At 70.1% G+C, this 111,629-nt stretch carries 110 protein-coding genes, 1 tRNA gene and 1 pseudogene (2 of these 112 only partly in view); 69 read left to right on the plus strand and 43 right to left on the minus strand.

Annotated features, from left to right (window positions below):
* Positions 1-358 carry the 5' portion of a glycoside hydrolase family 13 protein gene (locus tag JAP66_RS01670; RefSeq protein WP_199429496.1) on the minus strand. Its footprint begins 1,211 nt before the window's first position, so 358 of the gene's 1,569 nt are visible here — the first part of the coding sequence; its start codon is at positions 356-358; its stop codon lies beyond the left edge, outside the window.
* 88 nt (positions 359-446) lie between these two features.
* Positions 447-1,361 carry a trypsin-like serine peptidase gene (locus tag JAP66_RS01675; protein ID WP_199429497.1) on the minus strand — a complete coding sequence of 305 codons (915 nt, stop codon included), beginning with the start codon at positions 1,359-1,361 and terminating at the stop codon, positions 447-449.
* Between the two features lie 361 nt (positions 1,362-1,722).
* Here JAP66_RS01675 and JAP66_RS01680 point away from each other — a divergent pair, with 361 nt between their 5' ends.
* Positions 1,723-2,172, plus strand: coding sequence for an SPW repeat domain-containing protein (locus JAP66_RS01680; protein ID WP_199429498.1), 450 nt, complete (start codon positions 1,723-1,725; stop codon positions 2,170-2,172).
* On the opposite strand, the gene JAP66_RS01685 is transcribed toward JAP66_RS01680, so the two are convergent.
* Genes JAP66_RS01685 through JAP66_RS01695 form a run of 3 tightly spaced genes read right to left on the minus strand, consistent with a single transcriptional unit; the run spans position 2,142 to position 6,577 of the window.
* Positions 2,142-3,170 carry a hypothetical protein gene (locus tag JAP66_RS01685; protein WP_199429500.1) on the minus strand — a complete coding sequence of 343 codons (1,029 nt, stop codon included), beginning with the start codon at positions 3,168-3,170 and terminating at the stop codon, positions 2,142-2,144. The genes JAP66_RS01680 and JAP66_RS01685 overlap by 31 nt on opposite strands.
* A gap of 48 nt (positions 3,171-3,218) precedes the next feature.
* On the minus strand, positions 3,219-5,963 hold the full coding sequence (locus tag JAP66_RS01690; RefSeq protein WP_199429502.1) for an ATP-binding protein: 2,745 nt from the start codon (positions 5,961-5,963) through the stop codon (positions 3,219-3,221).
* Between the two features lie 47 nt (positions 5,964-6,010).
* Positions 6,011-6,577, minus strand: a complete 567-nt coding sequence (locus JAP66_RS01695) for an NADPH-dependent FMN reductase (RefSeq protein ID WP_199429504.1) — start codon at positions 6,575-6,577, stop codon at positions 6,011-6,013.
* A gap of 114 nt (positions 6,578-6,691) precedes the next feature.
* Here JAP66_RS01695 and JAP66_RS01700 point away from each other — a divergent pair, with 114 nt between their 5' ends.
* Both JAP66_RS01700 and JAP66_RS01705 read left to right on the plus strand, forming a co-directional pair.
* The gene (locus JAP66_RS01700; protein ID WP_235998647.1) at positions 6,692-7,381 is read left to right on the plus strand and encodes an antibiotic biosynthesis monooxygenase; all 690 of its coding nucleotides are present in this window, start codon (positions 6,692-6,694) and stop codon (positions 7,379-7,381) included.
* A 389-nt stretch (positions 7,382-7,770) separates the two neighbouring features.
* Positions 7,771-9,375: a serine/threonine-protein kinase gene (locus JAP66_RS01705; RefSeq protein WP_199429506.1), complete on the plus strand. Its 1,605-nt coding sequence runs from the start codon at positions 7,771-7,773 to the stop codon at positions 9,373-9,375.
* 12 nt (positions 9,376-9,387) lie between these two features.
* Here the strand turns inward: JAP66_RS01705 and JAP66_RS01710 are convergent, their stop codons facing one another.
* Positions 9,388-10,407: a LacI family DNA-binding transcriptional regulator gene (locus JAP66_RS01710; RefSeq protein ID WP_199429508.1), complete on the minus strand. Its 1,020-nt coding sequence runs from the start codon at positions 10,405-10,407 to the stop codon at positions 9,388-9,390.
* A 130-nt stretch (positions 10,408-10,537) separates the two neighbouring features.
* Between JAP66_RS01710 and JAP66_RS01715 the strand changes: the two genes are divergently transcribed.
* Positions 10,538-11,740, plus strand: a complete 1,203-nt coding sequence (locus JAP66_RS01715) for an endo-1,4-beta-xylanase (protein ID WP_199429510.1) — start codon at positions 10,538-10,540, stop codon at positions 11,738-11,740.
* On the opposite strand, the gene folE is transcribed toward JAP66_RS01715, so the two are convergent.
* Positions 11,721-12,320: a GTP cyclohydrolase I FolE gene (folE, locus tag JAP66_RS01720; protein WP_199429512.1), complete on the minus strand. Its 600-nt coding sequence runs from the start codon at positions 12,318-12,320 to the stop codon at positions 11,721-11,723. The genes JAP66_RS01715 and folE overlap by 20 nt on opposite strands.
* Before the next feature lie 216 nt (positions 12,321-12,536).
* Here folE and JAP66_RS01725 point away from each other — a divergent pair, with 216 nt between their 5' ends.
* Positions 12,537-13,178: a helix-turn-helix transcriptional regulator gene (locus JAP66_RS01725; protein WP_235998705.1), complete on the plus strand. Its 642-nt coding sequence runs from the start codon at positions 12,537-12,539 to the stop codon at positions 13,176-13,178.
* 253 nt (positions 13,179-13,431) lie between these two features.
* On the opposite strand, the gene JAP66_RS01730 is transcribed toward JAP66_RS01725, so the two are convergent.
* Complete coding sequence (locus JAP66_RS01730; protein WP_199429514.1) at positions 13,432-14,172, minus strand: YqjF family protein; 741 nt, start codon at positions 14,170-14,172, stop codon at positions 13,432-13,434.
* A 60-nt stretch (positions 14,173-14,232) separates the two neighbouring features.
* A complete protein-coding gene (locus JAP66_RS01735; protein ID WP_199429516.1) occupies positions 14,233-14,619 on the minus strand; it encodes an ArsR/SmtB family transcription factor in 387 nt (128 codons plus the stop codon).
* Between the two features lie 101 nt (positions 14,620-14,720).
* Here JAP66_RS01735 and merA point away from each other — a divergent pair, with 101 nt between their 5' ends.
* Together merA and merB are read left to right on the plus strand one after the other, a co-directional pair.
* Positions 14,721-16,136: a mercury(II) reductase gene (gene merA, locus JAP66_RS01740; RefSeq protein ID WP_199429518.1), complete on the plus strand. Its 1,416-nt coding sequence runs from the start codon at positions 14,721-14,723 to the stop codon at positions 16,134-16,136.
* A gap of 28 nt (positions 16,137-16,164) precedes the next feature.
* Positions 16,165-16,809, plus strand: a complete 645-nt coding sequence (gene merB, locus JAP66_RS01745) for an organomercurial lyase MerB (RefSeq protein WP_199429520.1) — start codon at positions 16,165-16,167, stop codon at positions 16,807-16,809.
* Positions 16,810-16,828: 19 nt separating this feature from the next.
* Here the strand turns inward: merB and JAP66_RS01750 are convergent, their stop codons facing one another.
* From JAP66_RS01750 to JAP66_RS01765, 5 genes are all read right to left on the minus strand, one after another.
* A complete protein-coding gene (locus tag JAP66_RS01750; protein WP_307849395.1) occupies positions 16,829-17,590 on the minus strand; it encodes a CPBP family intramembrane glutamic endopeptidase in 762 nt (253 codons plus the stop codon).
* 63 nt (positions 17,591-17,653) lie between these two features.
* Entirely contained in the window at positions 17,654-18,463 is an 810-nt protein-coding gene (locus JAP66_RS01755) for a slipin family protein (RefSeq protein ID WP_199429522.1), read from the minus strand.
* A complete protein-coding gene (locus JAP66_RS32855; protein ID WP_199429524.1) occupies positions 18,460-19,803 on the minus strand; it encodes an NfeD family protein in 1,344 nt (447 codons plus the stop codon). The genes JAP66_RS01755 and JAP66_RS32855 overlap by 4 nt, the downstream gene beginning before the upstream one ends.
* 190 nt (positions 19,804-19,993) lie before the next feature.
* Positions 19,994-20,335: a hypothetical protein gene (locus JAP66_RS32860; protein ID WP_307849396.1), complete on the minus strand. Its 342-nt coding sequence runs from the start codon at positions 20,333-20,335 to the stop codon at positions 19,994-19,996.
* A complete protein-coding gene (locus JAP66_RS01765) occupies positions 20,257-21,141 on the minus strand; it encodes an epoxide hydrolase family protein (RefSeq protein WP_307849397.1) in 885 nt (294 codons plus the stop codon). Before JAP66_RS01765 ends, JAP66_RS32860 begins: the two co-directional genes overlap by 79 nt.
* 212 nt (positions 21,142-21,353) lie before the next feature.
* On the opposite strand from JAP66_RS01765, the gene JAP66_RS01770 reads away from it, so the two are divergent.
* Together JAP66_RS01770 and katG are read left to right on the plus strand one after the other, a co-directional pair.
* Positions 21,354-21,785: a Fur family transcriptional regulator gene (locus tag JAP66_RS01770; RefSeq protein WP_199429526.1), complete on the plus strand. Its 432-nt coding sequence runs from the start codon at positions 21,354-21,356 to the stop codon at positions 21,783-21,785.
* 31 nt (positions 21,786-21,816) lie between these two features.
* The gene (katG, locus tag JAP66_RS01775; protein ID WP_199429528.1) at positions 21,817-24,039 is read left to right on the plus strand and encodes a catalase/peroxidase HPI; all 2,223 of its coding nucleotides are present in this window, start codon (positions 21,817-21,819) and stop codon (positions 24,037-24,039) included.
* 57 nt (positions 24,040-24,096) lie between these two features.
* Here katG and JAP66_RS01780 read toward each other — a convergent pair whose 3' ends face one another.
* Complete coding sequence (locus tag JAP66_RS01780; RefSeq protein ID WP_199429530.1) at positions 24,097-24,681, minus strand: helix-turn-helix domain-containing protein; 585 nt, start codon at positions 24,679-24,681, stop codon at positions 24,097-24,099.
* Between the two features lie 215 nt (positions 24,682-24,896).
* On the opposite strand from JAP66_RS01780, the gene JAP66_RS31905 reads away from it, so the two are divergent.
* Together JAP66_RS31905 and JAP66_RS31910 are read left to right on the plus strand one after the other, a co-directional pair.
* Positions 24,897-25,187 carry an epoxide hydrolase N-terminal domain-containing protein gene (locus JAP66_RS31905; protein WP_235998648.1) on the plus strand — a complete coding sequence of 97 codons (291 nt, stop codon included), beginning with the start codon at positions 24,897-24,899 and terminating at the stop codon, positions 25,185-25,187.
* Positions 25,187-25,816, plus strand: a complete 630-nt coding sequence (locus JAP66_RS31910) for an alpha/beta fold hydrolase (protein ID WP_235998649.1) — start codon at positions 25,187-25,189, stop codon at positions 25,814-25,816. The genes JAP66_RS31905 and JAP66_RS31910 overlap by 1 nt, the downstream gene beginning before the upstream one ends.
* Before the next feature lie 56 nt (positions 25,817-25,872).
* Here the strand turns inward: JAP66_RS31910 and JAP66_RS01790 are convergent, their stop codons facing one another.
* Positions 25,873-26,520: a TetR/AcrR family transcriptional regulator gene (locus JAP66_RS01790; protein ID WP_307849398.1), complete on the minus strand. Its 648-nt coding sequence runs from the start codon at positions 26,518-26,520 to the stop codon at positions 25,873-25,875.
* 126 nt (positions 26,521-26,646) lie between these two features.
* Between JAP66_RS01790 and JAP66_RS01795 the strand changes: the two genes are divergently transcribed.
* The 5 genes from JAP66_RS01795 (at position 26,647) to JAP66_RS01815 (ending at position 29,941) form a co-directional block, all read left to right on the plus strand.
* Positions 26,647-27,678, plus strand: a complete 1,032-nt coding sequence (locus JAP66_RS01795; protein WP_199429532.1) for an aldo/keto reductase — start codon at positions 26,647-26,649, stop codon at positions 27,676-27,678.
* A 292-nt stretch (positions 27,679-27,970) separates the two neighbouring features.
* Positions 27,971-28,420 (plus strand): YdeI/OmpD-associated family protein, encoded by a 450-nt coding sequence (locus tag JAP66_RS01800; RefSeq protein ID WP_199429534.1) that lies wholly within the window; start codon positions 27,971-27,973, stop codon positions 28,418-28,420.
* A 99-nt stretch (positions 28,421-28,519) separates the two neighbouring features.
* The gene (locus tag JAP66_RS01805) at positions 28,520-28,888 is read left to right on the plus strand and encodes an ArsR/SmtB family transcription factor (RefSeq protein ID WP_199429536.1); all 369 of its coding nucleotides are present in this window, start codon (positions 28,520-28,522) and stop codon (positions 28,886-28,888) included.
* The gene (locus tag JAP66_RS01810) at positions 28,885-29,367 is read left to right on the plus strand and encodes an SRPBCC family protein (protein WP_199429538.1); all 483 of its coding nucleotides are present in this window, start codon (positions 28,885-28,887) and stop codon (positions 29,365-29,367) included. Before JAP66_RS01805 ends, JAP66_RS01810 begins: the two co-directional genes overlap by 4 nt.
* A gap of 1 nt (position 29,368) precedes the next feature.
* Positions 29,369-29,941 (plus strand): TIGR03086 family metal-binding protein, encoded by a 573-nt coding sequence (locus tag JAP66_RS01815; RefSeq protein ID WP_199429539.1) that lies wholly within the window; start codon positions 29,369-29,371, stop codon positions 29,939-29,941.
* Positions 29,942-29,993: 52 nt separating this feature from the next.
* On the opposite strand, the gene JAP66_RS01820 is transcribed toward JAP66_RS01815, so the two are convergent.
* Entirely contained in the window at positions 29,994-30,644 is a 651-nt protein-coding gene (locus JAP66_RS01820; protein WP_199429540.1) for a response regulator transcription factor, read from the minus strand.
* A 2-nt stretch (positions 30,645-30,646) separates the two neighbouring features.
* Positions 30,647-31,843, minus strand: a complete 1,197-nt coding sequence (locus JAP66_RS01825) for a sensor histidine kinase (protein WP_199429541.1) — start codon at positions 31,841-31,843, stop codon at positions 30,647-30,649.
* A 168-nt stretch (positions 31,844-32,011) separates the two neighbouring features.
* On the opposite strand from JAP66_RS01825, the gene JAP66_RS01830 reads away from it, so the two are divergent.
* The 7 genes from JAP66_RS01830 (at position 32,012) to JAP66_RS01860 (ending at position 36,798) form a co-directional block, all read left to right on the plus strand.
* Positions 32,012-32,527, plus strand: a complete 516-nt coding sequence (locus JAP66_RS01830; protein ID WP_199429542.1) for a YceI family protein — start codon at positions 32,012-32,014, stop codon at positions 32,525-32,527.
* Positions 32,512-33,462, plus strand: a complete 951-nt coding sequence (locus tag JAP66_RS01835) for an ABC transporter ATP-binding protein (protein WP_307849399.1) — start codon at positions 32,512-32,514, stop codon at positions 33,460-33,462. Before JAP66_RS01830 ends, JAP66_RS01835 begins: the two co-directional genes overlap by 16 nt.
* Positions 33,459-34,247 (plus strand): ABC transporter permease, encoded by a 789-nt coding sequence (locus JAP66_RS01840; protein WP_199429543.1) that lies wholly within the window; start codon positions 33,459-33,461, stop codon positions 34,245-34,247. The genes JAP66_RS01835 and JAP66_RS01840 overlap by 4 nt, the downstream gene beginning before the upstream one ends.
* A gap of 42 nt (positions 34,248-34,289) precedes the next feature.
* The gene (locus JAP66_RS01845; RefSeq protein WP_199429545.1) at positions 34,290-34,649 is read left to right on the plus strand and encodes a GatB/YqeY domain-containing protein; all 360 of its coding nucleotides are present in this window, start codon (positions 34,290-34,292) and stop codon (positions 34,647-34,649) included.
* Between the two features lie 64 nt (positions 34,650-34,713).
* Positions 34,714-35,286, plus strand: a complete 573-nt coding sequence (locus JAP66_RS01850) for a TetR/AcrR family transcriptional regulator (RefSeq protein ID WP_199429547.1) — start codon at positions 34,714-34,716, stop codon at positions 35,284-35,286.
* Positions 35,279-36,034 (plus strand): ABC transporter ATP-binding protein, encoded by a 756-nt coding sequence (locus tag JAP66_RS01855; RefSeq protein ID WP_199429549.1) that lies wholly within the window; start codon positions 35,279-35,281, stop codon positions 36,032-36,034. The genes JAP66_RS01850 and JAP66_RS01855 overlap by 8 nt, the downstream gene beginning before the upstream one ends.
* Positions 36,031-36,798: an ABC transporter permease gene (locus JAP66_RS01860; RefSeq protein ID WP_199429551.1), complete on the plus strand. Its 768-nt coding sequence runs from the start codon at positions 36,031-36,033 to the stop codon at positions 36,796-36,798. The genes JAP66_RS01855 and JAP66_RS01860 overlap by 4 nt, the downstream gene beginning before the upstream one ends.
* A 129-nt stretch (positions 36,799-36,927) precedes the next feature.
* Here JAP66_RS01860 and JAP66_RS01865 read toward each other — a convergent pair whose 3' ends face one another.
* The 8 genes from JAP66_RS01865 to JAP66_RS01900 all read right to left on the minus strand — a co-directional run bounded on the left by JAP66_RS01865 (position 36,928) and on the right by JAP66_RS01900 (position 45,036).
* Entirely contained in the window at positions 36,928-37,332 is a 405-nt protein-coding gene (locus JAP66_RS01865; protein ID WP_199429554.1) for a hypothetical protein, read from the minus strand.
* A 625-nt stretch (positions 37,333-37,957) separates the two neighbouring features.
* Positions 37,958-39,373 carry an AMP-binding protein gene (locus JAP66_RS01870; RefSeq protein ID WP_199429556.1) on the minus strand — a complete coding sequence of 472 codons (1,416 nt, stop codon included), beginning with the start codon at positions 39,371-39,373 and terminating at the stop codon, positions 37,958-37,960.
* A gap of 73 nt (positions 39,374-39,446) precedes the next feature.
* Entirely contained in the window at positions 39,447-41,141 is a 1,695-nt protein-coding gene (wsfD, locus tag JAP66_RS01875) for a glycan biosynthesis hexose transferase WsfD (RefSeq protein ID WP_199429558.1), read from the minus strand.
* Positions 41,138-41,953, minus strand: coding sequence for a septum formation family protein (locus tag JAP66_RS01880; protein ID WP_199429560.1), 816 nt, complete (start codon positions 41,951-41,953; stop codon positions 41,138-41,140). Before JAP66_RS01880 ends, wsfD begins: the two co-directional genes overlap by 4 nt.
* A gap of 309 nt (positions 41,954-42,262) precedes the next feature.
* Positions 42,263-42,421 carry a hypothetical protein gene (locus JAP66_RS01885; RefSeq protein WP_199429562.1) on the minus strand — a complete coding sequence of 53 codons (159 nt, stop codon included), beginning with the start codon at positions 42,419-42,421 and terminating at the stop codon, positions 42,263-42,265.
* Positions 42,422-42,437: 16 nt separating this feature from the next.
* On the minus strand, positions 42,438-43,058 hold the full coding sequence (locus tag JAP66_RS01890) for a class E sortase (protein ID WP_199429564.1): 621 nt from the start codon (positions 43,056-43,058) through the stop codon (positions 42,438-42,440).
* A 77-nt stretch (positions 43,059-43,135) separates the two neighbouring features.
* Complete coding sequence (locus JAP66_RS01895) at positions 43,136-44,512, minus strand: XrtP-associated glycosyltransferase (protein WP_504956237.1); 1,377 nt, start codon at positions 44,510-44,512, stop codon at positions 43,136-43,138.
* A 5-nt stretch (positions 44,513-44,517) separates the two neighbouring features.
* The gene (locus tag JAP66_RS01900) at positions 44,518-45,036 is read right to left on the minus strand and encodes a hypothetical protein (RefSeq protein ID WP_199429565.1); all 519 of its coding nucleotides are present in this window, start codon (positions 45,034-45,036) and stop codon (positions 44,518-44,520) included.
* A gap of 388 nt (positions 45,037-45,424) precedes the next feature.
* Between JAP66_RS01900 and JAP66_RS01905 the strand changes: the two genes are divergently transcribed.
* The 3 genes from JAP66_RS01905 to JAP66_RS01915 all read left to right on the plus strand — a co-directional run bounded on the left by JAP66_RS01905 (position 45,425) and on the right by JAP66_RS01915 (position 47,892).
* Positions 45,425-45,616, plus strand: a complete 192-nt coding sequence (locus JAP66_RS01905; RefSeq protein WP_199429567.1) for an LAVTG motif-containing sortase-dependent surface protein — start codon at positions 45,425-45,427, stop codon at positions 45,614-45,616.
* Positions 45,617-45,675: 59 nt separating this feature from the next.
* Positions 45,676-46,848 (plus strand): non-hydrolyzing UDP-N-acetylglucosamine 2-epimerase, encoded by a 1,173-nt coding sequence (wecB, locus tag JAP66_RS01910; protein WP_199429569.1) that lies wholly within the window; start codon positions 45,676-45,678, stop codon positions 46,846-46,848.
* Positions 46,849-47,454: 606 nt separating this feature from the next.
* The gene (locus JAP66_RS01915) at positions 47,455-47,892 is read left to right on the plus strand and encodes a hypothetical protein (protein ID WP_199429571.1); all 438 of its coding nucleotides are present in this window, start codon (positions 47,455-47,457) and stop codon (positions 47,890-47,892) included.
* On the opposite strand, the gene JAP66_RS01920 is transcribed toward JAP66_RS01915, so the two are convergent.
* Complete coding sequence (locus JAP66_RS01920; protein WP_199429578.1) at positions 47,885-48,805, minus strand: hypothetical protein; 921 nt, start codon at positions 48,803-48,805, stop codon at positions 47,885-47,887. The two genes, JAP66_RS01915 and JAP66_RS01920, sit on opposite strands and share 8 nt — an antisense overlap.
* 2,281 nt (positions 48,806-51,086) lie before the next feature.
* Here JAP66_RS01920 and JAP66_RS31850 point away from each other — a divergent pair.
* The 5 genes from JAP66_RS31850 (at position 51,087) to JAP66_RS01945 (ending at position 56,828) form a co-directional block, all read left to right on the plus strand.
* Entirely contained in the window at positions 51,087-51,269 is a 183-nt protein-coding gene (locus tag JAP66_RS31850; RefSeq protein WP_210769527.1) for a hypothetical protein, read from the plus strand.
* A 531-nt stretch (positions 51,270-51,800) separates the two neighbouring features.
* A tRNA-Lys gene (locus JAP66_RS01925) sits at positions 51,801-51,873 on the plus strand.
* A gap of 615 nt (positions 51,874-52,488) precedes the next feature.
* Positions 52,489-53,097, plus strand: coding sequence for an amidohydrolase (locus JAP66_RS01930; protein WP_199429580.1), 609 nt, complete (start codon positions 52,489-52,491; stop codon positions 53,095-53,097).
* Positions 53,094-55,163 carry an Atu4866 domain-containing protein gene (locus JAP66_RS01935; protein WP_235998650.1) on the plus strand — a complete coding sequence of 690 codons (2,070 nt, stop codon included), beginning with the start codon at positions 53,094-53,096 and terminating at the stop codon, positions 55,161-55,163. The genes JAP66_RS01930 and JAP66_RS01935 overlap by 4 nt, the downstream gene beginning before the upstream one ends.
* Before the next feature lie 51 nt (positions 55,164-55,214).
* Positions 55,215-56,828, plus strand: a complete 1,614-nt coding sequence (locus tag JAP66_RS01945) for an amidohydrolase (protein WP_199429582.1) — start codon at positions 55,215-55,217, stop codon at positions 56,826-56,828.
* A 114-nt stretch (positions 56,829-56,942) separates the two neighbouring features.
* On the opposite strand, the gene JAP66_RS01950 is transcribed toward JAP66_RS01945, so the two are convergent.
* Positions 56,943-57,416: a nitroreductase family deazaflavin-dependent oxidoreductase gene (locus JAP66_RS01950; protein ID WP_307849400.1), complete on the minus strand. Its 474-nt coding sequence runs from the start codon at positions 57,414-57,416 to the stop codon at positions 56,943-56,945.
* Between the two features lie 32 nt (positions 57,417-57,448).
* Positions 57,449-57,598, minus strand: a complete 150-nt coding sequence (locus JAP66_RS01955) for a hypothetical protein (RefSeq protein ID WP_199429584.1) — start codon at positions 57,596-57,598, stop codon at positions 57,449-57,451.
* Here JAP66_RS01955 and JAP66_RS01960 point away from each other — a divergent pair.
* Both JAP66_RS01960 and JAP66_RS01965 read left to right on the plus strand, forming a co-directional pair.
* Positions 57,597-58,442, plus strand: a complete 846-nt coding sequence (locus tag JAP66_RS01960) for an HTD2 family dehydratase (RefSeq protein WP_199429586.1) — start codon at positions 57,597-57,599, stop codon at positions 58,440-58,442. The two genes, JAP66_RS01955 and JAP66_RS01960, sit on opposite strands and share 2 nt — an antisense overlap.
* A gap of 97 nt (positions 58,443-58,539) precedes the next feature.
* Complete coding sequence (locus JAP66_RS01965) at positions 58,540-59,703, plus strand: acyl-CoA dehydrogenase family protein (RefSeq protein ID WP_199429593.1); 1,164 nt, start codon at positions 58,540-58,542, stop codon at positions 59,701-59,703.
* Positions 59,704-59,733: 30 nt separating this feature from the next.
* On the opposite strand, the gene JAP66_RS01970 is transcribed toward JAP66_RS01965, so the two are convergent.
* A complete protein-coding gene (locus tag JAP66_RS01970; protein WP_199429600.1) occupies positions 59,734-60,192 on the minus strand; it encodes a MarR family winged helix-turn-helix transcriptional regulator in 459 nt (152 codons plus the stop codon).
* Positions 60,193-60,362: 170 nt separating this feature from the next.
* Between JAP66_RS01970 and JAP66_RS01975 the strand changes: the two genes are divergently transcribed.
* A complete protein-coding gene (locus JAP66_RS01975; RefSeq protein ID WP_199429602.1) occupies positions 60,363-61,346 on the plus strand; it encodes an alpha/beta hydrolase in 984 nt (327 codons plus the stop codon).
* 120 nt (positions 61,347-61,466) lie between these two features.
* Positions 61,467-62,081: a GNAT family N-acetyltransferase gene (locus JAP66_RS01980; RefSeq protein ID WP_199429604.1), complete on the plus strand. Its 615-nt coding sequence runs from the start codon at positions 61,467-61,469 to the stop codon at positions 62,079-62,081.
* 18 nt (positions 62,082-62,099) lie between these two features.
* Here JAP66_RS01980 and JAP66_RS01985 read toward each other — a convergent pair whose 3' ends face one another.
* Positions 62,100-63,278, minus strand: a complete 1,179-nt coding sequence (locus JAP66_RS01985) for a PucR family transcriptional regulator (RefSeq protein ID WP_199429606.1) — start codon at positions 63,276-63,278, stop codon at positions 62,100-62,102.
* An 88-nt stretch (positions 63,279-63,366) separates the two neighbouring features.
* Between JAP66_RS01985 and ureA the strand changes: the two genes are divergently transcribed.
* The 4 genes from ureA to JAP66_RS02005 are packed head-to-tail and all read left to right on the plus strand — an operon-like array spanning position 63,367 to position 68,581.
* Positions 63,367-63,942 carry an urease subunit gamma gene (gene ureA, locus JAP66_RS01990; RefSeq protein ID WP_199429608.1) on the plus strand — a complete coding sequence of 192 codons (576 nt, stop codon included), beginning with the start codon at positions 63,367-63,369 and terminating at the stop codon, positions 63,940-63,942.
* Positions 63,939-65,615, plus strand: coding sequence for an urease subunit alpha (locus JAP66_RS01995; RefSeq protein ID WP_199429610.1), 1,677 nt, complete (start codon positions 63,939-63,941; stop codon positions 65,613-65,615). The genes ureA and JAP66_RS01995 overlap by 4 nt, the downstream gene beginning before the upstream one ends.
* Before the next feature lie 12 nt (positions 65,616-65,627).
* Positions 65,628-67,274, plus strand: coding sequence for an amidohydrolase (locus JAP66_RS02000; RefSeq protein WP_199429612.1), 1,647 nt, complete (start codon positions 65,628-65,630; stop codon positions 67,272-67,274).
* Positions 67,271-68,581 carry an MFS transporter gene (locus JAP66_RS02005; protein ID WP_199429619.1) on the plus strand — a complete coding sequence of 437 codons (1,311 nt, stop codon included), beginning with the start codon at positions 67,271-67,273 and terminating at the stop codon, positions 68,579-68,581. Before JAP66_RS02000 ends, JAP66_RS02005 begins: the two co-directional genes overlap by 4 nt.
* On the opposite strand, the gene JAP66_RS02010 is transcribed toward JAP66_RS02005, so the two are convergent.
* The 3 genes from JAP66_RS02010 to JAP66_RS02020 form a co-directional block, all read right to left on the minus strand.
* Positions 68,547-69,728 carry a sialidase family protein gene (locus JAP66_RS02010; protein WP_199429621.1) on the minus strand — a complete coding sequence of 394 codons (1,182 nt, stop codon included), beginning with the start codon at positions 69,726-69,728 and terminating at the stop codon, positions 68,547-68,549. The two genes, JAP66_RS02005 and JAP66_RS02010, sit on opposite strands and share 35 nt — an antisense overlap.
* Before the next feature lie 102 nt (positions 69,729-69,830).
* Positions 69,831-70,178, minus strand: coding sequence for a thioredoxin (trxA, locus tag JAP66_RS02015; RefSeq protein ID WP_210769528.1), 348 nt, complete (start codon positions 70,176-70,178; stop codon positions 69,831-69,833).
* Positions 70,178-70,594 carry a MerR family transcriptional regulator gene (locus JAP66_RS02020; RefSeq protein ID WP_199429623.1) on the minus strand — a complete coding sequence of 139 codons (417 nt, stop codon included), beginning with the start codon at positions 70,592-70,594 and terminating at the stop codon, positions 70,178-70,180. The genes trxA and JAP66_RS02020 overlap by 1 nt, the downstream gene beginning before the upstream one ends.
* Positions 70,595-70,652: 58 nt before the next feature.
* Between JAP66_RS02020 and JAP66_RS02025 the strand changes: the two genes are divergently transcribed.
* On the plus strand, positions 70,653-71,291 hold the full coding sequence (locus tag JAP66_RS02025; RefSeq protein WP_199429629.1) for a maleylpyruvate isomerase N-terminal domain-containing protein: 639 nt from the start codon (positions 70,653-70,655) through the stop codon (positions 71,289-71,291).
* A gap of 33 nt (positions 71,292-71,324) precedes the next feature.
* Positions 71,325-72,074, plus strand: a complete 750-nt coding sequence (locus JAP66_RS02030; protein WP_199429631.1) for a metallophosphoesterase — start codon at positions 71,325-71,327, stop codon at positions 72,072-72,074.
* A gap of 55 nt (positions 72,075-72,129) precedes the next feature.
* On the opposite strand, the gene JAP66_RS02035 is transcribed toward JAP66_RS02030, so the two are convergent.
* Positions 72,130-72,966 (minus strand): alpha/beta fold hydrolase, encoded by an 837-nt coding sequence (locus JAP66_RS02035; RefSeq protein ID WP_199429633.1) that lies wholly within the window; start codon positions 72,964-72,966, stop codon positions 72,130-72,132.
* A 216-nt stretch (positions 72,967-73,182) separates the two neighbouring features.
* Here JAP66_RS02035 and JAP66_RS02040 point away from each other — a divergent pair, with 216 nt between their 5' ends.
* On the plus strand, positions 73,183-73,761 hold the full coding sequence (locus JAP66_RS02040) for a CGNR zinc finger domain-containing protein (protein ID WP_307849401.1): 579 nt from the start codon (positions 73,183-73,185) through the stop codon (positions 73,759-73,761).
* Between the two features lie 16 nt (positions 73,762-73,777).
* Here the strand turns inward: JAP66_RS02040 and JAP66_RS02045 are convergent, their stop codons facing one another.
* Both JAP66_RS02045 and aztA read right to left on the minus strand, forming a co-directional pair.
* A complete protein-coding gene (locus JAP66_RS02045) occupies positions 73,778-74,611 on the minus strand; it encodes a hypothetical protein (RefSeq protein WP_199429635.1) in 834 nt (277 codons plus the stop codon).
* The gene (gene aztA, locus JAP66_RS02050) at positions 74,598-75,389 is read right to left on the minus strand and encodes a zinc ABC transporter ATP-binding protein AztA (protein ID WP_199429642.1); all 792 of its coding nucleotides are present in this window, start codon (positions 75,387-75,389) and stop codon (positions 74,598-74,600) included. Before aztA ends, JAP66_RS02045 begins: the two co-directional genes overlap by 14 nt.
* A 50-nt stretch (positions 75,390-75,439) precedes the next feature.
* Here aztA and aztB point away from each other — a divergent pair.
* The 8 genes and pseudogenes from aztB to JAP66_RS02090 all read left to right on the plus strand — a co-directional run.
* A pseudogene (gene aztB, locus JAP66_RS31915) lies at positions 75,440-76,258 on the plus strand (zinc ABC transporter permease AztB); the annotation flags it as partial.
* Between the two features lie 989 nt (positions 76,259-77,247).
* Positions 77,248-78,162: a zinc ABC transporter substrate-binding protein AztC gene (aztC, locus tag JAP66_RS02060; RefSeq protein ID WP_199429646.1), complete on the plus strand. Its 915-nt coding sequence runs from the start codon at positions 77,248-77,250 to the stop codon at positions 78,160-78,162.
* A 17-nt stretch (positions 78,163-78,179) separates the two neighbouring features.
* Positions 78,180-79,349: a zinc metallochaperone AztD gene (aztD, locus tag JAP66_RS02065; protein WP_199429648.1), complete on the plus strand. Its 1,170-nt coding sequence runs from the start codon at positions 78,180-78,182 to the stop codon at positions 79,347-79,349.
* A gap of 67 nt (positions 79,350-79,416) precedes the next feature.
* Positions 79,417-80,088 (plus strand): hypothetical protein, encoded by a 672-nt coding sequence (locus JAP66_RS31920; RefSeq protein ID WP_235998652.1) that lies wholly within the window; start codon positions 79,417-79,419, stop codon positions 80,086-80,088.
* A 364-nt stretch (positions 80,089-80,452) separates the two neighbouring features.
* Entirely contained in the window at positions 80,453-81,184 is a 732-nt protein-coding gene (locus JAP66_RS02075; RefSeq protein ID WP_199429650.1) for a terpene synthase family protein, read from the plus strand.
* Between the two features lie 106 nt (positions 81,185-81,290).
* Positions 81,291-83,354: an MMPL family transporter gene (locus JAP66_RS02080; protein WP_199429652.1), complete on the plus strand. Its 2,064-nt coding sequence runs from the start codon at positions 81,291-81,293 to the stop codon at positions 83,352-83,354.
* Positions 83,351-84,139 (plus strand): crotonase/enoyl-CoA hydratase family protein, encoded by a 789-nt coding sequence (locus JAP66_RS02085; RefSeq protein WP_199429654.1) that lies wholly within the window; start codon positions 83,351-83,353, stop codon positions 84,137-84,139. Before JAP66_RS02080 ends, JAP66_RS02085 begins: the two co-directional genes overlap by 4 nt.
* A gap of 61 nt (positions 84,140-84,200) precedes the next feature.
* Positions 84,201-84,455: a metallothionein gene (locus tag JAP66_RS02090; RefSeq protein ID WP_199429656.1), complete on the plus strand. Its 255-nt coding sequence runs from the start codon at positions 84,201-84,203 to the stop codon at positions 84,453-84,455.
* Positions 84,456-84,502: 47 nt separating this feature from the next.
* Here the strand turns inward: JAP66_RS02090 and JAP66_RS02095 are convergent, their stop codons facing one another.
* A complete protein-coding gene (locus tag JAP66_RS02095) occupies positions 84,503-85,423 on the minus strand; it encodes a proline dehydrogenase family protein (RefSeq protein ID WP_199429658.1) in 921 nt (306 codons plus the stop codon).
* 145 nt (positions 85,424-85,568) lie between these two features.
* Positions 85,569-87,194 (minus strand): L-glutamate gamma-semialdehyde dehydrogenase, encoded by a 1,626-nt coding sequence (pruA, locus tag JAP66_RS02100; RefSeq protein WP_199429660.1) that lies wholly within the window; start codon positions 87,192-87,194, stop codon positions 85,569-85,571.
* Positions 87,195-87,253: 59 nt separating this feature from the next.
* Between pruA and JAP66_RS02105 the strand changes: the two genes are divergently transcribed.
* Genes JAP66_RS02105 through JAP66_RS02120 form a run of 4 tightly spaced genes read left to right on the plus strand, consistent with a single transcriptional unit; the run spans position 87,254 to position 90,491 of the window.
* Entirely contained in the window at positions 87,254-88,840 is a 1,587-nt protein-coding gene (locus tag JAP66_RS02105) for a PucR family transcriptional regulator (RefSeq protein ID WP_199429662.1), read from the plus strand.
* A 31-nt stretch (positions 88,841-88,871) separates the two neighbouring features.
* Positions 88,872-89,225 carry a BlaI/MecI/CopY family transcriptional regulator gene (locus JAP66_RS02110; protein ID WP_199429664.1) on the plus strand — a complete coding sequence of 118 codons (354 nt, stop codon included), beginning with the start codon at positions 88,872-88,874 and terminating at the stop codon, positions 89,223-89,225.
* On the plus strand, positions 89,222-90,109 hold the full coding sequence (locus tag JAP66_RS02115; RefSeq protein WP_199429666.1) for a M56 family metallopeptidase: 888 nt from the start codon (positions 89,222-89,224) through the stop codon (positions 90,107-90,109). Before JAP66_RS02110 ends, JAP66_RS02115 begins: the two co-directional genes overlap by 4 nt.
* A 31-nt stretch (positions 90,110-90,140) precedes the next feature.
* Positions 90,141-90,491, plus strand: coding sequence for a hypothetical protein (locus JAP66_RS02120; protein ID WP_199429668.1), 351 nt, complete (start codon positions 90,141-90,143; stop codon positions 90,489-90,491).
* Here the strand turns inward: JAP66_RS02120 and JAP66_RS02125 are convergent.
* Together JAP66_RS02125 and JAP66_RS02130 are read right to left on the minus strand one after the other, a co-directional pair.
* On the minus strand, positions 90,472-90,912 hold the full coding sequence (locus JAP66_RS02125; RefSeq protein ID WP_199429670.1) for a hypothetical protein: 441 nt from the start codon (positions 90,910-90,912) through the stop codon (positions 90,472-90,474). The two genes, JAP66_RS02120 and JAP66_RS02125, sit on opposite strands and share 20 nt — an antisense overlap.
* Entirely contained in the window at positions 90,905-91,270 is a 366-nt protein-coding gene (locus JAP66_RS02130) for a hypothetical protein (RefSeq protein WP_199429672.1), read from the minus strand. Before JAP66_RS02130 ends, JAP66_RS02125 begins: the two co-directional genes overlap by 8 nt.
* Before the next feature lie 591 nt (positions 91,271-91,861).
* Here JAP66_RS02130 and lanKC point away from each other — a divergent pair.
* From lanKC to JAP66_RS02150, 4 genes are all read left to right on the plus strand, one after another.
* Positions 91,862-94,414 (plus strand): class III lanthionine synthetase LanKC, encoded by a 2,553-nt coding sequence (gene lanKC / locus JAP66_RS02135; protein WP_199429674.1) that lies wholly within the window; start codon positions 91,862-91,864, stop codon positions 94,412-94,414.
* Between the two features lie 57 nt (positions 94,415-94,471).
* A complete protein-coding gene (locus JAP66_RS02140) occupies positions 94,472-94,621 on the plus strand; it encodes a SapB/AmfS family lanthipeptide (protein WP_199429682.1) in 150 nt (49 codons plus the stop codon).
* Between the two features lie 173 nt (positions 94,622-94,794).
* Positions 94,795-96,399 (plus strand): ABC transporter ATP-binding protein, encoded by a 1,605-nt coding sequence (locus JAP66_RS02145; protein WP_199430034.1) that lies wholly within the window; start codon positions 94,795-94,797, stop codon positions 96,397-96,399.
* Positions 96,396-98,168, plus strand: coding sequence for an ATP-binding cassette domain-containing protein (locus JAP66_RS02150; protein WP_199429684.1), 1,773 nt, complete (start codon positions 96,396-96,398; stop codon positions 98,166-98,168). Before JAP66_RS02145 ends, JAP66_RS02150 begins: the two co-directional genes overlap by 4 nt.
* Here JAP66_RS02150 and JAP66_RS02155 read toward each other — a convergent pair.
* Entirely contained in the window at positions 98,122-98,532 is a 411-nt protein-coding gene (locus tag JAP66_RS02155; protein WP_307849403.1) for an acyl-CoA thioesterase, read from the minus strand. The genes JAP66_RS02150 and JAP66_RS02155 overlap by 47 nt on opposite strands.
* A 285-nt stretch (positions 98,533-98,817) precedes the next feature.
* On the opposite strand from JAP66_RS02155, the gene JAP66_RS02160 reads away from it, so the two are divergent.
* The 11 genes from JAP66_RS02160 to JAP66_RS02210 all read left to right on the plus strand — a co-directional run bounded on the left by JAP66_RS02160 (position 98,818) and on the right by JAP66_RS02210 (position 110,946).
* Complete coding sequence (locus tag JAP66_RS02160) at positions 98,818-99,759, plus strand: acyl-CoA desaturase (RefSeq protein ID WP_199429688.1); 942 nt, start codon at positions 98,818-98,820, stop codon at positions 99,757-99,759.
* Between the two features lie 14 nt (positions 99,760-99,773).
* On the plus strand, positions 99,774-99,944 hold the full coding sequence (locus JAP66_RS02165) for a hypothetical protein (protein WP_199429690.1): 171 nt from the start codon (positions 99,774-99,776) through the stop codon (positions 99,942-99,944).
* A 130-nt stretch (positions 99,945-100,074) separates the two neighbouring features.
* Positions 100,075-100,278, plus strand: coding sequence for a cold-shock protein (locus JAP66_RS02170; RefSeq protein ID WP_116046830.1), 204 nt, complete (start codon positions 100,075-100,077; stop codon positions 100,276-100,278).
* A 209-nt stretch (positions 100,279-100,487) separates the two neighbouring features.
* Positions 100,488-101,570 carry an ATP-NAD kinase family protein gene (locus JAP66_RS02175; RefSeq protein WP_199429692.1) on the plus strand — a complete coding sequence of 361 codons (1,083 nt, stop codon included), beginning with the start codon at positions 100,488-100,490 and terminating at the stop codon, positions 101,568-101,570.
* Positions 101,536-102,531, plus strand: coding sequence for a thiamine pyrophosphate-dependent dehydrogenase E1 component subunit alpha (locus JAP66_RS02180; RefSeq protein ID WP_199429693.1), 996 nt, complete (start codon positions 101,536-101,538; stop codon positions 102,529-102,531). The genes JAP66_RS02175 and JAP66_RS02180 overlap by 35 nt, the downstream gene beginning before the upstream one ends.
* A gap of 14 nt (positions 102,532-102,545) precedes the next feature.
* Positions 102,546-103,559, plus strand: coding sequence for an alpha-ketoacid dehydrogenase subunit beta (locus JAP66_RS02185; RefSeq protein WP_199429694.1), 1,014 nt, complete (start codon positions 102,546-102,548; stop codon positions 103,557-103,559).
* A 2-nt stretch (positions 103,560-103,561) separates the two neighbouring features.
* The gene (locus JAP66_RS02190) at positions 103,562-104,662 is read left to right on the plus strand and encodes an acetoin dehydrogenase dihydrolipoyllysine-residue acetyltransferase subunit (RefSeq protein WP_199429696.1); all 1,101 of its coding nucleotides are present in this window, start codon (positions 103,562-103,564) and stop codon (positions 104,660-104,662) included.
* A 74-nt stretch (positions 104,663-104,736) separates the two neighbouring features.
* A complete protein-coding gene (locus JAP66_RS02195; RefSeq protein WP_199429703.1) occupies positions 104,737-106,035 on the plus strand; it encodes a helix-turn-helix domain-containing protein in 1,299 nt (432 codons plus the stop codon).
* 140 nt (positions 106,036-106,175) lie between these two features.
* Entirely contained in the window at positions 106,176-107,576 is a 1,401-nt protein-coding gene (locus JAP66_RS02200) for a GlnX family signal transduction membrane protein (protein ID WP_199429705.1), read from the plus strand.
* A complete protein-coding gene (locus tag JAP66_RS02205; protein WP_199429707.1) occupies positions 107,576-108,532 on the plus strand; it encodes a glutamate ABC transporter substrate-binding protein in 957 nt (318 codons plus the stop codon). The genes JAP66_RS02200 and JAP66_RS02205 overlap by 1 nt, the downstream gene beginning before the upstream one ends.
* 44 nt (positions 108,533-108,576) lie before the next feature.
* On the plus strand, positions 108,577-110,946 hold the full coding sequence (locus JAP66_RS02210; protein WP_199430035.1) for a serine/threonine-protein kinase: 2,370 nt from the start codon (positions 108,577-108,579) through the stop codon (positions 110,944-110,946).
* Positions 110,947-110,964: 18 nt separating this feature from the next.
* On the opposite strand, the gene JAP66_RS02215 is transcribed toward JAP66_RS02210, so the two are convergent.
* Positions 110,965-111,629, minus strand: partial view of a metallophosphoesterase gene (locus JAP66_RS02215; RefSeq protein WP_199430036.1) — the 3' portion only. It continues 496 nt past the right edge of the window; 665 of the gene's 1,161 nt are visible here — the last part of the coding sequence; its start codon lies beyond the right edge, outside the window; it ends in the stop codon at positions 110,965-110,967.

Raw genomic sequence — 111,629 nt, forward strand, 5'->3', positions numbered from 1 at the left:
GCGAGCCGGGCCCGGCCGACAGCGCCTCGACGAACCAGGGATGTTGGGCGGAGGTGTGGTTGGGCACGATGTCCACGATCACGCGCAGCCCGAGCCGGTGGGCGTCGGCGATCAGCGCCTCCGCCTCGGCCAGGTCGCCGAACAGCGGGTCCACCGCGCGGTAGTCGGCGACGTCGTAGCCGCCGTCGGCCATCGGCGAGGTGTAGAACGGCGTGATCCACAGTGCGTCCACCCCGAGATCGACGAGGTGGCCGAGCCGGTCGCGCACCCCGGCCAGATCGCCGACGCCGTCGCCGTTGCCGTCGGCGAAGCTGCGGACGTAGACCTGGTAGATGACGGCGGAGTGCCACCAGCTCATAGACCACCCCTCGACTCGTGTCCCGCCCACGGTACGGCCGCCGCCATCGCCTCCGGTGCGATGACGGCGGCCGTACGCGGAACCGGTGTCAGGCGGTCGCGGCCGCGTTGTAGGCGGACTGGATGGTGGAGCCGAAGTACGGCCCGTACATCGTCGAGGGGTCGGAGGTGTACTTGAAGCTGTTCACCGAGTTGATCCGGCCACTGGTGAGCCAGCCGCCGCCCGACGAGCCGCCGGTCATGTCGCAGGTCAGGCCCTGGTCGTTGGAGCCGCCGACGCGGTCCGGCCGGGCCGTGCCCGAGCACGAGTACAGCGACTCGCCGTCGAACGGACGCGCGGCCGGGTAGCCGTACGCGGTGTAGCTCAGCCCTCGCGCGAGGTTGAACGCGATCGGGTAGGCACCCACCACGTCGGTGAGGCTGCGCCCGCTGGAGTTCTCGTTCATCACCGCGAACCCGGCGTCGTAGTTGAAGTCTCCCGAGTTCGCCCACTGAGAGGTGGTGACCAGCCGCTCGGCCGTCCACGTCCCGTACGGCCGGGAGCCGTTGTCATATGCGGGCACGAACGCGAAGTTGGTCGCGAACGCGCCGGGGCCCTCGTTGAGGCAGTGTCCCGCCGTGGTCACCACGTCGGCGTTGCTGCTGCTGGTCGCCGTGCCGGAGCACACGTAGTTCTGCCCGCCGAGCGTGAAGAACACCTTGCCCAGCCGGGGTTGCGGGTTCTCCGGAACGGCGGCCGCCCTCGCCTTCTTGGCCGCAGGCGCCTTCTTGCCCGCCTCGGCGAACCGGACGTCGGCGGGCAGCGCCTCCGCCATCCGTTCCGCGGTCCAGTAGGCACTGACGCGGGACTGCTCGCCCTTCGTCGTGGCCGCCTCGTGGCGGACCACGGCCCTGTCGGCCGCCGCGTCGGCGGACGGGGCGGCGACGGCGGGAACGGCGAGCGCCGCGGACCCGCCGGCCAGGGCGAGGCCCGCGATCAGTGAGCGAATGAGAGGTCGTTTCATGGCTGATCTCTCCCGTTAGTGTGAAAATCACCGAGCAGGGTTGACGGTGATAGCGGCGAACGCTATTAGCGGGAGATCGTCGTGTGCAGCCTTGTATTCCGGCGCGTGATCGGTTAATGGCTCACCGGCTGTCAGCCTCGAATCACTCTCCGAGACTAAGACGAAAGGTGGGCTCACCCGGCGTGTTCGCCATCAGTGGTCATCCTCGGCTCGGCGCGGCCGAGAACGGGCGCCGGCCCCAAATGGGGCGTAAAGGAAATTGCGGACCGTTAGAGTCGCATATTTATTACTGACCGCGGCCGCCGCCTGGTGCCACACTCGAAAGTGGTTGTTGTCCCGCCACGCTCGAAAGGTGCGAAGAATGTCGAGTCGTCATTTCTGGACAGGACCGACGACCGAGGGCCGGACGACCCCCAGTCTGCCGAGTTCGCTGATGTTCCTGTGCGCGGTCTGGCTCGGCTTCGCGCCGTTCGCGCTGCACTACGGCTTCCCCACGCTCTCCGCCGCGGTGGACACCAACGACGTCACGGTCGCCGTCGTCGTCGGCGCGCTCGCGTTCACGCGGGTGGTGGCGCCGCGCGATCTGCCGTGGTTCAGCGTGCTCAGCGCGGTGCTGGGCGCGTGGCTGGTCCTGGCTCCGCTGGTGCTCGACTACTCGGCGGCGCGGCAGCCCGGCTACGCCGTCGTCAACGACGTCGTGGTCGGGCTCGCCCTGCTCGTGCTCGGCACGGTGAGTGCCACGATGACCTACCGGCAGCGCGCCGCCGAGCGGGCCGCCGGTCAGGCGGGCGAGCCCTCGTCGGTCAGGTAGGGATGCAGCGTCTCGGCGTCGATCAGGTGCCGGTGCGGCTGGAACCAGTTCTCCACGGGCGGTGTTTCGGCTGAATCGCCGGTGGAATCGTAAAGCGATTCGTGGTCGCGATTCTCGAATGCGTGCTCGTCGAAGACGGCGAAGATCTCGGCGAGCCGCTCGCCGTCGACCACCTCGGCGAGATCGAGCTCGATCTCCGCCCGGGATTTCGCGATGTGCAGGGCGAGTGCCTCGGCCGTGCACAGGGGCGGCGTCCATCCCGGCCGGGTGAGCCGGTGGCCGAGGATCGAGGTGGCGACCAGGAACTGCTTGGCGAACAGCGTGCTGTAGCCGGCGGCGAACTGCTGGGGGAGCTCGTCCAGGACCCACAGCGCGTCCACCTGGTCGGCGGTGGTGTCCTCGTCCTCCAGCGTCTGGATGTCGCCGAACAGCTCGTCGGTGAGCATCTCGACGCCGTGCAGAAGGGCGCCGGCCACGTACCTGGCCTCCTCGGCGGACACGCCGTCGGCGCCGCCGTGCCCGAAGGCGTCCAGGCCGAAGGCACGCAGGTGCCTCGACGCGTCGAGCAGCCGGGACCGCCGTTCGGCGAGTTCCTCCTCGGTCAGCCCGGTGAACTCGACGACCTCCCCGTTCTCGGGCACCTCGCCGACGGCCAGCGCGCTGGCGAGCTGGTCGTCGGTCGCGGTCACCGCACAGTGCTTGACCTCCCAGCCGATCAGCAGCTCCGTCTCTTCGAGCAGCTGTTCGAGCACCGTTCTGGTGGCGTCCTCGGCGAACACCAGCGCGGGCGCGTCCAGCAGCCAGTGGACGATGGCGCCCCCGGGATGGGCGTTGATGGAGTGCTCGACCGGCGCGATCTCCATACCGTCGGGCCCCTCGATGCTGACGAGGCTGTTCAGCCGCGTGTCCAGCAGCGATACAACCCCGGCCTGCTGGAGCGGGTCCAGGTCGGGCGCGTCCACGGGTGCCGTGATCTCGGCCGTGAGTTGATACTCCACGCCGGGCAGTCTGGCATGTTCGCTCAGCGGGCCGCCCACCCAGCCCGGTCACCCTGTCAGGTCGAGCGTGGCGAGTTCACCCCGGGAGGCGACGCCCAGCTTCGGGTAGGCCTTGTAGAGATGGTGGCCCGCCGTGCGGGGACTGAGGTAGAGCCGCGCGCCGATCTCGCGGTTGCTCAGCCCGCGCGCGGCGAGGCGCACGACCTGCAGCTCCTGCGGGGTCAGCCGGTCGAGCGAGCCTGCGGCCCGGTCCGCGGTGTGCAGGCTCTCCCCCGTGGCGCGCAGCTCGTTGCGGGCCCGCTCTGCCCATGGCCGCGCGCCGAGCCGCTCGAAGATCGTCAGCGCCGAACGCAGCGGCGTCCTTGCCTCGCTGCGGCGCCGTTCACGGCGCAGCCATTCGCCGTACAGCAGCTCGGTCCTGGCCCGCTCGAACGGCCGTCCCGGCTCCTCGCCATGCAGCTCGACGGCGCGTACGAAGCTGCGCTCGCTGTCCTCCCCGGTGGCCAGCAGTGCCCGGAGACGCAGCGTGACCGCCTCCGCCCACGGCTGGCCGCTCAGCCCGGCCCATGCGCCGAAATCGTCTGCCGCCTCCCGCGCCCGGTCCGGCCGCCCGGCCCGGACCGCGGCCTCGGCGAGATCGGGCAGCCCGGTCAGTACGGCGAGCCGGTCGGGCCCGGGGACAGGTGTGGCCGGCCGGTCCAATGCGGCCTCGTGCCTGCCGAGGCCGAGGTCGAGCAGGCTCAGCACGCTCGCCGCGCGCACCGGCGACGCGTCCCGCACCAGTTCCGCGACGCGCTGCCCGTCCCCGGCGATGGCCGCGAGCTCGGCCAGCACGCCCGTGAGCTCGGCGGCACTCTCCGCCTGCCCGGTGTCCCGCGCGATGCGCAGCCCTTCCGCCGCGCCGGCCAGCGCCTCGCGTGGCCGCCCGAGGTACAGCCGGGTGCGGGCGAGCAGGGCGTGCGTGTGCGGCAGCACGCCGACCGCTCCCTGTGCGTGGCCGTCCGCCTCGACCGAGAGGGCGATGTCGTGTGCGGCCAGGTGGTCGCCGAGTAGCAGGTGCCAGCCGGCGACCCGCGTTCGTCCGCGCATCGCCAGCGGGCCTTCGCCGCACCCGGCGAGCAGCGGGTCCGCGTTGCCGAGCAGCCGGCGCAACGCGCGCGGGCCCTCCGGGCTGAGCCGGTGCAGGCCCAGCGCGGCGGTCGCCAGGGTCCGCACGTGGCCTTCCCGGTCGGCGCCGAGTGCCTCGGCCTCGTGCGCGGTCCGGTCGACGGCGCCGAGGTCACCTGCCGACCAGGCGGCGTCGACGGCCCAGAACAGCAGCGTGGTGGCGAGTTCCGGGGCGTGCCCGCTCGCTCGCCGGGCAGCGGCGGCCAGCATCCGGTGGGCGTCGATCGGCCGGTCGCGCTCCACGGCGACGGCGGCGTGCACCATCGCGGCCCTGGCCCGCTCGCCGGGGTCGGTGAGCTGGGTCGTCGCCTCCCGGGCTAGTTCGGACGCACGGTCGAGCTGCCCTGCGTCGGCGGCGGCCGTGGCCGCCGCGGCCAGCCGCCTGCCGCGCTCGCCCTGACCGGGGCTGAGCCTGGCGGCGCGCTCGTACGCGGCGGCGACGGCCGCGTGGCCGCCGCGGGCGCGCGCGTGCTCGGCACTGCGTTCCAGCGCGGTCGCGACCTGCTCGTCCGGTCCGGTGCTGGCGGCGGCGAGATGCCAGGCGCGCCGATCGGCGTTGGTTTCCTCGTCCAGCACCTCGGCCAGCGCGCCGTGCACGGCGATCCGTTGCAGCAGCGTCGCGCCCTGGTACGCGGCGGAGCGGATGAGTGGATGCCGGAAGCCGAGGCAGTTGTCGGTGAACATCAGCAGGTGGGCGTCCTCGGCGGCGCGCAGGTCCTCGGCGGATGCGCCGAGCAGCTCACCTGCCGCGAGCACGGTGCCGGTGTCGCAGGTGCCGTCGGCGGCGGCGACCAGCACGATCGACCTGGCACGCTCGGGCAGTGCGGCGATCCGGTCGGCGAAGGTGCGCTGGATACGGCTGTGCGTGGGCAGCTCCGGCACCCGGAAGGGCTGCCCGTCCGGGACCATGAGCCTGTCCTCGCGCCGCGCGTCGGCCAGTTCGAGCAGCGCGAGCGGATTGCCCGCGGCCTCGGCGGCGATCTGGTCGCGGACGTGCCGGGGCAGGTCGCCCGCGTGTTCGGCGAGCAGACCGGCAGCGGCCGTCGCGTCGAGGCCGTCCAGCCGCAGCTCGGGGATGCCCGGCGCGGGGAACGGCGGCGCGTACAGGTCACGCGCGGTGAACAACAGGACTACGCCGTCCGCCTCGAGCCTGCGCGCGGCGAAGAGCAGCACGTCGGCGGAGGCGTGATCGAGCCAGTGGGCGTCGTCGACGAGCGCCAGTACCGGGCGGTCGTCGGCGAGGTCGGCGAGCAGGGTCAGCACGGCGAGCCCGATGGTGAACCGGTCGCCGGCGCGGCCCTCTCCGGTGCCGAGCGCGCAGCGCAGCGCCTGCGCCTGTTCCGGTGGCAGCGCGTCGATGCGGTCGGTGACGTGCCGCAGCAACAGGTGCAGTCCGGCGAAGGGCAGTTCGGCCTCCGACTCGATGCCGGTGCCCCGCAGGACCCGCAGGCCGTCACCGGCCGCGGCGGCGTGATCGAGCAGTGCCGACTTGCCGACCCCGGCCTCGCCCCGGATGACGAGGCTGCCGCTGCGGCCGGCGCCGGCGCCGGTGAGCAACTCCTCGATGGTGGACAGTGCGTCCGCGCGCCCGTGGAGGGTGGCGGGACGGATGGCGGTCAGCGTCATGCCGCCAGGCTGCAACCTCGACCTTGGTGGAGGTCAATGCGCGGCGGTCACGCGGCGTAGGGGCGGGCCTCGCGGGCCTCCCGCAGCGCGGTGCCCCACCAGGCGAGCTGCCCCAGCATCGACCGCGCGGCGGCGCTCGCCGACTCCGCGTCCTTCGGCCGCCCTCCGGCGTCGAAGCGGTCCCAGAACTGGGCGAAGCTGAGCGTGTCGCGCACGGTGGTGGCGTGCAGCTCGGCGAACACCTGGCGCAGGTGCTCGACGGCGCGCAGGCCGCCCGCCATCCCGCCGTAGGAGACGAAGCCGACGGGTTTGGCCTGCCATTCGGCGTGGAAGTGGTCGATCGCCGTCTTCAGCGCGGCCGGGTAGCTGTGGTTGTACTCCGGCGTCACGACGACGAACGCGTCGGCCGCCGCGAGGCGGGGCCCGAGGGCGGCGACGTCCATGGAGTGGTCGAGCGTGTCCGGCAGTTCCATGTCGGCCAGGTCGATCAGGTCGACCTCGATGCCGTCGTGTCCGGCCGCCTCCGCGGCGAACCACTTCGCCGGTACCGGGCAGAACCGGTCCTTGCGCGTACTGCCGATGATGATCGCGAGGTTCAACTGCGTGTCGGTCATGCCGCTCACGCTAGGAACGGGCCCTGCACCCGGGCATCTGTCGGTCGACCGGCGTCCGCGCCATCTGTCGGTCGACTGATGCCGCGAGCGCGCCCTGCTTTCTAGCGTTCGGGTATGGACAACAACACGATGCCGGACATCACCCGCCCCGACTCCCGCCTGGTCTGGGCGAGTGAATGGTTCGTCGGCTCGCCGGAGGTGCAGCGCAAGGTCGCGGATGCCGCACTGGGTGCCTGGGACTCCGCGCCGTGGCCGGAAGGGCTGCTGTCGCACAACGTGCTGCTGAGCACCGATGGTGAGCGGGTGGCGCACTATTCACAGTGGACCGGGCGGGAGGCCGTGCTCGCGTTCAGGCGCACCGATCCGCCGGAGCGGGTGCGCGGCCTCCTCGCCGAGGTGCCGGAGATCGACCGGCGTCAACTCGTCGAGTACGAGCTGTACCGGAGCGCGTTCACGCCGGGTGACACGCGGGTGCCCGGCTGCGTCGTGCTCGTCGAGGTGGAGTTCGACGGCCCGGACCCGCGGCGGCAGCGAGACTGGATCGACGCGGTGTTCGAGGCACTCGAAGCGGACCCGGCGCCGCATCCCGGTGGCATCTCCGGCCACTTCCACGCCAGCACCGACGGCACCCGGGTGCTCAACTACGCGGAATGGGAGACCGAGCAGGCACACATCGACGCGCTCGCCGCCTCCGGGGACGGCGTCGGCTCCGGGGGCGCGAAGTGGGACCGGGTCCAGAACTACCCCGGGATGGTGCGCAGCCGGGTCACGCGGTACCGCTTCTACCAGGGCGCGACGGCCTGAGGTTACATAGTGAAACCGCCATGTATCACCCGGGCAGTGGTTCCCCGGCATGTTCGGCCTGCCTAGCGTTGGTCACCGGCAGAGTGCCGCGCGCACGGAAGGTCGGTGATTCACATGGGTGGATGCGGTTGCTGTGGTTCGTGTTCCGGTCCCGGATGCGGCTGCTGCGGGAAGTGCTAGCCGCCTGAGCGGGATCGCGGAAACGGCGCGTTCGCAGCGTCGCGAACGCGCCGCCTCCACGGACGATCAGTCACGGCGAATGCGGGAACAACAAGCCGCATCGCATACGTTCGAATAGGATTTCTGCGCCTCGCCGCATCGAATTCCTTTTGTTCTTTCCCGATCGGACTGTTCGACGGGCTCCGGAGCCACTGGCTTAACCTGGTCGGGTGAGCGACGTGGGTGACCTGGTCGCAGGCCGGTACCGGCTGCGACGCCGTATCGGCAGTGGGGCGATGGGCGTCGTCTGGCAGGCCGACGACGAGCGGTTGCGCCGTGCCGTCGCCGTCAAGCAGCTGCTGCCGCAGCCGGGCGAGGATCCGGCGCGGGCCGAGGAGGCACGGCACCGGGCGATGCGGGAGGGCCGGATCGCCGCGCGGCTGCAGCACCCGAACGCGATCGCCGTGCACGACGTCGTCGAGGACCATGGCCTGCCGGTGCTGGTCATGGAGTACCTGCCCTCGCGCAGCCTCGCCGACCTGCTCACCGAGCGGGGTGCCCTCGACCCCGCCGTAGTCGCCGACATCGGCACGCAGGTCGCCTCCGCGCTGGCCGCGGCGCATGCCGCGGGAATCGTGCATCGCGATATCAAGCCCGGCAACGTCCTGATCGACGACGACGGCGTCGCCAAGATCGCCGACTTCGGCATATCACATGCCACCGACGACGTGTCGGTCACGCGTTCCGGCCTGGTCGCGGGCACGCCCGCCTACCTCGCGCCGGAGACGGCGCGGGGTAGCCCGCCGACGCCCGCCTCCGACGTCTTCTCGCTCGGCGCCACGCTGTACGCGGCGGTGGAGGGCGTGCCGCCGTTCGGTGTCGAGGACGAGAACTCACTGGCGTTGCTGCACCGGGTGGCGGAGGGCACCGTCCCGCCGCCGCGCCGGGCGGGACCGCTCGAACCGGTACTGCTGGGCATGTTGCGGCCCGACCCGGCCGAGCGGCTGGGCGCGGCTCAGGTCCGCGACGCCGCGCGGGCCGTGGCCGCGGGCCGTCCGGTGCCGGACGCGCTCGCGCGTGCCGCGGGTGACTGGCACACGCAGCCACTGGCCGCGGTCCCGGCCGCCGGCCCCGCGGGAACCAGGCTCGACGCCGTGCCGGCCAGGGCCGCCCGGCCCCGGCGCGGGCGGCTGTTTGCCGTGGTGGGGGGCGTGCTCGTCGCCCTGTTGGCCGGTGTGCTGCTGCTGACCCAGCTCAACTCCGGTGAGCAGAGCGCCGCGCGGCAGCCGCAGGCGAGCGGTACCCGGCCGGTGGCGGCGGCCGAGCTGGAACGGGCGGTCGCCGAGTACTACGCACTCCTGCCGGATCGGCCGGGCGCGGCCTGGGCACGGCTGGGACCCGGGCTTCGCGCCGAGGGCAGGCAGGAGTACGAGAGCCGGTGGGCGAAGGTGTCCGAGCTGGACGTGGTCTCCCAGCCGCGCGAGACCGGGGAGCGCACCGTGCATGTGGGCACCGAGCTCGTCCTGGACGACGGGGCCATGGTCACCGAGTTCCACCAGCTCGGCCTGATCACCGACGGTGACGCGCTCTTGATCGACTCCGACACCCTCCTGCACAGCGAGAGCACCGCGCCCCCACCGCCCGAGGACAAGGACGACAGCAACGACAGCAGCGACAAGAACGACAGCAACGACAAGAACAACAAGAACAACAAGAACAACAAGGAGGACAAGGGCAAGGAGGACGAGAAGGGCGAGAAGGGCGAGAAGGGTGAGGACCGCAAGGGCGAGGCGGACGAGAAGGGGGAGCGGGACAAGAAGGGTGAGCGGAACTGAGCGGTCCCGTCGTCAGCGGGCCGGAGGACCCGTGCTGTCCCGCACCACGAGCTCGGTCGCCAGCTCGACCCGAGGGCTCTCGATGGCCTCGCCCCGGACGAGCCGCTGCACGGTACGCACCGCGAGCCTGCCCATCTCCGCCATCGGCTGCCGCACCGTGGTGAGCGGCGGGGACGACCAGCGCGCCTCCGGCAGGTCGTCGAAGCCGACCACGCTGACCTCCTCCGGCGCCCGCAGGCCCCGCCGGCGTAGTGCCTCGTGTACCCCGAGTGCCATCTGGTCGCTGGCCGCGAAGACGGCCGTCGGCGGCTCGTCGAGGACGAGCAGCCGCTCGGCGGCGCGGAAACCCGACTCGTAGTCGAACTCGCCCGGCGCGATCAGCTCGGCCTCGACCGCGAGACCGGCGGTCTCCAGGCCCGCCCGGTAACCGTCGAGGCGGGCACGGCTGCACCACAGCTCCGGGCGTCCCGCGACGAAGCCGATCCGCCGGTGCCCGAGGCCGATGAGGTGCTCGGTGGCGCTGAGCCCGCCCGCCCAGTTGGTGGCGCCGATGGTCGGCACGTCGAGGCCCGGCACTCCCGCGGGGTCGATGACCACCGCGGGCACGTGCAGCTCGCGCAGCTCGGCGTGCAGGGGCGAGTCCAGATCTGTCGTGACGAGAATGGCGCCGTCGCTGGCCCGCGAGCGGATGTTCGCCAGCCACTGCCGGGTCGAGCTGGCCCGCCGGTGGATGGCCGAGACCACGGTCCCGGTGCCGCTCGCGTGCGCGGCGTCCTCGACCCCGCGAATGATCTCGACCGCCCACGGGCTGTCGAGATCGTTGAAGACGAGGTCGAGCAGGCCGATCCGCTCGCCCTGCCGGGCGCCTCTGCGCTGGTAGCCGTGGGTTCGCAGGAGCTGCTCGATGCGCTCCCGGGTCGCCGGGGCCACGTCGCCGCGCCCGTTCAGGACGCGGGAGACCGTCGGCGCGGACACGCCCGCCTCCGCGGCGATGGCCGAGATGGTGACGGCGCGAGGCGAGGGGGCGGTCACGTGGTCCTCCTTCGTACCCGCCCAGCGTACGAGCGCGCGAAGCCGCGGTGCCTTGACGGTCCCCCGCGGACAGCTTAATGTCCGTCGTTCAGGAAACTTCCGGAACTTTTCCGAAAGTAGGAGCTCGTCGATGAAGCCGATCCGCCTCGTCACCGCCTCGCTCGCCGCCGCGGCGCTCGCCGTGTCCCTCGCCGCACCGGCCGCCGCCGCGCCGCCTGCGGGCGACCCGCCCCGGGGGCACGCCAAGCACGACACCCTGCGCTGGGTGGCGCCGAAGGGCTTCCACATCGGATCGGCCGTCGCGGGTGGCGGCCACCACGAGTCGCAGCCCTACCCGGATCCGTTCACCTCGGACCGGCCGTACCGCAAGATCCTGGCCAAGGAGTTCAGCTCGGTCTCGCCCGAGAACCAGATGAAGTGGGAGTACATCCACCCGGAGCGCGACCGCTACGACTTCGCCATGGCCGATGCCATCGTCGGCTTCGCCAAGGCCAACCGCCAGGTCGTGCGCGGGCACACGCTGCTGTGGCACAGCCAGAATCCGACCTGGCTGGAGGAGGGCGACTTCTCGGCGACCGAGCTGCGCGAGATCCTGCGCGAGCACATCATGACCGTGGTGGGCCGCTACGCGGGCCGCATCCAGCAGTGGGACGTCGCCAACGAGATCTTCGACGACGACGGCAACCTGCGGACGCAGGACAACATCTGGATCCGGGAGCTCGGGCCGGGCATCGTCGCGGACGCGTTCCGCTGGGCACACCAGGCGGATCCGGTGGCGGAGCTGTTCCTCAACGACTACAACGTCGAAGGCGTCAACGCCAAGAGCGATGCCTACTACGCGCTCGTCCAGGATCTGCTGGCGCAGGGCGTGCCGGTGCACGGGTTCTCCGCGCAGGCACATCTGAGCATCAGGTACGGCTTCCCGGGCAGCCTGGAGGAGAACCTGCGGCGGTTCGACCGGCTCGGCCTGGCCACGGCCATCACGGAGCTCGACGTCCGGATGGACCTGCCGGAGAGCGGGGAGCCGACCGAGGAGCAGCTGGCGCAGCAGGCCGACTACTACCGGCGGACGCTGGAGGCGTGCCTGAACGTCAGTGGCTGTGACTCGTTCACCATCTGGGGCTTCACCGACAAGTACTCGTGGGTCCCGGTGTTCTTCTCCGGACAGGGTGCGGCGACGGTGATGTGGGACGACTTCACCCGCAAGCCCGCCTACCGGGCGCTGCGGTCCACGCTCGCGGAGGCCGCGCGCTGCGGCGCGCAGCGGCCGGGGCGTGGCTGGGCTCCCGGGCACGCACCGCGTTCGGCGTCGTTCACGGATGGGCGCCGGTGAGCGCGAAGAACTCCTGCCGGGAGCGGGCGTCCCGGCGCAGGTTGCCCAGCAGTGTGGAGGTGACGGTGTGAGAACCGGTGGCCTGAACACCGCGCAGTGTCATGCAGGTGTGCTCCGCCTCGATCACCACGCCGACGCCCTTCGGGCGCAGGTGCTCGTCCAGCCAGTCGGCGACCTGCTTGGTGAGGCGTTCCTGCACCTGCGGGCGGCAGCCGAAGTGCTCGACGATACGGGCCAGTTTGGACAGTCCGAGAATGCGTTCGCCGGGGAAGTAGCCGACATGCGCAACGCCGACGAAGGGCAGCAGGTGGTGCTCGCAGACCGAGCGCACCGGGATCGCGCGGGCGAGCACCAGCTCGTCGTAGCCTTCCTCGTTCGGGAAGGTGGTCAGGTCGAACGGGCGCGGGGTGAACAGCTCGGCGTAGGCGCGGGCCATCCGGCCGGGCGTGCCCGAAAGGCTTTCGGAGTCGGTCGGGATGCCCAGCGCTCGCAGGAACTGCCCCGCGGCACGTTCGGCGGCGTCGAGATCGATGCCGATGTCGGGTTCGTGCACGACACGCAGTGCGGCAGCGGGGCGCATGGGCTTCCTCGTGGGTCGATGGTGCGACTGGACGCCGTATTTCACTAAAAGACGTTAGTTTTACTTTGCTCAAGAAGCAACACGTCCCGGGATACGGCCAGCAGCGGTATACGGCCGTTGGCGTATCCACGCTACGGTGGCAGGGTGAGTACGGGAGCGGAACCAGGCTTCTCGATCGCGGCCGTCGCCACGCTGGACGACGAGTCGCGGCGCGGGATGTACGAGTTCATCCGCCGTGCCCGGCGTCCGGTGAACCGGGACGAGGCCGCGGCCGCGGTCGGGATCTCCCGCAAGCTCGCGGCGTTCCACCTGGAGAAGCTCGTCGATGCCGGGCTTCTGCAGGCCGGGTTCGAACCGGCCTGCGGCATCCGCAGGGCGGGGCGTAAACCGAAGGTCTACGAACCCGCGGGCGTGGACGTACGTGTCAGCATCCCCCAGCGTCAGCACGACCTGCTCGCCGAGATCCTGCTCGAAGCCGTCGACACCGAAGGCGCGGACGAGAACGCCCGGCAGGCCGCGCTGCGCACCGCAGGCAGCCACGGTCGCCGTCTCGGCGCGGCCGAGCGGGAACGCGCCCGCCCGGGCAGGCTCGGTACCGAGCGCGCACTGACCCGCGCCGAAGCGGTGCTCGCCGGCTACGGCTTCGAACCCACCCGCGAGTCGTCCACCTGCGTGCGGCTGCTCAACTGCCCCTTCCACCCGCTCGCCGCCAGGTCGCCGGAGCTGGTCTGCGCGATCAACCACGCCTTCCTCGTAGGCTTTCTCGCCGGGCTGCGAGCCACGACCGTGGCGGCCACCCTCGCCCCGCGTGCAGGCGAATGCTGTGTCCGGCTGGGGCGGCCGGTCACCGGCTCCTGATCCGCGTGTCCCTTCACTTGAGGCCGCGACGTTGCGCGCGACCCATTCGGCGAAGGTGCGTGGCGGTCGGCCGAGGATGTGCTCGACCTCGGGGCTCACCCGCTGCTCCGCCGGGGAGCGGCTGCCCAGGATGTCGAGCGTGGTGGCGACGACCGGCTCGGCGTGAACCGCAGCATCTCCACCCGGGCCTGCGCGCGGCTCTGCTCCGGGAACCGCACCGGTTCACCCAGCGCGCCCCGATCGGAGGTCTGGATCAGGTCGGGCGCCCGGCTGTGTGGATGGCTGCCGGTGTCGCCACACCGATGCGGACGTCACGTACGCCGGTGGAGTAGTGGACGAGTGGCTCGGCCGGCGGTCGCAGCCCGGCCGCGGCCGTGAGGGTTTCCCGCAGTTCCACGATCGTGGCCTCGCAGAGCGGCCACGGTTCGTGCTGCACGGCTGTTTCGAGCAGCATGCCGAAACGCCGCGTGTAGGCGCGCCAACGGGAGGTCAGCCATACGTCGTGATCGGAAGGCTCGGACCGTGCGCCCGGCCGGATGCGCAGCTGGTAGGAGGCGTTACCGCCGCGCCGGGTACCGGCATAGCACCGTGTGCCGTCGTGTTCGGTCACACTGAGATCGCCGAGGTGGTAGGGCGCTCCCACGGCGGTGCGGGCCGCCAGGGCCAGGACCGGGCTGGCGACGTCGAGGGAAAGGAACCACAGGCCGTCCCTGTCGCGCGGGCCCTTCACGTAGGTGCGCAGGTTGGTCTCCGGGAACGTGGCGAGCCTGTCCAGGCCCCGCGACACCGGCAGGCCCAGCGGCCGTACATCGGCCATCAGGAATGGGGTGAAGCTGACCCAGGCCTGGTCGTCGTACTGGTCGACGACCAGCCCAGGGGGCAGCAGCTCCTGAACGAGGGCAGGTGGGAAGGGCCAGTGAACGAACGGCTGGTCCAGCCAGCGGGCCCGCAACACCGGCACACGGACCGTCTCCTCCGCGACGACAGACGCCATCCCGGCGGTATGCCCCGGCCGCCGACCCGGCAAACGGTCGTCTCGGCCGGTCGTCAGCGTTCAGGCCCGGTCCCGGTGCGGCTCCGGGCCGTCGATGCGCTCACAAGCGGCCAGGGCCGCGCCGTTGTCGGCGGCGAGCGCGCGAGCGAGCATCACCAGCTCGGCCACTCGCGGGTCGGCCACCCGGTAGTAGCACCAGCGGCCCTCACGGCGGGCCCGCACGTAGCCACAGTCGGCCAAGCACGCCAGATGGGTGGAGACCCGCCCCTGCGACAGGCCGATGTGGGCCACGCAGTCGCTGACCGAGTGCTCGCCGTCGAGCAGGAACTCCAGCAGCCGAAGCCGACTCGGATCCCCAAGGGCACGGAAGAACTTCGCCACCGTGCCGACGTCGTCGCCTTCGCCGAGCAGGGGCGTCACCGAAGCGGTTCTCGCGGTCTTGCTCATCCGGGCTCCCAGCTACGTGAACATATTCGCCAAAGCAGATATTATGCGGGCCAGAGGCAACGAGGTGCGGCACGCCTCGGGAACGAGGAAGGACGGCAGGCATGGGCTTCGACCTGGCGATCATCGGTTCCGGTGGTGCGGCCTTCGCGGCGGCGATCGCCGCCCGGCGAGAGGGCCGCTCGGTGGTGATGATCGAGCGCGGCACCGTCGGGGGCACGTGCGTGAACACCGGATGTGTGCCGTCGAAGGCGCTGCTGGCGGCCGCGGAGGCCAGGCACGTGGCGCTGTCGGCCGACCGGTTTCCAGGGGTTCGGGCCTGCGCCGACGAGGTCGCCTTCGCCGAGCTGATCGCGGGCAAGGCCGAGTTGGTGGCCGGAATGCGGCAGGACAAGTACGCCGGGCTGGCTGCCGAGTACGGCTGGGACATCGTGACCGGCCAGGCCCGGTTCGTGGACGGTCCCGCCCTGGAGGTCGGTCTCGCCGATGACGAGACGCGCCGGATCGAGGCCGGGCACTACCTCGTCGCCACCGGCGCGGTCCCGTGGACGCCGCCGGTGGACGGGCTTGGCGAGGTGGGCCATCTGACCTCGGCCACGGCGATGGAACTCGATACCCTGCCGGAGTCGATGCTGGTCGTCGGCGGCAACTATGTCGGCCTCGAACAGGCGCAACTGTTCTCGCGCCTCGGGGTGCGCGTGGACGTCGTCGAGATGGAAGATCGGCTTGCCCCTGCCGAGGAACCCGAGATCTCCGAAGCGCTCGCGCGGGTCTTCGCCGACGAGGGCATCGGCGTGCACCCCGGTACCGTCCTGGTACGGGTGCACCGCGAGGGCGGCCAGGTCATCGCCGAGCTGCGTAACCCGGGCGGGCGCACCCGCCGGCTGCGGGCCGGCGAGTTGCTGATGGCCACGGGCCGCAGGCCCTTCACCGAAGGGCTCGGCCTGGACGCCGTCGGGGCGCGGACCGGGGAGCGCGGCGAGGTCGTCGTCGACGAGCACCTGCGCACAGGAAACCCGAGGATCTGGGCCGCCGGTGATGTGACCGGGCACCCCCAGTTCGTCTACGTCGCGGGCGCGCACGGCGCGGTCGTGGTCGACAACGCCTTCCACCACGCCGGGCGCACGCTCGACTACCATCACCTGCCGCGGGTGACCTTCACCAGCCCCCAGGCGGCCGCCGCCGGGCTTACCGACGCCGAGGCGCAGGCCATGGGCCACGACTGCGAGTGCCGGGTCCTGCCGCTGGAACACGTACCCCGCGCCCAGGTCAACCGGGACACCCGCGGGCTGGTCAAGCTGGTCGCCGAACGCCACACCGGACGGCTGCTCGGCGCGCACGTACTCGCCGACGGCGCAGGCGAGGTGATCGCCACCGCCGTCTACGCGCTGCAGCACCGGATGACCGTCCACGAGATGGGCGAGCTGTGGTGCCCGTATCTGACGATGGCCGAAGCCCTCAAGCTCGCCGCCCAGACCTTCACCCGCGACGTGGCCAAGCTCTCCTGCTGCGCCGCCTGAGTTCGCCGACGGTAGGAAGGTACGAACCATGACGACCGGACACGAGCGTATAGCGTCCACATTGGACTCCGTCTTTCGTCCCGATACGGACGTGAGCGGAGGATGGCGCGGGATCACGCTCCTGCGGCTCCTCGCCCGTGGCGAACCGGTCACGCTCGGCGCACTGGCCGCCGCGCACGGCCAACCGGTCGAGGATGTTCGCCGGGCATTGGCGACCTCGCCGGACATCGAATACGACGGCCACGGCCGCATCGTCGGCGCCGGCCTGACGCTGCGGCCCACCCCGCACCGGTTCGAGATCGACGGGCGGGTGCTCTACACCTGGTGTGCCATGGACACCCTGGTCTATCCCCGACTGCTCGCAAGCCCGGCCCGCATCACGTCGCCCTGCCAGGCGACCGGCGCCCCCATTGACCTCGCCGTCGACGACACCGGGGTGACCGAGATCGATCCAGCGACGGCCGTGGTCTCGCTGGTCACTCCCGGCGATCTGACCTCGGTGCGTACCGCGTTCTGCGACCATGTGCACTTCTTCGTCAGCCGGCAGGCCGCGCGGCCGTGGCTGGCCGGCCACCCGGACGCCTCGTTGCTACCGGTCGCCGGGGCATACGACCTCGGGCGCGATCTCGTCGACTCCTCGTGCCGGCCGGGCGGAACCGAGAGCTGCTGTTGAGGTACGAGTCGCGGCCGTGCTACGCGGTCGTGGCCAGGAGGAGGGAGATCGCGGGCAGGAAGTTGTTCGTCTGATGCGCCACGACGCTGGCGAGTACGTTGCCGGTGAACATCCGGGCCAGCCCGACCGGGATCGAGATCACGAGCAGCAGCGGCGTACGCAGCAGCTCCAGGTGAGCCACCGAGAAGACCACGGTCGTGACGGCGAAGACGAGCCAGCGGTTCCATCGCCAGTGCTCCAGCGCACGCCACAGCACGCCGCGGTAGACGATCTCCTCGCCGAGCGGCGCGAGCAGCCACACGCCCAGGAAGACGGCCACGGCGATGCCCGGGGCGAGTTGCCTGCCCGCGAAAGCCTCACCGACCGCCGAGTTGGCGTCGCTACCGGCCCAGGCCGCCCACAGCGCTGCCGCCGGCACGGTGATCAGCAGGCCACCGAGCCCGATCAGCAGCCCGGTGCCCATGTCGCGCAAGTTCCAGTGGATCGCCAGCTCCCGGCGGACGCGGTGTTCCCGGGAGCCGCCGCCCAGCAGTGCCGTGCCGGCCAGCGCGATCAGCGCGGCCAGCAGTGTCGGGACGACCAGCAGCGTCACCAGCGGCCCGATCGGCAGTCTTTGCTGCTCGGCCAGGCTCGGGTCGTTCGCGGCGAACGGGACGAGCAGGAACACCGACGCCAGCAGCCATGTCACCTCCGCGGCGAGGAACACGAGCAGCATGAGCAGCCCCACCCGCACGCCCCGTGCGGGTGCGGCCTCGCGCCGGGCGAGCAGAGAACTCCGCACTGACCGACCTCCTACCTGAACGCTTACCAGGCGGGTTCCCGGTAGCGCCGCCCCTGACGCGGGTCAGGCGCCGTCCCGGTCACCTGAAGCCTGCGCCTGCTCGGCGGCCTTCTGCGCCAGCGGCCGGAGGGTGTCCACCAGCCGCATGATCTCGATGGGCAGCGGGAAGATCAGTGTGGAGTTCCGTTCATCGGTGATGTCGGCCATCGTGGACAGCACGCGCAGCTGCATCGCCGCGGGATGTTCCTCCAGGACACCGGCCGCGTCCCCCAGCGTCTCGGCCGCCTCCATCTCACCCTTGGCGTGGATGACCTTGGCGCGACGTTCGCGCTCGGCCTCGGCCTGCCGGGCCATCGCGCGGCGCATGGCCTGTGGCAGCTCGACGTGCTTGACCTCCACGTGGTCGACCTTGACGCCCCACGGGTTGGTCACCTCGTCGATGATCTGTTGCAGCCGCTGGTTGATCTCGTCACGGTTGACCAGCAGCTCGTCCAGGTCGATCTGGCCGAGAATGCTCCGCAGCGTCGTCTGCGCCATCTGCGAGGTGCCGCCCACATGGTCCTCGATGGAGATCACCGAACGCACCGGGTCGACGACATGGAAGTAGGCCACCGCGTTCACGGAGACGGTCACGTTGTCCTTGGTGATCACGTCCTGGGGAGGAATGTCCATGGTGATTGTGCGCAGCGAGACCTTCACCATCCGGTCGACGATCGGGATGATGAAGAACAGGCCGGGGCCCTTCGCGTCGATCACCCGTCCCAGCCGGAAGATCACCCCACGTTCGTATTCCGGCACGATGCGCACAGCCGCGAATAACACCGCCAGCACGAACAGTGCGGCGATTCCCCAGCCGATCAGCGTTGCGTTCATTGCTCCTCCTCGTCGACAGGTTCGACGAGCAGCGTCAGGTCCTGCACGTCGACGACTCTCACCCGCTGACCGTCGGAGAGCGGGCCGCTCCGGCTCCGCACGTTCCACCACGTGCCCTCGACTCGCGCCCGGCCACGCTCGTCCCTGGCATCCCGCACCACCGTTTCCTGCCCCGCCATGGCGCTCTCGCCGCTGACCGGCTCGGCGCGGCGGGCCCGTAGCGCCAGCCTGCCCGCGAGCACGGTGCCGGCGCCGACCGCCACGGCCACGGGCCACAGCACGGCCGGGTCCACCGTCAACGGCCTGTCGAAGAGGAACAGCCCCGACACCCCCAGCGCGATCGCGCCGCCACCGGCGAAGACGCCGATGCCGGGAGTGAAGATCTCGGCGACCAGCAATGCGACGGCCAGCACCAGCAGCAGGATTCCGGCGACGTTCACCGGCAGGACGCTGAGCGCGGCGAAGCCGAGGATCAGCAGGACGGCGCCGATGACGCCGCCGAGCCCGGCGCCGGGAGTGGCCAGCTCGTAGATGGCCGCGAGGCTGCCGAGGGAGATGAACAGGAACGCCAGGTTCGGGTCGGCCAGGGTCTGCAGTATCCGCGTGAACAACCCCATCTCGTGGTTCACCACCGGTGCGCCCTGCGTGCGCAGGGTCACCGCCGTGGAGTCCGCGAGCGTCACGGTCCGCCCGTCGAGGGCGGCGAACAGAGCCGAACGATCGGCGGCCATCAGGTCGGCCACGTTCATCCGCACCGCCTGCTCCGCGGCCACCGCCCTGCCTTCCCGCACGGCGGCCTCGGCGAACTCGACACTGCGGCCGCGTTCCCGTGCGACCGACTCGGCGAACGCGGCCGCGTCGTTGATCACCTTGTCGGTGATCTCGCCGCCCTGCAGGTCGACGGGTGTGGCGGCGCCGATGCTGGTACCGGGCGCCATCGCCAGGGTGTGGGCGGAGAAGCCGATCAGCGCACCCGCGGATGCCGCTCTGGCTCCCGACGGCGAGACATGGACGATCACCGGGACCTCCGCGCCCAGGAAGGTCTGCACGATCTCCCGCATCGAGGTGCTCAGCCCGCCCGGCGTGTCCAGCTCGACCAGGAACGCCTGGTGGCGTTCGTCTTCGGCGCGCCGCACCCCGTCCACAAGGTGGTCGGCCACGATGGGGGTGATCTGCTCGTCGACCCGTGCCGTCAGCACACTCCGCTGCTGCTCCTGCTGCCGTTCCGCGGGGGCGGCGGGCGAATCGAGTGCCCCGAGCATCGGCCAGGCACAGGCCAGCACACCCGCGGCCACAATGACACGCGCGGCTGCTGCGCCGAGCCAGGTCGGCCTCCTCACCAGTCGTCCAGCCTGGGCATCGTGTCCACTCCCCACGGGTCGGGCTAACGCGACATACGGGAGCTGACGAACAGGTCCGCACAATCTGGATGACCGCGTTCGCCCGGACGCAAACCAGTAGCGGAACGACTCGCCGCCCCGGCGCCGGGGCCCGCGGGGCCGGCACGCCGTGACCCCGCGGGCGCTCTGGTCAGCGCACCTTGCCGAAGAACTCGCGAACGTCGACGGCGAGCAGGTCCGGCGCCTCCATCGCGGCGAAGTGCCCGCCGCGGTCGTACTCCGACCAGTGCACGACGTTGTTCTGCTGTTCGGCGATCGCCCGGACCGTGCCGTCCCCCGGGAACAACGCGCATCCGGTCGGCACCCCGGAGCTCTCCAGCGGAGCGCCCCACTGCTGCGACTCCTTGTAGATCCGGATCGACGACGCCAGGGTCCCGGTCAGCCAGTAGATCGTCACGTTGGTGAGCAGCGCGTCCCTGCCGACCGCGTCCTCGGGCAGTTGCTTCGCCGGGTTGGAGAAGATGTGGAACATGTCGGCCAGCCAGCCGAGCAGTCCGGCCGGCGAGTCGTGCAGGCCGAAGGCCAGCGACTGCGGCCGGGTGGACTGTATCGCCGCGTAGCCGCCGACCTCCTCGAATGCCTGCAGCTCCGCCAGCCGCCGCTGGTCCGCTTCGTCGTATCCGCTGGTGTCCTCGTCCCAGCCCCGATGGTGAGCAGTCCGTTGACGTGCACACCGGCAACGTGCTCGGTGTCGATCCGGCCGAGCTGCGGAGAGACGAACGACCCCAGGTCGCCGCCCTGCGCGCCGTACCGGTCGTAGCCGAGCCGGGCCATCAGCTCGGCTGTCACCTCGGCGTACCGATCGCTGTTGGCGTCCCCTGCCTTGCGCGTCGGGCCGGAGAAGGCGAACCCGGGCGGTGACGGGATGACCAGGTGGAACGCGTCGGCAGGGTCACCGCCGTGCGCGCGTGGATCGGTCAACGGATCGATCACGTCGAGGAACTCCGCGAATGTCGCGGCCCAGCCGTGCACCATGACCAGCGGCAGCGCGTCCGGCTCGGGCGAGCGGACGTGCAGGAAGTGGACCCGCTGCCCGTGGATCTCCGTGACGAACTGCGGGTAGGAGTTCAGCCTCGTCTCCTGGGCTCGCCAGTCGAAGCTCGTCCGCCAGTACTCGGCGAGCTCCTTCAGGTACGAGACGGGCACGCCGTAGCTCCAGCCGACGTCCGGGAGCTCGTCGGGCCAGCGGGTGCCGGCCAGTCTCGCGTTGAGATCGTCGAGTTGAGTCTGTGGGATATCGATGCGGAAGGGCCTGATGCCCTGCTGAGTGCCTGCCATGGAGCTGACGCTAAGGGCGTTTTAGGACACTTCTCGTCCTGATTGCGGCGATCAACGCCGCTGGCCCGACAGCGCCTTCGCCGGCGTTGTGTGGCTGGTCGGCTCTCGTGAGTGCGCACGCGAGTTAGAACGCTGTTACGCACTCACGAGCGGTGACCTGCGATGCCAGGCGATTCTTGATTCGTTCCAGAAAGTAGGGCACACTGCCGGGCGTGCCCACGACGTCGGACTTCGAGCGCATGTTACGCGGGGTTGCCCTCCGTGTGACACGTCCTCGGATAGCCGTGCTGTCCGCCGTGCACAACCACCCGCACGCCGACACGGACTCGATCATCGGTGTCGTGCGTGAGGACCTCAGTGAGGTGTCCCACCAGGCGGTCTACGACGTGCTGCGCGCGCTGACCGCCGCGGGGCTCCTACGGCGTATCCAGCCGATGGGTTCCGTGGCGCGCTACGAGGCGCGGGTTGGGGACAACCATCACCACCTGGTGTGCCGGTCGTGCCGGGCCATTGCCGATGTCGACTGTGTGGTCGGCGAGGCGCCGTGCCTTGGCGCGTCCGACGACCACGGCTTCGCGATCGACGAGGCCGAGATCATCTATTGGGGTCTGTGCCCCGACTGTTCCACCGTACGCAGTTCCTGATCGAACGCTGATCCGTCTGAAGGGCTTTTGCATGTCCGAGAACAACGAAGGAGCCGCCGGAGGCGGGTGTCCGGTCGCGCACGGCAGCCGGCTCCCACACCCGACCCAGGGCGTCAGCAACACCTACTGGTGGCCGAATCGGCTCAACCTGAAGATCCTCGCCAAGAACCAGCCCGTGGCCAATCCCATGGGCGGGGACTTCGACTACGCCGAGGCGTTCAACAGCCTCGACCTGCCTGCCGTGAAGCAGGACATCGAGGAGGTCCTGACGACCTCCCAGGATTGGTGGCCTGCCGACTTCGGTCACTACGGCCCGCTGATGATCCGGATGGCGTGGCACAGCGCCGGCACGTACCGCGTGAGCGACGGCCGCGGCGGTGCGGGCTCCGGCCAGCAGCGTTTCGCTCCGCTGAACAGCTGGCCGGACAACGTCAGCCTGGACAAGGCCCGTCGGCTGCTGTGGCCGGTCAAGAAGAAGTACGGCAAGAACATCTCGTGGGCCGACCTGATGGTCCTCGCCGGCAACGTGGCGCTGGAGTCGATGGGCTTCGAGACCTTCGGCTTCGCCGGTGGCCGCGAGGACGGCTGGGAGCCGGAGGACGACGTCTACTGGGGCTCCGAGACCAGCTGGCTCGGCAGCGACATGCGCATCTCGGGCGGCGAGAAGCGGGAGCTCGAGAACCCGCTGGGCGCGACCCACATGGGCCTGATCTACGTCAACCCGGAAGGCCCCGAGGGTCAGCCGGACCCCGTCGCCGCCGCCCGCGACATCCGCGAGACCTTCGGCCGGATGGCGATGAACGACGAGGAGACCGTCGCGCTGATCGCCGGTGGGCACACCTTCGGTAAGACTCACGGTGCGGCCCCCGACTCCTACCTCGGCCCCGACCCGGAGGCCGCTCCGCTCGAGGCGCAGGGCATGGGCTGGACTAACAGCTACGGCACCGGCAAGGGCGCCGACGCCATCACCAGCGGCCTGGAGGTCACCTGGACCAGCACGCCGACCCAATGGAGCAACGGCTTCTTCGAGAACCTGTTCGGGTACGAGTGGGAGCTGTACCAGGGTCCGGGTGGCGGCTGGCAGTGGAAGCCGAAGGACGGCGCGGGTGAGGGCACGGTCCCGCACGCCTACGACGCGTCGAAGAAGATCGCGCCGAACATGCTCACCACGGACCTCGCGCTCAAGGTCGACCCGATCTACGAGCCGATCTCCCGGCGCTTCATGGAGAACCCCGACCAGTTCGCCGACGCGTTCGCCCGCGCGTGGTTCAAGTTGACCCACCGCGACATGGGGCCGGTCCAGCGTTACCTCGGCCCTGAGGTGCCGAGCGAGACGCTGATCTGGCAGGACCCGATCCCCGCGGTGGACCACGAGCTCGTCGGCGCCGCGGACGTCGCGGACCTCAAGCGCCGGATCCTTGACTCGGGCCTTTCGGTGTCCGAGCTCGTGTCGACGGCGTGGGCGGCCGCATCGTCGTTCCGCGGCAGCGACAAGCGGGGTGGCGCCAACGGCGCGCGGATCCGGCTGGAGCCGCAGCGGAGCTGGAGCGTCAACAACCCCGACCAGCTGGCGAAGGTCCTGCGCACGTTGGAGGGCATCAAGGAGTCCTTCGACTCCGCGCAGAGCGGCAACAAGAAGGTGTCGCTTGCGGACCTGGTCGTCCTCGCCGGATGTGCGGGCGTCGAGCAGGCCGCGAAGGACGCGGGCTACGACATCGAGGTGCCGTTCACCCCGGGGCGCATGGACGCGTCCGAGGAGCAGACCGACGTGGAGTCGTTCTCCTACCTCGAGCCCCTCGCCGACGGGTTCCGCAACTACGTCGGGAAGGCAGCCCCGCTGCCTGCCGAGTACATGCTCGTCGACAAGGCGAACCTGCTGACCCTGAGCGCGCCGGAGATGACGGTGCTCGTCGGTGGTCTGCGGGCGCTGGAGGCCAACTACGACAATTCGTCGCTCGGTGTTCTCACCGACAGGCCCGGGTCGCTGACGAACGACTTCTTCGTGAACCTGCTCGACATGGGCACGGAGTGGAAGCCGACGTCCGAAGGCGCGGAGACCTTCGAGGGGCGCGATCTCGCTACCGGCGAGGTCAAGTGGACCGGTAGCCGTGTCGACCTCGTCTTCGGCGCGAACTCCGAGTTGCGGGCGGTCGCCGAGGTCTACGCGAGCGACGACGCGCGCGAGAAGTTCGTGCGCGACTTCGTGGCCGCGTGGGACAAGGTCATGAACCTCGACCGGTACGACCTCGCCTGATCCACAGTGGCCAGGTCGGCCGCTCGTCGGCCGACCTGGCCACCCTCGTGATCCAGATCAGTTGCGTCGGTAGCGGGCTTTGACGTGGAAGCGTTCACCCTGCGGGCCGAGGATGCTCAGGAACTCCACCGAATGTGCGTCGGCGTTGCCGAACCAGTGCGGTAGGTGGGTGTCGAATTCGGCGACCTCGCCGGGGGCGAGGACGAAGTCCTGGTCGCCGAGTACCAGGCGCAGCCGCCCCTTGAGGATGTACAGCCAGTGATATCCCTCGTGCGAGCGGGGTTCGGATTCGTGCTCGACCAGGCCTACCGGGAGTATCTGCTTGAATGCCTGCAGCCCTCCGGGTCTGCGGGTCAGCGGGATGACGGTCATGCCGTTGTGCTCGATCGGCCGGGGGTGCAGCCGGGGGTCGCCGCCGGACGGGGCGCCGACGAGGTCGTCGAGTGGCACCTGGTGGGCCTTGGCCAGGGGTAGCAGCAGTTCGAGGCCGGGCTTGCGCTGCCCGGACTCCAGCCGGGACAGAGTGCTGATCGGGATACCGGTCGTTTCCGACAGTGAGGTCAGGGTTGCTCCGCTGCGGCGGCGCAGCTCGCGGAGTCGTGGCCCGACCGCGGCCAGCACCGCGTCGAACTCGTCGCTCATACACCCCACGGTGTACCATGCTTTGCGACTTTCGCAAAGAATTTGTCAGTGCCTTACGGGTGTTGTCCCGAAGGAGCGCCCGTGTTCTCGGTCCGCTGATCTCGCCGGAGAATGAGCGCCATGTCATCGAGCGGTCCTGTGATCCAGGTGTCCGACGAGGAACTGAAGGAACTGCGCGACAGACTTCCGGCTTCGACTGGCGAGCACAGAAGGCCATGATCAACGGCCTTCCGTCCGGCTTCGAGACCGTGGCCGGCACGGCGGTCCACTACCTCCGATTCGACGGCGAGACGCCGGAGGCGACTCCGATCGTGCTGACCCACGGCTGGCCGAGCACGTTCCTGGAACACGTCGAGCTCGCGCGACGGCTGGCCCGCCCCTCCGAACACGGCGCGGCGGGGGAGGAATCCTTCACCGTGATCGTGCCCTCCCCGCCGGGTTTCCGTTCACCCCGCAGCGGCCGGAGATGCCCGCCATGCCGACACACGAGTTGTGGCATCGGCTGATGACCCAGCTCGGGTTCTCCCGTTACCTGGCGCATGGCGGGGACCTCGGCGCCGGTATCAGCGCCCGGCTCGCCGCCGCCCACCCTGACGCCGTCTCCGGGATCCACGTGCTCGCCGTCGCCGATCCGGAGGACCAGGACAACCTGACCGACGACGAGCGCGCCTACCTCGCGCAAGCCCGCCGATGGCACGCGGAGGAAGGCGGCTACGAGCACCTGCAGCGCACCCGGCCACTTTCGGCCGCCTATGGCCTCAACGACTCTCCCGCAGGCCTGCTCGCCTGGCTGTTGGAGAAGTACCATGCCTGGACCGACCACCAGAACGGTGCGCCCGGCTTGCACGACGACCTCGTCCTGACCCAGGCCGGCCTGTACTGGTTCACCGACGCGATCGCCCCGTCCTTCCGCCCGTACTGGAGCACAAGAACGTCCCGCCGGGTCCGGTCACGCTCACCGTCCCCACCGCCCTGGCGGTGTTTCCCGCCGACCTCGTGCAGCCGCCCCGGAGTTGGGCCGAGCGCGGATATGACGTCACCCGCTACACCCGCATGCCCCGGGGCGGCCACTTCGCCGCCCTCGAAGCGCCCGGCCTGCTCGCCGCCGACATCCGCTCCTTCGCACGGACACTGAGCTGAACGTGCCGGGACAGCGTCGCGCTTCAGGAATGAACCGATCGGCGCACGACCTCAGGAGCGCGGCCGGCTCGTATCGGCGCCGTAGCGCAGTCCGTCGACGAGGAGCGCGACCATGCGCCGGCTGTACGCGGATCCCTCTTCGCTCACGGGCATGCACAGGCTGGAGACGGCGTACAGCAGGTCCTTGGGGCTGATGTCGGCGCGGATCTCGTCGGCGGCGGCGGCTGCTTCGAGCAATGACCCGAGGGCAGGTCCGAGTTGCTGCATGAAGTAGCCGGGCAGGGCGTCGAACGCCGGGTCGCCCGAGTGAAGGGCTGTCGCGAGTCCTCGTTTTGCTGCGAGGAACTCGATGTAGCGGTGGAGCCATTTCTCGAGCGCTACGCCTGGCTCATGCGCCGCGGCCAGCGCCGGGGCCGCGTCGGCGCAGGCATCCACCTCGCGCCGAAACACGGCCTTGACCAGGTCCGAGCGCTGCGGGAAGTGCCGGTACAGCGTCCCGACTCCGACGCCGGCCACGTCAGCGATCTCCTTCGCGGGCGCGTCCACGCCTGATGTGCCGAAGACGGCCTTCGCTGCCTCGAGCAAGGAGTCGATGTTGCGTTGCGCGTCGGCACGCAGCCGACGCGGCGCGCGTTCGCGTGCGCCAGGACTCGCTGGGCCGGTCGAGTCGGCCCTGGTCGACACCGTGTTCTCCGTCACGACACTCCTTCGCTTGCTAACCGGAATACCTTTCCGTATAGTTCTGGAAGAGCGTTCCGCTTCGGTCCACGGTACGGCATCGACAGAGCGTTCACCACACCTCCACCACCACCTCAGGGGAACCGTATGCAATACCGCACCCTCGGCCGGACCGGCATCAAGGTCAGTCCCTACGCGCTCGGCGCGATGATGTTCGGCGCGTCCATCGGCAACACCGACCACGACGACTCGATCCGCATCATCCACAAAGCACTGAGTGCGGGGATCAACTTCGTCGACACCGCCGACGCGTATTCCCGCGGCGAGTCCGAAGAGATCGTGGGAAAGGCGCTCAAGGGGCGTCGCGCCGATGTCGTCCTGGCGACCAAGGTGCATCTCCCGATGGGGGATGACCCCAACCACCGAGGCAACTCGAGGCGCTGGATCATGACCGCGGTCGAGAATTCACTGCGCCGCCTGCAGGCCGACCACATCGACCTCTACCAGATCCACCGGCCGGACCCCGACACCGACATCGAGGAGACGCTGTCCGCGCTCTCGGACCTGGTCCACAGCGGCAAGGTCCGGGTGATCGGGTCGTCCACAATGCCCGCCTCCGACATCGTCGAGGCCCAGTGGGTGGCCGAACGGCGCGGTCTGGCACGGTTCCGTACCGAGCAGCCGACGTACTCGGTCCTCAACCGCGGCATCGAGGCCGAGGTGCTGCCCGCCGCCCAGCGCTACGGGATGGGCACGCTGGTATGGAGCCCGCTCGCGAAGGGGATGCTCACCGGGCGCATCCGCAAGGGCCAGCAGACCGACCTCCGCCGCGCTGCCATGCTCACGAGTTTCAGTGATGAGCGCCGACTCGACGCCGTCGAACAGCTCATTCCGCTCGCCGAGGAGGCGGGCTTGCCAATGACGCACCTCGCGATGGCGTTCGCGATCGCTCATCCTGGCGTGTCCAGCGCGCTCCTCGGGCCGCGCACGATGGAACACCTCGACGACCTGCTCGCCGGTGTCGACGTCACGCTCACCGACGAGATCCTCGACCGGATCGACGAGATCGTGCCGCCCGGCACCGATGTCGGCACGCCCGACCAGTCCGCCTACCTTCCCCAGGCCCTCCAGCGCCCGGCCCTCCGCCGCCGACCCGTCGACGAACGCGCCGCCGCCTGACCGCATCCCCTTGCCACTCCCCGCACGGCGGGCGCATCCGCGGCGCCCGCCGTGCTTGGCGTCGGCGACGCTCAGCGGCGTGCTGTACCTGGCTGCCGCCGCATTGGTCATGGCGGCGGCTCGCCGGCGTGGCGAGTCCGGACTCGCGCGCTTTTCTCGCGTGTCAGCGTGATCATGGTGGCCATCGGATTCGCCGGCGGGGCCGCGTTGGCGACCGCGGCGCTCGGCGTGGTGTACCTGTGTATCGCCGTCGTCATGGGCTGGGCATGGCTTTCACGAGAAGGGACACGCAATGAGATTTCGAGCCGAGCTGGAATCGACCGGCAGGACCGCCGCGGGCTTCGAGGTGCCGGAGCCGGTTGTCGAGGAGCTGGGCGGGGGCGGCCATCCGAAGGTGGCCGTCACGGTCAACGGCTTCACTTTCCGGACATCGATCGCGAAGATGGGCGGCCGCTACCTGCTGGGGGTGAGTGCTGCGCGGCGAGAGGAAGCAGGCATCGAGGCCGGTCAGGTGCTCGACGTGGACGTGGAGCTGGACACCGCGCCCCGCGAGCTCGACGTGCCCGACGACCTCGCCGCCGCGCTGGCCGCCGACGCGAAAGCCAAAGCGTTCTGGGACACGCTGTCCCACAGCAAGCAGTCGTGGCACGTACACCAGGTCACCAGCGCGAAGAAGGCGGAGACGCGCGCATCCCGCGTGGAGAAGTCGGTCGCCATGCTCCGCGAGGGTCGGGCCCGCTGAGGCCGGGCAGGTCACCGGCCGGACTTTCTCAACCAGGCGGTTGACAATGCCGGGTCGGTGACCTAACTTCGTACTCAACCAAGGAGTTGAGGAAGACCGGTGGACGAGACTACGGAGCAGCTCAACCGGGCGTTCGCGGCACTGGCCGACCCGACCCGGCGCAACCTGGTGGCCCGGCTGGCCGGCGCGGACGCGACCGTGGGCGAGCTGGCGGAGCCGTACGACATGAGCCTCCAGGCGATCTCCAAGCACGTGAAGGTGCTCGAGGACGCCGGACTGGTGACCCGCAGCAAGGAGGCCCAGCGTCGGCCGGTGCACCTGGACGCGGAGGTGTTCGGCCTGATGACGAAGTGGATCGAGCGCTATCGCCAGGAGGCCGAGGAGCGCTATCGACGCCTCGACGCCCTGCTGGGCCGGATGGCCGACGACGAGGACCAGAAGCAAACCCACACGAAGGACGCATCATGACCAAGCACGAGACCGAGATCATGGCCGACGAGAAGGTCCCGACGATCGAGATCGTCCGGGAGTTCGACGCGGCTCCCGAGCGTGTGTTCCGCGCCCACGTCGACCCCGAGCTCTATGCGCAGTGGGTCGGGCCGCACTCCGTGACCACGAGGATCACCAGGTGGGACGCCCGCACGGGCGGCGCGTGGGCCTTCGCCAACGACCGTGACGGCGAGGAGATCGCCTCCTTCTACGGCAGCTTCCACGAAGTGCGACCGCACGAGCGGATCGTGTGGACGTTCACCTACGAAGGCGAGCCCGATGGAGTCGCGCTGGAGACGCTGACCTTCGAGGAGGTCGAAGGCGGACGTACGCGGCTGAGGGTGCTGAGCGTGGTGGAGGACTTCGAGACCCGTGACGGCATCCTCTCCAGCGGCATGGACGCCGGGGTCAACGAGGGCTTCGACAAGCTCGACGGGCTGCTCGCGAAAGGAGCCTGACATGACGCCCGTTCCCGGGAGTCCGGCCCAGCGGCATGCGTACGACGCGGCCTGTTTCACCGAGCTGGCCGAGTCCGCCTCGGCCGGGGACTGGGCGCGGCCCAGCCCGGTCGCGGGGTGGGCGGCTCTCGACATCGTGAAGCATCTTGTCGAGTGGTCCCGTGGCTTCCTCAAGGGTGCCGGGATCGACCTCCCGGCCCTGGACGTCGAGGCCGACCCGGTCGCCGCCTGGAAGCAGCACGTCACCGACATCCAGGCCGTCCTCGACGACCCCGCCGGGCGGGTGCTCGGCAACCCGCACACCGGCGACAAACCCGTGGACGAGGCGATCGACGAGTTCTACACCGCCGACATCTGGATGCACTCCTGGGACCTTGCCAAGGCCCTCGGCCGCGAGCCCGACCTGGGCGAGGAGCGCTGCAGCGCCGCGCTGGCGGCCATGGAGCCGGTGGAGCGGATGCTGCGCGACAGCGGGCATTTCGGTCCCGCTGTGCCCGTAGCCGACGGAGCCTCCGCGCAGGACAGGTTGATGGCCTTCATCGGCCGCGACCCAGCCTGGTCACCTCCCTCGTGAGTGCGCACACGAGTTAGAACACGGTTCTTCATTCACGACCGGTGCGACCGTCTCAGCTCCCCACGATGCCCGCTTCGTGGGCGATGAGGCCGGCCTGGGTGCGGTTCGCGCAGCCCAGCTTGTCCAGCGTCCGCGACACGTAGCCCTTGATGGTGGCCTCCGAGAGGTACAGCCGCGCCCCGATCTGCGCGTTCGAAAGGCCCTCACCGAGGCCGGCCAGTACCTCGGCCTCTCGCTCGGTCAGCGCCTCGACGAGCTTCCGCGCGCGGTGACGGCCGGAGAGGTTGTCGGTCGATGCCGCGACCAGCCGGCGAGCGGCGGCCGCCGACAGCACGGTGTGCCCCTCGGCGGCCACCCGCACGAGCCCGATCAGGTCCTCGGGCGGCGTGGACTTGACGAGGAAACCCGCCGCGCCGGCTCGCAGGGCGCGTAACACGTACTGGTCGGCGTCGAAGGTGGTCAGAACCACGATCGCCGGCGGGTCGGCGAACTCGGTGATGCGCTCGATCGCGGTGAACCCGTCGACGCCCGGCATGCGCAGGTCCAGCAGAACGACGTCCGGCCGGCTGCGCGCGACCGCCTCGACACCGGCCGCCCCGTCGTGTGCCTCGGCGACCACCTCGATGTCGTCGGCGGAGTCGAGAATCGTGCGCAGGAACACGCACACCATCGCTTCGTCATCGACGACGACAACCCGGACCACGCTCACACCACCGATTCCGCGGTCGGGACGTACGCGGGCAGCGTGGCCTCGACGCTGAACCCGCCGTCCGGCGCGGGTCCGGCGCGCAACGTGCCGTGCACGAGCTCGAGGCGTTGGCGGAGGTTGGCGAGGCCAAGGCCCGATCCGGTGCCGACCAGGGCGTCGCTGGGCTCACGGGGCGGCGGCGTGTTGCGGACGGTGAGCCGCACCTGCGCGTCGCCGTACTCGACCCGGACCGTCACGCGCGCGCCGGGTGCGTGCTTGCGGACATTCGTCAGCGCCTCCCGGACGATCCGGTACGCCGTGCGCCCGACCACCGGCGAGGCGAGTGCCCGATCGCCGTCCTCTACCAACTCGGCCGGTGTCCCCACCGCGGTCGACTCCGCGACCAACGTGGCGAGACCCGCGGCCGACGGTGTCTGGTCCTCTTCCGGCATCGTGCGCAGGATGCCGACAAGGTCCCGGAGCTCGTCCAGCGCCTGGCAGCCCGCTCCCCGCAGTTCCTCCGCCGCCTGCCGGGTGGCCTCGTCGGTCGCTGTCATTCCGAGCGCTCCGGCCTGCAGCACCATCAGGCTCACCCGGTGGGTCACGATGTCGTGCATCTCGCCGGCCAGCCGCGCACGCTCCTCGGCTCGTGCCTGCTCGGCGAGCAGGTGGCGCTCCCGCTCGGCGCGCTGGGCGCGTTCGGTCAGCGCCAGCACCAGCCGCCTGCGGGCGGTGAAGTACAGGGCCAGCAGCGGCCCGGCGGCGGTCCTGAGCAACCCGATGGTCATGACCGTGAGCGACGGCTCCCACGGTCGCATGATGATGACGGTGAAGATGGCGAGCGCGACCAAGGCCGTCCGCCGATCCTGCCGGTAGTAGAGCGGCCCGTACGCCGCCAGGACCGTCGCGAAGGGCGCCCACACGTTCGAGCCGGACGCCGGTGTCAGTGCGCCCACCGGTGAGATCAGCAGTGTCACCGCGAGCGTGAACGCGCCGAGGACGGCGAGGACCGTGAGTGGCGCGCGGCGGCGGGCGGCCAGCGCGAGGCAGGCGAGCGCCTGCACGCCCAGCATGACCCAGGCCAGCGTGCCCGGGTGGGCGGGCCACCACGTCAGGCCCGCCAATGTCGTCCCGGTGTCGAGCACCACGAAGAAGGCCGCGATCGCCACGTCGGCGGCGAGCCGGTGTCGCCGGTGCCACGGCCTTTCCGTCATGCCGCACACGCTATGGCATCGCCGCGCGTGCCCGGTCCGACGGAAGACTTTCGGCAGCGGCCGGACCTACGAAAGTCGCACACCGACTCCGCGCAGCAGTCCTTCGTCGGTGCGGGAACCGACCGCTCGCCCTGCCACGCGGCACCCCGGCTGTTGTCTAGTGGACACATGAACACGAAACGAGACCATGGCACAGCCACACCGCAGCTGGGCCGCTACGAGATCGACACGAGCAACTCGGCCGTCACCTTCAGGAGCAGGCACCTGTTCGGGCTGATGCCGGTGCGCGGCACCTTCGCGATCCGGACCGGAACGGTCGACGTCGCCGAGCCTCTCGCCTGTTCGAGCGTCCACGTCGAGATCGAGACGGCGAGTTTCCACACCGGCAACGAGCGGCGGGACAGCGATGTCCGGTCGGCGCGCTTCCTCGACACCCACCGGCACCCGGTTCTGACGTTCGTCGCCGAACACGTCGACGCGAGGACGATCGCCGGCACGCTCACCGCACTGGGTGTCACCCGGCCGGTCGACCTATCGGTCGAGCAGTTCGACGTATCACCAGGAGCGTTCACCGCCCGCGCCACGACACGGATCGACCGGACCGAGTTCGGGGTGACCGCGGCCCGAGGGCTGGCCGGACGCCACCTCGACGTGTCACTGGCGGTCAAGTGCGTACGCCTGTGACGTCCGGCGCGGTCGTGGTGGCGGATCTGCACAAGAGCTACGGCGCGGTGGATGCCGTGCGCGACGTGAGCTTCACGGTCGAGCAGGGGGAGATTCTCGCGCTGCTCGGGCCGAACGGTGCCGGCAAGTCCACCACGCTGGAGATCCTCGAGGGGTTCCGCACGCGGGACGCAGGGCGGGTCGACGTGCTCGGCATCGATCCCGGCGACCGGGCCACGGGACGGGAGCTGCGTGAGCGGATCGGGCTGGTGCTGCAGGACATCGCGGTTGAGCCATACCTGACGGTTCGCGAGACGGTCGCTCGCAACGCGGGCTACTACCGCTCACCACGGGATGTCGACGAGGTGATCGGACTGGTCGACCTCGCCGGGCTGGAGCGGCGGAAAGTCAGGACACTTTCCGGCGGGCAGAAGCGACGCCTGGACCTTGCCCTCGGCATGATCGGCAACCCGCGCCTGCTGTTTCTCGACGAGCCGACGACCGGATTCGACCCGGGTGCGCGCCGGAGCGCGTGGCAGCTGGTGCGCAACCTGCGGGACGCGGGGACCACCATCCTGCTCACCACGCATTACCTGGAAGAGGCACAGGTGCTGGCCGACCGGGTGGCGGTGATGTCCGGCGGCACGATCGTGTCTGAGGGAACACCGTCGACCCTCGGCGGACGGGACAGCGCCCTGGCGCGGATCCGCTTCGCCCTGCCGGAGGGCTGTACCGCGGCCGAGTTGCCGGTCGCCGCCGCCGTGCCGGACGAGGGCCTGGTCACCGTGCAGACGCGGGAGCCGACCGCAACGCTGCGTCAACTGACGGGCTGGGCGCTGCGGCGCGGCAGTGTGCTCGACCGGCTCACCGTCGACCGGCCGAGCCTGGAGGACGTCTACCTGCGGCTGACCGAGCGCGACGTCGCGGAACGCACGATGGACGGGAGTGCACGGTGAACACAACCACGCATCGGCCCCTGCACCGGGACCTCACGCTGCTACGTCACCAGATCCGCTACGAGCAGCTGAGCTTCTGGCGAAACCCGCAGAGCGCGTTCTTCACGTTCGTGTTCCCGGTCGTGATCATCACGATCTTCGGCGCGCTGTTCCACGACGTGCCGGCAGGCCCGTACTTCCAGGGGCTGTCGGCCCTGCAGTACTACGTGTGCACGATCGCCGGGCTTTCCGTGCTGGGCTCCTGCTACAGCCAGCTGGCCATTGTGCTCTCGACGCGGCGCCAGGACGGGATCCTCAAGCGGGTGCGGGCGACGCCGCTGCCGAGCTCGATGTACTTCATCGGCCTCCTGGCGCACTGCATCATGGTGAGTGTCGTGACCGTGTCGCTCATCGTCGGCATCGGCAGCCTCTTCGGCGTACCGCTGCCCGGCCACGCGCAATGGCCGGCGATCGTGGTGACGCTCGTTCTCGGTGCGGCAAGCTTCTGCGCGTTGGGCGTGGGAGTGGCCTCCCTGATCCGCAATGCCGAGGCCGCGCCTGCCGTCGTGCAGTTCGTCCTGTTCCCGCTGCTTTTCGTGTCCGGCACCTACCTGCCGATCCAGTCCGACCTGCTGAACGGCATTACCAGCGCCTTGCCGGTGAAGCCGTTCAACGAGTCCCTGCTCGGCGCGTTCGCCAGGGATGCCGATCTCGCCTGGCAGAACCTCGGTGTGCTGCTCCTCTGGGGCGCTGCCGGGGCGGTCGTCGCCATCCGCCGTTTCCGCTGGGATCCCCGGCCGTCGTAGCATCACAAGCCGTACTCACTCGGACCCAGGGGACCTCGACACATGCGCGCCAGCCTGCGTGACGACCTGAAAGCGGCCCTCAAAAGCCGGGACCGCGCCGCCATCACCGCACTCCGCTCCGCCCTCGCGGCGATCGACAACGCCGAAGCCGTCCCCGCGGACCATCCGTTGGACGGCAGCACGGGGAGCGAACACGTCGCAGGAGCGGCGAGCGGCCTTGGCGCGGCGGAAGCCGAACGCCGTCACCTCACTGACACCGACCTGCGGTCGATCATCGAGAAGGAGGTTCGGGAACGCTCGGTGGCCGCGGAACAGTACGAGCAGGCCGGCCGCACCGACCTCGCCGAGCGCCTGCGTGCGGAGGCTCAGGTGCTGAGTCGGCACCTGAGCCCGCTCGGCTGACCCACGCGGCCCCGTGGCGATGGGCGGGGGTGCCGCCCAAAAAGTTATGAGCTAACATTTTGCGGTGACAACGAGCGGCCAGGCGGCGGGCAAGCGACGGCGAACGTCCGCGCGCATCCTGGAGTGCGCGCTGGAGCTGTTCGAGCGCAACGGGTTCGAGAGCACAACGGTCGCCCAGATCGCGGCGGCGGCGGGGGTCACGGAGATGACCTTCTTCCGGCACTTCCCCGCCAAGGAGCAGGTTCTGCTCGACGATCCCTACGACCCGCTCATCGCTGCCGCGGTCGCCGACCAGCCCCGCACCCTCCGCCCGCTGGTGCGCACGGTCCGCGGGATCCGGCAGGCGTGGAGCCGGCTCAGCGAGCCGGAAAGTGACCTGGTTCGGCGCCGTGTGCGGATCGTCGCGGAGTCCCCGGCGTTACGGGCCGCGGCGTGGCGCAACAACGCCGAGACCGAACGGCTGATCGTCGACCAGCTCGTCCGCGACGGCACCGACCGGCTGCGAGCGCACGCCGCCGCCGGGGCCGCGCTGGCCGCGCTCATGGCCGCCCTGTTCGAGTGGGCCCGGCACGACGACATCCTGCTGGCCGGCTGCATCGACATTGCGCTGGACACAGTGGACAGTGACGATGGCTGAACCCGCGTTGCCCGCACCCCGGCTTGCCGCGCGGGGGCTGTCCAGGACGTTCTCCGCGGAGGCTGGAGTCCACGACGTGGACCTCGAGATCGGTCCGGGGGAGATCCACGCTCTCGTCGGGCTCAACGGGGCAGGGAAGACCACCCTGATGCGCCTTGTGCTCGGTATGCTGCGGCCTCATTCCGGTGACACCCGCCTCGACGGCCGCGACATCCGCGCTGCGGACGCGCAGACCTGGACACGAGTCGGGCACCTGGTCGACCACCCGCTCGCGTACGGCGAACTCGACGCCCGGACCAACCTGGCACTCGCCGCGCGCCTGCACGGCGTCCCGCGCTCGCGCGTCAACGACGCCGTGGAACGCATCGTCGCCGACCTGGACCTGAGCCGCTACGTCACCATCCGCGCGCGGAACCTCTCCCAGGGCAACCGGCAACGCCTCGGACTCGCCGCCGCGCTGCTGCACCATCCCACCGTCATCGTCCTCGATGAACCGACCAACGCCCTCGACCCGGCCGGCGTCATCCTGCTCCGGGAGATCCTCCTGGGCCGCGCCCGCGCCGGCGCGGGCATCCTCGTCTCCAGTCACCATCTCGACGAAGTGGCCCGCGTCGCCGACCGCATCACCGTCGTCAACCACGGCAGGACCATCGGTGCGCTCGACCCCGGCGGCATCGACATCGAACGCGCCTTCTTCAGGCTCGTCCACGCCGACGAGGCCAACCAGGCCGGAGGGCGTCCGGGATGAACCGTGCCGCGTTCACCGCCGCCATCGCCGTCGAGAGCCGCAAGACCCTGGCGTCCAGGGTCGTCATCACCTCGACGGTCCTTCTCGTCGCCGGCATCGCCGTCCTTGCCGGCTCCCTCACCTGGGCCGCGAGCACCGGCAACGAGCAGGTACTCGCCCAGATGGGACCGATGGCCGACAGAACCGGCTGGGACCGCCTGATGGGCGTGGTCGCACAGGTCACCGCCGCCGCGGCCGTACTCGGCTTCGGCGTCACCGTGAGCTGGATGTTCGGCCGCGAGTTCACCGACGGCACCATCACCGGGCTGTTCGCCCTCCCGGTGAGCCGACCGGACATCGCGCTCGCCAAACTCGTGATCTACCTGGCCTGGGCCCTGGTCGTCGCCACCGTGCTCGTCCTGCTGCTGGGCCTCGTCGGCCTCGCCATCGATCTCGGGCCGGTCACCGGCGACGTACTCGCCGCCCTCGCCCGCCAGCACGCGCTCACTGGGCTGTCCGCGGTCATCGCCATCCCCGCGGCCTTGGCGGCCACCCTCGGCCGCGGCCTCCTGCCCGGTATCGCCACCACCATCGGCATCGTCGTCACCGCGCAGGTCGTGGTCGTCGCCGGGAGCGGAGCATGGTTTCCACTCGCCGCACCGGCGCTGTGGGCGCTCGAGCCTGCCCGTGTGACATCCACCCAGCTCGCACTCGTCACCGTGGTTCCAGTGATCTTCGTGCCCGCGATCCTCGCCACGTGGCGGCGCCTGCAGCTCGACCGCTGACCGGCGCGACCACCGTCGATCGAACGGTTCGGGGAAGCCCCGGACGAGATCAGCGCCTGGTCGCCGCTGAGTTGGTGCCCTGGGGTGCGCGATGGAGAGGAATGATCAGCCAGGGGCTTCGTTCATGACTCAAGCGAGCAAGCTCGAGTCCTGACGGGTTCCTTCGACGCCATCCGCGGCGAGCTTCCTTTTCACCGAGCCCGAGATCGCTTCGAAGATCGGCGTGGGCTCTGCAGAAGTCCGTTCGGGGCGATGTGACTCGTCGGCCATGGTGTCAGCATTTACGAGCGCCGAAACCTGGGTGTACGCAGTGAGCAGCTCGCTATGGACATTCGCCCGGCAGTTGGACGCCGAGTGGCGCAAGGCAGCGTTGATCGCGGCGAGGATCGTCGATTCGTCGCCGCCCAGTTCGGAGCCGGCCGCGACCGCGAGCGAGTGGACGGCTGTCACCATCTGCGCCGTCACTTCGTTTTTCGCCTCGTGCCGGACAACAAGATCTCCCAGTTGCTCGTGCAACTTGTCCAGTACGTCCACAGGCCGGGAATCCTTCGCGCTCGTCCTCGATCCTGAACTGCCCGGAATGCTGCGGCCCGTAACCGCGGACGACCGCGGTTACGGGCCGCAGCGATTCGATGTGACCTGTTCCTCAGATCACCCCGTAATAGCGTGAAATCCGCGGCACGTCACAGAGGCAGCGCGCCAGAGACGGAGCCGAGCAGCGAGCGAGCGCCGGCCGCACCCGAAGCGGGGTTGCAGTAGGTGTAGTTGTTCTGCGAGCCCGACGGACCGTAGGCCGCACCCCACAGGAGGCCTTCCACACCCGACTTCGGTGCCGACGACCACTCGCAACCCTCGAGCCCCGGGGGGCGGGGGCTGTTGGCTGACGCGGCCGGTGCGAGGGCCACGCTAATGGTGAGCGCGGCGGCACCGCCGGCGATAACAGCAGCGGTACGACGGAATCGTTTCATTACAAGAAACCCCTTTCAAAGCAACTTACCATTTCCGGACCATGGAAGACATCTTGCCGATGGCCCGGAAATGCGTACAAAGAAGAGGTTACCCGGCAGGTTGAAGCAGACAAGCCGAATTGATATTGCGAGCCAATCGCGCGACGCTCTACCGAATGATGCCCCGTTGCTCACGAGCCGCTCGCTGGCCACTAGTAACTATCCGTGTCGGAGTCAGGTTCCCCATCGGACGACAGGATATGTTCGTTCGCGTTTCCGGCTCCGTTGAGTGTGCGAGCACCATGCCGGCGCTCGACAAGGAACAGCTGCCCATCCCACGAGAAACCGCGGTCACCGGTGCGCAACCAGGTTCCAGCAAAGGACCGGGTCGTCGCGCGTAGATCGCGATAGTAGCCAAAGGTCACAGACGGGCCTCTGATCTGAACCTCGCCGACGACGCCGTCACCCGAGAGTTGGCCGCCGGTGTCTACAATGCGCAGTTCGACTCCCGCGACCGGTGGGCCTACGGATACGTACGGCCTGGCGCTCGGCATGCTTGGCTGAACGAGGTCGACCGTCCCGTCACAGGCCAGCTTTTGGTCGTCCACGACCACCGTCAGGGCACTGGCGTTCGGGTGTTTCGAGGTCACCACCGCAGCGGCTTCCGTCAACTGGTACACCGGATGCATTGTGGTCGGGGCGACATTGGCGCGTGCGAACGTCGCCTTGAAGCGGCCGATGGTGCCGGCGGTAACCTGCTCGCCTCCGTTGAACGCGACCCGCCATCGAGACAGGTCGATGCCATCGGATTGCTTTGAGGACATCGCGGTACAGAGACGTTCGTAAGAAGCGTTGTCGCCGAGGGTGACGGTTGCCTTCCGGTCGGCGAGGTATCGGAGGAGCTTGTGTGGTTGCCTGCGTAGCACACCAGGGCTGAAGACGTGTGAGGTTCCACCGTCGACGATCTGGCCTACCAGCGCGGCCAACCCCATGTGGCTGGACAGCGGAAGCCACTGGACAAGGATGTCGGCGGGGTTCAGCAACGCCGCTCGGCGCATTGCCCGGATACCGGCCATCACCTCGCCGTGATTCAGAGCCACGCCCTTCGGAACGCCGGTGGTACCCGCGGTGAACTGAACCATCGCTGTCTGGCTTCGATGAACCTGCGGAAGCGGCATGCGGGTCGCAGTGGGGTTGGGCCAGAGTAGCGCGACGTCGGGACAGCGACTGCGCAGTTCTCGAGCCAGTTCGTCGAAGACAGGACTGACGACGAGATGCCGAATCCCCGAGGACCGCAGAATCCCGCTGAGCTGGTCGACGATGCCACGCTGGTTCGTCGGTGACGGTGTCGGAAGCACGCTCACCGCGGCCCCCGCGCGCAGGACGCCGAAGAGGCTCACCAGAAACGCACGGCCGCCGGAAGCGAGGAACCCGACCACCGTGCCGGGCGGCAATCGTTCCTTGAGCAGGCCTGCCGCGTACCGAGCGGACGTCTCATCGAGGTCGTTTGCATCGATGGCCTCGCGCGTTTCGGGAAAGAACGTCACCGCGTACGGCCGTCTTTGCGCGCTTTCGACGAGTCCCTCGACCAGGGTCGACCACTCGACCCACCCTGGAATCGCGTTCACAACTTATCCTGTATTGGGGTTGTTGCTGAGAAGTTCCGCGCGGCTGGCCGCGACGTAGGCATTCGTACCTCGATCAGTTCGGGGCTGCTGTCGATGCTGTCGACGGCCCGCCGGAATCAGTGTCGGCGATGTTCCTGCGTCGCTGATACCAGGCCGCCAACAGCAGGGGCAAGGTAAGGAACATCAAGAGATCGGCGGGCATCATGTGCTTGAACATCTCGTTCTTCCCGTCCGACATCATGACAGCCCAGAACTGGGCCGTCATCGAGCCCAGCAGGAACAGGCCGAGCACGCCGATCGACTGCCTGCGTGGCGATCGTCGATAGCGGCGGACTACGGAGACCGACACTGCGAGTACGAGCAGCCACTGCAGGACGAAGAACCACGGTATCGCGCGGTAGGCACCGGCGAACCACGAGATCACCGCTACCCGGCTCTCCTTGGCGTACGGTGGTTTCCCCGCGTCCTCCGGGTAGTTCGCCATGTATGTCTCGGTCCCGTAGCCCGCCATTCCGGTCAGACCTGTGTCAAGAAGCTTGACCAGCCGGCCCGGATGGGAGAGGTAGAACATCGCGACCTTGGCGTCCGTCACGGCCTCCGTGAATCCGGCATACGCCGGGTCGTACGCGACCGTGTCAGGCGAGTAGATGTTCGTGCCTGCACCCCTGGCCAGTGAGGGATCCAACCCGAACCATCTCAGGTCGCTTTCCGGATCCGGGCTCATCGGCAGCATCGTCGTGAAGATCTGGCTGTAGGAGTGGATTTCGGCGTATCGCTTCGGCTGACCGGCGACGTTCGCGCAGCCGACCACGGTCAACGCCGCGATCAGCGCGAGCGCCGGTGCCCTGACCCACAACCAGTGCGTGGCCCGTGACCGGCGGAGCGTGCGGTTTCCGCGGACGGGCTTCAGCGGACTGGTGGCGTGCCAGTGTTCCGGCAGGCTCGGACGCAGCAGCAGAACGACGATCAATGCGGGTAGCAAGACGATCATCTGAGTCTTGGCGAGTACCGCGAAGGCCCCGACTCCGGTGACGGCCAGTAGCGCGCCCCAGGTGTATCGCCGCCGGCTCAGCAACCACAGCAGCGCCGGGCACAACAGGAACAAGCCCAGCAACGCCGCAGGCTCGGAGTACGACGAGGCGTAGAACCGCGCGATCCCCGAGTCGACCATGACCAGGCCGGCAAGGCCGGCCACCAGAATCCGCTTGAAGGGAGAGAGGGAAGGAGGCAGCACGAGCACCAGTAGCCCAACGCCGACTCCGACCAGCAGCGCGCAGAGCACGGCGAGCACTCGAAGGTCCACACCCGCGGGCAGGCCCAGCATCGAGCCGAACCAGCCGGTGAATCGCAGCAGGATCAACTGGCTGGACCAGTAAGTCTCGCCGGTGGACGGTACTCCGCAGGTTTCGCCGTAGTACCGGTGGGACGGCCAATGCAGGTGCAGGTAGCCGCTCGACCCGCCCATGTTGGGCTCGACCGGTGCGGCGCCGACCTGGCACATGAGATGGTGGCCGTCGCCGGCATCCGCCAGCCCGACCGGGACCGGCCACAGCATTCTGACCACAGCGATGGTGGCCCAGAGACCGCCGATGGCCGCGGCTGTCCACGCGCGGTGTCTGGTCATCCACCGGACCATCCGGGTGATCGTCTCGCGCGCCAGCTCGGCGGCCCGCCACCCCACGAGCTGTGCTTTCGAAGGGCGCGTACCGTTCTCGTGTTCCGCGGCGTCGGACTCCTCGGGAGCCTGCTTGGCCAGGGCGGTGCTCATCTCTCGTCTCCTTGGCTGCTCGGGGCGATCGAGCCGCTCGTCAACGGCTGTCCGTCGGGCAGGGCCACGCTGCATTCGATGACCCCGCCGTCCTCGGTGAGATGCGCCTCGGGCCGGTACGGCGTTTCCGCGACCGGTTGCCGGAGGAACTCGGATACCGTCGGCCGGCAGATCGGCGCCGCCCAGCGCTGGAACTCGGCATGCTGCTCGGCGGTGAAGTCGGCGGGTGCTCCGGCGAACCGTTCCTCCGGAACCGCTGCGATGGAGTTCACCGACTCCGACCGGTGTGGCTGGTCGCAGCTGACCTCGGTGGTTAGGTCGGTCCAGCAGCGGCGGAATGTCGCGCCCGCGGGTTCGGTGAACACGTCGCGCATCGAGTCGGTCACCGCGAGCAGGCGGCTGGGATCGGTCGTGCTCTTGGGCAGGAGCTCGCAGCGGTATCGGCGCAGGCCACGTTGCCATTCGCGGTCGGTGGGAAGCCGGAGCATGACATCGACACCCCAGACCTCGTCCCGTGGCCCCGCCCCCATGTACTTCCGGGCTGGCCCGCGGCACAGGTCGTTCACCACCATGAGGCGTTTCTCCGGTGTCATCCGCTCCTCGCGGTCGGCCAGCTCGCCGGTCAGCTCACCGACTGCGGCGGTCTCGGACTGGTGCGGCTGGTTACAGGGAACCGCTGGGCGCACGTCGCTGAAGCTGTACTGTTCCGCAGCCGTCTCGAAGGCATGGCAGGTGCCCACGACCTGATCGATGGTCTGTACGGCGCCCGCCCACGTGGCGTTGGGTTGCCAGGTGAGACTGAGAGTGGCCACGGTCAGCACCGTCGCTGCCGCGGCCCTCGCGTGCCGCCATCGTCGGGACGCGGCCGTGCGCAGCGCCCGCCCGACCGCGTGTCTCGCCTCCAGGGACGTGCGCCGCGCGCCCTGGATGGCTGGTCGTGCCCGACGGGCGAGGTGTACCCCCACTGTGCTGCCGGTTCGGTGCATCCACCGCGCGGCGGGCCGCACACGGTCCGCGACGGCTGAGCGGGCAGGCGCCGACACGTGCCGCAGACGCTGCCAGCCAGCGGAAACTCGCTGTTTCACCTCAAGACTCCTCTGTGTTCGGCAAAGGCTCGGGACCTAGTGGTCGACGGTGACCTCGTCAACCGGCAACAACTCGTCCAGCAGGGGGAAGACTGCGCACCAGAAGAGCGCGCCGACAGCGGCCGCCAGGACGACCGCGAGTCCGATCCGGACAGCCAGCGGCCCGGGCAGGCTACGCCAGATGAGGCCATACATGTGACCGGCTCCTTGCTTAGTGCTTCGTTCGAACGTCTGCGAGCTCGGCATGGATGATGAGCCTGCGTGCGCTGCTCCATTTCGGTTCACACGTGGTCAGCGTGAGAACAGCCCTGGTCGGCCTCGCACCGGGGCGGTCAGGATTCGGCTTGATGACGCCGAGTTCATCCGGCTGCACGATCTTTCGTTGGTAGACGCGATACGTGAACCACGCATCCCGCGTCTCCACTGCCACGACATCACCGTTGCTCACCCGATCGAGATCCAGAAAGACGCCGCTCGAACGATGCCCGGCCACGGCGAAGTTGCCGAGCTTGCCGGGCATAGCCGTCCCCGGGTAATGACCAGGTCCGTTCCGCAGGGCCGCCTGCGAGACTCCCTCGACGACCGCCCACCGCTTGTCCAGGCCCGGAACGGCAAGGCGCACGAAAGGTTCTCCCTGATGAACCCGATGCGGCCGTGTGACCGGCTCCGCGGAGGAGGCCGAGGGGGCCTGCCAGGCCTGCTCGAGCCCGGCATCCAGCCGCTCCTGGGCGTGTGCGACCTCGGCCGGCTTGCCCAGGAACTGGTAGGCGACAAAAAAGAGGAAGAGCACCCCGACGGTGAACAGCAGCTCGCCGACGACCTGCAAGGCCATGCGCGCGCGCCCGTTCGTCCTGGCGCGGTCGGCGCTCGATGTCGGCGCCGAGGAAACCGAGTTGCCTATCGTGGACATCAGTGTTCCACCGCTGCGGTCTCGGTGTGGGCCTCGTGGACGTTCCTGCGGGTCTTCGCCCAGCCGTTCCTCTTCCTGCCCAGCCTGATCAGTGCGCGCCACGAGGTGATGTAGAACGAATAGATGTAGACGGCGTAGGTGAGTCCCCAGCCGATCCCGCGCAGGACACTGCCCTCGCGTTCGCAGCGGAGCCAGTAGATCGGGCCCCAGACGAGAAACGGGAGAAGACCGATCGTCCCATAGACCGCGAAGAACATCCATGCGCCTTCACCGAACCAGGCCCATGTGACGTCCGGGGCCTGCACGGTGCGCGCGGCCAGGATGATCATCGGGATGGGATAGACGATGCTGCCGACCAACTGCATCCAGGGCTGCGCCAGGTAGTAGATCATCTCGGCCGTGCCGACGGTGCTCAGGTGTTCCGAGCTCCAGATCCGCCGCGTATAGCGTGAGCACTGCATCGTGCCTTGGCTCCACCGGGTGCGCTGCGCGAGGAAACGCCGCACGCTGTACAGACCTTCCTGGTCGACGTGGGTGTCGTTGGAGAAACCGGTGCGCCAGCCGGCGGTCAGCAGGTGCACACCGAGTTCGAAGTCCTCCAGGAGGCAACCGCCCCACGGTTGCAGGTCGTCGCCCGCTATGGAGTCCAGCGCGGACAACCGGGTGAACTGGCCGTTGCCACCCATCGAGATCGTGCCGGTGAACTTGCGAGAATACTGGATCGCCGCGATCGCTGAGCGGAACTCCAGATCCTGCATGCGGACGAGCAACGAGCCTCGCGATCGCCGAAAGCCCTTCACGTTGCGCTGGGCCTGGCCCCGGTTGGACATGCGGACATCGATCTGCACCGCGCCGATCGCGGGATCACCGAACAGGTGCGGTGCGGCGCACACGCTCAAGCAGTTCGGAGCCGGTCGGCCATCGGCGTCGACGACAACGACGATCACCCTTCCGGGGTCGGCGTCGTCGCCGAGCCACGCCTTGATCGCGCGATAGCCCGCGTTGAGTGCCTCGCCCTTGCCGAGCCGGGCGTCGGGCCGGTACCGGCGAACCAGGTGGACATTCTCGTCCGGCTCCGCGCCCGCGTTCCGCCGTTCGTCGACGACACGCACGGTGTCGTCGGCTGAGTCGTCGTCGATGACCCACAGATGCGCGGCCGGAAAGGTCTGTCGGAGGTATCGAATCGTGTCGCCGATGACCTCCTCCTCGTCACGGCACGGTATGAGGAGGTGCCAGTCCCAGTCGAGTGCGTCGCCCTTCTGATCGGGACGCCTGCGGAGGAAGGGGACGATGATCAAGAAGACGTACGTGACGAAGGCCATGCTCATGGCGATCGCAATCGCCTGCGTGAATCCGAGCAGTGCGTCCAACGAAATCAGGGTCACGTGGCCTCTCCTGACTGCCGAGCCGTGCTGGCGGGCCGCGTCTTGATGAAGACGAGTACGAACAGCAGGATTGCCGCCGCCATGCAGATGACGGTGCTCATGGAGCTGAAGACCGTGGCGCCGATGTTGTGGCGATAACGCGGCGGGGCGTTGTCAGCCAGCAGTCCGGTCAGCAGGACCCTCAACTGGTTCGCGACGACCAACGTGCCCACCGCGGAGGCGAGGGCGGCGAAACCCCGTCCTCCCGCCGTCGGCCGCAGGGCGACGATCGGGATCGTCGCGAGTACCAGTGGAAGCGCGAGCAGTGGTGTCGCGTGCTGCGCGGCGATCCGGATACCCATCAACTGACCGTCGGTCAGCTTGAATACGACCATCTCGGTACCCGCCGGCACGTGTGCGTCCGAGAACATCACGACGGCAAGGCTCAGCGCGGAGATGTGTGCTTCGATCCGCTGGAACCGCTCAAGATGCATGACGGCCACGGCTGTCGCGGCGAGCAGTGCAGCGGCCAGCATGTGAGGTGTGTACCTCGAGCTTGTTAACGACGCCCAACGCGTCATGACCATCCGAGAACTCCATGGAATCAGGCAGGGGGGTACTCATCCTCAATGCAACGAGTATTTCCTGGATTCGCTCCTGAACGCGCATCGACGTTGGGTGAAGTCGGGAGTCTGTTGGGGGAGGCAGCCGGCGGTATGAAACTACTGACAGTCGCCCGTGTCGCTCTGCTAGGCGGCCCCCGTCCCCTCATGGTGTCCCAAGCTGGCGTACCCCCCGACAGCCGTCGATAGGGTCCCGTGTGGACGAACGCCGGTGAGCGCAGCATTGCTGCGCGGTGACGATTCGTTTCAGTACGGCGCCGCGATTGTCGTGGTCGTCTAACACGGGAGGATGTAACTCGCTATGTACAAGTTCCCCGGCATGGGAATTGTGGTCGGGACCGGCACCGCGCAAGGCCTCGCGGTGACGGGCTTCGACTACGCGTGGTGGATCTTTTTCGGCATGGTCATGCTCATCGCCGGAGCGTTCCTGTTCCGAGTCGCCCAGCGACGAGGACGGCACACCCATGCATCGGCTCGACCGCAGCAGTCGTGACGCGATGGTCAGAAGAAACCGGAAACCCTGAGACATCGACGGCTTGAGAGGAACTCCTGTTGTTCAGTCAGGTCGCACTGCTGGCGGGTACCCGGCCCGAGGCAATCAAGGTCGCGCCGGTGGCGCTTGCGCTCGCAGATCATCCGGCAATGCGCCCACTGATCGTGCATAGTGGACAGCACGAGGGGATGGTGGGTCAGGCGCTGGAGCCTTTCGGCCTCGCTCCTGATGTGGAGATCCCGGTGGAACGCCACAGGGGTAGCCAGTCCGAGCTGGTCGCGGCCCTGCTGCCTGCGTTGGACGACATGCTCGTCCAACGGCGGCCTGCGGCCCTGGTCGTTCAAGGGGACACCTCCACCACGGTCGCTGGGGCGCTTGCCGCGTTCTGGCGTGGCGTGCCGGTCGTGCACCTCGAAGCGGGGTTGCGCACCGGGAATCTTGACCTGCCTTTTCCGGAGGAGGGAAACCGGCAGATGATCTCCCGGATCGCCTCACTGCACCTGGCTCCCACGCCGGCGGCCGCTGAGGCGCTCCGTCATGAGTCGCCACCGCGCAGCCGGATCTCGGTTACCGGCAACACGGTCGTGGATGCCGTGCAGTACATCGCCGATGCCGACCTACCACCACGGAACTCCGAGCTGGCGGCACTCGAGCGCGAACCGAGCGTTCGTCGTGGGCGGCTGATGCTGGTGACCGTGCACCGCAGGGAGTCGTGGGGTGCGCCGCTGGACCGGGTCCTTACCGGCGTACTCGACATCGTCCGAAGGTACGACGATCTCTACGTGGTGCTGCCCACGCACCCCAATCCGGCCGTAGCGGCGCAGGTCAACCGGCTGCTGCGGGGCCACCCACGGGTGTTCGTGACCAAACCGCTGGACTACCCGGACCTGATCCGCGTCCTGCGCCGCGCCGATCTCGTCCTGACGGACTCGGGCGGGATTCAGGAGGAAGCACCGACATTTGGTGTGCCGGTCCTGGTCGCCCGGGAGGTGACGGAGCGACTCGAGGCTGTTCATGCCGGCTGTGCATGGCTTGTCGGCACCAGTATGCGACGAATTGTTGTCGAGGCGGATCGTTTGTTACACGCGAGCTACCGATTCCCCGTCGAGAACAATCCATACGGAGACGGTAAAGCGGGCCTCCGTGTCGTGGACGAGCTCGAAATGCTGCTCGATCCTGGCGCCGAGCCCGATGGTGCGGGATACCCAAACGACGTCGCGGCTTCGGCTTAGCGTCTCGCACTCCGCCACAACTCAGTCGAGGGAGCTCGGCGGGTGGGCGCCGTCCGAAATCGAGGAGGTGAATTTCAGTTCTTCCTGACTTTCATTCATCGTGGTAGTCGTCACGGCGACCCCGGCCGCTGTCCCGGATCCCGAACCGGGGACAACGGTGGTCTGCCAGCCATCTGTTTGCTCTGCCGTCCTTCGACGGTAATCGAGTCCCGCTGTGTCATTCGAGATGGCGGGTATTAAGGAAAGGAATTCCTCGCAATGAAGATTATGCGTCGTGTGGCCACAGTGGTCGCTGGCATCGCAGCGGCCAGCGCGGTCGGTGCGGTCGTCGCTCCGACCGCGATGGCCAACTACCCCCGTCCCGTGGGGGTCGAAGGCTGTGAATGGTCGACAGCTCCGAAGCAGGGTGTCGAGGGTCTGCTGTGGGGTGCGGCCTACGGTCCCTCGGGCTCGCAGAACCACTACGTGTACTGCAACCCTGCCTCGGGTGCGGCGGGTGCGCCAACAGCTGACGTCGCTCCGACCGCTCCGACGGCCCCGACCGCTCCGACCGCCCCGACGGCCCCGACCGCTCCGGTTGCTCCGGCCGGACCAGCGACCCAGGTGATGACCGAAGCGGCCACCGCTCCAGCCACGGTTGACAGGACGCTGGCGGAGGTCGGCGCGCAGGCGGCACCGCTGACGGCCGCCGTGAACGACGTGGCGCCCCAAGAAGCGGCACCGCAGCAGGCCGAGTCACAGGAAGCGAAGGCGCAGGAAGCGGTCGTCGGAACTGCGAAGGATGCGGTCTCGTTGACCGCGCTGACCGAGGCGGTGCCTCAGGACGTGCTCCCGGAGGCATCCCCCGAACAGGCCGTCACCGAGATGGTCACCAAGGCCGCTGCTCTGGAGTCCGAGCCGGCAGCTTCGACGGTGCCGGCGGTTTCCGCGGCGCCGGGCGTTGACGCTGTCACCAGCCCGCTCTCCGCGGTGAAGGAAAGCGTGGACCTGGCCACGAAGCAGCTGGGGATTGGCTCCCTGCCTGTTTCGACGCCGTCTATCTGATCCAGAGCCGAGTCGAATCGGGGCGTGGGGACTTGTCTCGACGCCCCGATTCTCGGTTAGCTACCTCGATGGAACAACGATGGTGCGAGTCCTTGCTGGCCAAGGCGTGCGGTTCCGGCCGAGTACGCTGCCCGTACTCGTGCGCAGCTTTGTCGCTCCCGTGCCGTGCGAGCACGAGAAGTGTGAGCGGCGGTGTTCCTACTGCCTCCGGCCGGGCGTTGCGCTGAGCCAGGCCGGAAGAGACCGTTGGGTCTCGTTCTGCGCCGAGCACGACAGCAACCACCGATGGTTGTGTGACCCGGCGACCCGGACCTGGTGGTACCTTCCGCCACCGCTGGTCAACGATCAACGATCGTGGTGGTACCTCCGGTACCACGTCGACGGAACCCCGGGCTGGGCGAAAGGTCTCTACCTGCATCGGCAGTCGGGCGATACGACGGTCGAGCTCGGCGTGGCGACGTTTCATCGTGCCCGCGTTGTGGCTGCGCGGTTCCTCCGGAGCCAGGCCAACCTTGCGGAGGGTCGGACGCGCGTAATGAAGTCCGATCTTGACGATGTCACGCGGGAGCGAGCTGGCCGGATGAGCGTCGAGGAGCTCACTGATCTCAGCCAGCAGGGGCGGCTGGAGATGCTCCGTGGTCGGTCGTTCGGCGGCGCGCACGACGTCGACCAGCCGGTAGAACTTTCGCTGTGACAGCGCCGGGGCCGCGTGTACCGGAACCAGACCGTGTTCGCTCAACCGGCGCCGCAGGACCTTCCCGCCACCGCGCCACGAAGGATCGATATCGCTGAGTACCCGTCGCAGCAGCGCGTTGTGCAACCTGTCGACACCGAGGATGGAGAAGGCGGTGAGCACGTTGTCCAGCAGTGACGTTTCCGGACCAGCCTGGAATCGGTCGTCGAGCTGGGTCAAGACCCCCAGGGGCTCGACGATTGTCTCCAGAACGAGGCTTCTCAGCTCTTCGGCAGAGGCAGGCTGGGCGCGTTTGCCGTCGCAGGCGGAGGCCCTTGCGGCTCCTTAACGGCAACCATCACGCGAGTGCCGGCAGGAAGGACATTCCAATGCGGACATTCCTGGGCCGTCTCCAGGCCACAGTGGTCGTGGTTGCCGATTGCCATTCCCGTACCAGCTCCACCGTCGCGCTCGGGTATGTCTCCTTGATACTCAGGCCCGTACTGGCCGGAATGCCAGCTCGGGACAAGGCCGGGACCGCGATTCACGCAGCCAGGCAACGTCGGACGCATAAGGTAATCGGCGCGATTCATGGCCCAGAACCACGTGGCCATGATCTCGGCACGCGAGTCGAGACTGTGGCCGAGAGGATGAGGGTGGTTTTGGCCAGGTTGATCTTTTTGCAAAGCAACTGCCAGCCTACGCCGATGCCTGACGCCGTCCTGTCGTTCGTCCCTCCTGTCCCGTACGACTCGGCAGCGTTCGGCTGGCATACGAATGGTTTTGACGGACGTTGTTCGCTGTGCCTGTTGCCTGCCGTGACGATGGCGCGGGCGGGAAGGCGAAGATGGCTCGCGTTCTGTGTCATGCACGACTGCCAGCGCAGGTGGGTGCGCGAACTCGGGAGTATCCGGTGGTGGTACCTGCCTCCGCCGTTGAGCAATGAAGGCGACTCATGGTGGTACCTGGATCATCATCCGGCAGGGCTCTACGGCGGCCGCGCAGGTTGGTACCTCCATGAGCGGCGCGGATTCAGAATCATAGAGATCCACGCCACGACGGCCCACCGTGCTCGCGCGATCACTGAATCATGCCTCGCGCGACTGTTCCTCAGCCAAGAGACCTCGTGAGCGCTCAGCCGTGTTCTGGCGAAGCCAAGCGCTCACGAGGCAGCGCGTCACACTAGGGGATGGCAACCTTCGGGCTTCGACGTCGCTTCGCGCTGTAGTGGCACCTTGTTCGCCTTGTCGTGTGTGGAGTTGGATGCTCCCCACGCGTCGACAGCAGCGGTCTGCCACAGCGGCGTGCACCCGATTCGTATCGGTGTCGGAGCTTTGCCCCGAGAGACGTACGACGACCACGATCCAAGTTGGATCTCTATTCCGTGGTTCTCCCGGAGTCGCTCAACGACCTGCCTTCTGGTCAGCAAGTCTTCCGGTCTTAACTCACTACTTTCCAATTCGTGTCACCACTATCATGTAGAACGTTGGGTTGCCGCCTCGAGTCGTAAAAGTGCGCATCCTCGCCTCAGGATCAGCACGACTGAGGAAGCCTACGTTACGGAGTCAAGGTTATGCACGAGCCGAGCAGGTTCTGGTTCGGCCACGATTCGGCGCGGCCGAGAATTTACCTTCTCCCGCCTGAGACAGTCGTGGTTCGCTGGCGGACTCCTGTCGACGCACTCGGCCGTACACGTGGTCATTCCACGTCACCGGACGTCCCTGGTGTCGTGCCGTCGCGTGCGAACACGCCGGCAGGTCAGGAGCTGAGCACGATCCCTTTGGGTCCGACTGGCGGGAATCGAGTCGGTCGAAGGCTCCCTTCATCGGACAGGCCCAAATCCTGAGTGGTCCATGACCTGTGTGGGCCATGGTGGTGCTTCGGCCTCTATGCCCGTGAGACATGTCAATTCGCAACCCCAAAACAACGGTCGAACATCCCGTTCCGGAACTGTAGCAGGCGTCTCGTTGGTGTCGCGGTTTGCTTGACCATGAATATGGCGAGCTCATCAGCCAGTCTACGGAAGGAAGTGCGAGCCTCCGATATTGGTGACGTACGAAGTCAACCGAGGGACGGACGCGCTCCACACGGTTACTGTATGCGTTGCGGCCACCCCTGTAGAGCGTATTTCTGAGTGCAGTGTGTCGGCATTCACGTTTAGCCAAAGAGCATTTACTGGCAGGGCGTCAAGAAAGCTCGCCGTACCCGGATGAGGCGTGAGGGCCCGGTGGCGGTGCGGCACCACCGCGGTGGTCCCTGCGGTCGGATCGCTTGCTGAGCGATACGCGGTTCGGTGGTCATTGACCGCTTGGAGGAAGCGGTAACGTCCTCGTTCATCAGTTAGGGCGTTTCGCTTGGCCGTGCAGGTTCGTCACGTGGGCGCCGCAAAGGGGCTCGACGATGGGCGATTGGTGTCCCTGGGACGGGACTGGCATCGATTTTATCGTCAGGTCGCAAACGGGCAGGAGGTTGAAATGAGAGTCAGTTTTTCCCGATCGAGCGTCTCACTGGTTGCCGGTGCTTGCTGGCTTTGGCCTCGGCAGGCACGGCCGCCGCCAGTGTTGGCACCGCGACGGGACCGTCCGGCGTCGATGCCGGTCACGCGGTGGTAGCCAAGCAGAATCCGGATTGGCTGCAGCAGGCCCAGCAATGGGAACCGCAGTGGCAGCATTGGCAGGAGCAGTTCCAGCAAATGCAGCCGTAGTGGTCGTGCACGTGCCTTCCTGAAATTCGAGGTAGAGCCGCTGGACGTGGCTGGGTTCGGCGCGGACGGAACGCCGCGCCGAACCCAGCGGTCACCGAATGAACCTCGGAGGTGCACACGATACGTCGGATCGTGCTTCGAGTCGGCTACTGGGAGGCCTGGGAAACAGAGGGCAGGCCCGCGCTGCGACAAGGGGGGTTGTGACACACAGGTGCGTCGATACGACGTGCGAGAGCGTCGGGACTGTCCTCCGCAAACGTTGGCGAGTTGCCACACTGGCCGTCGGCTTGGGCCACTCCGGACAACTGGGATGGTGTCGTGTGCGGTGCGCTCGGGAACGGGCGAGGTCTTCTCGGCGCACTGCACGACCTCGGCTCGGCGCGGGGTGAGCAGGGCGTAGGGCTGCATCAGACGATGATCGACGTCGCGGCCCTGTACAGCACGGCGTTTTACCTCCTCGGGCCGGTTGCGTCCACTCGCCGGACCCGGCATGACGGGCCACCGATGCCCTGCCGCTAGACTGCTGACTACGGGCCGTTAGCTCAATTGGTAGAGCTGCGGACTTTTAATCCGTAGGTTCCGGGTTCGAGCCCCGGGCGGCCCACAGGTTTTCGCAGGCCATGACGTTCTTCGCGGCAAGTTGTTCTGGCGCGGGGCAGTCGCGTAGCCACGACACTCTGGGAGCCGACTCGGAGACGCCGCCACGCCGATGGTGAGGCCCGGCCGCGCTCGTCTAACCGCCCGTGTCGGCCTCCGGACGATCAGGTTCCCGGCTGGAAACGCCTCACCCGCAGGGCTACGCCAGCGCGCCGGGCCAGGGCGACTGTTGCGGCGGTGGTGACGGGCCCGACCAGCGCCTCCTGGCGCCGTTCGGACACCATACTGGCCGCGTCGTGGTCACCGGTCCCCTGCGTCATCTGCTACCGACACGTCGAACGACTTTGTTAGAACTCAACGATCGCTAGCAATGCGGCTGACGAGATCGTCACCTGAGCGCACGCCGGAAGCCTGCAAGCGCAGCATCGCGCCACGGGCCGGGTACCCCGACGTCGGCCGCCAGCGGAAGCCGTGCCACGCGCGGGGCGACCTGGGTGCCTGCCCCCAGACACGCGCCCAACGTCGTGGTCGTCCTCGAGAGTACGGCGCTCACTGTGGGTGAGGCACTCCCAGGAGAACCGGAGCCTTCCCGGCGCCGCGCCGCCACCGGAAGGTGAACCGTATGAACGATCACTCCACCTTCACGCGGTCCGATCTCGACGCCGTCCTGGCCGACGTCACGGTGCACGCCCTGGACCCCCTCGTCGGGACCGTGCACCACGCCGACATCCTCCTTGGCGGTGGCCTGGTGGTCGGCGTCGGGCCCGGCCTGATCACCGCGGCGGGGGACGACGGCGCCATCGTAGTCCGCGGTACCGGCACGACCGTCGTTCCAGCGGTCCTCGACGCCGGTGCCGTCCCGGCAGGGGTGCCACGCGGGACCGCGGCGGGCACGCTGGCTCCAGGCGCTCCCGCTCACCTCGCTGTCCTGGCCCGGACCGATGCACCAGACCTCGCTGCCGCCATGCACATCACCCTGACCGCACCACAGCATCTTCGCGCCGCCTTCCGTGACGGGGTCCCGGTCTGGTGGCACGGCACTCCGGTCGACCCTCGACCCGCCGCTTCCGTCCCGGAGCTCACCGGCACCGCCGTGGACCCAAGCCGCAACGGCGTGGGCGTCGACACCAGCGGCTTCCTGCATCAGGAGCTGACTGCCGACGGCCGCTACCGGATCGACGGCGACCGCATCGACCACGCCGGCCACACCATGCGTAAGGAGAACCGATGACCTCCCGCGCCCACCAGCATTCGGAAGCGCTGTCCACCACGCTGCTCGCCGCCGAGGCCGACCCGGACCGCGCCATCCTGCTCACCGGCGCGACGGTGGTGACCATGGACCCGACGCTCGGCACCCTCGACGGCGCCGACCTCCTGATCCGAGGGGACCGCATCGCCGACGTCGGCCACGGCCTCCACGCGCCGGATGCCATCGTCGTTGACGTGACCGGATCCGTGGTGGCTCCCGGTTTCGTGGACACCCACCGCCACGCGTGGCAGGCACAGATGCGGCGGACCATCCCAGACGTCGACGACCTCGCCGGCTACCTCACCTCCACCCTCGCCACGGCCTACAGCCCGCACGACATGTACGTCGGCACCCGGCTGGCCGCGCTGACGGCTCTGGACTGCGGCATCACGACGATGCTCGACTTCTCGCACAACTCCCGTACCAGCGAGCATTCCGATGCCGCGGTCACCGCCCTGCTCGACACCGGAATCCGCGGGGTACACGCCGCCATGGGCCCCCACTTCGGCAGCTGGGACCAGCAGTGGCCAGCCGATCTCGCCCGGCTGAAGACCACCTACTTCTCCTCCGACGACCGGCTCGTCACCCTGCGGCTCGCCGCGCTCGCCACGCCGGACATCGCCGGCCCCCGCCTCGCCTACGGTCCGGACCTCGCGCGCGTCGCGGCCGATCTCGACATCGGCGTGAGCCTCGACGTCATGTTCGGGACCGCCGCGTCCGAAGCGATACTGCGGTGGCAGCGCGCGGGGCTGCTCGGGCCGCACCTGGAATCCATCCACTCGACCGCCCTGTCGGCAGACGCGTGGTCGGCGATGCGCGACGCCGGCGTCACCGTCTCGCTCGCACCCACCTCCGACACCCAGATCGGTCTCGAGGACGCCGTCCCACCGGTCGACGAGGCACTCGCCCACGGAATCCACCCCGGGCTATCCGTCGACGTCGAGGTCGCGCTCGCCTCGGACATGTTCACCCAGATGCGCACCCTGCTCAGCGTCCAGCGCATGCGTGCCGTCCACGCCACCTACGGCACCGGGGCCGAACCCGTGCGGATCACGACCAGCGACGTGCTCGACTTCGCGACCCTCTCCGGCGCCCGCACGCTCGGACTCGACGGCGTCACCGGATCCCTCACCCCCGGCAAGCGGGCGGACCTGATCGTCGTGGACGCCGAGGACCTCAACACCATGCCCCTGCACGACCCCGTCGGGACCCTCGTGCTCGGCGCCGAGCGCAGCAACATCACCTCCGTCTGGGTCGCCGGACGCCTGCGCAAGTGGGACCGCCGGCTCGTCGGCGTCGACATCGCCGCCCTACGCGACCAGGTGCACGCATCCGTCGAGTCGATCGCCACGCGCCTGGCCGGACCGACAGGAGGCGATCACCCGATGACCCCGCGCCCCGGCACGCTCGTCGTCCGCGACGCACTCGTGCACATCACCCCCTCGCGCACGACCAGGGCCGACATCGTCGTGACAGACGGGACGGTGACGCACGTCGGGACTCGGCGCCTGCCGGCGCAACCGGACGCCGTGACCATCGCCGCGGCGGGCGCATCCGCGGTGCCGCTGCTCGTCGACAGCGCCGTCCACGCTCGACCCCCGCACGACCGCCACCTCGACGACCTGGCACCCGGCAACCGCGCCGCCTTCGCCGTGATCCGAGGGGCCGTACGCGAGAACCGCATCCGCCACATGCTCGTTGTCAGCCCCCGCGACCTGCTCGCCGTCGTCGTCGGCGAGCAGGTCGAGGCTCGTCACGGTGTTCCAACCCGGCCGTCCGCCGACCCCGGGGACGGCTGGGCCGGCGCATGGACCGACCCGAACCGGGGAATGACACAGTTTCTGACGTCCCACGGGCGCTACTCCGAAACACGCGGTGGTCGCGCCGACGCGTACACCGGGCGCTACTGGGTGCACGAGGACCGGATCACCTATCTCGACGACCAGGGCTTCTGGGCCTTCGGCCAACAGGTGAACGGAATCCTGCACCACGCCGGGTACGTACTGCACCGAACCACTGACGGTGATCCACGCGGCGGGGGGCGATAGCGCGGCCGCCTCATCCGGGATGACTAAGGTGGATCCGAGAGGTGATCTGGCATGGACATCGCGCCGGCGACGATCTTCACGGCCCGGACCGTGCACGCGCAGGCCGCGGGACCCGTCGAGGCGTTCGCGGTCGTGGGGGAGCACGTCGTCGCCTCCGGCTCGCCGGGCGCGCTGCGCGAGCGCTTTCCCGAGGCCGAGGTGTGCGACTTCGGCGACGCCACTATCGTTCCCGGGTTCAACGACGCACACATTCACATCGGACTCACGGCCGAGGACCTGCTGCACCTCGACCTGTCCCACGCCACCGTGGGCACGGTCGACGGCCTGCTCGAACGGGTCCGCGCCGAGGCGGCTTCGGCGCGGACCGGCGGGTGGGTCCGGGGCGCCCGCTACGACGACGTCAAGACGGGCTCGCTCACGCGGCATGAGCTGGACGTCGCCGCGGGCGACGTGCCGGTGATCATCACGCACATCGCCGCGCACTGGGGCGTGGCCAACAGCGCCGCGCTCGCGGCCCTCGGCTACCACGACGGTAGCGAGCCGCCGCCCGGTGGCGACCTCGGCAGGGATGCCGGTGGCAGGCTAGACGGCCGGCTGATCGAACGTGCCCTGCTCGACGTCCTCTACCCGGCGACGGGAAAGGGGAGCTCCCCGATCGAGCCGAGCAGCGAGGACGAGCGGCTGGCCGGCCTGCGCAGGGCCGTCGAGCTGTGGCACCGCGCCGGGCTCACGTCGATCTGCGACGCGTTGACCTCCCCGGCCGACGTCGCCCTGCTGCGCCGCGCCCGCGCCACCGGTGACCTCACGCTGCGCACCGGCATGCTGCTGGCGGTCGACCATTACGCCAAGGCACGGGAACTGGGTGTCGGCAGCGGTTTCGGCGACGATCATCTGCGACTGGTCGGCGTCAAGAGTTTCGTGGACGGCGCGATCGGCGGGCGCACGTGCCTGCTGTCGGAGCCGTTCGTCGGCACCGACTACCGGGGTGTGCAGATCACCGGCACCAGCGAGCTGCACGACCAGGTCGCGAGCGTGCACGGCCACGGCGACCGGATGGGCGTGCACGCCAACGGCGACGCCGCGATCCGGCTGCTGCTCGACATCTACGAGGACGTCGCAAGGGCCGATCCCAAGCCGGGCCTTCGTCATCGCATCGAGCACTGCACGCTGATCGACGACGAGATCCTGCGGCGCATGCGGGCCCTTGACCTCGTCGCCGTGCCGTTCGCCGGGTATCCCGCGTACCACGGCGGTGCACTGGAGTCGTGGTACGGCGCCGAACGCGTCGGCCGGATGTTCGCGCACCGGTCGTTCCTCGACGCGGGGATCACCGTCGCCGGGTCGTCGGACTACCCGTGCGGCCCGTTCGAGCCACTGCTCGGGATGCAGAGCATGGTGACCCGCCGTGGCATCGACGACGGCGCGCTCGTCGGGCAGCGGCAGCGGATCAGCGCGGCCGAGGCCCTCGCGGTCTACACGGTCGGTTCGGCCGCGGCCAGCGGCGACGAGAACCGCAAGGGACGCCTCGCACCGGGTTTCCTCGCCGACTTCGTCGTGCTCGACCAGGACCCGCTTGCCATCGACCCGTCCGGTATCGCGCAGGTCGGGGTGCGCCACACCTATGTGGGCGGGCGGCTCGTGAGTGAAGAGGGCCGTGCGGCGTAGCGGCCGCAGGCCACCGGTCGTGAGTGCGTAACAGTGTTCTAACTCGCGTGCGCACTCACGAGGTCCACGCCCGTCCAACGTTCGACCGTGTTGAACACCGAGCGCCCTGGTCGGTCAGCGCGGGGTGAGCCGGACAACCGGGTATTCCCGGTCGCTCTTGCGCTGGTACTTCGCGTAGCGGGGCTGGGCGTCGACGATGCGCTGCCATGCCTGTTCCCGGTCGGCGCCGTCGAGCCGGTGCGGCGTCACCGGCACGGTGCCGCGGCCGGGGAGTTCGATCGACGCCCGGTCCGGGTGCGCCATCAGGTTGACGTACCAGTCCGGGTGCCTGCGCCCGCCGCCCGATGCGACGATCAGCCAGTCGTCCTCACCGTTGGCGAACCACGTCACAGGGGTTTCCCGCGGCTGCCCCGTCTGACGACCCACGGTCTGCAGGATCAGCAGGTCCATGCCCATCACCCTGCCGCCTTTACGTCGGATACGGGCGTTCGTACGGGCGTTCATTCGCCGCTGCACCCACCGTGACATCGCGCCTGGCGAACCGCTCTTGCGCTGTCCGCGACTGCCTGCTTGCTTGTTGTCCGTCATGTTGCTACCTCCGGTCGCTCTCGCCGGTCACGCTAGCCGCGGCCTGCCGCCCGGTGCTTCTCGATTCCTGATCGGTCGGCACCCATCTCGCGCCGGGGCCGCGGATCGTGTTCGATGGCGAGCAGGCGCCGGCCGTCCCGGCACCGGGGCTGGGCAAGCACGATGAGCGGTAAGGAAGTCATGTCGCTGCGACAACATCTCGACGGCTGGAAGCCGGGGCCGACAACCGATCACGACGTCATCTCCGAGGGTCCGGTCGCGGCGCTCTCGGCGGTGCTCGACCAGCCGGTCGCGGCACGGCGCGGCGACCCGCTGCCGCCGCTGTGGCACTGGCTGCACTTCCTCGAATGGCCGCCCCAGGCCGAGCTCGGCGCCGACGGCCATCCCTCGGGCGGGCACTTCCTCCCGCCCGTTCCCGATCGCCGCCGCATGTTCGCGGGCGGCCGGTTGCGCGTGTCAACGCCCCTGGAGGTAGGGCTTGCCGCCGAGCGGGCGTCCACAGTGGAAAGTGCCGTGGTGAAGCACGGCAACACCGGCGAGATGGCTTTCGTGACGGTGCGTTCCGAGTTCAGGCAGGCAGGCGAGCCGAGGGTCGTCGAGGAGGTCGACTACGTCTACCGCTCGGGCGAGGACTCGCGCAGGAGGTTCACCGCGGCCACGGGGCCGCCGCCCGAGTCGTCGGCGGCGTGGCAGCTCACTCCCGTGACCGATCCCGCGCTGCTGTTCCGGTTCAGCGCGCTGACCGCCAACGCCCACCGCATCCACTACGACGCCCCGTATGCCACGGAGGTGGAGTGGTACCCGGGGCTCGTCGTGCACGGACCGCTGCTGGTGCTGCTGATGCTGGAGCTGGTGCGGCGGCACGAACCGCGACCGGTCCGCTCGGTGGACTTCCGGCTGCGCCGACCGGTGTTCTGCGGCGAGTCGATCCTGGTGCACGGCGAGCGGGAGGGCAGCGCGGCCGAGCTCGCGGTCACCGGCGCGGGCGGGCACACCCACGCCACGGCGCGGGTGGAGCCGGAATGAGACAGCTGACCGGACCGGCCCGCGCTCATCCCGCTCGTCGAGACCGCCAGGGGTGCAACGGGTGCTCTCCGCCGCTGCGCGAAAGGAAAGGCTGAGAATGTACGGGCTCAACACCGACGAGCAGGCCATGGTCGCCACCGTCCGCGACTTCGTGGACAGGCAGGTGCGGCCGAAGGTGCGCGAGCTGGAGCACGCCGACACCTATCCGGAGGAGCTCATCGAGCAGATGAAGGGGATGGGCGTTTTCGGGCTGGCCATTCCCGAACCTTACGGCGACGTGCGGGTCTCCACCCCCTGCTACGCGATGATCACCGAGGAACTCTCGCGGGGCTGGATGAGCCTGGCAGGCGCGATGGGCGGGCACACCGTGGTCTCGAAACTCCTGCTCGACCACGGCACGGAGGAGCAGAAGCAGAGGTACCTGCCGCGCATGGCCACGGGCGAGCTGCGGGCGACGATGGCACTCACCGAGCCGGGTGGCGGTTCGGACCTGCAGGCGATGCGGACGGTCGCGCGCCGCGACGGCGACGGCGGTTACGTCGTCAACGGCACGAAGACCTGGATCACCAACGCGCGCAAGGCCGGTCTGGTGGCCCTGCTGTGCAAGACCGACCCCGCCGCCGAGCCCGCGCACAGGGGAATCAGCGTCCTGCTCATGGAGAAGGTCCCGGGCTTCACCGTTTCCAGGGACCTGCCCAAGCTGGGCTACAAGGGCGTCGAGAGCTGCGAGCTGTCCTTCGTGGACTGCCAGGTACCCGCGGACGCGCTGCTCGGGGAGACCGAGGGCGCCGGGTTCGGGCAGATGATGCGAGGGCTGGAGATCGGCCGCATCCAAGTCGCCGCGCGTGCGACCGGTGTGGGGAGGGCGGCACTCGACGACTCCCTTCGCTACGCGCAGGAACGGGAGGCGTTCGGCCGCCCGATCTGGAAGCACGAGTCCGTCGGCAACCACCTCGCCGACATGGCCACCAAGCTCACCGCCGCGCGGCAGCTGCTGCTGCACGCCGCGCACCGCTTCGACAGCGGCGAGCGTTCCGACATGGAGGCCGGGATGGCCAAGCTGTTCTGCTCCGAGGTGGCGATGGAGATCGCGCTCAACGCCATCCGCGTGCACGGCGGTTACGGCTACTCGACGGAGTTCGACGTCGAGCGCTACTTCAGGGACGCGCCACTGATGATCGTCGGGGAGGGCACCAACGAGATCCAGCGCAACGTGATCGTGTCGCAGCTCGTCGCGCGGGGTGGCATCTCCGGGGACTGAACTCGGCCGGTGCGCCCTGCCCTCCAGCGCTCAGCCGTCGAGGTTCGCGCGGTAGCGATTCACCGAATCGGTCAGCTGGTGCAGCGTGGTGCGCAGCTCGTCGATCTGGGCGGGGCCCAGGCCCATGGCCTCGCCGACGACCCCGGGCAGCGATACGGCCTTCGCCCGCAGCCGGTCGCCCTCCTCGGTCAGCGTGACCCGCACCGAGCGCTCGTCATCGCCCCGGCGCTCGCGGCGCACGAGCCCTGCCTTCTCCAGGCGCTTGAGCAGCGGCGAGAGCGTGCCCGAGTCCACGCACAGTGCCTGGCCGAGCTCCTTCACCCCGCGGTCCCCGTGCTCCCACAGCGAGAGCATCACCAGGTACTGCGGGTAGGTCAGGCCGAGGTCGTCGAGCAACGGTCGGTACAGGCCGGTGACGGCGCGTGACGCCGCGTGCAGCGCGAAGCACAGCTGCTCGTCGAGCCGGGGTACGACCGCGTCGGCCGCCATGGCTACCTCCTCGCCGGGTGGTCGGTGAACCAGCCCATGCTGCCGGACCAAGCGGTGATCGCGCAACTTAAGTGTCCAACATCTCATAGTAGGCTATTTAGTTGCGCACAACTTAATCGCTCGCTACTGTTCTGCTCGTTCACATCGATCCCGCCGCAGAGGAGCCAGTCATGGCCGCCAACCCGCACAACCTCGCCCTCGAGCCCGCAGCCCAGGCCTTCGTCGAGGCGACCGCACAGCCGCCGTTCCTGTACGAACTCGGTCCCGCCGAGGGCCGCCGCACGGTCGACGAGGTGCAGTCCGGCGACGTCGCCAAGCCCGACGTGGACGTCACGGATCTCACCGTTCCCGGTGACCCGAACGGCGACGTCCGTGGCGTCCAGGTCCGCATCGTGCGGCCCGCCGGCGTCACCGGCCCGCTACCCGTGCTGGTCTACCTGCACGGCGCCGGGTGGGTTTTCGGCAACGCGCACACTCACGACCGGCTGGTCCGCGAGCTCTCCGTCGGTGCCCGTGCCGCCGTCGTGTTTCCCGAGTACAGCCGGGCACCCGAGGCTCGCTATCCCGTCGCCGTCGAGGAGAACTACGCCGTCGCGACGTGGGTCGCTCGCCACGGCGCCGAGCACGACCTCGACTCGGCGCGCATCGCGATCGCGGGCGACTCGGCCGGCGGGAACATGACCGCCGCGGTGACGCTGCTCGCCAAGCAGCGCGGCGACGTGCGCTTCGTGCAGCAGGTGCTGTTCTACCCGGTCACCGACACGACTCTGGAGTCGCCGACCGAGTCGTACCGGCGGTTCGGCGAGGGTGGCTACTTCCTCACTCTCGAGGCGATGCGCTGGTTCCTGGACCAGTACCTGCCGGACCACGACCGCCGTACCGAGATCACGGCCTCGCCGCTGCGGGCCACCACCGAGGATCTGACCGGGCTGCCGCCCGCACTCGTGATCACGGCCGAGGCCGACGTCCTGCGCGACGAGGGTGAGGCTTACGCCGCGAAGCTGCGGCAGGCCGGCGTGCCGGTGACCGCCGTCCGCTACCTGGGCACCATCCACGACTTCGTGATGCTCAACGCGCTGCGCGAGACGCACGCGGCCGAGGCCGCCATCAACCAGGCGGTCGCCGCGCTGCGGACCGCGTTCGCCACCGGCTGATCCGGCCGTGACCGGCGCTTTCCCGGCGGTGAGCGCAGGGAAGGCGCCCTCCACCTTCCCGGCGAGGCCGGGTGCCCCGATCGGCGGTATTGTATTCTGCATACCGTGTACACTGCCCGGATGACGATCGCCCCAGACGGACGCAGCCTCAGCAACGACGTGGTCCGGCTCGACGTACTGCAGCCGGAGGACGCGGCCGAACTCTTCGCCGCCTTCGACGACGAACGCGTCTGGGCCGGTGGCTGGGCAGGTGGCCCGGCGGCCCGGCCCACCGAGCCTGCCGGCATGCGAGCGGTGGTGGACAAGCTCATCGCAGGCGGTGTCGCGTATGCGGTACGCGCCGCCGCCGACGGAGGCCTGGTCGGCACCGTCAGCCTTCTTGACATAGACCTGACGAACGAGCACTGCATGCTGGGCGGCACGGCCTACTCGCCGGTGGTGTGGGGCACCCCCGTCAACGCGGCCACCAATCTGGCGCTGCTCGGCCACGTCTTCGACGACTGCGGCTTCGGCCGCCTCATGTTCCAGACGGACGTGCTCAACACGCCCATGCAGACGGCGCTCGAGAAGATGGGTGCGGCACGGGAAGGCGTGCTGCGCCGGCACAAGCGGCGCGCGGACGGCACGTTCCGCGACTCCGCCGTCTTCTCCATTCTGCGGGAGGAGTGGCCTGCCACCCGAGATCGGCTGGCCGCGCGGCTGACGGCGCGGGCCGGCCAGTCGGCGAACAGGTGAGCCGCGCCGGTCGGGCGATCATGGACTTCGCCGCGTACCGGTGTGGCAGGTCAGCGCCAGCAGGACGAGCGCCGCGTCCTCCGGCCTGCCGAGGTCGCAGCCGGTGAGCTCGGTGAGCCTGCGCAGCCGGTTGAGCACCGTGTTGCGGTGGCAGAAGAGTTCGGCCGCCACAGCGCCCGCCGAGCCGGTCCGCAGGTAGGCCCACGCCGTCTCGATCAACCTGGCCCGTTCGGTCGGCCCCGTCTCGTCCAGAGTGGACAGGACCTCGGCGGCCAGTGCGTCGCCGAGCTCGCCGAGCCGGCCCGCGACGAGCGAGGGCCAGGCGTCGGTCAGCCCCCGTGGCCGCGGATCGGTCTCCTCGGTCGCGGCGAGCTCGACGGCGATCCGGACCACCCTGGGCACGTCGGTGAGCGAGGCCGCGACCGGGGCCAGGCCGCACGGCACGCCGGAGAGCCATCGCTCGGGCACCGCGGACGTGCCGTCAGGGAGCTGCGCGATGAGCACGGGTCGGCGGTCGACGTCCTGTACGTGCACGGCGACGCCGGCGGCCTGCAACGCGTCGGCCGCCCTGCGCAGCGGACCGCTCTCCGCCAGTGGTGCGGCGGCCACGGCGAACCGGCCGCTCACGTCGACCTCCAGCGCGGTCGCGACCTGCGCCAGCACCTGGCTGTCGCGTGCGTCGGTGGCGAGCAGCCTGGCCACCAGCCGCCCGCGCTCGTGCTCACGCTCCCTGGCCAGCACGGCGGCCTCGGCCAGGTAAGCGAGGTGGATCCGCGTCGTGTGGTGATCCACCGCCGCCCACACCCGCACGGCCCCGTGCACGAGCGCGGCGAGATCCTCGGCGCGCACCCGGCGCACCAGCGCGTCCCACAGCACGCGGAAGTCGAGCCGCACGGCGTGCAGCAGCACCTCGAGTGGTACGCCGTACTGGGCGCGACGCCTGCCCACCCGCTCGCACAGATCACCGAGCCGCTCCGGCACGGGCATGCCGCCGATGAGCCGCAGCAGCAGTTCGAGACTGCCCTCGGCGTGCTCGCGCAGCTCCGGCCACGGCACCGCCCCGCTGGCGTAGGGCTCCACCTCGCGCAACTCGCCGACGAACACCGCGACCAGCTCGTCGAGGTCGTCGAGGCAGGCGTGCACCAGCCGGCGCAGCGGGCCGTCCGGGGGCACCGACGGGTGCAGCGGAGTGTGCATGAGCACAATCTAGACCGTCGAAGTGGCGGCGATACGCCATTGTTCTGGGCTGGTGAACAGGTGACAGTGGCTCCCAGGAGGGAGCGCTATGCACCTGACCCCGCGCGAGCAGGAACGGCTGACGCTGTTCACCGCCGCCGAGCTGGCCCGCCGCAGGCTGGCCCGTGGTGCGCGGCTCGGCGTTCCCGACGCGATCGCCTACGTCTGCGACGAGGTGCTGGAGATGGCGTGGGACGGCCTCGACATCGAGGAGGTCGTCCGCCGCGCCGGTGAGCTGCTCGGCCCCGGCCAGCTCCAGCCCGGCGTCGCAGGGGCGGTGCCCTCGGTGCAGGTCGAGGCGCTGTTTCCGCACGGCACCGCGCTGGTGCACGTGCCGCGCCCGTTCGGGCCGCCCGGCGACGACGTGCCGGGCGCCGTGCGGGCCGCGCAGGGCGAGATCGAGCTGGCCGCGGGCCGCGAGCGCCGCGTGGTCACCTTCCACAACCGCGGCGCAAGGTCGGTCTGGGTCTCCTCGCACTTCCCCCTGGACCAGCTCAACAGGGCCGTGCACGCGGAGGAGGACCTGGCCGGGTACCGGCTGGCGATCCCGGCGGGCACGGCCGTCTGCCTCGGCGCCGGGGAACGGCGAGAACTGACGGTGATCCCGACGGGAGGGCGGCGATGACGACCCGGATGGACCGCGACACCTACGCGGCGGTCTACGGCCCGACCACCGGCGACCTGGTGCGGCTGGCCGACACCGACCTGTGGGTCCGCGTCGAGCGCGACGACACCGAGCCGGGCGAGGAGCTGCTCGGCGGCTGCGGCAAGACCGCGCGGGACGGGCTGCTCGTCACGGGCAGGGCGGGCCGGGACAGCGCGCTCGACCTGGTGGTGCTCGGCGTCCTCATGCTCGACCCGCTGCTCGGCGTGCGCAAGACCAACATCGGAGTGAAGGACGGCCGGATCGTCGGCGTCGGCAGGGCGGGGAACCCGCAGACGGTCGACGGCGTGGAGCTCGTCGTCGACTCGCACACCGCGATGATCACCGGTGAAGGGCTCATCGCCACGCCCGGCGTGGTCGACTCGCACGTGCACCTCTCCAGCCCCGAGGTCGTGCCCGCCGCACTGGCCGCGGGCGTCACGTCCCTGGTCGGGATGGGGATCGGCGGCGTGTGGGACGTCGGTGCGAACCCGGCGAACAACCTGTACACGATGCTCGCGGCGTGGCGCGACGTGCCGATCAACGTCGCCTTCCTGGCGCGCGGGTCCTCGTCGTCCACCGACCTGCTCGAACAGGCTGTCTACGCGGGCGCGGGCGGGTTCAAGATCCACGAGGACTGGGGAGCCACACCGTCCATCGTGGACACCTGTCTCGACGTGGCGGACGAGGCCGACCTGCCGGTGGCGCTGCACACCGACACGCTGAACGAGTCGGGCTTCCTCGCCGACACCCTGGACGCCACCAGGGGGCGCACCGTGCACGCTTACCACGTCGAGGGCGGAGGCGGGCATCCCGACCTGCTGGAGATCGTCGGCACGCCGCACGTGCTGACCTCCTCCACCACACCCACCCTGCCGCTCACGCCGGCCACCGCCGCCGAGCTGGTCCCGATGACCATGACCGTGCACAGGGGACACTCCCTGCTGGAGAGCGACCATGCCATCGCGGGCAGCCGGATTCGCGAGCACGCGATCGCCGCCGAGAACGCCCTGCACGACACCGGCGCGATCAGCATCGTCAACTCCGACTCGATGGGCATGGGCCGCATCGCCGAGACCGCCCGGCGCACCTGGCAGCTCGCCCACGTGCAGGCCATGCTCGCCGGGGAGACCGGCCCCGGCCATCCGGCCAACGACCGGGTGCTGCGCTACCTCGCCAAGATCACCCTCAACCCGGCGATCGCGCACGGGATGGCGCACGAGGTCGGCTCCCTGGCGCCGGGCAAGCTCGCCGACATCGTGCTGTGGCACCCGGCATGGTTCGGCGCCGAACCGGAGCTGGTGATCAAGTCCGGGTTCGTCGCGTGGGGCGCGAACGGCTCCGGCTCGGGCTCGACGCGGCTGACCCAGCCACGTGTGCAGCGCCCGTTCTTCGGCGGCCTCGGCGCCGCGCCGCGCAGGCTCTCCACCGTCTTCGTCGCCGACGCGGCCGACCGCGCCGCGCTGCCGAGCGGGCCGCGCTACGTCGCGGTCCGGGACAGCCGCGACCTCAGCAGTGCCGACATGATCCGCAACAGCGCGACCCCGGACGTGCGGGTGCCGCTCGACCCGGGACCCGTTCTTCTCGACGGCACTCCGGTGGACGTGCACCGCGCCCATACGCTGCCGCTGACCCGGTTACACCATCTGGCTTGAGGAGAGATCGCGGTGCTGGATCTGCTGCTGCGGGACGTGCGTGCCCTGACCATGACCGACGAACGGCCCCGTGCGAACACCGTCGGGGTGCTCGGCGGGCGCATCGTCGGCGTCGACGAGGAGGTCGCGGACCTCTCCGCGCGCGCGGTCGTCGACTGCGACGGCGCGGTGCTCACCCCCGGCTTCGCCGACGCGCACAACCACATGGTCTGGTACGGCCTCTCCCTGGCCGAGCTCGACCTGTCGGCGTGCCGCACGCCGAAGGAGGTCTACGACCTGGTCGCCGCGCGGGCGGCGGCGCTGCCCGCAGACGGCTGGGTGATCGGCTCCGGTTACGACGACTTCGTGCTCGGCGGCCATCCCGCACGCGCGGAGCTGGACCGCGCGGGCGGAGGCCGCCCGGTGTGGCTCAAGCACCGCTCCGCGCACATGTGCGTGGCGAGCAGCGCGATCCTGGCCAAGGCCGGGGTGCTGGACGGTACGGCGCCGGTGCCTGCGGGCGGGGTCGTGTCCCGCGACGCGGACGGCGAGCCGACCGGGTTGCTGGCCGAGCAGGCGCAGCAGCTGGTGGACGCGCTGGTCAAGCCGTACCCGGTGGAGGAGCTGGCTGCGGCGATCGCGCGGGCGGCGCGGGTGTACGTGACCGAGGGACTGACCCACGTCACCGAGGCCGGGATCGGCGGCGGCTGGATCGGCCACAGCCCCGCCGAGGCTGCGGCCTACCAGCTGGCCAGGGCCCGCGGTGAGCTGCCGGTGCGGGTGGAGCTGATGCCGGCGAGCGAGGTGCTGCACCCACTCGTCGACGACACCGTGGGCCTCGATCTCGGACTGCGCACCGGTTTCGGCGACGACTTCCTGCGCATCGGCCCGATGAAGATCTTCACCGACGGCGCGCTGAGCAGCCGTACCGCGGCCGTCACCGAGCCGTTCCACGGCCACGGCGGTCTCGGCGTGCTCGGCGACGACCCGGACGTGCTGCGCAGGCGCATCCTGGCGGCGCATCGCAGTGGCTGGCGGATCGCCGCGCACGCCATCGGCGACCGGGCCGTCGATCTCACCCTGGACATCCTGGAGGAGGCGCAGCGGCTGCTGCCGAGGCCGGATGCCCGGCACCGCATCGAGCACGCCGGGATGACGCGACCCGACCAGCTCGCCAGGATGGCGGCGCTGAACATCGTTCCCGTGCCGCAGGCCCGCTTCCTCTACGAGATCGGCGACACGATGGCAGGGGCGATCGGCGCCGACCGTGTTCCCTGGCTCTACCGGCACCGGTCGTTCCTGGACGCCGGGCTGCGGGTGCCGGGCAGCTCCGACCGGCCGTGCGTGTCCACCGGCGCGCCGCTGGCCGGGATGCGCTCGATGGTCGAGCGCACCAGTCAGGCCGGGGCCGTGCTGAGCCCCGACGAGCGCGTGGACGCCGAGGAGGCGCTGCGAGCCTTCACCACGCATTCGGCGTTCGCCGCGGGCCAGGAGCACCAACGTGGCCGGATCACCGCGGGCATGCATGCCGATCTGGTGCTGCTCGACGACGAACCGACTTCCGTGCCCAGCTCCGAGATCGACGGCATCGGCGTGCTCGCCACGTTCGTCGCCGGACGCGCGATGCACGGCACGGAGGACATTGCCAGCGTCCCCATCGACCACCGGGAGTCCCCGTGACCGAGACCGTCACCGGCGGCACGGCGGCGAACGCGACCGAGGCACGCAAGGTCGCGTTCGCCGCCTTCGTCGGCACCGCGCTCGAATGGTACGACTACTTCCTCTACGGCACCGCCGCGTCGATCGTGTTCAACCGGCTCTACTTCGCCACCGGGGACGCGGCGGTGGCGACCCTGGCCGCCTTCGCGTCCTTCGCGGTCGGGTTCCTGGCGAGGCCACTCGGAGCCGTGCTGTTCGGGCACCTCGGCGACCGGATCGGCCGCCGCCGCACGCTGCTCATCACCGTGACGCTGATCAGCGTGGTGACCGGCCTGATCGGCCTGCTGCCCGACTTCGCCGCGATCGGCCTCGCCGCGCCGCTGCTGCTGACCACGCTGCGGGTGCTACAGGGCATCGCGGTCGGCGGTGAGTGGGGCGGCGCGGTGACGCTGGCCGTCGAGCACGCGCCACCGGAGCAGCGCGGCCGCTTCGCCGCGCTGCCCCAGATCGGCTCGCCCGTCGGCACGCTGCTGTCCTCGGGCGCGTTCTACTTCGTCTCGCTCATGCCGGACAGCGCCTTCGACGCCTGGGGCTGGCGGATCCCGTTCCTGGCCGCGTTCCCGTTGCTCGCGGTCGCGCTGTACCTGCGCCGCCGGGTCGGCGAGTCGCCGCTGTTCCAGCGACTGCTCGTGGAGCACGACCGCGCCTCCGTGCCCGCCGTCGAGCTGTTCCGCCGCTGCTGGCGGCAGGTGCTGATCGGACTCGCGGCCTCGCTGATCGGCATCGGCGGCTTCTACCTGCTCACCACCTTCGTCATCAGCTACGGCACCACCCAGCTCGGCCTGCCGAGGTCGCTCATGCTCGGCGCCACGCTGGTAGCGGCGTTCGTCGAGATCGGCACGCTGCTCGTCGGCGGGCGGCTCGCCGACCGGTTCAGCCCCGGCAAGGTGTGCCTGTGGGGCGGCCTGGTTTCGGCGGTCGCTGCCTTCCCGGTCTTCTGGGCGATCGACACCCGCAACCCGGTGCTGGTGATCGTCGCCATTGCCGTCGGCATCAACTGCATTTCGGTGCCCTACGCGGTCTCGGGTGCGCTGCTCGCCGGGCTGTTCCCGGTCAGGCTGCGCTACAGCGGGGTGGCGATTTCCGCCAACCTCAGCGGCGTGGTCAGCGGTTTCGTGCCGCTCGCCGCGAGCGCGCTGGTCATCGCCAGCGACGGGCGGTCGTGGTCGGTGGCGCTGCTGCTGGGACTGCTGGCCGTGTCGACGGCGCTCGGCGGGCTGCTCGCCCACCGGTTCACGCCCTCGGCAGCGGGAGCCGTTCGAACGTGATGGTTTCGTACGGGCCGCTCTCGCCGGTCTCGTACAGCAGGCCGATCGTGCGCCGGTCGAGCTGTGCGAGGTCGGAGTAGGCGGCCGGGGCGTCGGAGACCGTGCTGGCATCGCGCCACGTGCGGCCCCCGTCGTCGCTGATGCGGACGCTCATCGAGCGACGAGCGTCCGGATCGGACGGTCCTGAGTAGAGCAGCACGTCCCGCTTGCTGGTCTGTAGCACGCTACCCTGCACGCGCGGGCCGACAATGCTTGGCTGGGCCTGGTATGGCTCGACGAGCGTCTCGCCGCCGTCGGTGCTGTAGGCGTCGACCCGGTGGCCCGGCGCGGTGCCGTGGTCGCGGCTGTTGAAGTACAGCGTGCCGTCGGGCAGCTCGGCGACGGTGGTCTCGTTGGCCGCGAGGTGGCCGTCGGTGCGGTCGTCACTGAAGCCGATGCGCCACGTGTGGCCGCCGTCGTCGCTGAGCAGGTCGTGCCCGCCGTAGTACTTGGCCTCGGTGCCGATGTCGGGGGAGCCCGCGGGTGGTGCGCTGGAATGGTTGGCGGGCACGACGATGCGCCCGGCGTGCTCGCGATGGCGGAGCACGATCGCGTGCCCCGGCCCGGTGGCGTACCAGCGCCAGTCGGCCGCCTTGGCTTCGCCGGTGATCTCCCGTGCGGCCGACCACGTCGAACCGCCGTCGGTGCTGCGCTGGACGAAGACGCGGCGGGTGTCCTCATCGGACACCGTGCCCGCCATGATCTCCCGCTCGGTGACCCGGCCGTTGCGCGTGGTCAGCAGGACGATGTCACCGTTGCCGAGCACGACCGGGCTCGGGTTGCCCGCCGTGGCGTCTCCGTTGCTCGACACCACCGACAGCGGTCCCCACGTGCAGCCGCCGTCGGCGGACCGGCGCAGGACGACCTCGATCGCACCGGTGTCGCCCGCCGACTCGACGCGTCCCTCGGCGAACGCGAGCAGCTCGCCCGAGGCCGTGCGCACCAGCGCCGGGATGCGGAACGTGTGGTAACCGCCGGTGCCCGACGTGTACGGCACGGAGGCCGTGCACGGCGCGGGTGGTGCCGCCGCGGCGGCCGGGGCGACGGTGAGCCCGGCCAGTGCGGCGGCGGTCAGGGACAGGGCGGCGCGGCGGGACACGGCGGGCATCGGCAACTCCTCTAGACATAGGATGTCCTATGTCAGGAGAAGCTAGGCGTCCTGACCTCCTCGGTCAAGACCGGTACGGCCGGACGGCGCAGCGGCTACCGGCTACGGGTGCAGAGCCGCGTCCAGCTCGGCCAGCAACCTCGCCTTGGGCCGCGTGCCGACGAGTGTCCACACCGGCAGGCCGGCGCGGAAGAGCAGCAGTGTCGGCAGCGACGTCACCTGGTAGTCCCGCGTGGTGGCGGGGTTCTCGTCGGTATCGAGTTTGCGGACGGTGAGCGAATCGGCGCGCTCGTCCGCGATCTCGGTGAGCACCGGGAGGATCATGTGGCAGGGCGGGCACCACTGCGCCCAGAAGTCCACGAGGACGGGCTTGTCGTGCTCGACGACCTCCCGTGCGAAGGTTTCTTCGGTGACCGCGGAGATCACTCCGGGCAGGTGTGTCAGTGACATCAGGACTCCTCCGTCGTGCTCGCCCGGCCGGCCGTGGACTCCGCCACACCGCATGGTCCGGGAGGTGCTTCCAGTGCCGCGGCCAGCTTGGCCAGCAAGGTGGCCCGCACCGAACCGAGCCGGTCGATGCAGGCGTTCACCTCCGCCAGCTTGCACTGGTAGACCTCGATCGAGTCGTCGCAGGAGTCACCGGACTCGTGGCCCGCACGCAGGCATTCGACGAACGGCCGGGTGTCCTCGAGGCTGAGCCCGATGGCCTGCAAGGTCCGGATCTCCTCGACGAGCCGGAAGTCCTCGTCTTCGTACTCCCGGTAGCCGTTCGCCGAGCGGCGCGCCCGGAGCAGCCCTTGTGTCTCGTAGAATCGCAGCGCGCGGGTCGTCGTTCCGGCACGTCTGGCGAGCTCCCCGATTCGCATGCGTTCGAGCGTAGACCTTGCCGTTGGCGGCAAGGCCAGATCCGAGGAGAGTGCGGGAATGGCCGATACGAGGGACGACTTCCTTTCCACGGCCCGCGTGGCCGCCGACCTGTTGCGAGAGCCTGCGATCGCGGCCGCGTGGAACGGGCCGAGCGCGCTACCGGAGTTCGGTGTCGGCGGCCTCGCCGGGCACCTGGCCTACCAGATCCTGGCGCTCCCCCAAGCCCTGACCGGGCCGGTGCCGACGGAGGAGACGATCTCCCTGCTGGAGCACTACGACCGGGCGAAGTGGATCGGCGCCGATCTCGACGACGAGATCAACGTCCGGATCCGCCGCGGTGGCGACGAGATCGCGGCCGAAGGGCCCGCGGCCCTGGCGGCGCGGGTCGACTCGGCCGCGCGGGAGTTGACGGACACCCTCGCGTCGGTGGCCGACCGGCCGGTGCGCATTCCGTTGTGGGGGCCGTGGTCGTTGCTGCTCGACGACCTGCTGATCACCAGGATGATGGAGCTCGTGGTGCACTCCGACGATCTGGCGGTCAGTGTGGGTGTCGCCATGCCTGCGTTCCCGCGGGGCGCGGTGGACACCGTGGTCGACCTGCTCTCCCGGCTGGCCGTTCGCCGTCATGGCGCGGCAGCCGTCGTGCGCGCGTTCAGCCGGGCCGAGCGGGCCCCGGATACGATCGCCGCCTTCTGAGCAGCTAATGAGGCCGAGTCCCTTGGAGAACCGGTGATCGTCCTTGCCCACCTCAGCGATACCCATCTCGACGGCGGTGCGCGCAACGCCGGCCGGACGGCCCGGGTGATGGCCTATCTCGCCGGGCTGACGCGGCCGGTGGACGCCGTCGTCGTCACGGGCGACATCGCTGACCACGGAACGGTCTCCGAGTACGAAGAGGCCCGCGAGCTGTTCTCGGTTCCCGGCCCGGTTCTCACCTGCCCGGGAAACCACGACGACCGCGCGCGATTGCGCGAGGTGCTGCTCGGCCGGAACGGCGGCGACGCGCCGGCCAACCAGGTGTATGCGACCGAGCGCGCGGTCCTCGCCGTCGCCGACTCCAGTGTCCCCGGGCGCGACGACGGCTTTCTCGCCGATGAGACGATCAGCTGGCTCGGCGAGGTGCTCGAAGACGCACCGGCCGGGAAGCCCGTGTTCGTCTGCTTCCACCACCCGCCGGTCGCGCTGCACATCCCGTATGTCGACGACATCCGGCAGCGGGGCGAGGAGCGCCTCGCCGCTCTCATCGCCGGCCATCCACAGGTGGCGGCGATCCTCTGTGGACACGCCCATACCGCGGCCGCGACGACGTTCGCGGGACGGCCCGTCCTGGTCGCCCCCAGCGTGTCGTCGACGCTGCTGCTGCCCTGGGAACGGGGTGAAACCGTCGACTACGGCCTGCCACCGATGATCGCCTTCCACGTCCTCGGCGACGACGGCAGGCTCACCACCCACTACCGCGTCGTGGATCGCCAGGTCTGACTGCTCGTCTCGCCCGCCGCCCGTAACCGGGTCTCGCCGCGGCCGTCGGCCGAGGTCAGTCGAGGAAGCGCAGGAGCGCGTCGGCGGTGTCCCCCGGGTTGTCCTCGGCGACGAAGTGCCCTGCGCCGGGCACCGTGACCTTGCGGGCGGCGGGGATCGCGGCGGCCAGGCGGTCGCCGGTGGTGGGCGGCAGCCACTGGTCTCGCTCGCCCCAGAGCACCAGGGTGGGAACCGTGATCCGGTCCAGCCGGGTGACGACTTCGCGGGTGTCCTCGAAGCTGACGCCGGCGACCTGGTCGACCCAGCGTTGCTGCCCGGTGGGGCCTGCCCATGGAGCGAGGTAGGCGCTCGCGACGGCGCCGGACATCGGCCGGTGGGTCGCCGTACGGAGGCGTGCCGCGATGATGTCGCCGAAGACGTGCGGCGGCATACTGCGGTAGGCGTCCTCGTGGCGCTGCATGTGCTCGGTGAACGCCGTGTTCCACGGGCCGAGGACGGCCGCGTCGAGCAGCGCGAGCCGGCGAACCGGCACCTGGTGGATCAGGTGGGTCCGCAGCACGATTCCGCCGCCGATGTCGTGCCCGACCAGGCTCGGTGTGTCGAGGCCCCAGTGCTCGACGAGCTCGGCCAGTGTGCGGGCCTGCGTGGCGATGGACGGCGCGACGCCGGGATCCGGGTGGGAGTCGCCGTAGCCGAGCAGATCCCATACGTGGACGGTGTTCCTGCTCGCCAGTGCCGGGACGACACTCCGCCACAGGTAGGAGCAGGCAGGCGTGCCGTGCACCAGGATCACCGGCGGGCCCTGCCCCACGACGTCGGTGGCGACCTCGCCGCCCGATACGCGAACGCGGTGGGGAAGCCGCCATGTCGCGGCTTTCGTGGGTGTGGTCATCACCGTTCTCCTTGCTGAGAAGCTGTCTTCGAACCTGCTGGACGGACTGGGGCGCACTGTTTCCGCAGGTCACCGGTCGTGAGTGTTCAGCCGAGTCCTAACTCGGCTGAGCACTCACGAGGCATGACCAGGCACCACGCCGCGCCTACTGGAACCAGGTACCGGCCCTAAGGGCTATATTCGACTTATGCCGCTTACAGTAGCAGGGAGTAAGGCGTGAAGATACCTTTTACCGATTACGCCTTCGGTGCGAGCGTCGGGACCGATCTGGTCAACACCGCGCCCGCGGTGCGCCGGAGCACCGGTGAGGCCCTCGCCGACCCGGCCGTTCTGGCCCGCTTCCTCAGCGAGCGCGACGTCCACCCCGATTCCCTGCCGGGCGACCGTCCGCCGAGCGGTGACGACCTGGACCAGGTGCACGCCCTCCGCCGCGAGGTACGCCGGGTGCTGGAGGGCCCGGCCGAGGAGCACGTCGTCGACGGTGCGAACAGGCTGGTCGCACGAGCGGGCACCGGCCCGGCGCTGCACCGGGACGCCGAAGGCCGCTGGCAGTGGTATGTCACGACCACGCGGCAGGCGTCACTCGCCGACGAACTGGCCGTCCTCATCGGTACGGGGATCCTGGGTGCCCTGCGGAGCCTCAGTCACGACCGTTTCCGGCACTGCGCATCTCCGGTGTGCGACGGGATGTTCGTCGACACCAGCAGGGCCGGGCGGCGCCGCTACTGCATGCCGGAGATCTGCGGCAACCGGCTCAACGTCGCCAACCACCGCGCCCGCAGGCAGCGGCAGTGATCAGCGGGGACCGGAATCACCGGTCGAACGTGCCCGCCCGTGCGCGCTCGATCGACGCCCCGGTGCCGAGTTCCACGCGAGCGGCGGGATTGTCCACATAGAAACGCACCAGGTGATACACCAGGTTCGGGTCGAGGGCGAGCGCGGTCGTGTCGATCTCGATCATCGGTACGGGCGGCAGCTTGTCCAGTTTCCACACGCCGCCGAGCTGCCGCTTCTCCCACGGCACGTTGGCATAGGCGATCACCAGCACCTCGGGCGTGCCGTTGTAGGCGGCCTTGACCCCGGCGAACGCCTCCCAGGGCAGGAAAGAGGAGAAGGCGCGGCCCCGCTGGTGAATCCCCTGCTGGGCCAGCACGATCCGGCCACGCCGCAGCCTGCCGAGTGCGAGGAACACGAAGAAGCTGAGGAAGAAGGCCGCCGCCAGTCCGGTCAGCGCCGTACCCAACGGTGCCGCCGGGACGTCCTCCCCTGCGCGTGCGAAGTCGATCGCCGCGAGCAGGCAGATCGCGGCGAGGCAACCCGGGAGCGCGGCCATGATCGCGAACGCCTGCCCGGAGTAGCGGATCTCCGTGGCCGGGTGGCCGGCGTACTCGGTGATCCCGATGTCGCCGGGGCGGTGCGGCGGGCGCACCCTCGTCACCAGGCCGTACGCCGCCGTCAGCAGGAAGAGGGCGGCGAGCAGCAGCAGGTACTTGAGCGCGGCCGGCCTGCCGATCGCGGCGAAGCCGAACCCGACGGGAACGCAGGCGATGCCGAGCCCCACGACGAACACCAGCGCGACCCGGTACCTCGCGCCGTCGCCGGCCGGCCATTCCGGGGGACGCGTCAGAGAGCTAGAAGATGGCATCCCACGCGTCCTTGGCCAGGCCGCCGATGGCCTCTCCCGCATCACCCACTGCCTCGCCCCCGTCCTTGATCGCATGCACTGAGACGTGACATCCGCCGTGCCGGTTCCGCAGTATTCCCGCGGGAGAACCCTCCGCGACCAGCAGGCCCTCCCGCAACAGCAGGCAGTGCTCCGCCCGCATCGCGTCGTCCAGGTGGTGCGTCGCGTGGACGACGGTGACGCCACGCGCCGTGGCGTCGGCCAGTGCCTCGGCGATGTGCCGCCGGGCCGTCATGTCCAGTCCGGCCGCCGGTTCGTCGAGCAGCAACAGGTCCGACTCCTGGGCGAGTCCCTGGGCGACGAGAGCCCGCTGGCGCTGACCGCCGGACAGGGCGCCGAGCTGCCGCTCGGCCAGGTCCAGGATGCCGAGCCGCGCCATGGTGTCCTCGACCACCGACCTGTCCTTCCGGGTCAGCCGCCGCCACGGTCCCCGGTGCGCCCACCGTCCCATCGCGACGGTCTGGCGCACGGTGATCGGCAGCGCGTCCGCGACCGTGCTGCGCTGCACGACGAACGCCGGACGGCCCGTCCCGTGCCGCGCGACGGAACCCGAGGCGGGCGTGACGACCCCGGCGATCGCGCCGAGCAGGGTCGACTTCCCGGATCCGTTGGGGCCGACGACGGCGGTCGCCGCCGAGGCGGGGACTCGCGCCGTGAGTCCGCGCAGCACCTCGTGGCGGCCGTAGCGGACGGTGAGGTCGTGTATCGCCACCTCGGCGTTCGCGTGACGGTGTGGCATGACTCTCCCTGTTTGTAATGACAACCGTTTTCACTATAGGGTGAGTCGCCGTGGAATGGTTGATGGCCCCGTTCGAGGTCTCCTTCGTGCAACGGGCGCTCTGGGGTGGTGTGCTCGTCTCTCTCGTCTGCGCCTTGGTCGGGACCTGGGTGGTCCTGCGTGGCATGGCCTTTCTCGGCGACGCCATGTCGCACGGGATGCTGCCCGGCGTCGCGCTCGCCGCACTGCTCGGCGGCAACCTGCCGCTCGGCGCGGCGGCCAGCGCGGGCGCGATGGCAGTCGGCGTGACCGCGCTCGGCCGTTCCTCGCGGCTGTCTCAGGACACCAGCATCGGACTGCTCTTCGTCGGCATGCTCTCGCTCGGCGTCATCATCGTGTCCCACTCGCAGTCCTTCGCCGTCGACCTGACCGCCTTCCTCTTCGGCGACGTGCTCGCCGTACGCGAGCAGGATCTCGGCTACCTAGCCGCCGCGCTCCTCGTCGCGGCCGTCGTTTCGGTGCTCGGCTACCGTTCGTTCGTCGCGCTCTCCTTCGACTCGCGCAAGGCGCACACCCTCGGCCTGCGGCCACGCCTGGCGCAGGCCCTGCTGCTCGGACTGGTCACGCTCGCGATCGTCGCCTCCTTCCATGTCGTCGGCACGCTGCTCGTCTTCGGGCTGCTGGTCGCGCCACCGGCCGCCGCGGTCCTGTGGGCCCGGCGAATCCCGGTGATCATGCTCGGCGCCGCCGTGCTCGGCACGGGCGCGACCGTGACGGGGCTCGTCGTCTCGTGGCACTGGGGGACCGCCGCCGGGGCGACGATCGCCGCCGTGGCGGTGACACTGTTCTTCGTCGCGGCCACGGCCGCGGTGGTGCGGGACCGCTGGCGGGGCAACGGAATCTCGCGGAAGGGGAAGGTCGCCGCTGCCGCCCTGGCCGCTGTCCTGCTGCCCGGCGCATGCGGCGGTGAGGATCCGTCCCCTTCGGAGCAGCCGGTTCCGCACGGCTACGTCGAGGGCGCCGAGGAGACGGCCGAGCCGCAGTACCGCCTGGTGCTCGCCGATGCGGACACCGGCGCCGTGCGCGTCCTCGACCTCACCACGGAGGAGATCTTCGAGACGCGAAGGGTGGAGGGGGTCGCGGGCATCCGCGATGACGGCCGGTTCGCCCAGCTCGGCCGCGCGGACGGCTCGGTCCATGTCGTCGACAGCGGCGCCTGGACGGTCGATCACGGCGACCACGTGCACTACTACCGCACAGAGGTATCCGACGTCGGCGCGCCGCGCGAGGACCACGAGGCCGCGACCGTGCCCCCGGGTGTGCGCTGCCCGGAAGCCCACGGTCCGGTCGAGACGAGGCGGGGCGCCGTCTTCGGCTGCGCGGACGGTGCCCTGCTGGTCACCGGGGACGGCGACGGGGCAGGCACGGTGCGGATTCCCTATCCGCATCCGGTGGCGGACGCCGACCGCGCGCGGGAGTTCAGCCATCGCCCGGGAAGCGCCACGCTCGCGGCGAGGGCAGGCGAGCGCGGAGTCTGGCTGCTCGACGTGACGGAACGCAGGTGGACGCTCGTGGAGACCGGCCCTGCCGTGGCGGTGAACACGGTCGGGGCGGGCGGGCCGCTGCTGACCCTCACCGAGGACGGCGTGTTGCACGCGCTCGACGCCGAGACCGGTACAGAGACCGCACGGACCGCGTTGTTCTTCCGCCCCGTACGCGGCGACCTGGAACCGCCGGTGATCGAGATCGACACCAGCCGGGCCTACGTCAACGAGGCAGCCGCGGGCGTGATCCACGAGATCGACTACGGCGACGACCTCCGCGTGGCCCGCACCTTCGAGCCGGGCATCAAGCCCACGTACATGGTGGAGACGGGACGATGAGGGCCGCATCCGCGCTGCTGGCTCTGCTCCTCGTGCTCACCGGCTGCGTGGGCGGCGCCGGAGCGGCCCGGTCCGGAGTGGTGGTCACCACCAACATCCTCGGCGACATCACCCGCAACGTCGTCGGCGCCGAAGCCGAGGTGACCGTGCTGATGAAACCCAACGCGAACCCGCACTCCTTCGGCATCTCGGCGCAGGAGGCGGCCCGGCTGGAGAGCGCCGGACTCGTCGTCTACAACGGACTCGGCCTGGAGGAGGGCGTGCTGCGCAACGTCCGGACCGCCGCGGAGTCCGGTGTGCCGACGCTGCCGGTCGGCGAGCAGGTCGACCCGATCCGCTTCGGTGATGCCGCGACCAACGACATGGCCGGACAGGCGGACCCGCACTTCTGGACCGACCCGGAGCGAGTACGTGCCGCCGTGCGGGCGATCGCCGACCGGGTCACCGAGCACGTCGACGGCGTCGACGAAAGGGTGATCCGGGCGAACGCCGCCCGGTACCTCGGCGAGCTCGAGGCGCTGCACGACGACATGAGCGCGGAGTTCGGGCGTATTCCGGCCGAGCGGCGCAGGCTCGTGACCAACCATCACGTCTTCGGCTACCTGGCCCGCCGCTACGACTTCGATGTGCTCGGTGCGGTCATTCCCAGCGGTACCACGCTCGCCTCGCCGAGTGCCTCGGACCTGAAGTCGCTCGCGGACACGATCCGCCGGGCGGGAGTGCGGACGGTCTTCGCCGACTCCGCGCAGCCCGACCGGCTGGCACGGGTGCTGGCGGAGCAGGCCGGGCTGCGGGTCGAGGTGGTGCCGCTGTTCTCGGAATCGCTGACCGAGCCGGGCCAGGGTGCCGCCACCTATCTGGAAATGATGCGTGCGAACACCGAGGCAATCGCCGACGGACTCGTCGGCTGAACAGAGGAGAGGAAACCTTGCAGTTCCGCAAAAGATTTCTGGCACTGTCCACAGTGATCGCAGCGGCGCTCGTTACCGGCGCGTGCGGTACCGATCAGTCACCGCAGGAGGTGGAACCGGCGGCGCAGAGCCCCGCTTCGGTGAGCGAGGCGATCGTCGCCACGCACGACGGCGGCATCTACGTCATCGACGGCGAGACGCTCGAACTGGTGGAGGACATCGAGCTGGAAGGCTTCAACCGGCTCAACCCCGCGGGCGACGACCGGCACGTGATGGTCTCGAAGTCGGACGGCTTCCAGGTACTCGACGCGGCCGCCCCGGAGCTGACCGACGTCGAGGTTCCCGGCCCGAAGCCCGGCCACGTCGTGCGGCACGCCGGGAAGACCGTGCTCTTCTCCGACGGCACGGGCGAGGTGACGACCTTCGACTCGCACGCGCTCGGTGACGGTGAGCCGGAGACGGAGGTCTACACCGCGGCCGAACCGCACCACGGCGTGGCGATCGAGCTCGAGAACGGCGAGTTCATCGTCACGCTCGGAAACGAGGAGGAACGGGTCGGCATGATGGTGCTCGACGAGCACCGGCACGAGATCGCCCGCAGCGAGGAATGCCCCGGCGTGCACGGCGAGGCCACGGCGAAGGACGAGGTGGTGGTGATCGGCTGTGAGGACGGTGTGCTGATCTACCGCGACGGTGAGATCACGAAGGTGCAGAGCCCGACCGAGTACGGCCGGATCGGCAACCAGGCCGGGTCCGACGTGTCGCCGATCGTGCTCGGCGACTACAAGAAGGACCCCGACGCCGAGCTGGAGCGGCCCGAGCAGATCTCCCTCATCGACACCGCCGCCGGCAGCCTGGAGCTGGTGGATCTGGGAACGAGCTACACGTTCCGCTCGCTCGCCCGCGGCCCCGAAGGCGAGGCTCTGGTACTCGGTACCGACGGCCGGATCCATGTCATCGATCCGGTGCGTGCCGAGGTGGTGCGGACCATCCCGGTCACCGGCGCGTGGGAGGAGCCGCTGGAATGGCAGCAGCCGCGTCCGGCGATCTTCGTCCGGGACGGCACGGCGTTCGTCTCCGACCCGAACAAGAAGGAGATCTACGCGATCGACCTCGCGTCCGGGAAGAACGTGGGCACCGTGTCGCTGCCGGAGGCGCCGAACGAGCTGAGCGGCGTCAGCCACTGAGCCATTCGGGCGGTTCCGCTGGCCGGGCCTTCCGGGACGCCCCGCCGGGTGCGCAGGATCTGGCGGCATGGGGGACGATCCGGACTTCTACCGGGACAAGAAGGGCCGCCTTCGCGTCATTCCGAAGAAGGGCGCCACCGCCGTCACCGCGGCCGCGCTGGCCGGAGTGGTCGCGTTCGGCACCGGTGGGCTGGGTGCTGGCGGCGCGGCCGGTGGCGGTGCCGCCGACACGATCGCCGGGCAGAGTATCCGCGCGAAGACGGTGAACGGCAAGAGCGCCGCCCGCAAGGGGCAACGCGGTGAGGCGTGGCGGCGGATGGGGATGCGTTCCGTCCGCCACCACGCCCGCGAGGCGGTGGACTGCGTGCGCCACTCGTTCGGTCAGGTGCAGGAGTTCTTCATCGGCACGCCGTGCCGCTCGCTGCGCCGCGAGCTGCTGGCGATCGCGGATGACCGGGGCAACACGATCGTCGTCTCGATCGCGTGGGTGCGCATGTACGGCTCCGGCGACGCCGCGCGGCTGCGGGGGCTGATCGACGTGCACGGCACCGGCGACATCACACCGATCGGCAGCCAGGCACTCGGCCTCGGCGGCATCGAGTTCACCGGCGATCACTACGGTTCGCGGCGGAGCAGGTCCACGGTGGTGATCGCCGAGGCCGAACCGGCCACCGGCGCGCCGGATCCGGCGCTGCTCGACGGCGTCGCGGAGGTGGCCGCCCTGTTTCCCGCCAGGTGACGACGGCGCGGCGGTCGCGAGCTTTTAACCCGGCTTCCTGCTTGACGGACCGCCGTCGGCACGGGGCTCTCCGCACCGCCGCGCCGGTGGAGACTGGAGGCCGCCATACCGGCCAAGAATGCTCCGTGACCGAGGATTCGAGAGACGCGATGACTGAGACTCCGCGACTGCCCGACCTGAGATTGCCTTTCTCAGCACATGTCATCCGGCTGTCAGCGAGGTCGAGAGGGACGCCACCGACTGGGTTTCCCGGTTTGCCGATGCCGGGAGGTGCGAACACCTGCGGAAGACGAAGTCGGGACGTATCGCTGCTCGCACGGCCTCTCCGGAAGCGCCCGTCGGTCTTCTCCATGCCTACGCTCGGATGCTCATCTGGGGTTTCTGGTTCGACGACGAACTCGTCGACGACCTTCCGGCGAACTCGCCGCTACAGGCGCCCGCTATCGCGTCTCTGCTGCGGATGTTGGACGTGGGACGTGGGACAGGTGCCGCGGGGGCGCAGCTGGAAGCGGCGTTCAGCAGTGTCCTCGATGGCCTTGGCGCCGAACTGTCTGCGGGTCAGTTCGCTCGCTGGTGCCTGGAGATGCGGTTGTGGTTCACCTCTCTGTTGCTGCAGAACAGGTTGCGCGCCACGGACACCGTTCCCGGCGTGGAAACCTACAAGACGGTACGCCGCTATACCGTGTGTTCGTATGCGCCCATTGTTCTGCTGGACGCGTCATGGGGCTCCGGAGTCGACTGGGACGACTACTACCAGCCGGATCTCGTTTCTCTTCGATCCCGTGCGTCGAATGTCACCGCCTGGCAGAACGACATCTTCTCGTTCTTCTCGGAGCAGCGGCATCCTGGAAACTTCTGGAACCTCCCGACCGTGTACATGGCACATGGCTGTACCGCCGAGGAGGCCATCCGCAAGACCGCCGGCGATGCGGCGCTGGAGGTCGAGGCTTTCATCCGGCATGCGGCCCGGGCCGAACCATCGCTGCCCGCTGCCCAACGCATGCACATCCGTAGCCTGCGGAGCTGGATGCGTGGTTGCTATGACTGGTCACATGAGGCAACCGGACGTTATGTCGGCTGGCGGGTCGAAGCCTAGTGCGGCCGGCAGGTCGCTTCCTGATCAGCGCGGTGTCCTGGTATCCAGCATCCTGTACGTGAACAGGTGTCACGTTCGCCTCGCTCCCGTCGCGTAAGGATGCTGGATGACCAAGCTGCGCTGGCTGATCCCCGCACTGCTCGTGCTGGTATGGCTCGGCATCGGTTCGATCGGCGGTCCTTTCGCCGGCAAGCTGAGCGACGTAGCGGAGAACGACACCGCGGCGTTCCTGCCCGAGTCGGCCGAGGCCACGAAGGTCTCCGAACTGCAACGCCAGTTCGCGGGCGACGAAGGCCTGCCTGCCGTCGTCGTGGCCGAGCGGGAATCGGGCATCACGGCGGCGGACCGCCGGTACCTCCAGCGGCGCGCCACCGAGATCACCGAGATCGCAGGGGTACGACAGCCGATCTCCCCGATCATCCCGTCGCCGGGGGACGACCAGGCCCTCCAGCTGGTGGTTCCGTTCGCGGGCGAACCCGGCCAGGGCGTCGAGCGACTGCGCAACCTGCTGGAACAGGGCAAGCCGGACGGGTTGACCGTGCTCGTGACCGGCCCCGCCGCCCAGGTGGCCGATCTGGTGGAGGCATTCAGCGGCATCGACGGACTCCTGCTGCTGGTCGCGGGCACCGTCGTGGCGATCATCCTCGTGGTCGTCTACCGCAGCCCGCTGCTGCCGCTGACCGTCCTGCTGTCCGCCGTCTTCGCACTCGGCCTGGCCAGCCTGACCGTGTACCTGCTCACCGACGGAGGTGTGCTCTCGCTCAACGGGCAGAGCCAGGGCATCCTGTTCATCCTCGTCTTCGGTGCCGCCACCGACTACGCGCTGCTGCTCGTCTCCCGCTTCCGGGAGGAGCTGCGCGACACCGACGACCGCTACCAGGCGATGCGTACCGCATGGCGCTCGACGATCGAGCCCATCGCGGCGTCGGCGGGCACGGTCATCCTCGGCGTCCTCTGCCTGCTGTTCAGCAACCTGAACTCGAACAAGGACCTCGGCCCGGTCGCCGCGATCGGTATCGCCGCCGCGCTGCTGGCGTCGACGACCTTCCTGCCCGCCGCGCTGGTGCTGCTCGGCCGCGCCGCGTTCTGGCCGTTCCGCCCCGCAGTCGGCTCCGAGCACCCGGAGAGCCGCGGAGTCTGGGGGCGCCTCGCCGGCGCGGTCGATCGCCGTCCGCGCGCGATCTGGGCGGTGACCGCCCTGGTCCTGTTGGCGGGTGCGGCGTTCGTCCCGCAGTTCAACGCGAGTGGTACGGCCCAGTCCGAGGTCTTCCTGACCGAGGTCGACTCCGTCGCCGGTCAGGAGGTGCTCTCGGAGCACTTCCCCGGTGGTGCCGGGGCGCCGGCGATCGTGATCGCCGAAGCCGACTCCACGCAGGCGGTGCTCAGGGCGACCCGCCAGGTGGACGGGGTGGCCCAGGCCAGCGTCGCCACCACCCCCGCGGGACAGCCGCGGGTGGTGAACGGGCTGGTCGAGATCGAGGCGACGATGAGCGCGCCGACCGGCTCGGAGGCCGCGATCGACACCGTGCAACGCCTGCGCGACGCGGTGCACGACGTCCCCGGCGCCGGTGCGCTGGTCGGCGGGCAGACCGCCGTCCAACTGGACACGCAGCAGACCTCCCAGCGCGACCTCCGGGTCATCATCCCGATCGTGCTGCTCGTGGTCTTCCTCGTGCTGGCGCTGCTGTTGCGGTCGCTGCTCGCGCCGTTGCTGCTCATCGCAACGGTGGTGCTGTCGTTCGCCGCGACCATGGGTGTCTCGGCGCTGGTGTTCAACCACCTGCTCGACTTCCCCGGTGCGGACCCGGCGGTGCCGCTGTTCGCGTTCGTCTTCCTCGTGGCGCTCGGCATCGACTACAACATCTTCCTGATGACCCGCGTCCGCGAGGAGGCGAAGACCGAGGGCACTCGCGCGGGCACCTTGCGGGGGCTCACGCTCACCGGCGGCGTCATCACCTCCGCCGGAGTCGTGCTGGCCGCGACGTTCTCCGCGCTCTCGGTACTGCCGATCCTCTTCCTCGCGCAGATGGCGTTCATCGTGGCGTTCGGCGTGCTGCTCGACACGTTCATCGTGCGTTCGCTGCTGGTCCCGGCGCTCACCGTGGACATCGGCAGGCGTGTCTGGTGGCCGTCGGCGCTCGCGCGGCGAGATGAGAACATGCGCGCATGAACCAGCGAGTCACCGTCGAACGCGACGGCCACGTCCTGCTGATCGGGGTCGACCGCGCAGCCAAGCGCAACGCGTGGGACCTGGCGACGATCAACGAGGTGGGCCGCGCGTACGACGTGCTCGCCGACGACCCGGAGCTACGAGCGGGCGTGCTGTTCGGGCACGGTGACCACTTCAGCGCGGGCCTCGACCTCGCGGACGTGCTCCCCGCCGTCACCGAGCGCGGCCCGGACGTGCTGGCCGGTGACGCGCGGCACGACCCGTTCGGGCTGTGGAACGAGCCGGTGGACAAGCCGGTGGTGCTGGCCGTGCAGGGCATCGCCTTTACGCTGTCCATCGAGCTCGCCCTGGCCAGCGACATCGTGGTCGCCGCGGACGACGTGCGCTTCCGGCAGCTGGAGATCGGCCGCGGCATCCTGCCGTTCGGCGGCGCCACCCTGCGCGCGCCCGCCCAGCTCGGCTGGGGCAACGCGATGCGCTTCCTGCTCACCGGTGAGGAGTTCGGTGCCGCTGAGGCGCACCGCATCGGGCTGGTGCAGGAGGTCGTTCCGGCGGGCGGCCAGCTGGCCCGCGCCACCGAGCTGGCCAGGCTGATCGCGGCGCAGGCGCCGCTCGGCGTGCGGGGCACGCTCGCCAACGCGCGGGTCGCCCTGCGGTCGGGTTCCGAGCGGGCCGCGGCCGAGCACCTGCGGGAGGTCCTGCCGGGCGTCGTCGTGAGCGAGGACGCTCAGGAGGGCCTGGCCAGCTTCGTCGAGCGCCGCGAGGCTCGCTTCACCGGACGGTGAGGTTTCCCACCGGCTCATGCGGGAATGCCTATGCCCGCATAGGCACGGAGGTGACACCGACATGGCTAAGTGTGAAGTCTGTGGCAACGACTACGAGCTCTCGTTCGAGGTCCACACCACCGGCGGTGGCCGGCACACGTTCGACTCGTTCGAATGCGCCGTCCATCGGCTCGCGCCCGTCTGCGAGCACTGCGGCTGCCGGGTGATGGGGCACGGCGTCCAGGTGGACGGCCAGTTCTACTGCTGCGCCCACTGCGCGCGGGAGACCACGCGGGAAGGCATCCAGGCCCGCGACGCCGTCTCCACCACCAGCTGAGCACGTGGCTCGTGAGTGCTGACACGAGTTCTAACTCGTGTCAGCACTCACGAGCCGAGGGCACGGGCGAAGAAGGCCAGGTTCGCCGGCCGTTCGCCCAGGCGCCGCATGAAGTACGGAAACCACTCGGTGCCGTACGGCACGTACACCCGCATCCGCAGGCCACGCGCGGCGATCCGCCGCTGCGCCTCGGTGCGCACGCCGTACAGCATCTGGTACTCGTGGTCCCCGCTCGCCCGGCCTGCCCGCGCCGCGAGGTCCTCGGCGATGGCGAGCATCCGGTCGTCATGGGTGGCGATCATGGGGTAGCCCTGACCGCCGAGCAGTATCTTGAGGCAGCGGACGTACGCGCGATCCACGTCGGCCTTCTCGCGGTACGCCACCGACGCCGGTTCGTCGTAGGCGCCCTTGCACAGCCGTACCCGGGAGCCCGGCCCGGCCAGCTCGGCGCAGTCGGTCTCGGTCCGCCGCAGGTAGGCCTGTAGCACGGCACCGGTGGCGGGGAAGTCGAGGCGCAGATCCCGCACGGTCGACAGCGTCGCGTCGGTGGTCGTGTGGTCCTCCATGTCGACCGTCACCGTGGTACCCGCCCCGGCGGCCGCCGCGCACACCCGCCTCGCCGCGTCGAGCGCGATCTTCTCCCCGTCCACCGGAAGTGCCTGCCCCAGCGCCGACAGCTTCACCGAGACCTCGGCCCGCCCGGCCAGCCCTGCCCAGGCCAGCCGGGCGAGCAGGGTCCGGTAGGCCTCGACGGTCGCCTCGACCCGTTGCCGGTCGACGGTGTCCTCGCCGAGGTGGTCCAGGGAGATCAGCCGGTCGCCCGCGAGGTCACCCGCGGTGCGGACGGCGGCGTCGACATCGGTGCCCGCGACGAACCGGTCGACGATCGGCCGGGCGAACGGCGCCCGCTCCGCGGCCGAGCGGCACCGCGGCGACCGGGACGCGGCGATCAGGGCTGAGCGCAGCATGGCGGGATCCTTTCCGTTCGTGGTTCCCCGGCGGGGATGCGAGTCCCCCGCCGTTGGCCTGCCCGTTCCGCGTGCCGGGTCGCGGGGCGGGGAGTTCGCGGACCGGAGTGCGGAACTCGCGGGCTGGGGCGGGGGGACTCGCGGGTCAGAGCTGGTGCGGGTAGGCGGAGCGCACCGGTGGTACGAATGTCTCCTTGACCGTGCGCGGGCTGACCCAGCGCAGCAGGTTGTAGACCGAGCCGGCCTTGTCGTTGGTGCCGGAGCCCCGGGCGCCGCCGAAGGGCTGCTGGCCGACGACCGCGCCGGTCGGCTTGTCGTTGACGTAGAAGTTGCCCGCCGCGAAGCGCAGCACCTCGGCCGCCCGCTCGATCGCCGCCCGGTCGCGGGCGATGATCGCGCCGGTCAGCCCGTACGCTGCACCGCGGTCCACCTCGTGCAGGACGCGGTCGTAGTCGCCGTCCTCATACACGTGCACCGCGAGCACCGGGCCGAAGAACTCGGTGCTGAACACCTCGTGCGCGGGGTCGCTGCCCACGATCACGGTGGGCCGCACGAAGTACCCCCGGGAGTCGTCGGCCGTGCCGCCCGCGATCACCTCCAGCGAGGGTGCCTCGTGCGCCATCCGCTGCACCGCGGAGAGGCGGTCGAACGCGCGCCGGTCGATGACGGCGCCCATGAAGTTGCGGAATTCGGTGACGTCGCCGACCGCGAGGCTGTCCACTTCGGACACGAGGTCGGCCCTGAGCCGGTTCCACACCGAGCGCGGAACGAAGGCGCGCGAGGCCGCCGAGCACTTCTGTCCCTGGAACTCGAACGCGCCGCGCACCAGCGCCGTGCGCAGCACGTCGACGTCGGCGGAGGGGTGGGCGACCACGAAGTCCTTGCCGCCGGTCTCGCCGACCAGCCGGGGATACGTGCGGTAGCCGCCGATGTTCGCGCCGACGGTCGACCAGAGGTGCTGGAAGGTCCGGGTCGAGCCGGTGAAGTGGATGCCGGCGAGCGCCGGGTCCGCGAGCGCCACGTCCGAGACGGCGAGGCCGTCGCCGGGCAGCAGGTTGATCACGCCGGGCGGCAGGCCGGCCTCTTCGAGCAGCCGCATCGTGAGGTGCGCGGCGAGGCCCTGGGTGGGCGAGGGTTTCCACAGAACGGTGTTGCCGAGCAGCGCGGGCGCGGTGGGCAGGTTGCCCGCGATCGCGGTGAAGTTGAACGGCGTGATCGCGTAGACGAAGCCTTCCAGCGGGCGGTAGTCCAGCCGGTTCCAGGCGCCGGGCGCGCTCCGCGGCTGCCCGGTCATCAGCTCCCGCGCGAAGTGCACGTTGAACCGCCAGAAGTCGGCCAGCTCGCACGCCGAGTCGATCTCGGCCTGCGTCACCGTCTTCGACTGGCCGAGCATGGTCGCGGCGTTGATCGTGTCCCGCCACGGGCCGGAGAGCAGGTCGGCGGCGCGGAGCAGGACGGCGGCCCGCTCGTCGAACGGCAGCCGCCGCCACGACTCGCCCGCCCGCAGCGCCGCCTCGACCGCGGCCTTCGCGTCCTCGTGGGTCGCGTTCGCGGTCGTGCCGAGCACGTGCGCGTGGTTGTGCGGCTGGACGACGTCGATCCGTGTGCCACCGGGCATCCGCTGCTCGCCGTCGATGGTGGCGGTCAGCTCGAACCGCGTGCCGGCCAGTTCGGCGAGCGTGCGGGTCAGGCTCTCCCGCTCGGGGGAGCCGGGGGCGTAGTCGCGCACGGGCTCGTTGCGCGGCGCGGGCGGGCTGGTGATCGCGTCCATGCGGAAACGGTAAGCACGACGAACGCCGGGCGCGTTGTCTGGTCGGCTACGGTTGACCAGTGGACCTTGTTCGATCGGACAACGGCGTCGGCCTCCGGCAGTTGCTGGTGGCGATCGGCGAGCCGCTGGTCGAGACGTGCACGCCGGAGCTCGATCCGGCGCTGCGCGGCGTCGCGATCCTCGACCCGGACGACGAGCCCGGCAGCTACCCCGGCGAGCTGGTGCTGATCATCGGGGTACGCGGGCGCGAGGCGGCCGGGTACGTGCGTGCCGCGGCCCGCGGCGGTGCCTCGGCGGTCGCGGTGAAGGCGGGCCGGCACGCCGCCGAGCTGGCGACCGTGGCCGCGGGAGCCGGCGTCGCGCTGCTCACCGTCGCTCCGGAGGTCCGCTGGGACCAGCTCGGCACGCTCGTCCGGGAGGTGCTCGACGCCGCGACGCTGACCGAGGGCCTCGGCGCCGAGCCCGGTGACCTGTTCGCCCTCGCGCAAACGCTTGCGGTCCTGACCGCGGGCAGCGTGGTGATCGAGGATGCCGGCAACCGGGTGCTCGCGTACTCGCGCTCCGCCGACGAGGTCGACGAGATGCGGCGGCTGTCGATCCTCGGCTGGGAGGGCCCCGAGACCTACCTCGCGCTGCTTCGCGAATGGGGCGTCTTCCAGCGGCTGCGCTCGGGGGAAGAGGTGGTGCGGGTCGAGGAGCGCCCCGAACTCGGTATCCGGCGCAGGCTGGCGGTGGGCATCCGGGCGGGTTCGCAGCACCTCGGCGCGATCTGGGTGCAGGAGGGCCGCGAACCTTTCGCCGAGCGGGCGGAGAGCGCGCTGCTCGGCGCGGCCCGGATCGCGGCCGTGCAGCTCGTCCGGCACCGCGGCGGGCCGGGACGCTCGCCCCAGGAGCTGGTGACCGGCCTGCTCGACGGCGGGACCAACCCCGACCTCGTCGCGGGACGGCTCGGGATCGATCCGGCGGCGCCCGCGGTGGTGGTCGCGTTCGCCGTGCGGGAGACCGGGCCGGACCGGCCCGCGCACGAGCTGCGCAGGGTCGAGGTGATCGACATGGTCTCGGTGCACATGACGTCGTACCGGCGCGGGGCGCTGGTCGGCGGCTCCGGCTCCCGTGTGTACGCGGTGCTGCCGGACGTCTCCGCGGGCCAGGCACTCGGCACGCTCGTTACCGACATCGTGCGGGTGCTGCGGCGGCGGACCGGCGTGCGGGTACAGGCCGGTATCGGCGCACCGGTGACCGCGCTCGCGGATGTCCCGGCCTCGCGGGCCGAGGCGGACCGGGTACTGGCCGCGATGGGACCCGAGCGGGACGTCGCGGCCATCGGCGACCTGCGCGCCGAGGTGCTGCTCGGCGAGCTGACGGCGCTGCTGCGAGACCGGCCGGACCTGCGGGACCCGGCCGTGTCGGCGCTGCCCGCGCACGACGCCGAGCACGGCACCGAGCTGGTGCCGACCCTGCTGGCGTACCTGGACGCGATGGGTGACGTGCGTTCGGCCGCGAGTGCGCTGCACGTGCATCCCAACACCGTCCGGCACCGGGTGCGCCGGGCGGGCACGGTGAGCGGGGTCGACCTCGGCGACCCTCGCGCACGGCTGGCGTGTCACCTGCAACTGCTCCTCACAGACCCGGCGGCTCGTGGTTGAATCTCGACCGACGAGGAGAGAAAGGGCGGACGTGGCGAGGCTCGGAGAACTGGAGCGGGCGGTGATGAACGTGCTCTGGGCGCGCCAGGAACCGGTGAGCGTGCGGGCCGTGCATGCCGAGCTCGCCGACCGCGGCCTGGCCTACACCACCGTGATGACGGTGCTCACCCGGCTTGCCGCCAAGAACGTCGTGCGGCGTGAGCGGCAGGGGCGGGCCTGGCTGTACGCGCCCGCGGCGAGCCGGGAGGAGTACGTCGCCGAGCTGATGCTCGAGGCGCTCGAACTCACCGGCGACCGGGGCTCGGCGCTCGTCCGCTTCGCGCAGTCGGTCAGCAACGACGAGGCGGACGCGCTGCGCCAGGCACTGGAGCGGGGCGAGACGTGATACTCGCGGGGCACCAGATCGCGGCCTGTGCGCTGGCCGCGATCGTGGCGCTCTGGCTCCTGCACAGCTGCTGGACGCACGCACACCCGCGGATCGCGCTGATCCTGTGGCAGATCACCGGGCTCACGCTCGTGGTGTCCACGATCGGCATGCTGCTCGGCTTCGGGCTCGCGCCGTACCGGCGTGGCCTGGTGCCCGCGCTGCTCGACCTGCCCGGCCGGCTGCACGAGCTGGACACGTGGCACCTCGTCGCGGTGGCGGCAGGTCTCCTCCTCGCCGGCTGGCTGCTCGTCAACCAGCTCCTGTGCCTGCTGAGCACCGCCCGGGCGCGGGCGCGGCACCGGCTGTTGCTGCAACTGGTCGCCAGTCCGGGCGGGGACGCGCTGGTCGTGGACCATCCGGTCGCCGTGGCGTACTGCCTGCCGGGCCGCAATCCGCGGATCGTCGTCAGCGCGGGTGCCCGCAGGCTGCTCACCGACGCCGAGCTCGGCGCGGTGCTGGCGCACGAGCGGGCGCATGCGCGGGAGCGGCACCACCTCGTGGTCGCGCCGTTCCAGGCGCTGCGCAGGCTGGTGCCGGGCAGCACGGTGCTGACCCGCGTGTGCGCGGCCATCGAGCTGCTCGTCGAGATGTGCGCCGACGACAGGGCGGCTCATCAGCACGGCAGGGAGCCGCTGGCGAGCGCGCTGGAGAGGTTTCATGCCAACGGTTTCGGCGGTACACCGGCCGGCGCGCTCGCCGTCGCCGACACACCGGTGCTGGCGCGGATCCGCAGGCTGCGCCGCCCGGACCGGATCGGTCTGCCGCTCGCCGGGATGATGGCGTACGCGCTGGCGATCTCCGCGCTCGTGACGTCGGCGAGCCTGTTCGCCGTGCCGCTCTAGACGGTACTACGGCATGTAGTAACGTGCCGCCATGGAAATCGTCTACGACGCTCTCGTCGTCCTTCACCTGCTCGGGATGGCAGGCATCCTCAGCGGAGTCCTGATCCACTACGTGGCAAAGGGGGGCGCGGCCTTCGCGGCGATGCTGCACAGCGCGATCCTCCAGGTGCTCACCGGTCTGGCGCTCACCGGCATAGCGTCGGCGGATCTGGTGGACTCCGAGGTGAACAACACCAAGATCGCGGTCAAGCTCGTCGTCGCGGTCGCCGTCCTGGTGCTGGCCCTGGTCCTCTACCGCAGGCGGGACCTGGCGAACCGGGGCCTCGTGGCCGCCGTGGGTGGTCTGACGGTGGCCAACGTGATCATCGCGGTGTTCTGGTAGGCGACGTCCGCCGCAGCCAGAGCAGGCCGAGCACCGGCAGCACGAGCGGGATGAACAGGTAGCCGCGGCCGAAGGTCGACCACACCGTCGCGTCCGGGAAGGCGGCCGCGTCGACGACGCTCAGTGTGCCGACCGTGAGCACGCCGACCAGCTCCACCGTGCAGGCGGCGAGCGCGACCCGCCACCAGGCGGTACCCGAGCGCGCGAGGGCCACCGTCGCGAGCACGTACACGACCGCCGCGAAGGCGGAGAGCGCGTACGGGATCGGCGCCTCGCCGAACCGGGTGGCGATCTGGACGCCGGCCCGGGAGGTCGCGCCGACGGCGAAGATTGCGTACACGGCGACCAGCACGCGGCCGGGCCCACTGGCCGTCGCGGGGACGTCGCTGCCTTCCCGGGAAGGCGCCGTACCGTCAGGCACCGGATCCACTCCAGACTTCGTGCAGGCGCAGCACCAGGACGGGCACGGTCACGCAGGCCACGCCGAGGACCGCGGTGCCGGACCGGCTGCGCTCGGCCAGCGCCCACACCGTACCGAGAGGCAGGACGAGCAGGCTGCCGACGAGGTAGGCGAGGAACGTGACCATGCTGGCCGGGCGCTCGCCGGAGATCAGCAGGACGGCCGCGATCACCATCTGCACGATCAGCAGCGCCTCCACCAAGGCGAGCCCGATCAGCAGCGGCCGCCGCGGAGCCCGGTTCCTGGCGACGAGCACGAAGCTCCATACCGCGACGGCCAGCGCGCACAGCGCCACCGCGATCGCGAACTCGGTGATCACCGGTCCTCCCGCTCGTAGAGACTGCCTTCGAACCTGCTGGAACGGACCAGGGCGCGCTGTTTCCGCTGGTCACCGGTCGTGAGTGCGTAACAGTGTTCTAACTCGCGTGCGCACTCACGAGAGGTGACCAGGCACAACGCCGCGCCTCCGTGGGATCAAGGACAGGCTCTTACTTATTACTACCAGTTGTAGCATAGCGATGCGGGGAGCCGGCTTCGGGTCGACAATCGTCTGTCGCCGCGTCGGTCCTCTGTGGACTGCTATGTTGTACTACACGCATTTCTGAGTTGCGACAACTCGAAATGGCCCCCCTTTCGAGTTGATCGGTGACCCTCTGCTTACTCGGGCCGACCAGGCGGTCTGGGTCTGCCGTATTGCCGTTACAGTTCATCCGGGTGAATTGCGCACGGACCGCGCTACCCACCGCTTCCCTACTTGTAAGTAGCAGCAAAATTGACGTCCCTGTTCAGCGGAGTTGAACCCCCGGGATGGCGGATTGGCCACGAGGGGTCCGTTATGGGGGAATGTCTCGGGAGTTGTGAAGCAGCCGGTCGGCGAGTTTCATTTCGCTGGCCAGGAAAGGGATTTCGAATGGACCTCCGGTACGAGGCTTACTGCTTCGCCGATCCACTGTTCTTCGACGAGCAGCGTGCCCCGGAGACGCCCGAGAGCGGATTCGCCGCCGTCCTGCCGCTGCCGGATTCCGGTTGGACGGAAAAGGACCTCGGCGTTTGGCGGATGCTCGCCCCTGTCACGACTGTGCTGCCTGGCCAGGGTTGGAAGATCCACGTGTCGGCTGGTCTGGACAATGCCGAGCGGGTTTTGTGCCGAGTGCACGAATACTGCATCGAGCAGGGGGTCGCATTCAAGCATCTACGAACGATGCAGATCCTGCTCGCGCGGAATTCGAAATACGCGCCGCGAGAGGCGAGTGGAAAACTGATCACGATCTACCCGGCTGGCGAAGATCAGTTCACGAAAATCCTTGCGGACCTTTCCGTGAAACTCGAGGGCGAGCCTGGCCCCTATATTCTGAGTGATCTGCGTTATGGCGGTGGACCGCTGTACGCGCGCTACGGTGGATTTCTGGAGCAATGGGTCGAGGTCGACGGCGCCCGCGTTCTCGCGGTCACCAAGCCGGACGGCACCAGGGTCCCCGATCGGCGCGAGCCGACGTTCTCCGTGCCTGGCTGGGCGGATCTGCCCAAGTGCCTGGAGCCGCACCTGGCGGCCCGCAAGGGTGGCGATCCGGCGCAGTTCCCGTACCGGGTGAGCGGATCGCTGCACTTCTCCAACGGTGGAGGGGTCTACCGGGCCACGCGGCTCGCCGACGGCAAGGAACTGGTACTCAAGGAGGCGCGGCCGCACGCCGGGCTCGACCGGGGCGGTGTCGACGCGGTCGCCAGGTTGCATCGCGAGCACGACATCCTCACCCGGCTCGCCGGTGTGCCGGGTGTGCCCGAGATCTACGACCTGTTCGCGGTGTGGGAGCACCACTTCCTCGCCATGCAGGAGGTGCCGGGCATTCCGCTGGGCTCCTGGCTGGCCCGCAACTACCCGCTGACCCGCCGGGAGGTCACCGAGCAGGAGGTCGCCGAGTACACCGAACGCGCGCTCGCACTGCTCGACTCCGTTGCCCGGCTGGTGGCCGGCGTGCACGAGCGCGGGATCGTCTTCGGTGACCTGCACCCGATGAACATCCTCGTCGATGACGACGACACGGTGCGCCTGATCGATTTCGAACTGTCGTTCCCGGTGACCGAGCCGGGCAGGCCCGCTCTCGGGGCGCCGGGCTTCCGGGCGCCGGCCGACCGCACCGGTTTCGCGATCGACCAACATGCGCTCGCCGCGCTCAGACTGTGGATCTTCCTGCCGCTCAACGCCCTGTTGGAGCTGTCCCCGGCGAAACTGTCCGGCCTGGTGGGCTTCGTGCGGCGCCGGTTCGGGCTGCCCGCCGGTTTCGGGGTACAGATCCTGCGCACGCTGGCGCCCAACGGACGGACGGCCGAGCCCGTGGTGACCGAACTGGACGAACCGGAGCCGGACTGGGGCATGGTGCGCAAGGCCGTCGCCGAGGCGATACTGGCCAGCGCCACGCCGGAGCGGGCCGACCGGCTCTTTCCCGGCGACATCGAGCAGTTCCGGGTCGGTGGTGCGTGCTTCGGCTACGGCGCCGCCGGTGTGCTGCACGCGCTGGACGTCGCCGGCGCGGGCCGCTACCCGGAGCACGAGCGCTGGTTGCTCGACGCGGTGCGGCGGGAGCCGCCGACCCGGCCCGGCTTCTTCGACGGCGCCCACGGCATCGCGCACGTGCTGGAGAACTTCGGCTACCGCGAGGAGGCGGGTTCGCTCGTCGACGGTGCGACCAACCTGGTCGGGCAGACCCGCGATCACAGCCTCGACGGCGGTCTCGCCGGGATCGGGCTCAACCTGCTCCACTTCGCGGATTCCCGCGCTGACAACGGTTTCCGGGCCGACGCGGTGCGCATCGGTGACCGGCTCGCCGATACGCTGGACACCGCCGCCGAGCCCGGCGACTTCGCCAGGGCCGGGCTGTCCCACGGCTGGTCGGGGCCCGCGCTGCTGTTCGTCCGGTTGTTCGAACGCACCGGCGACCGCGGCTGGCTCACCCTCGCGGAGCGGGCGATCGAGCGTGATCTGGCCGAATGTGCCGCCGCCGACGACGGCTCGCTCCAGGTCCGCGACGGGGAGACGCGCACGCTGCCGTATCTGGGGGTCGGCAGCGCGGGAATCGCGCTGGCCGCCGGGGAACTGGCCGCGATCGACCCCGATGCCGCATGCCTGAGCCGCCTGCCGTCCCTGTTGCAGGCCTGCCGGGGAGAGTTCGTCATCCACCCCGGCCTGTTCCTCGGCCGCTGCGGGCTGCTCGCCACGCTCGCCGCCGCCGACCGGAGGCGGCCGGACCGGGTGCTGGCCGATGCCGTCGCGCTGCACCTGTCGCGGCTCGCCTGGTACGCGATCCCGTACGGCCCTGGCGGACTCGCCTTCCCCGGCAACCAGTTGTTGCGGTTGTCGATGGACCTCGCCACCGGCGGCGCGGGTGTGCTGCTCACACTCGCGTCCACTCTGGACGGTCATGGCGCCGTGCTGCCGTTTCTCGGCACCGCGCGACCGTCGCCCTGAACCCCTGGCCGATCCCCGACCGGAGGACGAGAAACGAAGATGAAAGGGAGAAAACCGATGGATCTGGTACTCGACCTGCAGGGCCTCGAGACCCCCGAGGGCGCTCAGTACGGCGGCAGCCACGGCGGCGGCGGTGGCGGCGCCAGCAACCTGAGCCTGCTGGCCTCCTGCGCCAACAGCACCGTCAGCCTGCTCACCTGCCACTGACGTGAGCCGGGTGCGGGAGCGGCGCAGGCCAAGTGCGCCGCTCCCGCACCACCCCATTCTGCCCGACGAGGCCCGCGGAGTCGTGAGTGCGTAACACTGTTCTAACTCGCGTGAACACTCACGACCGCTTCCTGCTCGGCATCGTCCGGCACGACCGGTTCCGGGTCGTGCTGATGATCGTCGCGGCCGTCGTCGCCACCATTGCCGGCCTGCTGCTGCCCGGCGCACTCGCCGACGCGGTCGACGCCGCCATCGCGGGACGGCCGAGCCTGCCGCCCGTGCTCTGGCTGCTCACCCTCGGCTGCGCCGAGATCGCCGCCGACGTCGTGGGCGGCATTCTCACCGCCAGGGTCACCGCGTCCGGCACCGCATGGCTGCGCCGCCGTCTCAGCCGCCACCTCGCCGCCCTCGGCACGTCCTCCCGCTTCGCCGACGGCGACGCGGTGAGCAGGCTGACCACCGACTGCACCGGCGCGGGCGGCGTCGCGTCGATCCTCGTGCAGCTCGGCTCGGCGCTCGTGGTGTCCACCGGGGCCGTGATCCTGCTCGCCCTGCTCGACTGGCGGCTGGCCCTCGTCTTCCTCGGCAGCGTCCCGGTCGCGCTCTGGCTGGCCCGCTCGCACCTGCGACTCACCGCCGACGACGTCAGCGCGTACCAGCGGGTCTCGGGTGAGCTGTCGGCCCGGCTGCTCGACGCCGTCGGCGGCCTGCGCACCATCGCCGCCGCCGGCATCGCCGATCGGGAGGCCGACCGCGTGCTGCGCCCGCTGCCCCGCCTCAGCGCGGCGGGTGCCGGCATGTGGCGCACCCAGGCACGCATGGTGTGGAAGGCCGGGCTGCTGCTGCCCGCCGTCGAGCTGGCCGTCCTCGCCGCCGCCGGTTTCGGAGTGCTCGCAGGCAGGCTCAGTGTCGGCGACATGCTCGCCGCGCTCGGCTACGTCGCGCTCGGCATGAGCCTCGTCGGCCAGGTCCCGCTGCTGACCAGTCTCTCCCGCGCGCGCTCGTGCGCGGGACGGCTCGCCGAGGTCCTGGAGACGCCGCTGCCCGCGGAAGGCACGTTCCGGCTCCCCGCCGGCCCTGGCCGGATCGAGCTGCGCGGTGCGGGTACCGACGGCATCCTGCACGACGTCGACCTGACGGTCGAGGGCGGCAGCACGGTCGCGATCGTCGGCCGCTCCGGCTCCGGCAAGTCCGCGCTCGCCGGGCTGCTCGGTGGCCTGCGCCCGGCCGACGACGGCGAGGTGCTGCTCGACGGCGTACCGATGCGGCGGGTACGCGCCGAGGAACTGCGCGCCGCGGTCGGCTACGCGTTCGAGCGACCCACACTGCTGGGCACGACGGTGGCCGACGCGGTCGCCTACGGAAGCTGGGCGGGTTTGGTCGCGGTCGAGCGTGCCTGCCGCGCGGCGCACGTGCACGACCTCGTGGTCCGGCTGCCCGAGGGCTACCGCAATCCGCTCGACCGGACGCCGCTCTCCGGCGGCGAGGCGCAGCGGGTGGGCCTGGCCAGGGCGCTGGTGCGCGGCCCCCGGCTGCTCGTGCTCGACGACGCCACCGCCAGCCTGGATACCGTCACCGAGGCGCGGGTGGAGAGCGCGATCGAGCAGGCGCTGCCCGGGCGCACGCGGGTCGTCGTGACCCACCGGGTGAGCACCGCCTGCCGCGCCGACCGCGTGGTGTGGCTCGACGCCGGGCGGATACGCGCCACCGCGCCGCACGACGTGCTGTGGGCCGACGCCGCGTACCGCGCGGTCTTCACCGAGGACGGCGGCCGATGAGGCTGTACTGGACCACGCTCGCCTCGCAGTGGCGCGGCGGGCTGGCACTGCTCGGCTGCTCGGTGCTGGAGAGCGTGCCCGCGTTCCTGTCCGGGCGGCTCGTCGAACGTGCCGTCAACCACGGGTTCGCGGCGGGCAGCCCCGGCCTCGGCATCGCCTGGCTACTGGTGTTCGCGGCGGTCGCCGTGCTCGGCGCGTTCGGCTCCCGGCTGGTGTGGCAGCGGCTCGGCACCCTCGTGGAGCCGCTGCGGGACGCGCTGGTCGGCGCGGTCGTCCGTGGCGTCCTCCGGGGCCGGGCCCCGCAGCGCAGGCGGTCCGACGCGAGCGGGGTCGCCCGGATCACGCAGCACGTCGAGGTGATCAGGGACGCCACCGCGGGCATGCTCGTGCAGGGCCGCGGCATGGTGGTGACGACGGTCGCCGCGCTCGCCGGCGTGTTCAGCATCGCGGGCCCGCTCGCGTGGGCCGTGGCGCTGCCGGTGCTGGTTTCGGTGCTCGCGTTCGGCTGCCTCCTGCCAACCCTGGCCAGCAGGCAGCGCACGCTCACGCTCGCCGACGAGCACACCGCCGAGGCGGCCGGAACCGTGCTCGCCGGGATGCGCGACGTCGTCGCGTGCGGTGCCGAGGCCACCGCCGTCGCCTCGGTGCACGACCGGATCGAGGTCCAGGCCGCGGCCGCGACGCGGATGGGCACCGCGACCGCGATGCGCACACTGATCGTCGCGATCGGCGCGTTCGTGCCGTTGCTGCTGGTACTGGCGCTGGCGCCGGGAATGGTGGCCGCCGGGACGCTGACCGCGGGCGCCGCGCTCGGCACCGTCGTCTACCTCTCCGCCACGTTGCAGCCCGCGTTGCAGGGCCTCGCGGCGACGGCGAGCACCGTCGTGCTGCGGCTGCTCGTCGCGCTGCGGCGGCTGGGCGAAGCCTGCCCGTCGCCCGCCAAGGAGGGGGGCGTGGCCGAACCACGTGGCTGCGCCGTGCGCCTGCGCGGCGTGACCTTCGGCTGGGGTGAGCACGCCGAGCCGATCGTGCGTGATCTCGATCTCGACCTCGACCCTGGCGAACATCTCGCGGTGGTGGGCCCGAGCGGGATCGGCAAGTCGACCCTCGCCGGGCTGCTCACCGGCATGCTGGAGCCGCAGCGCGGGCGGGTGCTGATCGGTGGTGAGCCCGTCGGGGAGATTCGTACCGGGCTGCGGCACCGGCTGGTGGCCTTCACCCCGCAGGAGTCCTACGTGTTCGCGGGCACCGTCCGGGAGAACATCGCGCTGTTCGCGCCATCGGCCACCGACAACCAGCTGCTCGCCGCCGCGGAGACCGTGGGCGCGGGCGAGCTGGTGGAACGGCTCGGCGGGCTGTACGGCGAGGTCGGGCACGCCGTACATACCGGACCCACGGCAGGCGAGGCCGGGGAACGCAAGGTGCTCTCCGCCGGCGAGGCGCAGCTGCTCTCGCTGGTCCGCCTGTATGCCTGCCCGGCAGGGGTGATCGTGCTCGACGAGGCCACCGCGAACCTGGACCCGGCAGCCGAGGCGCGGGCCGAATGGGCGTTCGCCGAGCGTGGCGGGGTCCTGGTGGTGATCGCCCACCGGCTCAGCTCGGCACTGCGCGCGCGCCGCGTGCTGGTGATGGACGGCAACGACACGTTGCTCGGCGGCCACGAGGAACTGCTGGCCACCTCGTCGCGGTACGCCGAGATGATGCGGGCCTGGGGCGGCCGGGTCAGTGCCGGACCAGTGCTTCCAGTGACTCGCGCAGCCGCCCGCTGAGCTCGACCGGGCGCCGGGTGCCGCGGTCGACGAACACGTGCACGAAGTGCCCCTCGGCGACCAGCTCCGAGCGGTCCTCGCGATGGATGCCGATCTCGTAGCGCACGCTGGACCGGCCGAGATGGCCGACCCGCAGGCCGACCGCGAGCCGGTCCGGGAAGGCCACCGAGGCGTGGTAGTTGCAGTGCGACTCGACGCAGAGCCCGATGATCTCGCCGCCGTGGATGTCCAGGCCGCCGCGGGTGATCAGCCAGTCGTTGATGACGGTGTCCATCAGCGCGTAGTGGACGACGTTGTTGACGTGGCCGTAGAGGTCGTTGTCCTTCCACCTCGTCGGCACGACTTCCCAGTGCACGTAGCTCACCTGTACGAACCTAGTGGCCGGCGGCGGGTGCGTAGCGTCTCGGCCCGGCATCCGGTACGGTCAGTGGTGTAGGTGATCGCGCGGCACGGCCGCCCTGGTTGGATCGGAGTTACCCCGGCGGAGCCTTTTGGACAGGCACGCACGACGAGGATTTCGTAGGCCGGTGGGGTCGGCCGAGTCGAATGAAATCAATTTTTCCGTTCTTCTCATTCGGTGTCTTCCGCAATTCAATTTCGGCGGGCGGATTGTTGCGCCGTGGCAGAACACAGGAAGCACGAGGTACATATGTCCGCAACCGAGACTCCAGCCAAACCGCGGCCTACCAAGCCGATCATTTCGGGGCGCTCCTCGCTCCCCGAGCACGTGACGGTCAAGGTTTTCGTTCTGGCGCCGGTGGTCGCAATGGCCGCGGCGGTTCCGTTCGCCTGGGGGTGGGGCCTGAGCTGGCTGGACATCGGCTTGGGGGCGTTGTTCTTCGTGCTCAGTGGACTGGGCGTGACAGTGGGCTACCACCGGCTGTTCACGCACGGGTCGTTCAAGGCCAGCAGGCCGCTGCGGATCGCGCTCGCGATCGCGGGCAACTTCTCCGCGCAGGGCCCGGTCACCACGTGGGTCGCCGATCACCGCAGGCACCACGCGTTCTCCGACCGTGCGGGCGACCCGCACTCGCCGTGGCTGTTCGGCACGGGGCCGCGTGCCCTGGCCAAGGGCTTCTGGCACGCGCACATGGGCTGGCTGTTCGACCGCGAGGTCACCAACGCCGAGCGGTTCGCCCCCGACCTGCTCGCCGACCGCGACCTGCGGGCCGTGGACCGGCTGTTCCCGCTGTGGGTCGCCCTCAGCTTCCTGCTGCCCGGCATCGCGGGCGGCCTCATCACCTGGTCGATCTGGGGCGGTGTCACCGCGCTGTTCTGGGCCGGATTCATCCGGATCGGACTGCTCCACCACGTCACGTGGTCGGTGAACTCGATCTGTCACATGATCGGCGAGCGACCCTTCACCAGCCGCGACAAGGCGGCCAACTTCTGGCCGCTGGCGATCCTCTCCTTCGGGGAGTCGTGGCACAACCTGCACCACGCGGATCCGACCTGCGCGCGACACGGCGTGTTGCGCGGTCAGATCGACATCTCCGCACGGATGATCTGGGCATTCGAGAAGCTCGGCTGGGCGACCGACGTCCGCTGGCCGACGCCTGCCCGGCTGGACCGGATCACGGTGGCGCACTGATGAAAAGAGAATCCATGGCAAACCAGACAGGGCGGCACGAGGCCGCCCAGTCATCCGGCGTCGTGCCCGTGCAGTTCAGCGCGGTCGACGCCGACCGGGCCGGCACCCCGCTGCCGCCCGCCGACCGTGCGGCGCCCACCCGGTCGCCGTTCGAGCCGTCGGCCACCGCCGCCCGCGGCGAGTAACTTCATGGGAAAGCACACTTTCGACGGTATCGGGTTGGCTTTGCGGCGGCAGTGTGCTTGACTGGCGCATGGCTTCGGCGGGCGCGGCCCGCTGAAGCCGGTCTTTATTTTTGTGAAACAGGAGAATTTTATGACGCAGGGCACTGTCAAATGGTTCAACTCCGAGAAGGGGTTCGGCTTCATCACGCCCGATAATGGTGGTGGCGACGTTTTCGTCCACTACTCGGAGATCCAGGGCAACGGCTTCCGTACTCTGGAGGAGAACGCCCGCGTTGAGTTTGAGATCGGTCAGGGCCAGAAGGGCCCGCAGGCCACCTCGGTCAGCGTAATCTGATTTGCGCTGACCCCAGCGCTTTCTGCGGTCAAGGCCCTCTTCGACGCGTCCAACGCGTTGGAGGGGGCCTTGACCGTGTCCGGGGCTGATCCGGCGGAGCGGGTCGCCCGGATGCAACCTCCTGCAACCCTTTCGCCGTTGCGGTCTCCCGGAGTCTCCTGGAGGTGCGGCGTCGGCAGTGATGTCGGCCACACCGAAGGAGGTGCGGAGTGGGCGAGTCCGGGGCGACGGTCGGGATCGTGGCGAACCCGGCCTCCGGACGGGACATCCGCCGGCTCGTCGCCAAGGCCTCGGTCTTCCCCACCGCCGAGAAGGCCAACATGGTGCAGCGCCTGCTCAGCGCCTTCGCCTCGGTGGGTGTCGAACGTGCCCTGCTCTCCACCGACCTCGGCGGCATCTCGGCCGCCGTGCTCCGCGCGCTGCGGCAGCGGCGGTCCGGCAGGGACGGTCCGTGGCCGGACGTGGAGTTCTGCGCCGGGGATCCGATCACCGGCGGGGCCGGGGACACCATCAACGCCGTGCGCCGGATGCGGGCAGCGGACGCGGACCTGATCGTCTGCCTCGGCGGCGACGGCACCGCCCGGGTAGCCGCCACCGCGTGCGGCGACGTGCCGCTGCTACCGCTTTCCACCGGCACCAACAACGCGTTTCCGCAGCTACGCGAGGCCACCGTGGCCGGGCTGGCCGGTGGCCTCGTCGCCGCCGGGGCTGTCCCGCCGGAGCGGGGCACCAGCCGGGCGAGCGTACTGGAGGTCCGCACCGGCGGGCGCACCGAACTGGCCCTCGTGGACGTCTGTGTGTCCACCGAACGGCACGTCGGCTCCCGTGCGCTGTGGCAGCCGGCCTCGCTGACCGAGTTGTACTGCGCCTTCGCGGAGCCGGACGGCATCGGCCTTTCCAGCGTCGCCGGACAGCTCTGCCCCAGCCCGCGCACGGCACCCGACGGTGTCGCGCTCGCGCTGGCGCCACCCGAGCAGGCCAGATGGGTCGTGCACGCGCCCATCGCGCCAGGGCTCGTGGTGCCCGTCGGCGTGCGGGACTGGCGCCCGCTGCGGCCGGACCGGCCGATCGAACTCGGCACCCGCGGCGGTGTGCTCGCTCTCGACGGGGAGCGTGAGCTGGAGCTGCGCGGTGATCAGACCGCGTCCCTGCGGCTGCGCACGGACGGTCCCCGCTGTGTCGACGTCCGGGCGGTACTGGCCGAGGCCGCCCGCCTGCGCCTGCTGTGTACCGGAAATCCAGAAGGGAGCGTCAACGATGACGGATACCTTGTCCACATCGGTCGCACATGAGCTCGACGAGAACGCCCTGCTCCAGGCCTACCGGACGATGCGGACGATCCGCGCGTTCGAGGAGCGGGTGCACGAGGAGTTCGCGACCGGCGAGATCCCCGGCTTCGTGCACCTCTACGCCGGGGAGGAGGCGTCGGCGACCGGCGTCTGCGCGCATCTTGACGAGCGTGACGCGATCGCGAGCACACATCGCGGGCACGGCCACTGCATCGCCAAGGGCGTGGACGTCAAGGCGATGATGGCCGAGATCTACGGCAAGAAGACCGGCTCCTGCCAGGGCAAGGGCGGCTCGATGCACATCGCCGACCTGTCCAAGGGCATGCTCGGCGCGAACGGCATCGTCGGTGGCGGCCCGCCGCTGATCTGCGGGACCGCCCTGGCCGCCAAGCAGCAGGGCACGGGCGGGGTCGGCGTCGCGTTCTTCGGTGACGGCGCGAGCAACCAGGGGACCACGCTGGAATCGCTCAACCTGGCCTCGGTGTGGAACCTGCCCGCGATCTTCGTCGCGGAGAACAACGGCTACGCGGAGGCGACGGCCAGCACGTGGTCGGTGGCCGCCGACAACATCGCCGACCGCGCCGCCGGTTTCGGCATGCCAGGGGTGATCGTCGACGGCTTCGACTTCTTCGCCGTGTACGAGGCCGCGGGCGAGGCGATCCGGCGGGCTCGCGAGGGCGGCGGGCCGACGCTCATCGAGGTCAAGTTCACCCGCTACTTCGGGCACTTCGAGGGCGACCAGCAGACCTACCGCGCACAGGAGGTGGCCGAGGCGCGGGAGAACCTCGACTGCCTCAAGCGCTTCCGGTCGAGGGTCACGGAGACCGGCCGGCTGGAGGAGGCCGACCTGACCGCCGTCGACACGCAGGTGAGCGACCTGATCGACGCGGCCGTCGACGAGGCGAAGGCGGCGCCGAAGCCCACCGAGGCCGACCTGGCAACCGACGTCTACGTGAGCTACTGAGGAGGGCGGCGAACATGGCACGCACGATCAGCTACCGCGAGGCGATCAACGAGGCGCTCGCGCAGGAGATGGAACGCGACGGCTCCGTGATCGTCATGGGCGAGGACAACGCGGGCGGCGCGGGCGGCTCCGGCGCCGAGGACGCCTGGGGCGGCGTGCTCGGCGTCACCAAGGGCCTCTACCACCGCTTCCCGGGCCGGGTGCTGGACACGCCGATCTCCGAGTCGGCGTTCGTCGGCGCCGCGATCGGCGCCGCCACCCGGGGCATGCGCCCGGTGGCCGAACTGATGTTCATCGACTTCATGGGCGTGTGCTTCGACCAGATCTTCAACCAGGCGGCCAAGTTCCGGTACATGTTCGGCGGCAAGGCGCAGACGCCCGTGGTCATCCGCACGATGTACGGCGCCGGGCTGCGGGCCGCGGCGCAGCACTCTCAGGCGCTGTACCCGATCTTCACCCACATCCCCGGGCTGAAGGTCGCGGTGCCGTCCAGCCCGTACGAGGCGAAAGGGCTGCTGATCCAGTCCATCCGGGACAACGACCCGGTGATCTTCTGCGAGCACAAGGCGCTCTACGACGCCACGGGCGACGTGCCGGAGGACAGCTACACGATCCCGTTCGGTGAGGCCAACGTGGTCCGCGACGGCGACGACGTCACGGTGGTGGCGATCGGCCGCATGGTTTCCGTGGCGGAGGAGGCGGCGAAGGCGCTTTCCTCTTCCGGCATCGAGGTGGAGATCGTCGACCCGCGCACGACGAGCCCGCTCGACACCGAGACGATCCTGGAGAGCGTGGAGAACACCGGGCGGCTCGTGGTGGTGGACGAGGCCTCGCCCCGCTGCAACCTGGCCACCGACATCTCGGCGCTGGTCGCCAGGGAGGCGTTCGGGTCGCTGCGCGCGCCGGTGGAGATGGTCACCGCGCCGCACACTCCGGTGCCGTTCTCGGATGCGCTGGAGGATCTCTACATTCCCGACGCCCAGCGCGTGGCCAATGCGGTGAAGAGCGTCGCCGAGTGGAAGCGGTAGGAATGAACGACGCCATCAGGAAAGTGGTCATGCCGAAGTGGGGCCTGTCGATGGCCACCGGCAAGATCACCGAATGGATCGCCGCCGAGGGTGACGACGTCGCCGGTGGCGCCGACCTGGCCGAGATCGACACCGACAAGATCGCGGGCACGCTGGAGTCGGCCGACGAGGGAGTGCTGCGCAGGGTCGTCGCCGAGGTCGGCGAGGACGTGCCGGTCGGAGCGACGATCGCGCTGATCGCCCCACCCGAGGTGCCGGACGCCGACATCGAGGAGGCCGCCCGGCTCGCCCGTGCGGAACTCGACTCCGGCGAGGTGGAGGAGGCGGCCGGGCCGGAGACCGGCACTGTCACGGTGGACGGGCGCACGCTCGCCTACGCCACGCTCGGCGCGGGCGAGGAGACGCTCGTGCTCGTGCACGGCTACGGCGGGGACAAGAACTCCTGGCTGTTCGTGCAGGAACCCCTGGCGGAGAGCCGCACCGTGCACGCGTTCGACCTGCCGGGGCACGGCGAGTCCAGCAAGGACGTCGGCGACGGGTCGCTGGACACGCTGGCCGGCGCCGTGCTGGGTTTTCTCGCCGAGAAGGGCATTGAGCGGGCGCATCTCGCCGGGCACTCGCTCGGCGGGGCCGTGGTGGCCGCCGCCGCGGCCGCGGAGCCCGGCCGCGTCGCCTCGCTCACGCTGGTCGCCCCGGCGGGTTTCGGCACCGAGATCAACGCCGGTTACCTGCGCGGCTTCGCGGAGGCGACCTCGCGGCGCGAGCTCAGGCCGCACCTCGGCGCGCTGTTCGCGGATTCGGCGCAGGTCACGCGCAAGCTCGCGGACGACCTGATGAAGTACAAACGTCTCGACGGTGTGGACACCGCGTTGCGCACGCTGCTCGGCACGCTGCTGGACGGCGACGCGCCGGGCATCGACGCGGCACCGCTGCTGGCGAAGGCGGGAGTGCCGGTGACGGTCGTGTGGGGCAGGGAGGACGAGGTGCTGCCGGTGTCGAACGCCGGAGCCCTGCCCGATCCGGGTGCCGTCCGCGTCGTCGAGGGCGCGGGCCACATGGTGCACATGGAAAAACCGAACGCGGTGGTAGCCGCATTCGAGTGAGGCTCGTGAGTGCCTACGCGAGTTCTAACGCGCGTAGGCACTCACGAGCCTCGGGAAGGGTTCCGCCGGGGCGCATGGCTTGCGACACTGGCAAGGTGCGCCAGGAGCACCTCGAGGCAGCGTTGCCGCCGGGGGCGGATCCCCGGCGGTACGCGCGCGTGCTCGCCCGGCTGCACGAGGCCGAGGTCACCGGCGCCGTTCCGGCCGCCCCGCCCCGGCCGGTCATCGGCGCCTCCTGGCAGCGGATGCGGCGCCTCGGCCTCGATCCCGATCACGGGGCGGAGAGCCCACCGCTGCCCGTCGAGCAACTGGAGGCCCGGCGCCGGGCCAGCGGGCTCGCCGAGACCCTGCCCATCCTGCGCGGTGGCCTGATCAGCGTCGCCGAGGAGGCAGCGCACATCATGGTCGTCGTCGATGGCGACGGTCACGTGCTGTGGCGGGACGGCAGCACCGCCGTGCGCCGCCGGGCCGACGGACTCGGCTTCACCGAGGGCGTGTCCTGGGACGAGAACCACGTGGGCACCAACGCGATCGGCACCGCGCTCGTCGCGCGCCGGCCGGTGCAGGTCTACTCCGCCGAGCACTACGTGCGTACCCACCACGCCTGGACCTGCGCGGCCGCGCCCCTGCGCGATCCGCGTGACGGGAGGTTGCTCGGCGTCGTCGACCTCTCCGGCCCCGCGGACACCGTGCATGCCACCACGCTCGCGCTGGTCGACGCCGTCGCCCGGCTGGCCGAGTCCCAGCTGCGGCACGCCCACCTCGCCGAGCTCGCGCGGTTGCGGGCCACGGCCGTGCCCGTGCTGTCGAAGGTGGCGGGCAAGGCGCTGGTCACGGACGAGCACGGCTGGGTCGCCGCGGTCTCCGGGCTGTCCCCGCCGGACCGGGTGGCGCTGCCCGGTTCCTGCCACGCCGGTGAGCTGTGGCTCCCCGTGCTCGGCACGTGCCACCTCGAACCGGTGCCCGGTGGCTGGCTGGTCCGGCTCGCCGGCGACGACGCCGGGCCCTCCGTGCCGACCAGGGTCACGCTCGACGTCCGTGCGCCCCGCGCGTGGCAGCTCACGGTTTCCGGGGCGAGCGGCACGTGGTCGTATCCGCTGAGCCCCAGGCACGCCGAGATGCTGTACGTGCTCGCCCGCCACCGCGACGGCCGGTCGGCTGCCGAACTGGCGCTGGACCTCTTCGGCGACCCGGCGCGCACGGTCACCGTGCGCGCCGAGATGTCGCGGCTGCGCAGGCAGCTCGGCGCCATCCTCGCGCGCAGGCCGTACCGGTTCGCCGACGACATCGAGGTCGTGCTCGAACGGCCCGACGCGCCGGAGCAGGTGCTGCCGCACTCGACCGCGCCGGCCATCCGGGCCGAGGGCGGTTGAGCCGGGAGAAGTCCCGAGAGAAGTTCCCCGAGAGAAGTCACAGCCCCGCCACGATCTTGCTCCCTTCGTGGAGTCGGTGGTTGCCGCGACGCGTCCTCGACTACGTTCATGCGGGTGCCGAAACTGGGTGGAGGAACGCGATGACGAGCACCGTGACCCGGCGGGGTCCGGGTGCACCGGGCACGGAGCAGCCGGAGGAGCCGCGCGGGCAGCGGTCCGGCGTCGCCTGGCTGCTCGACCTGCCGGCCAACGCCGTACGCGGCATCACCCGTTCGGCTGCCACGACCCCGGGCCGGCTGTCGCTCATCGCGACCGGGCTCGTCGTGCTTTCGCTGCTCACCGGACTGGTCGGCACGCTCGCCGTGCAGGACCGCGGCAACACCATCGACGGGCTGATCGACCACCGCGAGCCGCTGGCGGCCGCCGCGCAGCAGGTATACCGCTCGTTGTCCGACGCGGACGCGACGGCCGCGAGCGCGCTGCTGTCCACCGGCGCCGAGCCTGCCGAGCTGCGCGAGCGTTACGACTTCGACATCGCCAAGGCGGGCGCGGCGCTCGCGAAGGCCGCGTCCGACTCCGCGGGCGTGCCCGAGGCGGCGCGGCAGGTCAACATCCTCAGCCAGCAGATGCCGGTCTACACCGGTCTGGTGGAGACCGCGCGGGCGAACAACCGGCAGGGCTTCCCTGCGGGTGCGGCCTACCTGCGCGAAGCCTCGGAGCTGATGCGCGCCAAGATCCTTCCGGCCGCGCACGAGCTCTACGAGATCGACACCGAGCGGCTCGCCGCGGAGCAGGACGACGCCGCGGGTTTCCCGTGGCTCACCGCGCTGCTGGTGCTCGGATTGCTCGCCGCGCTCATCGCCACGCAGGTGTATCTGAAGCGCAGGACCAACCGGGTGTTCAACGTTGGGCTGGTGGTGGCCACCGTCGCGGTGGGCATCGCGATCCTGTGGAGCGCGGCGGCGATGACGGTGCAGAGTGTGCTCGTCAGCAGCGGAAGCACCGACGGCACCGAGCAGGTCGACGTGCTCGTCCGCGCCAGGATCGCGGCGTTGCAGGCCCGCGCCGACGAGACCCTGACCCTGGTGGCCAGGGGCGGCGGCGCCGAGTACGAGAAGGAGTTCGGCGAGCTGTCGGGCCGGCTGGCCGGGCGCGACGGCCAGGGCGGGCTGCTCGCGGAGGCCGCGTCGCGTGCCTCGGGAGAGGACTCGGCCGGGCACATCGAGTCCGCACGGGACAACGCCGGGGCCTGGCTGCGCGCCCATGCCCAGGTACGCGAGCTCGACGACTCCGGCGAGTACCAGGACGCGGTGGGGCTGGCGATCGACGGCGGCAACCGGGACGGCGCGGCGCAGGCGTTCTCCCGGCTCGACCAGAACCTGGCCGCGGCCATCGGCGCGGGCAGGCAGAACTTCCTCGACGACACGACCAACGGCGGCCGTGCGCTGACCCTGCTGGCACCGGGCTTCGCGCTGCTCGCGGTGATCGCCGCGCTGGGGACGACATTGGGAATCCGGGAACGCTTGCGGGAGTACCGCTGATGAGGACGAAACAGCTTGGGGTACTGGCCTCGGCGCTGGCGCTGCTGCTCGCGGGCTGCGGCTCGCCGGGTGCACCGGTGGATCCCGCGCCGGTGGGCTCGGTGCAGCCGCCAACGCCTGCCAACGCCGTGGTGGAGACCGACGTCGCCGCCGACGGTGGCACGGAGGACGAGTGCAACGTGGAGGCGAGCCTGCCCGCGGACGGCAACATCGCCGCGGGTTCCACGATGGCCGAGATCCGCGAGCGGGGGCACCTCGTCGCCGGGGTCGACCAGAACACGTACCTGTTCGGCTTCCGCAACCCGACCACCGGCCAGCTCGAAGGCTTCGACATCGACATCGCCAAGCAGGTGGCCGAGGCCATCTTCGGCGATCCGGACGCCATCCGGTTCAGGGCGATCAGCTCGGCGCAGCGGATCCCGGCACTGCAGAACGGCGATGTGGACATCGTCGTGCGGACCTTCTCGATCACCTGCGAGCGGCGTGCGGAGATCAACTTCTCGACGGTGTACTACGTCGCGGGCCAGCGCGTGCTGGTGAACGAGAGCTCGGACGCGGAGAGCATCTCCGATCTCGGCGGGAAGCGGGTCTGCGCGGCCAAGTCGTCCACCTCGCTGAAGAACATCGCGAAGGTCGAGACCAAGCCTGTGCCGGTCTCCGTCGACGACTGGTCGGACTGCCTGGTGATGCTGCAACAGGGTCAGGTCGACGCGGTGTCCACGGACGACACGATCCTCGCGGGCATGGCCCAGCAGGATCCCACCACGAAGATCGTCGGCGAGCGCTTCACCGACGAGCTCTACGGCATCGGGATTCCGAAGGACGACGAGGACATGGTGCGCTTCGTCAACTCGGTACTCGAAACGGTACGCGGCGGGCAGTGGCAGCAGAGCTACGACAGGTGGCTGCGCGAGCGCCTCGGCGCCGCCGCCCCGCCGAAACCCCTCTACCAGTAGGAGAGAGAGCAGTGTCGGAAGAGCAACGGCGTCCCCGGCACGCCATGCCGGACACCCCGGCGGCGCGCCCGGATGGGCAGGCATCCGCCGAGCCGCTGCCCACGAGTGTGCTCGCCTCTCCGGCGCCGGAGACCCAGAGCATCACCCCTCCGGCGCCACGGCCGGACAGCGGTCCCGCGATACTGCCAGACCCGGGCACGGAGAGCGTGCTGCCGCAGAGCACCAGCGGCCGCAGCGTGCCCGGTACCGGCCCCGGCAGCGGGCCGGGCACCGGTCCCGGTACGGGCTCGGGCGCCTTTCCCGGCACGTCGCGGCGCACGTCGTCACGCACCTCGCGGCGCGGCAGGCTCGGCGCGGGGCTGGTCGAGGTACCGCCGGTGCCCTACCGCGATCCGGCGTCGGCCGTGCTCACCGATCCCTCCGTGTCGGAGGAGAAGCGGTTCTGCGGCAACTGCGGCGCCAAGGTGGGCCGGGGCAAGGACGGCACGCCGGGTGAGCCGGAGGGCGTCTGCGAGAAGTGCGGTACCCGGTTCTCGTTCACCCCGAAGCTGCACCCGCACGAGCTGGTGGGCGGCCAGTACGAGGTGCTCGGCGCGCTCGCCTACGGCGGGCTCGGCTGGATCTACCTCGCGCAGGACCACAACGTCAACGACCGCTGGGTAGTCCTCAAAGGACTGATCGACACCGGGGACGCCACCGCGCTGGCGGCCGCGGTCAACGAGACGCGGTTCCTGGCGCAGGTCGAGCACCCGAACATCGTCAAGATCTACAACTTCGTGCAGCACCCGGACCGCGAGACCGGCAACTCCGTCGGCTACATCGTGATGGAGTACGTCGGTGGGCAGTCGCTGCGCCAGCTCGCGCTCGCCCACCACCGGGAGACCGGGCGGGCCGAGCCGCTGCCGATCGGCCAGGTGATCGCCTACGGGCTGGAGATCCTGCCCGCGCTGGGCTACCTGCACGGGCAGGGGCTGCTGTACTGCGATCTCAAGCCGGACAACGTGATCCAGACCCACGAGCAGCTCAAGCTGATCGATCTCGGCGCGGTGCGCCGGATGGACGACTACACCAGCCCGCTGTTCTTCACCACCGGCTACAGCGCGCCGGAGCTGCCCACGCACGGTGCCTCGGTCGCGTCCGACCTCTACACGGTGGGCCGCACGCTCGCGGTGCTCAGCTTCGAGTTCACCGGCTACACCGGCAAGTACAAGACGTCGCTGCCCAGCCAGGACGTGCCGCTGTTCAAGCTGTTCGGCTCGTACTACCGGTTCCTCCGCCGCGCGACGCACAGCGACCCGGACCGCCGGTTCATCTCCGCCGAGGACATGGCCGACCAGCTCACCGGCGTGCTGCGCGAGATCATGGCGCTCGGCACGGGCGAGGCGCGCCCGGGTTCCTCGACGGTGTTCGGGCCGGAGACCAAGGCGTTCGGCGTGGATCTGGTGGTGCCGGATCCGGGCCGGGACGTGCCGCTGCCCGATCCGGGGGAGGTCGTCGCCGGGCTGCCGATTCCGCAGGTCTACACCGATGACAAGGGCGCGGGCGTGCTGGCCACCACCGCGTCGGCCGATCCGAAGACGGCGATCGCGGCGCTGGCGGGCGCGCCCCGCGAGTCGATCGAGGTCCGGCTGAGGATCGTGCGGGCGCGGATCGAGCTGGGCGAGCTCGCCGAGGCGAACCGGCAGTTGCAGGCCGCGCAGTACCTCGCGATCAAGGCCGGCTACCCGCACGACTGGCGCATCGACTGGTACCGGGGGCTGATCGAGCTCGCCGGCGGCAGGCCGCGGGTGGCGCACGCGGCGTTCGACGCGGTGTACGACGAGCTGCCGGGGGAGATCGCGCCGAAGCTGGCGATGGCCGTCAGCGCGGAGAGCGTCGGTGACTACTTCGCCGCGTCCCGCCTCTACGAGCTGGTGTGGCGCACCGACCGGTCGTACGTGAGCGCGGCGTTCGGGCTGGCCAGGGTGTATCTCGCGCAGGGCGCGCGGGCGGGCGCGATCGAGGTGCTGGAGTCGGTGCCTGCTTCGTCGACCCACCACGTCGCCGCGCAGGTCGCCGCGATCAAGATCAAGACCAGGGTGACCGAAGGTAACCAGCAGCTCGTGGGGCAGCACGACTTCGTGGACGCGGCGGGCAGGCTGGAGCGCCTCGCGCTGGACGCGGAGCGGCGGGCACGGCTGTCGGCGGAGGTCCTGGAGGCCGCGTTCCACTGGGTGTGCTCCGACCACGCGCCGCAGCAGGGTGATGCCGCGCGGCAGGGTTCGACGGTGCTCGGCTGGGAGCTGTCGGAGCGCGAGCTGCGGTTCGGGCTCGAACGCTGCTACCGCGCGCTGGCCCGCCTCGCCGGGACTTCGGAGCAGCGGATCGAGCTCGTCGACAAGGCGAACGCTATCCGTCCCCGCACCCTCACCTGAGCCCGCGCCCGAGCTCTGCTACGCACTCACGAGCTCGACCAGGGTGATGTCGGGTGGGGCGCCGACCCGGACGGGCGGCCCCCAGAAGCCGGCGCCCCGGGTGACGTACATCTTGGTGCCCTCGACATCGTAGAAGCCGGCGACCGCGCCCTGTTGCAGGCTCACCGCGAGCTCGAACGGCGAAAGCTGCCCACCGTGCGTGTGCCCCGCCAGCATCAGGTCGACGTCGTGCCGTACCGCGTCGCGCACGTCGACGGGCTGGTGGGCGATGAGCACCACGGCCCTGCCCGGATCACGTCCCGCGACGGCCTTGCCGACGTCGCCGGGATCCTGCCACTGGTACCCGGTGGCGTCGTTGATACCGGCGAGGTCGAACACCCCGCCGTTGTGGGTGATCTCCACGCGCTCGTTGCGCAGCGCGCGGATACCGAGCGAGCGCACGTGCTCGACCCACTGGGCGTAACCGACGTAGTACTCGTGGTTGCCGGTGACGAAGAATGTGCCGTGCGTGCTGCGCAGGTCGGCCAGTGGTGCGACGGCGTCGGCGAGGTCCTCCACGCTGCCGTCCACCAGGTCGCCCGCGATGGCCACGGCGTCGGGACGTTCGTCGTTGATCATGTCGACGATCCGCTGGGTGAACGGGCGGCCGAGAATCGGGCCGAGGTGGATGTCGCTGATGAGCG

The organism is Qaidamihabitans albus (assembly GCF_016464705.1).
Taxonomy (GTDB): domain Bacteria; phylum Actinomycetota; class Actinomycetes; order Mycobacteriales; family Pseudonocardiaceae; genus Qaidamihabitans; species Qaidamihabitans albus.

What these genes read in the sequence shown, in the direction of transcription:
- trxA (WP_210769528.1), bottom strand. Translation starts at nt 70,178, where the DNA reads ATGTCACTGACACACCTGCCCGGAGTGATCTCCGCGGTCACCGAAGAA.
- JAP66_RS01985 (WP_199429606.1), bottom strand. Translation starts at nt 63,278, where the DNA reads ATGCACACTCCGCTGCACCCGTCGGTGCCCCCGGACGGCCCGCTGCGC.
- JAP66_RS02190 (WP_199429696.1), top strand. Translation starts at nt 103,562, where the DNA reads ATGAACGACGCCATCAGGAAAGTGGTCATGCCGAAGTGGGGCCTGTCG.
- JAP66_RS01960 (WP_199429586.1), top strand. Translation starts at nt 57,597, where the DNA reads ATGTCGCTGCGACAACATCTCGACGGCTGGAAGCCGGGGCCGACAACC.
- JAP66_RS01680 (WP_199429498.1), top strand. Translation starts at nt 1,723, where the DNA reads ATGTCGAGTCGTCATTTCTGGACAGGACCGACGACCGAGGGCCGGACG.
- pruA (WP_199429660.1), bottom strand. Translation starts at nt 87,194, where the DNA reads ATGGACGCGATCACCAGCCCGCCCGCGCCGCGCAACGAGCCCGTGCGC.
- JAP66_RS01845 (WP_199429545.1), top strand. Translation starts at nt 34,290, where the DNA reads ATGCGCGCCAGCCTGCGTGACGACCTGAAAGCGGCCCTCAAAAGCCGG.
- JAP66_RS02150 (WP_199429684.1), top strand. Translation starts at nt 96,396, where the DNA reads ATGAGGCTGTACTGGACCACGCTCGCCTCGCAGTGGCGCGGCGGGCTG.
- JAP66_RS01810 (WP_199429538.1), top strand. Translation starts at nt 28,885, where the DNA reads ATGACCAAGCACGAGACCGAGATCATGGCCGACGAGAAGGTCCCGACG.
- JAP66_RS02120 (WP_199429668.1), top strand. Translation starts at nt 90,141, where the DNA reads ATGGAAATCGTCTACGACGCTCTCGTCGTCCTTCACCTGCTCGGGATG.
- JAP66_RS31920 (WP_235998652.1), top strand. Translation starts at nt 79,417, where the DNA reads ATGGGGGACGATCCGGACTTCTACCGGGACAAGAAGGGCCGCCTTCGC.
- JAP66_RS02160 (WP_199429688.1), top strand. Translation starts at nt 98,818, where the DNA reads ATGTCCGCAACCGAGACTCCAGCCAAACCGCGGCCTACCAAGCCGATC.
- JAP66_RS01830 (WP_199429542.1), top strand. Translation starts at nt 32,012, where the DNA reads ATGAACACGAAACGAGACCATGGCACAGCCACACCGCAGCTGGGCCGC.
- katG (WP_199429528.1), top strand. Translation starts at nt 21,817, where the DNA reads ATGTCCGAGAACAACGAAGGAGCCGCCGGAGGCGGGTGTCCGGTCGCG.
- JAP66_RS01900 (WP_199429565.1), bottom strand. Translation starts at nt 45,036, where the DNA reads ATGCTGGCCGCTGCACTGCTCGCCGCGACAGCCGTGGCCGTCATGCAT.
- JAP66_RS02170 (WP_116046830.1), top strand. Translation starts at nt 100,075, where the DNA reads ATGACGCAGGGCACTGTCAAATGGTTCAACTCCGAGAAGGGGTTCGGC.
- aztA (WP_199429642.1), bottom strand. Translation starts at nt 75,389, where the DNA reads ATGCCACACCGTCACGCGAACGCCGAGGTGGCGATACACGACCTCACC.
- JAP66_RS02185 (WP_199429694.1), top strand. Translation starts at nt 102,546, where the DNA reads ATGGCACGCACGATCAGCTACCGCGAGGCGATCAACGAGGCGCTCGCG.
- JAP66_RS02025 (WP_199429629.1), top strand. Translation starts at nt 70,653, where the DNA reads ATGGCCGATACGAGGGACGACTTCCTTTCCACGGCCCGCGTGGCCGCC.
- JAP66_RS01885 (WP_199429562.1), bottom strand. Translation starts at nt 42,421, where the DNA reads ATGTATGGCCTCATCTGGCGTAGCCTGCCCGGGCCGCTGGCTGTCCGG.
- JAP66_RS01855 (WP_199429549.1), top strand. Translation starts at nt 35,279, where the DNA reads ATGGCTGAACCCGCGTTGCCCGCACCCCGGCTTGCCGCGCGGGGGCTG.
- JAP66_RS01975 (WP_199429602.1), top strand. Translation starts at nt 60,363, where the DNA reads ATGGCCGCCAACCCGCACAACCTCGCCCTCGAGCCCGCAGCCCAGGCC.
- JAP66_RS01955 (WP_199429584.1), bottom strand. Translation starts at nt 57,598, where the DNA reads ATGACTTCCTTACCGCTCATCGTGCTTGCCCAGCCCCGGTGCCGGGAC.
- JAP66_RS02165 (WP_199429690.1), top strand. Translation starts at nt 99,774, where the DNA reads ATGGCAAACCAGACAGGGCGGCACGAGGCCGCCCAGTCATCCGGCGTC.
- JAP66_RS01935 (WP_235998650.1), top strand. Translation starts at nt 53,094, where the DNA reads ATGACCTCCCGCGCCCACCAGCATTCGGAAGCGCTGTCCACCACGCTG.
- JAP66_RS01735 (WP_199429516.1), bottom strand. Translation starts at nt 14,619, where the DNA reads ATGAGCAAGACCGCGAGAACCGCTTCGGTGACGCCCCTGCTCGGCGAA.
- JAP66_RS01965 (WP_199429593.1), top strand. Translation starts at nt 58,540, where the DNA reads ATGTACGGGCTCAACACCGACGAGCAGGCCATGGTCGCCACCGTCCGC.
- merB (WP_199429520.1), top strand. Translation starts at nt 16,165, where the DNA reads ATGACGACCGGACACGAGCGTATAGCGTCCACATTGGACTCCGTCTTT.
- JAP66_RS01825 (WP_199429541.1), bottom strand. Translation starts at nt 31,843, where the DNA reads ATGACGGAAAGGCCGTGGCACCGGCGACACCGGCTCGCCGCCGACGTG.
- JAP66_RS02045 (WP_199429635.1), bottom strand. Translation starts at nt 74,611, where the DNA reads ATGCCATCTTCTAGCTCTCTGACGCGTCCCCCGGAATGGCCGGCCGGC.
- JAP66_RS31905 (WP_235998648.1), top strand. Translation starts at nt 24,897, where the DNA reads ATGATCAACGGCCTTCCGTCCGGCTTCGAGACCGTGGCCGGCACGGCG.
- JAP66_RS01915 (WP_199429571.1), top strand. Translation starts at nt 47,455, where the DNA reads ATGACCGAAGCGGCCACCGCTCCAGCCACGGTTGACAGGACGCTGGCG.
- JAP66_RS01690 (WP_199429502.1), bottom strand. Translation starts at nt 5,963, where the DNA reads ATGACGCTGACCGCCATCCGTCCCGCCACCCTCCACGGGCGCGCGGAC.
- JAP66_RS01905 (WP_199429567.1), top strand. Translation starts at nt 45,425, where the DNA reads ATGTACAAGTTCCCCGGCATGGGAATTGTGGTCGGGACCGGCACCGCG.
- JAP66_RS01675 (WP_199429497.1), bottom strand. Translation starts at nt 1,361, where the DNA reads ATGAAACGACCTCTCATTCGCTCACTGATCGCGGGCCTCGCCCTGGCC.
- JAP66_RS02095 (WP_199429658.1), bottom strand. Translation starts at nt 85,423, where the DNA reads ATGCTGCGCTCAGCCCTGATCGCCGCGTCCCGGTCGCCGCGGTGCCGC.
- JAP66_RS01800 (WP_199429534.1), top strand. Translation starts at nt 27,971, where the DNA reads ATGAGATTTCGAGCCGAGCTGGAATCGACCGGCAGGACCGCCGCGGGC.
- JAP66_RS02140 (WP_199429682.1), top strand. Translation starts at nt 94,472, where the DNA reads ATGGATCTGGTACTCGACCTGCAGGGCCTCGAGACCCCCGAGGGCGCT.
- JAP66_RS01980 (WP_199429604.1), top strand. Translation starts at nt 61,467, where the DNA reads ATGACGATCGCCCCAGACGGACGCAGCCTCAGCAACGACGTGGTCCGG.
- JAP66_RS01795 (WP_199429532.1), top strand. Translation starts at nt 26,647, where the DNA reads ATGCAATACCGCACCCTCGGCCGGACCGGCATCAAGGTCAGTCCCTAC.
- JAP66_RS01695 (WP_199429504.1), bottom strand. Translation starts at nt 6,577, where the DNA reads ATGACCGACACGCAGTTGAACCTCGCGATCATCATCGGCAGTACGCGC.
- JAP66_RS02210 (WP_199430035.1), top strand. Translation starts at nt 108,577, where the DNA reads ATGCCGGACACCCCGGCGGCGCGCCCGGATGGGCAGGCATCCGCCGAG.
- JAP66_RS02085 (WP_199429654.1), top strand. Translation starts at nt 83,351, where the DNA reads ATGAACCAGCGAGTCACCGTCGAACGCGACGGCCACGTCCTGCTGATC.
- lanKC (WP_199429674.1), top strand. Translation starts at nt 91,862, where the DNA reads ATGGACCTCCGGTACGAGGCTTACTGCTTCGCCGATCCACTGTTCTTC.
- JAP66_RS01815 (WP_199429539.1), top strand. Translation starts at nt 29,369, where the DNA reads ATGACGCCCGTTCCCGGGAGTCCGGCCCAGCGGCATGCGTACGACGCG.
- JAP66_RS01780 (WP_199429530.1), bottom strand. Translation starts at nt 24,681, where the DNA reads ATGAGCGACGAGTTCGACGCGGTGCTGGCCGCGGTCGGGCCACGACTC.
- JAP66_RS02020 (WP_199429623.1), bottom strand. Translation starts at nt 70,594, where the DNA reads ATGCGAATCGGGGAGCTCGCCAGACGTGCCGGAACGACGACCCGCGCG.
- JAP66_RS02035 (WP_199429633.1), bottom strand. Translation starts at nt 72,966, where the DNA reads ATGACCACACCCACGAAAGCCGCGACATGGCGGCTTCCCCACCGCGTT.
- JAP66_RS31910 (WP_235998649.1), top strand. Translation starts at nt 25,187, where the DNA reads ATGACCCAGCTCGGGTTCTCCCGTTACCTGGCGCATGGCGGGGACCTC.
- merA (WP_199429518.1), top strand. Translation starts at nt 14,721, where the DNA reads ATGGGCTTCGACCTGGCGATCATCGGTTCCGGTGGTGCGGCCTTCGCG.
- wsfD (WP_199429558.1), bottom strand. Translation starts at nt 41,141, where the DNA reads ATGAGCACCGCCCTGGCCAAGCAGGCTCCCGAGGAGTCCGACGCCGCG.
- JAP66_RS01930 (WP_199429580.1), top strand. Translation starts at nt 52,489, where the DNA reads ATGAACGATCACTCCACCTTCACGCGGTCCGATCTCGACGCCGTCCTG.
- JAP66_RS01970 (WP_199429600.1), bottom strand. Translation starts at nt 60,192, where the DNA reads ATGGCGGCCGACGCGGTCGTACCCCGGCTCGACGAGCAGCTGTGCTTC.
- JAP66_RS01715 (WP_199429510.1), top strand. Translation starts at nt 10,538, where the DNA reads ATGAAGCCGATCCGCCTCGTCACCGCCTCGCTCGCCGCCGCGGCGCTC.
- JAP66_RS02010 (WP_199429621.1), bottom strand. Translation starts at nt 69,728, where the DNA reads ATGCCCGCCGTGTCCCGCCGCGCCGCCCTGTCCCTGACCGCCGCCGCA.
- JAP66_RS01755 (WP_199429522.1), bottom strand. Translation starts at nt 18,463, where the DNA reads ATGAACGCAACGCTGATCGGCTGGGGAATCGCCGCACTGTTCGTGCTG.
- JAP66_RS02075 (WP_199429650.1), top strand. Translation starts at nt 80,453, where the DNA reads ATGCTCATCTGGGGTTTCTGGTTCGACGACGAACTCGTCGACGACCTT.
- JAP66_RS01725 (WP_235998705.1), top strand. Translation starts at nt 12,537, where the DNA reads ATGTACGAGTTCATCCGCCGTGCCCGGCGTCCGGTGAACCGGGACGAG.
- JAP66_RS01945 (WP_199429582.1), top strand. Translation starts at nt 55,215, where the DNA reads ATGGACATCGCGCCGGCGACGATCTTCACGGCCCGGACCGTGCACGCG.
- JAP66_RS01700 (WP_235998647.1), top strand. Translation starts at nt 6,692, where the DNA reads ATGGACAACAACACGATGCCGGACATCACCCGCCCCGACTCCCGCCTG.
- JAP66_RS01730 (WP_199429514.1), bottom strand. Translation starts at nt 14,172, where the DNA reads ATGGCGTCTGTCGTCGCGGAGGAGACGGTCCGTGTGCCGGTGTTGCGG.
- JAP66_RS02090 (WP_199429656.1), top strand. Translation starts at nt 84,201, where the DNA reads ATGGCTAAGTGTGAAGTCTGTGGCAACGACTACGAGCTCTCGTTCGAG.
- JAP66_RS01890 (WP_199429564.1), bottom strand. Translation starts at nt 43,058, where the DNA reads ATGGCCTTGCAGGTCGTCGGCGAGCTGCTGTTCACCGTCGGGGTGCTC.
- JAP66_RS01950 (WP_307849400.1), bottom strand. Translation starts at nt 57,416, where the DNA reads ATGACGGACAACAAGCAAGCAGGCAGTCGCGGACAGCGCAAGAGCGGT.
- JAP66_RS01860 (WP_199429551.1), top strand. Translation starts at nt 36,031, where the DNA reads ATGAACCGTGCCGCGTTCACCGCCGCCATCGCCGTCGAGAGCCGCAAG.
- folE (WP_199429512.1), bottom strand. Translation starts at nt 12,320, where the DNA reads ATGCGCCCCGCTGCCGCACTGCGTGTCGTGCACGAACCCGACATCGGC.
- JAP66_RS01995 (WP_199429610.1), top strand. Translation starts at nt 63,939, where the DNA reads ATGACGACCCGGATGGACCGCGACACCTACGCGGCGGTCTACGGCCCG.
- JAP66_RS01765 (WP_307849397.1), bottom strand. Translation starts at nt 21,141, where the DNA reads ATGGCAGGCACTCAGCAGGGCATCAGGCCCTTCCGCATCGATATCCCA.
- JAP66_RS02205 (WP_199429707.1), top strand. Translation starts at nt 107,576, where the DNA reads ATGAGGACGAAACAGCTTGGGGTACTGGCCTCGGCGCTGGCGCTGCTG.
- JAP66_RS02145 (WP_199430034.1), top strand. Translation starts at nt 94,795, where the DNA reads ATGATCGTCGCGGCCGTCGTCGCCACCATTGCCGGCCTGCTGCTGCCC.
- ureA (WP_199429608.1), top strand. Translation starts at nt 63,367, where the DNA reads ATGCACCTGACCCCGCGCGAGCAGGAACGGCTGACGCTGTTCACCGCC.
- JAP66_RS32860 (WP_307849396.1), bottom strand. Translation starts at nt 20,335, where the DNA reads ATGTTCCACATCTTCTCCAACCCGGCGAAGCAACTGCCCGAGGACGCG.
- JAP66_RS02180 (WP_199429693.1), top strand. Translation starts at nt 101,536, where the DNA reads ATGACGGATACCTTGTCCACATCGGTCGCACATGAGCTCGACGAGAAC.
- JAP66_RS02200 (WP_199429705.1), top strand. Translation starts at nt 106,176, where the DNA reads ATGACGAGCACCGTGACCCGGCGGGGTCCGGGTGCACCGGGCACGGAG.
- aztC (WP_199429646.1), top strand. Translation starts at nt 77,248, where the DNA reads ATGAGGGCCGCATCCGCGCTGCTGGCTCTGCTCCTCGTGCTCACCGGC.
- JAP66_RS02080 (WP_199429652.1), top strand. Translation starts at nt 81,291, where the DNA reads ATGACCAAGCTGCGCTGGCTGATCCCCGCACTGCTCGTGCTGGTATGG.
- JAP66_RS02195 (WP_199429703.1), top strand. Translation starts at nt 104,737, where the DNA reads ATGGCTTGCGACACTGGCAAGGTGCGCCAGGAGCACCTCGAGGCAGCG.